The sequence below is a fragment of the Paenibacillus sp. 23TSA30-6 genome, from assembly GCF_014858585.1.
Lineage (GTDB): Bacteria > Bacillota > Bacilli > Paenibacillales > Paenibacillaceae > Paenibacillus.
Genome location: NZ_SLTL01000025.1, coordinates 1 through 91733, shown reverse-complemented (window position 1 = coordinate 91733; position 91733 = coordinate 1). Strand labels below are relative to the sequence as shown.

83 protein-coding genes, 9 tRNA genes, 1 other RNA gene and 2 pseudogenes are annotated in these 91733 nt (G+C 44.6%); 22 read left to right on the top strand and 73 right to left on the bottom strand.

Features of this window, described 5'->3' with window-relative positions; translation table 11 throughout:
• Window positions 1–281: 281 nt before the first annotated feature.
• From E0698_RS20355 to E0698_RS20345, 3 genes are all read left to right on the top strand, one after another.
• On the top strand, window positions 282–764 hold the full coding sequence (locus E0698_RS20355; protein WP_192512734.1) for a DUF2975 domain-containing protein: 483 nt from the start codon (window positions 282–284) through the stop codon (window positions 762–764).
• A gap of 10 nt (window positions 765–774) precedes the next feature.
• Window positions 775–993 (top strand): helix-turn-helix domain-containing protein, encoded by a 219-nt coding sequence (locus E0698_RS20350; protein ID WP_025716897.1) that lies wholly within the window; start codon window positions 775–777, stop codon window positions 991–993.
• A 388-nt stretch (window positions 994–1381) separates the two neighbouring features.
• The gene (locus tag E0698_RS20345) at window positions 1382–1747 is read left to right on the top strand and encodes a cupin domain-containing protein (protein WP_192512738.1); all 366 of its coding nucleotides are present in this window, start codon (window positions 1382–1384) and stop codon (window positions 1745–1747) included.
• 205 nt (window positions 1748–1952) lie between these two features.
• Here E0698_RS20345 and E0698_RS20340 read toward each other — a convergent pair whose 3' ends face one another.
• The 8 genes and pseudogenes from E0698_RS20340 to E0698_RS20305 all read right to left on the bottom strand — a co-directional run bounded on the left by E0698_RS20340 (window position 1953) and on the right by E0698_RS20305 (window position 10914).
• Window positions 1953–5693, bottom strand: a complete 3741-nt coding sequence (locus E0698_RS20340) for an alpha-L-arabinofuranosidase C-terminal domain-containing protein (RefSeq protein ID WP_192512733.1) — start codon at window positions 5691–5693, stop codon at window positions 1953–1955.
• A gap of 175 nt (window positions 5694–5868) precedes the next feature.
• A complete protein-coding gene (locus E0698_RS20335; RefSeq protein ID WP_192512732.1) occupies window positions 5869–6267 on the bottom strand; it encodes a VOC family protein in 399 nt (132 codons plus the stop codon).
• 83 nt (window positions 6268–6350) lie between these two features.
• Window positions 6351–7349 carry an SPFH domain-containing protein gene (locus E0698_RS20330; RefSeq protein ID WP_134911614.1) on the bottom strand — a complete coding sequence of 333 codons (999 nt, stop codon included), beginning with the start codon at window positions 7347–7349 and terminating at the stop codon, window positions 6351–6353.
• Window positions 7350–7368: 19 nt separating this feature from the next.
• The gene (locus E0698_RS20325) at window positions 7369–8157 is read right to left on the bottom strand and encodes a TPM domain-containing protein (RefSeq protein WP_192512731.1); all 789 of its coding nucleotides are present in this window, start codon (window positions 8155–8157) and stop codon (window positions 7369–7371) included.
• Window positions 8157–9188: a TFIIB-type zinc ribbon-containing protein gene (locus tag E0698_RS20320; protein WP_192512730.1), complete on the bottom strand. Its 1032-nt coding sequence runs from the start codon at window positions 9186–9188 to the stop codon at window positions 8157–8159. Before E0698_RS20320 ends, E0698_RS20325 begins: the two co-directional genes overlap by 1 nt.
• A 26-nt stretch (window positions 9189–9214) precedes the next feature.
• Window positions 9215–9871 carry a PspA/IM30 family protein gene (locus E0698_RS20315; RefSeq protein ID WP_192512729.1) on the bottom strand — a complete coding sequence of 219 codons (657 nt, stop codon included), beginning with the start codon at window positions 9869–9871 and terminating at the stop codon, window positions 9215–9217.
• Window positions 9872–10052: 181 nt separating this feature from the next.
• Window positions 10053–10340: pseudogene (locus tag E0698_RS20310) on the bottom strand (aldo/keto reductase); the annotation flags it as partial.
• Window positions 10336–10914: a TetR/AcrR family transcriptional regulator gene (locus E0698_RS20305; RefSeq protein WP_134911618.1), complete on the bottom strand. Its 579-nt coding sequence runs from the start codon at window positions 10912–10914 to the stop codon at window positions 10336–10338. The gene E0698_RS20305 and the pseudogene E0698_RS20310, both read right to left, overlap by 5 nt.
• 231 nt (window positions 10915–11145) lie before the next feature.
• Here E0698_RS20305 and E0698_RS20300 point away from each other — a divergent pair, with 231 nt between their 5' ends.
• Entirely contained in the window at window positions 11146–12372 is a 1227-nt protein-coding gene (locus tag E0698_RS20300; RefSeq protein ID WP_134911619.1) for an MFS transporter, read from the top strand.
• A 90-nt stretch (window positions 12373–12462) separates the two neighbouring features.
• Here the strand turns inward: E0698_RS20300 and E0698_RS20295 are convergent, their stop codons facing one another.
• Both E0698_RS20295 and E0698_RS20290 read right to left on the bottom strand, forming a co-directional pair.
• A complete protein-coding gene (locus E0698_RS20295; protein WP_134911620.1) occupies window positions 12463–12861 on the bottom strand; it encodes a DoxX family protein in 399 nt (132 codons plus the stop codon).
• A gap of 67 nt (window positions 12862–12928) precedes the next feature.
• Window positions 12929–13156 (bottom strand): DUF896 domain-containing protein, encoded by a 228-nt coding sequence (locus E0698_RS20290; RefSeq protein WP_134911621.1) that lies wholly within the window; start codon window positions 13154–13156, stop codon window positions 12929–12931.
• An 86-nt stretch (window positions 13157–13242) separates the two neighbouring features.
• On the opposite strand from E0698_RS20290, the gene E0698_RS20285 reads away from it, so the two are divergent.
• Both E0698_RS20285 and E0698_RS20280 read left to right on the top strand, forming a co-directional pair.
• Window positions 13243–13512, top strand: a complete 270-nt coding sequence (locus tag E0698_RS20285; protein WP_238354080.1) for a hypothetical protein — start codon at window positions 13243–13245, stop codon at window positions 13510–13512.
• A gap of 73 nt (window positions 13513–13585) precedes the next feature.
• Complete coding sequence (locus E0698_RS20280; protein ID WP_192512728.1) at window positions 13586–13981, top strand: VOC family protein; 396 nt, start codon at window positions 13586–13588, stop codon at window positions 13979–13981.
• 342 nt (window positions 13982–14323) lie between these two features.
• Here the strand turns inward: E0698_RS20280 and E0698_RS20275 are convergent, their stop codons facing one another.
• From E0698_RS20275 to E0698_RS20230, 10 genes and pseudogenes are all read right to left on the bottom strand, one after another.
• Window positions 14324–16504 carry a pectate lyase family protein gene (locus E0698_RS20275; protein WP_192512727.1) on the bottom strand — a complete coding sequence of 727 codons (2181 nt, stop codon included), beginning with the start codon at window positions 16502–16504 and terminating at the stop codon, window positions 14324–14326.
• Between the two features lie 800 nt (window positions 16505–17304).
• Window positions 17305–17781: pseudogene (locus E0698_RS20270) on the bottom strand (contractile injection system protein, VgrG/Pvc8 family); the annotation flags it as partial.
• A gap of 87 nt (window positions 17782–17868) precedes the next feature.
• The gene (locus E0698_RS20265; RefSeq protein WP_192512726.1) at window positions 17869–18285 is read right to left on the bottom strand and encodes a PAAR-like protein; all 417 of its coding nucleotides are present in this window, start codon (window positions 18283–18285) and stop codon (window positions 17869–17871) included.
• Window positions 18286–18300: 15 nt separating this feature from the next.
• Window positions 18301–18807 carry a hypothetical protein gene (locus tag E0698_RS20260; RefSeq protein ID WP_192512737.1) on the bottom strand — a complete coding sequence of 169 codons (507 nt, stop codon included), beginning with the start codon at window positions 18805–18807 and terminating at the stop codon, window positions 18301–18303.
• 14 nt (window positions 18808–18821) lie between these two features.
• Window positions 18822–20117 (bottom strand): pentapeptide repeat-containing protein, encoded by a 1296-nt coding sequence (locus tag E0698_RS20255; protein WP_192512725.1) that lies wholly within the window; start codon window positions 20115–20117, stop codon window positions 18822–18824.
• A 76-nt stretch (window positions 20118–20193) separates the two neighbouring features.
• The gene (locus E0698_RS20250; RefSeq protein ID WP_192512724.1) at window positions 20194–21609 is read right to left on the bottom strand and encodes a phage baseplate assembly protein V; all 1416 of its coding nucleotides are present in this window, start codon (window positions 21607–21609) and stop codon (window positions 20194–20196) included.
• Window positions 21606–22280 carry a hypothetical protein gene (locus tag E0698_RS20245; RefSeq protein ID WP_192512723.1) on the bottom strand — a complete coding sequence of 225 codons (675 nt, stop codon included), beginning with the start codon at window positions 22278–22280 and terminating at the stop codon, window positions 21606–21608. The genes E0698_RS20250 and E0698_RS20245 overlap by 4 nt, the downstream gene beginning before the upstream one ends.
• An 806-nt stretch (window positions 22281–23086) precedes the next feature.
• Complete coding sequence (locus E0698_RS20240) at window positions 23087–24508, bottom strand: hypothetical protein (protein WP_192512722.1); 1422 nt, start codon at window positions 24506–24508, stop codon at window positions 23087–23089.
• Window positions 24509–24796: 288 nt separating this feature from the next.
• On the bottom strand, window positions 24797–25423 hold the full coding sequence (locus E0698_RS20235; RefSeq protein WP_192512721.1) for a hypothetical protein: 627 nt from the start codon (window positions 25421–25423) through the stop codon (window positions 24797–24799).
• A gap of 224 nt (window positions 25424–25647) precedes the next feature.
• The gene (locus E0698_RS20230) at window positions 25648–25941 is read right to left on the bottom strand and encodes a hypothetical protein (protein WP_192512720.1); all 294 of its coding nucleotides are present in this window, start codon (window positions 25939–25941) and stop codon (window positions 25648–25650) included.
• A 247-nt stretch (window positions 25942–26188) separates the two neighbouring features.
• Here E0698_RS20230 and E0698_RS20225 point away from each other — a divergent pair, with 247 nt between their 5' ends.
• Window positions 26189–27115, top strand: a complete 927-nt coding sequence (locus E0698_RS20225) for a DNA-methyltransferase (protein WP_202894991.1) — start codon at window positions 26189–26191, stop codon at window positions 27113–27115.
• Between the two features lie 33 nt (window positions 27116–27148).
• Here the strand turns inward: E0698_RS20225 and E0698_RS20220 are convergent, their stop codons facing one another.
• The 9 genes from E0698_RS20220 to E0698_RS20180 all read right to left on the bottom strand — a co-directional run bounded on the left by E0698_RS20220 (window position 27149) and on the right by E0698_RS20180 (window position 37823).
• Window positions 27149–27691, bottom strand: coding sequence for a BglII/BstYI family type II restriction endonuclease (locus tag E0698_RS20220; protein ID WP_192512719.1), 543 nt, complete (start codon window positions 27689–27691; stop codon window positions 27149–27151).
• 20 nt (window positions 27692–27711) lie between these two features.
• Window positions 27712–28575, bottom strand: coding sequence for a protein NO VEIN domain-containing protein (locus E0698_RS20215; protein WP_192512718.1), 864 nt, complete (start codon window positions 28573–28575; stop codon window positions 27712–27714).
• The gene (locus tag E0698_RS20210) at window positions 28572–30353 is read right to left on the bottom strand and encodes an SNF2-related protein (protein WP_192512717.1); all 1782 of its coding nucleotides are present in this window, start codon (window positions 30351–30353) and stop codon (window positions 28572–28574) included. Before E0698_RS20210 ends, E0698_RS20215 begins: the two co-directional genes overlap by 4 nt.
• Entirely contained in the window at window positions 30347–31657 is a 1311-nt protein-coding gene (locus E0698_RS20205; RefSeq protein WP_192512716.1) for a hypothetical protein, read from the bottom strand. The genes E0698_RS20210 and E0698_RS20205 overlap by 7 nt, the downstream gene beginning before the upstream one ends.
• Window positions 31658–31659: 2 nt before the next feature.
• Window positions 31660–32124 (bottom strand): BglII/BstYI family type II restriction endonuclease, encoded by a 465-nt coding sequence (locus tag E0698_RS20200; protein WP_192512715.1) that lies wholly within the window; start codon window positions 32122–32124, stop codon window positions 31660–31662.
• 72 nt (window positions 32125–32196) lie between these two features.
• Window positions 32197–32820 (bottom strand): helix-turn-helix transcriptional regulator, encoded by a 624-nt coding sequence (locus tag E0698_RS20195; RefSeq protein WP_192512714.1) that lies wholly within the window; start codon window positions 32818–32820, stop codon window positions 32197–32199.
• Between the two features lie 66 nt (window positions 32821–32886).
• Entirely contained in the window at window positions 32887–33795 is a 909-nt protein-coding gene (locus E0698_RS20190; protein ID WP_192512713.1) for an ATP-binding protein, read from the bottom strand.
• A 484-nt stretch (window positions 33796–34279) separates the two neighbouring features.
• On the bottom strand, window positions 34280–34834 hold the full coding sequence (locus E0698_RS20185; RefSeq protein ID WP_192512712.1) for a suppressor of fused domain protein: 555 nt from the start codon (window positions 34832–34834) through the stop codon (window positions 34280–34282).
• Between the two features lie 22 nt (window positions 34835–34856).
• Entirely contained in the window at window positions 34857–37823 is a 2967-nt protein-coding gene (locus tag E0698_RS20180; protein ID WP_238354081.1) for a GH-E family nuclease, read from the bottom strand.
• Between the two features lie 310 nt (window positions 37824–38133).
• Here E0698_RS20180 and E0698_RS20175 point away from each other — a divergent pair, with 310 nt between their 5' ends.
• From E0698_RS20175 to E0698_RS20160, 4 genes are all read left to right on the top strand, one after another.
• The gene (locus E0698_RS20175) at window positions 38134–38529 is read left to right on the top strand and encodes a hypothetical protein (RefSeq protein ID WP_192512710.1); all 396 of its coding nucleotides are present in this window, start codon (window positions 38134–38136) and stop codon (window positions 38527–38529) included.
• Complete coding sequence (locus tag E0698_RS20170; RefSeq protein WP_192512709.1) at window positions 38502–39017, top strand: hypothetical protein; 516 nt, start codon at window positions 38502–38504, stop codon at window positions 39015–39017. The genes E0698_RS20175 and E0698_RS20170 overlap by 28 nt, the downstream gene beginning before the upstream one ends.
• Before the next feature lie 85 nt (window positions 39018–39102).
• A complete protein-coding gene (locus E0698_RS20165; RefSeq protein WP_192512708.1) occupies window positions 39103–40143 on the top strand; it encodes a hypothetical protein in 1041 nt (346 codons plus the stop codon).
• Between the two features lie 185 nt (window positions 40144–40328).
• Window positions 40329–41483 carry an IS4 family transposase gene (locus E0698_RS20160; protein ID WP_192512707.1) on the top strand — a complete coding sequence of 385 codons (1155 nt, stop codon included), beginning with the start codon at window positions 40329–40331 and terminating at the stop codon, window positions 41481–41483.
• 176 nt (window positions 41484–41659) lie between these two features.
• Here E0698_RS20160 and E0698_RS20155 read toward each other — a convergent pair whose 3' ends face one another.
• Window positions 41660–42022, bottom strand: coding sequence for a helix-turn-helix domain-containing protein (locus E0698_RS20155; protein ID WP_025675877.1), 363 nt, complete (start codon window positions 42020–42022; stop codon window positions 41660–41662).
• A gap of 535 nt (window positions 42023–42557) precedes the next feature.
• Here E0698_RS20155 and E0698_RS20150 point away from each other — a divergent pair.
• From E0698_RS20150 to E0698_RS20110, 9 genes are all read left to right on the top strand, one after another.
• The gene (locus tag E0698_RS20150; protein WP_192512706.1) at window positions 42558–44180 is read left to right on the top strand and encodes a hypothetical protein; all 1623 of its coding nucleotides are present in this window, start codon (window positions 42558–42560) and stop codon (window positions 44178–44180) included.
• 238 nt (window positions 44181–44418) lie between these two features.
• A complete protein-coding gene (locus E0698_RS20145; protein WP_192512705.1) occupies window positions 44419–44613 on the top strand; it encodes a hypothetical protein in 195 nt (64 codons plus the stop codon).
• Between the two features lie 340 nt (window positions 44614–44953).
• Window positions 44954–45673: a hypothetical protein gene (locus tag E0698_RS20140; protein WP_192512704.1), complete on the top strand. Its 720-nt coding sequence runs from the start codon at window positions 44954–44956 to the stop codon at window positions 45671–45673.
• A 370-nt stretch (window positions 45674–46043) separates the two neighbouring features.
• Window positions 46044–47051 carry a hypothetical protein gene (locus E0698_RS20135; protein WP_192512703.1) on the top strand — a complete coding sequence of 336 codons (1008 nt, stop codon included), beginning with the start codon at window positions 46044–46046 and terminating at the stop codon, window positions 47049–47051.
• A 96-nt stretch (window positions 47052–47147) separates the two neighbouring features.
• Complete coding sequence (locus tag E0698_RS20130) at window positions 47148–47690, top strand: hypothetical protein (protein ID WP_192512702.1); 543 nt, start codon at window positions 47148–47150, stop codon at window positions 47688–47690.
• Between the two features lie 192 nt (window positions 47691–47882).
• Window positions 47883–49568: a DUF927 domain-containing protein gene (locus E0698_RS20125; protein WP_192512701.1), complete on the top strand. Its 1686-nt coding sequence runs from the start codon at window positions 47883–47885 to the stop codon at window positions 49566–49568.
• A gap of 426 nt (window positions 49569–49994) precedes the next feature.
• Window positions 49995–50444 carry a JAB domain-containing protein gene (locus tag E0698_RS20120; RefSeq protein WP_192512700.1) on the top strand — a complete coding sequence of 150 codons (450 nt, stop codon included), beginning with the start codon at window positions 49995–49997 and terminating at the stop codon, window positions 50442–50444.
• Window positions 50445–50544: 100 nt separating this feature from the next.
• A complete protein-coding gene (locus E0698_RS20115; RefSeq protein WP_192512699.1) occupies window positions 50545–50712 on the top strand; it encodes a hypothetical protein in 168 nt (55 codons plus the stop codon).
• Window positions 50713–50924: 212 nt separating this feature from the next.
• Entirely contained in the window at window positions 50925–52484 is a 1560-nt protein-coding gene (locus E0698_RS20110) for a recombinase family protein (RefSeq protein WP_192512698.1), read from the top strand.
• Here the strand turns inward: E0698_RS20110 and ssrA are convergent.
• The 10 genes from ssrA to E0698_RS20060 all read right to left on the bottom strand — a co-directional run bounded on the left by ssrA (window position 52445) and on the right by E0698_RS20060 (window position 64412).
• Window positions 52445–52809, bottom strand: a transfer-messenger RNA (tmRNA) gene (gene ssrA, locus E0698_RS20105). The genes E0698_RS20110 and ssrA overlap by 40 nt on opposite strands.
• A gap of 340 nt (window positions 52810–53149) precedes the next feature.
• Complete coding sequence (smpB, locus tag E0698_RS20100) at window positions 53150–53629, bottom strand: SsrA-binding protein SmpB (protein ID WP_014279183.1); 480 nt, start codon at window positions 53627–53629, stop codon at window positions 53150–53152.
• A gap of 248 nt (window positions 53630–53877) precedes the next feature.
• Window positions 53878–56505: a ribonuclease R gene (gene rnr / locus E0698_RS20095; RefSeq protein ID WP_192512697.1), complete on the bottom strand. Its 2628-nt coding sequence runs from the start codon at window positions 56503–56505 to the stop codon at window positions 53878–53880.
• A gap of 187 nt (window positions 56506–56692) precedes the next feature.
• Complete coding sequence (gene secG / locus E0698_RS20090) at window positions 56693–56926, bottom strand: preprotein translocase subunit SecG (protein WP_013368823.1); 234 nt, start codon at window positions 56924–56926, stop codon at window positions 56693–56695.
• Between the two features lie 337 nt (window positions 56927–57263).
• Complete coding sequence (gene eno, locus E0698_RS20085) at window positions 57264–58550, bottom strand: phosphopyruvate hydratase (RefSeq protein ID WP_134911632.1); 1287 nt, start codon at window positions 58548–58550, stop codon at window positions 57264–57266.
• A gap of 63 nt (window positions 58551–58613) precedes the next feature.
• Window positions 58614–60158 carry a 2,3-bisphosphoglycerate-independent phosphoglycerate mutase gene (gene gpmI, locus E0698_RS20080; protein ID WP_134911633.1) on the bottom strand — a complete coding sequence of 515 codons (1545 nt, stop codon included), beginning with the start codon at window positions 60156–60158 and terminating at the stop codon, window positions 58614–58616.
• 1 nt (window position 60159) lies between these two features.
• Window positions 60160–60912, bottom strand: coding sequence for a triose-phosphate isomerase (tpiA, locus tag E0698_RS20075; RefSeq protein ID WP_044645033.1), 753 nt, complete (start codon window positions 60910–60912; stop codon window positions 60160–60162).
• Window positions 60913–60971: 59 nt separating this feature from the next.
• The gene (locus E0698_RS20070; RefSeq protein ID WP_149095409.1) at window positions 60972–62153 is read right to left on the bottom strand and encodes a phosphoglycerate kinase; all 1182 of its coding nucleotides are present in this window, start codon (window positions 62151–62153) and stop codon (window positions 60972–60974) included.
• 123 nt (window positions 62154–62276) lie between these two features.
• Window positions 62277–63287, bottom strand: coding sequence for a type I glyceraldehyde-3-phosphate dehydrogenase (gene gap / locus E0698_RS20065; protein ID WP_134911636.1), 1011 nt, complete (start codon window positions 63285–63287; stop codon window positions 62277–62279).
• Window positions 63288–63374: 87 nt separating this feature from the next.
• Window positions 63375–64412, bottom strand: coding sequence for a sugar-binding transcriptional regulator (locus tag E0698_RS20060; RefSeq protein ID WP_134911637.1), 1038 nt, complete (start codon window positions 64410–64412; stop codon window positions 63375–63377).
• A 235-nt stretch (window positions 64413–64647) separates the two neighbouring features.
• On the opposite strand from E0698_RS20060, the gene E0698_RS20055 reads away from it, so the two are divergent.
• A tRNA-Arg gene (locus E0698_RS20055) sits at window positions 64648–64722 on the top strand.
• 207 nt (window positions 64723–64929) lie between these two features.
• On the top strand, window positions 64930–65526 hold the full coding sequence (gene clpP / locus E0698_RS20050) for an ATP-dependent Clp endopeptidase proteolytic subunit ClpP (protein WP_025686039.1): 597 nt from the start codon (window positions 64930–64932) through the stop codon (window positions 65524–65526).
• A 131-nt stretch (window positions 65527–65657) separates the two neighbouring features.
• On the opposite strand, the gene E0698_RS20045 is transcribed toward clpP, so the two are convergent.
• From E0698_RS20045 to E0698_RS19885, 33 genes are all read right to left on the bottom strand, one after another.
• A complete protein-coding gene (locus tag E0698_RS20045) occupies window positions 65658–66767 on the bottom strand; it encodes a DUF3298 domain-containing protein (RefSeq protein WP_192512696.1) in 1110 nt (369 codons plus the stop codon).
• 231 nt (window positions 66768–66998) lie between these two features.
• Window positions 66999–67757 (bottom strand): SIMPL domain-containing protein, encoded by a 759-nt coding sequence (locus E0698_RS20040; RefSeq protein WP_149095407.1) that lies wholly within the window; start codon window positions 67755–67757, stop codon window positions 66999–67001.
• Window positions 67758–68028: 271 nt separating this feature from the next.
• Window positions 68029–68298 carry an HPr family phosphocarrier protein gene (locus E0698_RS20035; protein WP_013368811.1) on the bottom strand — a complete coding sequence of 90 codons (270 nt, stop codon included), beginning with the start codon at window positions 68296–68298 and terminating at the stop codon, window positions 68029–68031.
• 135 nt (window positions 68299–68433) lie between these two features.
• A complete protein-coding gene (gene whiA / locus E0698_RS20030; RefSeq protein ID WP_192512695.1) occupies window positions 68434–69378 on the bottom strand; it encodes a DNA-binding protein WhiA in 945 nt (314 codons plus the stop codon).
• A gap of 5 nt (window positions 69379–69383) precedes the next feature.
• Window positions 69384–70370, bottom strand: coding sequence for a gluconeogenesis factor YvcK family protein (locus tag E0698_RS20025; RefSeq protein ID WP_134911640.1), 987 nt, complete (start codon window positions 70368–70370; stop codon window positions 69384–69386).
• Between the two features lie 12 nt (window positions 70371–70382).
• Window positions 70383–71282 (bottom strand): RNase adapter RapZ, encoded by a 900-nt coding sequence (gene rapZ, locus E0698_RS20020; protein ID WP_013308254.1) that lies wholly within the window; start codon window positions 71280–71282, stop codon window positions 70383–70385.
• Window positions 71283–71333: 51 nt separating this feature from the next.
• Window positions 71334–72284 (bottom strand): ROK family glucokinase, encoded by a 951-nt coding sequence (locus E0698_RS20015; RefSeq protein WP_192512694.1) that lies wholly within the window; start codon window positions 72282–72284, stop codon window positions 71334–71336.
• A gap of 289 nt (window positions 72285–72573) precedes the next feature.
• Window positions 72574–73527: a thioredoxin-disulfide reductase gene (gene trxB / locus E0698_RS20010; protein ID WP_192512693.1), complete on the bottom strand. Its 954-nt coding sequence runs from the start codon at window positions 73525–73527 to the stop codon at window positions 72574–72576.
• A gap of 39 nt (window positions 73528–73566) precedes the next feature.
• The gene (locus E0698_RS20005) at window positions 73567–75345 is read right to left on the bottom strand and encodes a tetratricopeptide repeat protein (protein ID WP_192512692.1); all 1779 of its coding nucleotides are present in this window, start codon (window positions 75343–75345) and stop codon (window positions 73567–73569) included.
• Window positions 75346–75576: 231 nt separating this feature from the next.
• A complete protein-coding gene (gene hisJ / locus E0698_RS20000) occupies window positions 75577–76401 on the bottom strand; it encodes a histidinol-phosphatase HisJ (protein WP_192512691.1) in 825 nt (274 codons plus the stop codon).
• 36 nt (window positions 76402–76437) lie between these two features.
• Window positions 76438–77178, bottom strand: a complete 741-nt coding sequence (gene hisIE, locus E0698_RS19995) for a bifunctional phosphoribosyl-AMP cyclohydrolase/phosphoribosyl-ATP diphosphatase HisIE (protein ID WP_149095403.1) — start codon at window positions 77176–77178, stop codon at window positions 76438–76440.
• Window positions 77175–77933 (bottom strand): imidazole glycerol phosphate synthase subunit HisF, encoded by a 759-nt coding sequence (gene hisF / locus E0698_RS19990; protein ID WP_192512690.1) that lies wholly within the window; start codon window positions 77931–77933, stop codon window positions 77175–77177. Before hisF ends, hisIE begins: the two co-directional genes overlap by 4 nt.
• Before the next feature lie 11 nt (window positions 77934–77944).
• A complete protein-coding gene (hisA, locus tag E0698_RS19985; protein WP_044645048.1) occupies window positions 77945–78676 on the bottom strand; it encodes a 1-(5-phosphoribosyl)-5-[(5-phosphoribosylamino)methylideneamino]imidazole-4-carboxamide isomerase in 732 nt (243 codons plus the stop codon).
• A gap of 43 nt (window positions 78677–78719) precedes the next feature.
• Window positions 78720–79349, bottom strand: coding sequence for an imidazole glycerol phosphate synthase subunit HisH (hisH, locus tag E0698_RS19980; protein ID WP_192512689.1), 630 nt, complete (start codon window positions 79347–79349; stop codon window positions 78720–78722).
• A gap of 3 nt (window positions 79350–79352) precedes the next feature.
• On the bottom strand, window positions 79353–79961 hold the full coding sequence (gene hisB, locus E0698_RS19975; protein WP_192512735.1) for an imidazoleglycerol-phosphate dehydratase HisB: 609 nt from the start codon (window positions 79959–79961) through the stop codon (window positions 79353–79355).
• Window positions 79951–81258, bottom strand: a complete 1308-nt coding sequence (hisD, locus tag E0698_RS19970) for a histidinol dehydrogenase (protein WP_192512688.1) — start codon at window positions 81256–81258, stop codon at window positions 79951–79953. Before hisD ends, hisB begins: the two co-directional genes overlap by 11 nt.
• A gap of 59 nt (window positions 81259–81317) precedes the next feature.
• Complete coding sequence (gene hisG, locus E0698_RS19965) at window positions 81318–81962, bottom strand: ATP phosphoribosyltransferase (protein WP_025683469.1); 645 nt, start codon at window positions 81960–81962, stop codon at window positions 81318–81320.
• Window positions 81959–83164, bottom strand: a complete 1206-nt coding sequence (locus E0698_RS19960; RefSeq protein WP_192512687.1) for an ATP phosphoribosyltransferase regulatory subunit — start codon at window positions 83162–83164, stop codon at window positions 81959–81961. Before E0698_RS19960 ends, hisG begins: the two co-directional genes overlap by 4 nt.
• Before the next feature lie 237 nt (window positions 83165–83401).
• The gene (locus E0698_RS19955) at window positions 83402–84544 is read right to left on the bottom strand and encodes an acyltransferase (RefSeq protein WP_192512686.1); all 1143 of its coding nucleotides are present in this window, start codon (window positions 84542–84544) and stop codon (window positions 83402–83404) included.
• 146 nt (window positions 84545–84690) lie between these two features.
• Window positions 84691–85185 carry an acyltransferase gene (locus E0698_RS19950; protein ID WP_192512685.1) on the bottom strand — a complete coding sequence of 165 codons (495 nt, stop codon included), beginning with the start codon at window positions 85183–85185 and terminating at the stop codon, window positions 84691–84693.
• Window positions 85182–85835, bottom strand: a complete 654-nt coding sequence (ppaX, locus tag E0698_RS19945; protein WP_192512684.1) for a pyrophosphatase PpaX — start codon at window positions 85833–85835, stop codon at window positions 85182–85184. Before ppaX ends, E0698_RS19950 begins: the two co-directional genes overlap by 4 nt.
• Complete coding sequence (lgt, locus tag E0698_RS19940; RefSeq protein ID WP_192512683.1) at window positions 85832–86890, bottom strand: prolipoprotein diacylglyceryl transferase; 1059 nt, start codon at window positions 86888–86890, stop codon at window positions 85832–85834. The genes ppaX and lgt overlap by 4 nt, the downstream gene beginning before the upstream one ends.
• Window positions 86891–86933: 43 nt before the next feature.
• Window positions 86934–87872, bottom strand: a complete 939-nt coding sequence (gene hprK, locus E0698_RS19935) for an HPr(Ser) kinase/phosphatase (protein WP_134911655.1) — start codon at window positions 87870–87872, stop codon at window positions 86934–86936.
• Window positions 87873–88205: 333 nt separating this feature from the next.
• Entirely contained in the window at window positions 88206–89330 is a 1125-nt protein-coding gene (locus E0698_RS19930; RefSeq protein ID WP_192512682.1) for an ABC transporter ATP-binding protein, read from the bottom strand.
• Between the two features lie 103 nt (window positions 89331–89433).
• Window positions 89434–90582 carry a helix-turn-helix domain-containing protein gene (locus E0698_RS19925; protein ID WP_192512681.1) on the bottom strand — a complete coding sequence of 383 codons (1149 nt, stop codon included), beginning with the start codon at window positions 90580–90582 and terminating at the stop codon, window positions 89434–89436.
• A gap of 157 nt (window positions 90583–90739) precedes the next feature.
• Window positions 90740–90812: transfer RNA gene (locus E0698_RS19920), tRNA-Lys, on the bottom strand.
• Between the two features lie 7 nt (window positions 90813–90819).
• A tRNA-Tyr gene (locus E0698_RS19915) sits at window positions 90820–90905 on the bottom strand.
• 9 nt (window positions 90906–90914) lie between these two features.
• Window positions 90915–90987 (bottom strand) — tRNA-Phe (locus tag E0698_RS19910).
• 77 nt (window positions 90988–91064) lie between these two features.
• A tRNA-Asp gene (locus E0698_RS19905) sits at window positions 91065–91141 on the bottom strand.
• Between the two features lie 16 nt (window positions 91142–91157).
• Window positions 91158–91233: transfer RNA gene (locus tag E0698_RS19900), tRNA-Thr, on the bottom strand.
• 4 nt (window positions 91234–91237) lie between these two features.
• A tRNA-Val gene (locus E0698_RS19895) sits at window positions 91238–91313 on the bottom strand.
• Between the two features lie 10 nt (window positions 91314–91323).
• A tRNA-Met gene (locus E0698_RS19890) sits at window positions 91324–91400 on the bottom strand.
• 31 nt (window positions 91401–91431) lie between these two features.
• Window positions 91432–91523: transfer RNA gene (locus tag E0698_RS19885), tRNA-Ser, on the bottom strand.
• Between the last annotated feature and the right edge of the window lie 210 nt (window positions 91524–91733).

Genomic DNA, 91733 nt, shown 5'->3' with positions numbered 1-91733 from the left:
GTGTGCAACCCCATCGTACCGAGGCGCTCGTTTTTGTGCAAAGGCCAAATTATTCATTCTACAGGAATTCTAACGGGCAGTTTTGTTGAACAAGTTGTAAATTTAACATTTTAAAGTAAGAGCATTTCTTTGTAATGAGAAATGCTTATTTTTTTTTTACTTAAAATAAAAAGGATATTCAATTAACAATAACAATATAATAAAAAACGATATTAATTTATTGTAAAACAATAAATTATGTGTTAAAGTCGTTTTACAATTAAATTAGCGAGGTGCTCTTAATGAAACGGAGAACAACACTCTTTTTGAAGATGGCTGTTATTCTTATTGGAATCCCAATTCTTGCTTTGTGCATATTTTTAGTGCCTAAGATCGGGAATTTTGCTGGAGAATTGTATCCAGATATCGCTTATATGAAATCTCTCGTTTTAATCGATATGTACGCGGCAGCGATACCTTTTTACTTTGCTCTGTATCAAGCTTTTAAACTTTTAAGCTATATTGATAAGAACAAAGCGTTCTCGGAATTATCCGTAAAGGCTTTAAAGAATATAAAATACTGTGCCATCACAATCAGTACCTTGTACCTGCTAGGTATGCCACTCTACTATCTCATGGCGAGGAGAGTTGACCCTCCAGTTATCACAGTCACCGGATTGGTCATTATTTTCGCTTCTATGGTGATCGCCGTTTTTGCTGCTGTTCTCCAAAGACTTTTACAGGAAGCTATAAATATAAAATCAGAAAATGATTTAACGATCTGAGGTGAATAACATGGCGATTATCATCAATATTGATGTGATGTTAGCAAAACGAAAAATGAGCGTAACGGAGCTTGCGGAGAGGGTTGGAATTACTATGGCGAATCTTTCCATTCTGAAAAATGGGAAAGCAAAAGCGGTTCGTTTTTCAACATTAGAAGCGATATGTAAGAATTTAGATTGTCAGCCAGGTGATATTTTGGAGTACAAAAGCGACGAAGACACTCAATAAAAACAGACAACAAATTTATTGAACTAACGGAGACGTTAGTTCAACATCGAAGGGGCAGCCGCGCGGCTGCCCTTCACTCAGCTAACTGGGAACGTTAGTTCAATGAGGACAGCGGCAGTCTAAGACTTTATTTATCAAGTCTTGGTCCGCCGCTGCTTCTTTTAATGGATCAGTATAGAACTTATTTATCAAAAGCTGACGATTCTTTAACTCAAAACCGCGTAAAATCAACGACTCCAGTCTAATACTTTATTTTCACAGAACATCAACACCCTAACTTTATAATAAAATATTGTCAGGTTACCCATGCCGACTGATGAGTATTATCTTCATAATACTTAAACCTTGTTAATGGTATAATGGAGGTAAAGGAATCGGAGGGATTAGTATCCATTACCAAGCTATTAACCTGAATGATAAATTATCTAAGTTCAACGATCATTGGTCTCCGAAAGTTATTGGCGAAATGAATGACTATCAATTTAAGCTCGTCAAGATTGTTGGGGATTTTGTATGGCACGATCATCAAGATACCGACGAGGTGTTTATCGTGCTCGAAGGGGAGATGTTCATTGATTTCCGCGATGGTCAGGTGAAAATCTCCCAGGGCGAGATGTTTATTGTCCCAAGGGGAGTCGAGCACAAGCCTTTCGCCGAAAAGGAATGCCATATCATGCTGGTGGAGCCTAGAGGTTTAGTTAACACTGGCGGGACTGAGTCCGAATTAACAGCAGCCAATGATATTTGGATATAGCGTCTGTTAGAATAATGAACTCGTTCGATTACATCGTTAAAACTACGGGAGTCTAGGACTTTTTTTGTCCCTAGCTGCCGCTTTCATTCCTATTGGGATTAGCCTGATACCCTACTTCCCTCGAACACTAGTTTCATCCAAAGAAAACCCGCTCAGTGAGCGGGTTTTTCAAATTTTCCACACATGATTACGTGCCTCAGTTTGCCTATGCTTTAAGATCCAGTACCAGTACATTCACCGAATTAGCGGGTAATTGCAGAAGGATCGCGTTATTACTGAGCGAAACCTGCTGCTCGGTAGGCACTACCTTCTCATCATTCTTCTTATTCACGTTAGGAACATGAACTAGCGAAGCATCGCCGGTTAGTGTAATCAGCTTGGCAATGGCCTCGACACTCAAATCTTGAAGGTTCAACTGCATTGCCTTATCCACGTTATCGGCATTCACAAGCTTCACATATACATGCTCCGCATCTTTGGTCACCGAGTTGAACACGTCTCTGTTGTAAGCTTCCAGCTTGTAGTCCAGCACTTTGCTGCTTGTCACTCCGTCGGTGTAAGAGCAGATCAGGCTGTTGCCCGTTTCACCGCCATAATTCACCGTGATGGTGTAATCCGTGTTGTCAGCAAGCTCTTCATAGCTGGCCGCTCTCAGGTTGCCTGCCGCTGTACTGGAAGAGTAGTCACCTAAGGTATAGCCTTCCACCCCTTGCTTGTAAACCTTCACGCCCGTTGCCTTGCCGCCATAGCCAACGGCATATTCGACCACGTCCTTTTTCTCTGCGGAAATATCCGTAAGACCTGCGCCCACATAAAAACCGTCCGTGCCAGAAACACGGGAAGCGACGACCTCCACCTTGTAATTCGTCCATTGGTCGTTCAAAATGTACAGACCGTTCAGACCGCTGGCTTGAGCTTGGAGGACAAGTCCCTTGCCTGCTTCCACAGCACACCCCACGGAACCCGGAATGACCTGCCAAGCCGGATTCCATTTCTGGGTAAAATCCTGTTCCAGCAGCACGCTGCCGTCCGTGTTGGAAGTGACCGTCACATGCTTCACGATCACCTCGGCGTTGCCTGTCGCAATCTCAATTCCACCCTGCGGAATGAGATCTATAGGCTTGCCGTTTTTGTAAGTGGAAAAAGAGGTCGCCAATACTTTATTGCCTAAATATTTGGCATACATTTGCTGTACATAGTAGTTCGGCGTGAACCACACGGTTTCGTCATCGAACCAGATGCAATCCGGCGTCCATCTGTAGGTTCCGTCCGTCAGCACCTTGTTGAACAAGGGCGCATAGGCGGCTAACAGAACGACATCGGCGTTATTTTCAAAGCCCGTCATGACCACTGCCTCTGCTACTGCGCCTGCCAGTGTATTTTTATCCGTAGACGCATACTCACCCACGAACACCTTGGACGTTTCCTTCCAGTTTATGCTGCCGTCTGCATTATACGCTCTATAGTAATAGTTATATCGGTCCGCGTTATTAAGCAGGTACTCGTTGGAACGGTAGTAGTGCTCATCTGCAATGGTGTCCATGTAGTTTTCTTGCTTCTCATACCATGTCACGGTTTCCTCAGTCACTTGGGTGCCGTCTGCAAAAGCGACCTTAGCCGAACCGGTTATATTACCACTCAGGAACTTCCATCCCTGCTGATATGCATCGTCGTCTGCTTGAGCGCCAACCGTGGAGATGATATGCAGCTCGTAGCCTGGATAGTTTTCCTCCATGTACGCATCAATAGACGTTTTGAACACTTCAAAGTTGGCAAAGAATTCTGTACCCCAGTTTTCGTTCCCTACTCCCAAATAATGCAGATCAAACGGCGCTTCGTGGCCCATTTTTTTACGCATGGCAGCCCATTCATTGTTATCAAAATCCACGCTAATCGCAAAGTCGATCAGGTCCGTAAAATTCTTGATATAGTATTCTCTTAATGCGCCACCAGCGGGATGAGCGTAATCCGAACGGGCTTGGCAGAGAACGCCACAGGCCATAACGGGAAGCGGAGCTGCATTCAGGTCTTCGGCCAACTGGAAATACTCCATATAACCAAGGCCCATGGTCATCATATAGCCCCATACATTAAAATTTTCCTTGCGCAGCTCGATATCGCCAATAGATTCCTTCCAGTCGTATACGTTTTCCCAAATAAACGAACCCTCAGAGATACAACCGCCCGGAAAACGCAAGAACTTCGGATGCATATCGACCAGCGCGTTCACCAGATCTTTTCTCAGTCTATAGTTGGGATTCCCTTGGAAGTTGGCATGTGCCGATGGGGATCGGGCTTCCTCCCCTGCACCCCACACATCCTGTGGAAACAAGGAAACCATATCTATCGAAATCTCACCGTCAAACGTCATCACCAGTTGCCCCAGAACCGTAGCTGATCCTGTCAGCACCAGTTTGGAATCTATACCGTACTTTTTCCACGTGTTGCTGCCTTCCACCTGTACGGTTACCGAATCACTAATCCCCTTCTCATTCGCGTCTTGCAGTTGTAGCGTGATCGTGCCTACCGACTCAGCCTTCGCCCAGATGGTGAAATCATACTTGTCACCTGCTTGGATAGACATAGCACAATTCTGGTTAGAATCCGAAAAGCCCTTATTCCGAATAGTCGCACCATCCGCTACCGCCACATAATAAGAGTTCACATCTTTGTCTTTAGCACCTAAAAATTCATTTAATCCGCCGCTATTTTGCGGAGTCATCTTGTCCGTATCACCAGACCAGGAAAATAAAGGATTACGGTTTCGCCCCGTAGAGCAACCGCATTCACCAGAAGCATGGGAATAGGTATCAAACACGAAGGACTCGAAGGAACGATTCTGAACAAGCTCCGCATAAATTCCGCCATCCGCTGCGTTATTGATATCTTCGTAGAACAAGCCGTACATCACTTCGCTGATATCCATGACTTCCCTATTTCCATGAATGGTCAAAGTGTAAGGAGGTAGCTGTTCCGGCAGGACGGATACTTCAAAACTTTTTTCAATACAGCTTGGGCCCTTCGTCAAGAAGGCTGTCACGGTTACCCCCTGTGAGGAGGTAATTGTCTGGACCTGACCGTTGTCAGAGAGTATCTCAGGGTGGCTGGATTTCCAGATCACTTCTACTCTACCGCCCATGAGGACCGTTGGCAGGGACAAGTCCTTGGTTACAATCGTCGTTGGGAAGGACAAATACTTATCGCGAGCGAGCTTCACAACCTCTTCGTCTGTCAACGAATCGCACATGACTTCGATGACTTCATCCGCTGACAAGCCTGCTTTATAAATGCGGAAGTCCGATAGGGAACCGGAAAAATCCACATCCGCCGCATGCTGGGAACGACCAATAAAATTGTTGCTATAGTTGGATGAGTCCGTAAACGTTTCAAACCATTTGCGCAGCTTGGCATAGTTGCCGCTGGAGGTTTGGCTGATGGAGCCGTCCGCTACGACTTCGCCGTTCACATACACAACCGGACCCGCACTGCTTAATGTGCCGCCTTTAGTGCCGATCACGGACATGGCTATGTGCATCCACTCATCCCGGACAAAACCTCTCCCCGGATCTACAGCCAGATCTGCTTCGGCGAAAAGAGTCCCGCGCAGATTCCGTGTCATGAACATATAAGGCCCTGTATGGGCTTTGCCAAAGTCAAAAACACGTTCCCACATATCCGTGAATTTGCCGAAGCTTACCCAAGCAGTCACCGTGACACCCGTGTTATCGCTTACATCTTTAAGCAGATCGGAAGGAAGCTGTATATACGATGTACCATTAGGACCTCCCTCAAGCGTTAAAGCCATTCTGCCGCTGGCATTGGAGATTGTTGGTGCTACTGTGCCAGAAGCAACCCCGTCATTACCTTGCCCTGAGCTATCTTTGCCGACGTTCCCAGCATCATCAAACTTGTACCGCGCAATGATTTGATCTTGGAATTTGGTCATCTTCGTTGCTCCTATACATATATTTTGTTAATGTAATAACTAATTAATTAATATAAATATATACTATATAACTATAGTACCTTATCCTGCCCACATTTTTCAATCCTTTATAGTGACAAAAAAACCGCTCAATGAGCGGTTTTTTAGATGGGCCATCCTTGTTAGGGTAAATTTTTCACTCCATTGATGCACTGGTTTCTTTAATTCCAAAAGCAATCCACCGACCATCTACATCCTCAATAACAAATTCTTTATTGTTATAGTCTGTATTCGACAAAGAGCGTACAATTTTTACCCCGGCTGCCTCAAATTCTTGTTTTAGATGTTCTTGTTGCTTGGTAATAAAGTAGGCATCATACCCATAACCATATAATTCTCTATTGGGAACAACTTTTTGTCCCAAAGATTTAGTCAATATAACTTCCGTATCATCACGATACAAACAAATATGTGGCTCTTCTGCCTCCAAATATGACACAGCTCTAAATCCTAAATATTGGCTGTAAAACTCAGATGTTTTCTCAATATCATTTGTTGGGAATATGCTATGGGACTGCAAGAGTCTTTGATACACGATAAATTCACTCCTTGGGACTATCCACTTATTCAGTATTAAACAAATTTATTTTCAGCTCGTAAATAAACCGACCTCATGGGTTACGCGTTCAATTTTTGTCCACAATTCGGACAGAAGTTAGCTCCTTCGTTTTTCACACCGCAGTTAGGACAGAAATTGGGCTTTTTATGGTCTCCAGAAGGAGAAGGAGCGGCAGATTCAGATTCAGGTTGAGGCTCGGCCGGAGGATTTTGGTTGGGATTCAAATTTTTCATCATTTCATTTGCTATATTCATCCCCATCATCATACTCGCCATATCCGAAGCAGCACCGCCGCCTTTTACGTTGCCAGATGCAATACCGTCCGTCATCGTGACCTGTTGATACTTTTGCAAATTACCGATCATTTCATGAGAAGCCGTCTTCGTAATCATATCCTGAATTTCTTGAGGATAATTGAAGCTCATCACATGAAAGCCTGTAATCGTCATCCCGTTGTCCATCACTTGCATATCCAGATCTTCTTGAATGCCTTTGGAAATATCGGAAGCATTCGCTTGCAGATTAAACATGTCCTTCCCTTCTCTGCTGATCCACTTCATTAACAACTGATCCAGCACAGAAGTAATCCGGATTTTAACATCCTCCACCAGATAACTGTCTTTCATCCCGGCAACCTTATCTATGAGCGTAACATAATCGTCCACCTTAAAATTAAACGTGCCATTCGCACGAATAGGCATACCGCCTGGAAGCTGGGGAGTCGGGATCAAAACCGGATTTTGCGTCCCCCATTTGACGGTAAACTCCTTCGTATTGACGAATAAAACTTCCACCCTCATACCACTGTTAAAGCCGAATTTAAACCCTTTTAACGTGGACAGGAACGGGATAATCTCAGAATCTATATTGTAAGATCCTTCATTCTCGAAAATCCCTTCAATCTTGCCGTTATTAACGAAAATCGCGTCTTGACCGGAGCGGATCATTAACTTGCTTCCTTTTTTAATCTCCCGATTGCTCCATTTCCAAAAAATCATATCATCTCTAAACTCTTCCCACTCTACAACATTCGCAAATTGGTTTCTAAAGAACGACATTCTGTTCCCATCCCCTCAGTTAAAATGAACCTCTGCTGCCGCTATGCGAATGACCGCCACTGGTGGTTCCGCCCCCGCTTGAGCCGCTACTGCTGCTCTTTTCAATCTTCCGTTTCGTTGTTGTTGTGTGGAGGTATTGATCCCGATGAGCCAAAATCCCTGAAGTGCTTGCATCCTCGTAGGTCTGCCGATTTACCGTAACACGGCCGCCGGAATTGGAAACCATCTTGCCCACGATAATCCCCGCCAATACCAGTGAAACCACCAATTGAAACGCAATACTATAAAATATACTGTCCGGGTTCACCCCTGGCCGGATTCCCAAATACCTGTGTGCACTTAAAATATATTTTTGGAATGCAAGCTCATAGTTACCGCTCGTCAGATACGGACTAATCTCGTCACGTATTTTATCCAGTCTGTCGTCATCCAGATACCGCTCCGCTTTGTAAAATCCGGCCAAATAAATCTCTCTATTTCTCATATCCATCGTTAAAATGACCGCATTTCCATGAGACCTGTCATATCCAGGTCCATGATCATCATAAAAGTCCTGCGTCATTTTCATAACATCCATATTGTCGGGGTTACTGGAGGTAAAAATAATAATATCCGTCTCTCTTTCGGCCCCGTATTGATTAGCCATCGTGTTCAGCTCATCATACTCTGTCTGATTAAGCAGACCCGCTTCATCATAAATCAATGACTTCCATTCCGTTGTAGCCGCTTCGCCCTTCACTTCCATGGGAACGGCTAGAAAAGCAGCAAAGAAAACCAAGATTGCCAGGATCGCTCCAACCCTTTTCATTAAAATATCCCCCCCATGATCATCCAAGTGATTAGCTTCAATGAAAGGAAAGAGACACCAAAAATGCCTGCAAACCAGGCAGTCACTTTGACCTTGCTAATCGGAGGCTTGCCGACTACCTTGCCTGTCTGACCGTTCATGGCAAACGTATGCTCCAATCTATTGTAGTCATAGTGTATTACCCATACCGGAAGCAGGACATAATCTGCTTGTTTTAATGTAGTATCAATTTGCTTTTCCGTGTAGTTCACGGCCGTGTATTCTGACACCGCAGACTGAATATAAGCATCAATATATTCCTTCACTTTTTCTTTTACTCGCGGGAAGAGCTCCTCGTCATTATAACTGTATTTCTCCGCAATGTAGCCGGCGAGATACGGGGTTTTAAAGCTTTTTAGCTGTTCGTAAGGAAAAGGCTCCAATTTATCCATCAGCTCGTCATTCATTTTCTCCGCGGCATCAATCGGAACCTTTACATAATTCAGACGGATTTTCCGGTATACATCAAAATGCTGTGTTTCCGTATACTCATAGTCGCCGCTCGTATAGGTTCTTACCTTGGTACCCTGACCATGTACCTCAATTTTATTATGTAGATCATATAACCAGAAGGGCACATACATCCCGGTGATTCCCTTGATTCGATCTGCTGTCATGAATCGATTCGGCGTCAGACGACCATTCTTGCACCATTTTCGGAATGCTTGTATTGCTTCTTCCTTACTGATCGAAAAAGGAATGACCTGCGCCGGAGCCAACTCCCCGGTCAGTCGTTCGCCGAGCACAACCGCTGATCCGCAAAAGCTGCAAACCGTCGCACTTGTCTCTACTTCGGTCATAATAACTGCTCCGCAGCTGGTACAATGGTACTCCTGAGCCTCGTCTTCTAGAAAAACATGATTCGTCAGAGGATCTGGAAAATACTCGATATTGTCCTTTTTTCCGCAACTGTGACAGGATAACATTCCTGTTTCACTGTCAAAGACCATGCCACTGCCGCAGTTTGGGCATTTATATTCGATAACCGGCATCTGCTCACCTCTATCATAAAGAACTGTTATTTCTGATCTTTCAGTTTTTCTTTGATCGCAGCCAATTCATCTTCTGCGTTCGTGCTTTTCTCATATTGTGCGAATAAATCATCCAGATCGTCCTGCGTCCCTGCTCTAAGCTCGGCTATAGCCATTGCTTCATCATATGCCCTGTTAACCTTCTCTTCCATAGCTTCGAATACGGAATCCTGGCCGCCCATGGCGTTCAATGATTGCTGTACTTTGGCAACCGCCATTTTCCCTTTTAGCTTGATGCGCCGTGCTTCCAATTGGTCCATATCGGACACCAGTTTATTCTGCATTTGTTTCATATTTTCGGCGTTTGATGAAGCCAAGTCATAAGCGGTTTCGAATTGTTCCAGTTTCTCCACCTGCGTTGCCTTTCTCTCCAGAAACTTTCGAGCGTTCTCGTCATTGCCAGCTTCCACTGCCTTCATAGCATAATTCTGAAGCTTTTTGATCTCGGCTCTGCATTCATCCAAAGCTCTTTTCGCTCTTCGCTCATCCGCCAACACTGAAGCTGTCTCCGCCTTCACCCTGCCCAGGTCGATGTTCAGGTTCCGCATATAATTATCAATCGTCTTCTCCGGATCCTCCACCTTATCCAATAAGGCGTTAACATTCATTTTCATAATATCCCTAAATCTCGACAGAATCCCCATCATGGTCTCCCTTCGAAAAGATTACATTCCACCATATAATACATCAAATCTAGAAAAAAGGGTTCATTTCCCTGACATTTGAGTGTTTGACCTACAATCCATCTACAATCTAACTCATGAAACATAAAAAGCCCGCTCGCTGAGTGGGCTCATCAAATGGAGAGGAGTCTATCCTTCCGCTTTATAATTCTTCATAGGTTTTGGGGTCCTGCCCCCATATCCGTCCGTCCTCACTGCTGAACGCCGAAATCACATTCATTTCCTCTTCCGACAACTCAAAATCAAAAATCTCCAAATTCTCAGTTTGGTGCTTTAAAGAAGAGGCCTTAGGGATTGGGATCGCGCCCAGTTGGATATGCCAACGTAAAATCGTTTGTGTAATGGTTTTGCTATGGGCGGCAGCAATTTTTCCAATCTCTTCATTCTCCAGCATGCTATGACCACGGCCCAGAGGACTCCGCGATTCAGTCCGAGCGAATTCCTTCGAACGCATTCATGACTAATTGTTGCACATAGGAATCGTCTAATGGATAACCGGTTACCAGCAATCGATAAAAAATCGGTCCGTAAATGAGATCTATACTTAATTCAATATCGAGATTTTTCTTCAATTCCCCGCGCTCCATCCCCCGCTCCAAAAGGAGCCTGGCCTCGAGCCGCCGAGGATGAAAATATCGGGTCCGGTATGCCTCCGATAATCCTGAATCAAGCTGCCCTTCACCTATTAACTCCGTAATGATTTTACCCTCTCGACTTATTAAGAACCGTACTAAATTCGTGGCATGAATGAGAATATCATCTAATACACAACCCGTGTCCGGCACAGGCAATCTCGCTATGGTAGCTGACAGAAAGCCGTCCATCACCACAGCAGCCTTGTTAGGCCACCATTTATAAATGGTCGCTTTGCTAACTTTAGCTCGTTCAGCAATTTTTTCTACCGTTACCGCTCCAAAGCCATGCTCCAATAGTAAATCATATGAAGCGTTAAGGATAGACTTTTGCGTCTCGACATTACGCGGGCGTCCTCTTTTACTCTGCACTGGAATGCCACCTTCCTGATAGGTATAAATAACTATAAAAATAAACTGTACGTTCAGTATATCAAATGACAAGTAAAAATAAAACGAATTTACCTATTTACAAAACCAAACGTTCAGTATATTATTTGATTATCAAATTAATGAACTATACGTTCAGTATTTATTTTCCGGTAGCATTGAATTGAAGAAGTGTTGTTGCACAATCACCAAACAATCATAAGGAGGATTATCATGCAAAGAGAACAACAAGCAATAGGAAGTAACCGTATTTCAAATGGGATGATGTTTCTGTTGGCAGCCGCATGCGGCCTGATCGTTGCCAACCTTTATTATGCTCAAACCCTGGTAGGGCCGATCCATGTTGCTATGGGCCTTTCTTCCACAGCAGCGGGCTTCATTGTCACATTAACTCAAATCGGTTATGTCGTAGGATTGCTGTTTATCGTACCGCTCAGTGACATTATTGAAAATCGACGCCTCATGGTCGTATCGCTAATCATTACAGTCGTTGCATTGCTCGCAGCCGCATTCGCCCCCAATGCGTCGTTGTTCCTGACCGCATCTCTGTTCATTGGAATCGGATCTGTGGTAGCCCAAATTCTAGTGCCGTATGCCACCTATTTAGCGTCTGAAGAGCAGCGAGGCCGGGTTGTTGGGAATGTAATGAGCGGACTGTTGCTAGGAATTATGTTCGCACGACCGGTGGCAAGCTTTATAACCAGCATCTGGGGGTGGCAGGCCGTATTTATTTTGTCAGCAATTGTTGTGACGCTGTTGACGGTTCTGCTCTCGCGTGCTCTTCCTGAACGTAAGCCTGCGCCTACGGTATCTTACGGCAAATTAATTTTCTCTCTAGGCACTCTTTTAAAACAAACGCCCGTATTGCGCCGCCGTGCCCTATATCAAGCCTGTCTATTTGGAGCCTTTAGCCTATTTTGGACTGTTGTTCCTCTACGATTGGCAGATGATTTCGGAATGTCCCAGCAAGGTATTGCATTGTTTGCTTTAGTAGGCGTGGGCGGCGCAGTAGCAGCTCCAATTGCCGGGAGATTGGCTGATAAAGGCTGGAGTAAATTCTTAACCGGGCTTGCCATGATCATTGCCGCCTTGTCTTTTTTGCTAATCTATCTTTTTCAAAACCATTCAACCGTAGCTCTCGTACTACTCTTTGTTTCAGCGATTACACTGGATATGGCCGTATCGGGAAATCTTGTACTTGGGCAGCGTGTGATTTACTCCTTGGGAAGTGAAGCGAGGGGGCGTCTGAACGGACTCTTCATGTCTATTTTTTTCGTAGGCGGTGCCATTGGATCATCATTAGGCGGTTGGTCTTATGCGCAAGGAGGTTGGAATTTCAGTGCTCTCATTGGAGTCGCGCTGCCGTTGCTAGCTTTGCTTTACTTTTTCACTGAGAAAGAAACGAGTGGAGACGTACAAAAGAAACCTTCGGCGGAATAACCATACAACAAAAAATTACCCCTATTCGTCTAAGTAGTTAGAGATACACACGACGAATAGGGGATGTTGTGTTCTAAAGGTTCATAACTTTTATTTAAGTATTGCATCGATGGAATATGAGCCTGCCCCTGTCAATGCGATACCGACTACGACTGCAATCAGAACTAGCGGATATTCATAGCCATTAGCTGTTGCCCAAATTCCGTTTTGGCCATGTACTTTGAAAATCGCCCCGAGCATAGTCACCGTAATGAACAATGCAGCCAATGGAGTGAGTAGTCCCAAAGCAAATAGGACTCCTCCCAGCAATTCCATCAACCCAGCGGACACGGCCATGAATACTCCCGGTTTAATTCCGACCGATTCCATCCAACCGCCAGTACCTTTTGGACCATAGCCGCCAAACCAGCCAAAAAGTTTCTGAGCTCCGTGCCCGACCAACAACAATCCAACCACCAAACGTACCAGTAACAATCCACTTGCCAACATAAAAATCACTCTCCATATCATATTTATTTTAAGATTATTTAATTAAAGATATTAGATAGAACTAAGTTCATTGCTGTACTATTTGAGCCTGTTCTTTTTTTAGTTTTTCAGGAGTAATATCGTCTCCATGCGGATCATAAATAGTAGCATTCAGGAGAATGCTTTTTATAGAACCCCGAAATATTTGAAGGTATTCTTTGCGAAGATCAGTTTGTTCAATTTTTTCAATTTCAGTTAACCCGACTTCTTTTTCTTTTTTTGCAAGCTGATTAATTCTTTTTAAAATTGTAATCATATCTATACCTCCATATTTAAAATTTTTTGATCGGTTATATCTTTAATTTATTTATCTTGATATAAAGATATAATACTTTTCTATCCGTGTCAATACTTATTCAAAAGAAAAGAAGATCAACCCTTGGGTTGCTTCCAGAGATAAAAGAAAAAGCAGCCATCACAGAGGATGCTCTGCGACAACTGCTTTCTGGCTTTCAGGGCCACATCACCAGCCGCAACCTTCCTGAGATCAAGAAGTTCATCGACAGCTATGTAGAAAAGGTGATCGTCTACAAGAAACACGTAGAAGTCATCTTTAAGCTACAAGTAGTCACACTTTTCATCTCACCTAAGTCACGAAAAATTTTCAATTGAATTTTATATATTTAGCGAAATAGGAAAGTATAATAATAGAAAAATGTAGGAAGTCAAAACATAGGAGGAAATCATGGGCCGACTAGTTCATTTCGAAATTCATGTAGATGACATGAAACGTGCCAAGAAGTTTTATGGCGAGGTATTTGGATGGACATTTGAGGATTGGAGTGATTATGCTGGAACGCCTTATTTTGGAGCTGTGACAGGCGATGCAAATGAACCCGGAATCAACGGAGCCTTGATGCAACGTCAAGGTGCTTCCCCCCAACCCGGCCAGGCTATGAATGGTTATGCATGTACTATGGGAGTGGAAGATTACGATTCTACTGAAGCAAAAATTCTTAATCTTGGAGGCAAACTTGCACTGCCAAAGCATGCACTGCCTGGAATGGCATGGCAAGGGTATTACATGGACACAGAAGGGAATATTTTTGGTATTCATCAGCCAGATGAGCATGCAAAATAGAGTTATACAATCGCATAGACAAAAGCACCACCTCACACGGTCGGGCTTTTATATGTTCGTTCAAGATGCGATAGAGCAGCCTGTTAGTAAACAATACAGCTACGGAAAAGGACCTGAGCATTCATCAGACTTAGAGCAAGTCAAGGCACAGAATCCATCATAAACGTGTGCAGATCAATTCACATTCAAACAAAACTAAATAAACCAGTCGCCGGTTCAATTCCGGCAACTGGTCACTTAAACTTGAGTGTGTTTTGATCCCTGTCTCATCAATGGGGGGTAGTCCCGCAGTACAGTTGGCTACCTTTTTTTATCATAACAAGCCAAAACTCATCAGATAATCTATTCCAATTCCATGTAATAAAGATTTGTAGGATTATCTTTTGTAATGGTATGTGCGCCAGGAGCAAGTGATACGCTGACAATACCATCAGTCATTGGATAATCGGTTCCATCAACCTTGATTTTTGTTCCGTCTGCTGAATTAAACACTAATGTTAATGTTGAAGCTTCCGTAATAGTAAACCCAATACTGGTTGAGTTCTCGATTTTTAAGCATTGAGTTAGAGTCACACCATTATACTCCACAGTTCCCTTGTTTGCCGAAAGATTCCCTTTAATATCAAAGAAGTCGTTGTTGGTTCCAGCTATGGTAAAGTTATGAACTTGTTCTCCGGGTGTTGGTACCGGAACAGGAGTCGGTGTTGGTTCTGGGGTTGGTTCTGGTGTCGGCTCCGGTGTTGGTTCCGGCGTTGGCCCTGGTGTTGGTTCCGGCGTTGGTTCCGGCGTTGGCCCTGGTGTTGGTTCCGGCGTTGGCCCCGGTGTTGGTTCCGGTGAGACTGAATTACCCCCTACAGATACAAGTTGAGTTGTGTAGCTTCTTATTTTAGCCATTAGAGCTGAATTGAGTGCATACGACGTGTCATCAACGGAATTATCAAATTTCCATGTAAAGTCTCCGTTATTCAGGCGTCCAGCTTTTGCAGTAACAATTTGTTCAACATCGCTTACGTTATCAATGTCAGCACCATTTACTCCAATATCGACGCTTGTATCAAAGTTGTTATAAGCTGTTCCTCCTTTTAATGCTTTGTATGAGCTTGGTACGATTTCATTTCTCGACGAAGCTAAGTACGCATCAAATGAGTTTTCATTTGCCGGAGCTGTCCCGTTATTGGAGTTTGCATAAATCAGACTGGCAGCATCAACTATACTATTGTTGTAGGCCTTAATCACACCTCCGTTTTCGCCTGAAAATGTACCTTCCCCTAAAACATCCGTACCTTGCAAAGAACTCAACATTGGATATTTAGCATGTCTAAAATAATTAGATTCTACAAAGGCTGAAGCTCCCATTGTAGCACCGACACCATATTTTGAGATTCCATCAAAGAAGTTATTATATACATGAACAGATGCCACTCTTATACGTGGATGACGGGAGTCTGAATGATCAAACCAGTTATGGTGGAGGGTGGCAAAGAATTCTGACGATTCACTTAAGCCGACCAGAGCCGATTTTCCTGAATCCCAGTAGTGATTATAAGAGATTGTAATATACGTCGATCCATTTTTAACGTCTGTGGAACCATCTCCCTTTGCTTGGTCAGCATCTCCTCCTGCAGATCCATAGAATATATCATTATTATGCACCCAAACATTGGCATTTCCTGTATCCATTGAAATACCGTCATCAGGGAACAACATCAGACCCAGGTTTCTCACTTCCACATTTCCGACATATCTAAGAAGCATTCCCCATCCGTAAGCATAAGCATCGTCTCCGATGCCTTCAACCGTCATATTCATTTCCGAATAATTTTTTTTGCCTTTTACTTGAAGATATCCACTGCTATTAAGTTGTCCTCTCATATCATCTTCTGTAACTTTTCCAATAAATCTGATTGCAAGTGGTGCTGTATCATAGCCTTTTTGTCTTAATGCCAAAATCTCGCCTAGACCAACACCTGTTTGAACACGACCTGAGCTATTGATTTTCACATTGAGGGTCACTGTTTGTACAGTCTCGGATGTTACATAAAGAACTTGGGCACCATTCTTAAGTGTTCCGTCTTCATTATAAGCACCCGAGCCTGTGCCATATAGCGATTTTGATGAGAAAGCAAATCCAGATCTATCATATGACGCTACGGATAGCTTATTTGAAACGGCACTTACCGTTGAACCGCCTGGTAGCCTGGCTTCAACTTTCATTACATAATCTCCAACTGCAAGACCTACGGCATCAGCTCTCCAATAGGAAGGGTATTTTCGGATCAATTCGCTATCAATTTGTTGGTAGTAAGAATCTGGCGCATTTACAGGTTTAACATATACATTATACCCCTCCGCATTGCTTTCAGGTGACCATTCTACATACGCAGTTTCATTCCAGCCTCCATCGTCGATGATCGAAAGACTGGCAGCATAAGCTGTAGTATTTTGCAATCCTCCTGTTATTAAAGATATTGCAAGAGAAAACAATAAAACAATACCCATTACATTTGTAATCCTCTTTTTCATTTCCAATCCTCCCAAGTTTGATTTGTTGCATACACCATTGAACCGTTATCAAAAAGTCGTCAAGTTTCTCGATTCACCTCCCCCGTGTAATCATATTAATGGTGCATGGTATGGATTCGATTCATAAGCATGATGCCAGACCTGCCAAAAATGCATTCGTCCATTCTGTACGCGCAACAAAGTAATACAAATCAATGAAACATGTATACAAATTTTATAATGAGAAAAATATCACAATGCATGAGTCAAACTAATGAGACTTACATTCAAACTACAGCGTCTATCAATAATCTTCAAGGGGAGAAATTAGTATTATTAAGACTCTTCCCCATAATTTCGAACTAATTCGTCAATATTCCCTTTCTTTCGACGTTGTAAATTATATCATATGATCCAAAATATTTCCTGGATTATTTTTACTGAAAATTAATTTTATAAATATCCCTATGGACGGAAAACTTGCCACTAACCAGTGCATTTTTCATGGCGATAAAAGGTCAACAGTTCAAGACGTATTCAGAGGAACTAAAGATGGAAGCGATCCGCCTGCACGTTAATATGCCCTCCAAGTCGAGATCACCAAAATAATAAAGTTCATGCTCCGCGCCTTGAACAGGGTACTGTAAACGGAGCATCCCCAGATTTCCTACAATTTTTCGGCCGTAGCCAAAAATCAATGAGGAGAAGGATTGACCGCTAACATCAAGGGATCACTGACAGGCACAACTTTGAGTTGCTCCCAAACTCCTAGACGCTCCAGCAAGGATTGCCCTCCGTTTTCCGTAATCCACTTCTCGTCTCTCCTCATGTTGTAAAACAAAAGTGTCCAGTTTAGCATAGTTCGTGACGGTATCAATGGCATCTCCATACTGGTATTTTCGAACCATCGTTGTGACCAGATCATCATAGGTACGATGAATATCCTGATAGGACCGCTTTTTTAGCTTGATATCCATCTGATACGAATGCGAAGCCGCCTCCAGTTCAAAGGTATATACGCCCCGTATGCAATGCACCGACATACGCGTAACAATCCCATGGAACAATCGTCTTAGCGATTGTCCCTGCTCATCCAATTGGCGGATGACAATCGGTTCCTCCTCCATGTTCTGCCCCATACACGCGGCTCCCTGTTCTTCCGACAGCATGCCGCTCACCATCAAATATGCGTGATCGTTGATGGCTCTTGTCATTTGAAGCTTTTCTATATGTTGAGGCTGAAAAGAACCGTAGAAACGTAGACTTTCATACCCGATTCCGTTTTGCAATACGCTCAAGTCCTTTCAGTTCTCCTTTCCGACAACATAAAATTGCGAGGGAGTATCCGAAATATGGCGTCATGAAACAAGTCAAAGAGCAGGCCATTAATCTAGCTCCTGCCCGTCATTTTCAATTCGGATATGACCACAATACAGACACTGATGGGTGCAGTTCTGTGTCAAGGCGGGCTGCCCCTCGATCTTCACGTCACTTTTCCCGTTCAGCCACGGCATGGTCAGGACAGGAACACACGGGGCTTTCTTCACACCATAGATGTCCACCATGTCACTGGCTTGCACAGCCGGGTTTAATAGACTGGAGCAGTTCCCAAAAGACTGGATGTTCACACCCGGTACATAATCTCCAATGTTCATTTGTGCCTTGTTTTTCACGTAGACCCCATGGCTAAAAGGCCGTTTCAAACGCGTAGGCTGCGTGCCATTACTACAGCTTAAAATCGCTCCTGCCACGACATAGCTCTTTTTCGCACCGGTTCCCGGTTTCACTTGGGCTTCTTCCACCTTGCTCCATCCTCCTTAGTGCTCCATCTCGATTCGTTGTACTCGAATGCCTGTAAAAGATCGACGCAGCAGACTTTCTGCCACCGACAGATGGATATAGATATGGGGTTCGATCAGTCCCGCAATCCGAAAAACAGGCGATGGGATATCCCCCTGTTTGAGCACCAAATGCTTCAACACATCATTGGGATACCACTCCGTTTGTGCGGACACGCAATCCACTATCGGCGGACGAAGCATCCAGTACACGTCCTGTCTAGCTTGCTGAAAATCGGTAAGGATGGCCGCTTCCCATTCCAGTCCTGGCATATATTTCTCCAATAATACTTTCAGACGATCCGACACCAGCGGCATTGGAAATTCCAAAAAATCTGGGTATATCGTTCGTTGATCAGTATGTACATCTAAAAAAAGAGGAGCATCCTGTGGTTCCTTCATCGGGGTATTCGACAGGATGGCCTCCACTTGCAAGGGAGAGAGCGCAGCAGGTTCTACCCGATGTTTTACCCGCTCGTCTACCATCAGTCGGAAATATCTCAATGCAACCACCCCCTTTTCCTAACGCCATCTCTCGCCTGTGAAAATGTAGAAGGCTCTTCCCACGAATGGGATACCTCAGGGGATACACATTCCAATCCAATGGCCTCCCTGCGCTGTTCATCGGTAAAAATGACCCCTTGCACATTTGCACCTGTAAAATCGGCCCGGATCAAACAAGCTCCCTCAAAGGAAGCACCTGACACATCGGCTCCAGCAAAGCAGGCATCCGTTAGATCCGCCCCGTTCAAGAACGCTCTTTGTAGTAACGCCTCTTGAAATACAGCTCCTCGCAGCTGTGCATCTTGAAAATGAGCTCCTTGCAAGCTCGTCCCTGTGAAATCTACCCCAGCAAACCCCAATGGCTCCCAATCTAAAGAAGCATCCAAGCCATATCCGGCGTTGCCCATAACAGCATCCAATATTGCCCCTCTCATGGAACATCCGCTAAAATCGGCTCCATGAAGCAAGCTATAGGTGAAGTCGGTGCCTTGGAGCTGGCTTTCCTGCCAGATCGTTCCGACCAAAACGCAGCCATGCAAGCGACTGTGTTCTATCTCGATCTGACGAAAGGCCGTATACCGAAAATCCAACTGGCTATAATCCCCGTCCGATAGCTGGATGCCCTCCAACGCCTGATAGCTGTAGGCATGCTCTTCTTGTTCCTCCAGCCACGACCGGATTTCGTTCGCCTCCATGACTCTACGATCTTCTTTATACACCGATACAGTGTGGTCCATATATTCCCCCACACGTATCTCGAACGTCTCTTCCCGCTCCAGCTTTTGAAACTCCGGTAAGCACATGGCCTTTTTTATCACCAAACGCATCATATTCACAACGAGCACATGAATATGTACCGCTGCCTCCAGCATGACCTGCTCCCATCCAAGCTCCGGTAGAGAAACCTGCTGCTTCTCTACCTCCCTTCGCAATTTTTGCTGCAAATCGGTCCAATAGGAATATGTCCAATTTGTATCCCATTCAAATCGGATCGGTTCAGGATCAAGTACCCATAAAGCGTTCGCTGCCTCCACAAGATAAACAGGCCTCTCCTCCAACCATGTGGTACGTAGCATGGAGTACGTGATATAACCGATCTTTCCTTTTCTTCCTTCCTGCTGCTCTTGGCGAATCTTCTGACAGTATCCTCGGAACGCTTCGACACACGCTTGAATCCGTGGTTCTTGCGTCGCCTTGAACTTCAGCGCCCAGTCTCTACGGATCAGAAACCACGCCTGTTTCAAGATGGCTTGTTGTTGCTGCGTGTCCAGCTCATCTATGGGCTTCTCCATCTGCTTTCATCCACCACCTAAAACTCTTCATATTTCATATCATCATGTTGCCACCATTCAGCCGCCACACCACAGCCTAATTCGACTTCACTTCACTGCCCTTCATGTCCGCTGAGCCGCTCAATTGAATATGACTACCGTTGCAATCCATACGCAGCTCACTACCTGCGGACAAACTCATCGTTTTCCCTGCCGACAGGCTCAGATTGCCACCCGCCGAGATGCTTACCTGCTTACTGCTCACGATATGAATGCCTTCCTTGTCGTCCAGCTTGATAAAAATAGCGCCGTCCTTGCCCGTCACGACCAGCTCATCCGCCCCCAAACGAATCTCCTTGCCATGAGGCGTTCGCCATATTTTCATTTGCGGATTGGAGAACTTGTTGTGTCCGCTCCCTCTGCCTGCACGTCGGACCGCACTCCCCGCAATCCCATCTTCTTCACGACTGCCCGGAAAATACAGCGATACGGGGTCTCCTTTTTCCGGCATGACGTACCAGCCTGTGTGACCTCCCGCACTATACACCGTCGAATAGTTGAACCAATGCGCCTTATCTACATCCTGCTTCTCATCGCAATCCAGATGGATTCGCACCTGATCCTGACGCACGTCCACAACCACACCGCTTAACGAGGCTCCCGCCAGCTTTTCCTGATAGTAGCTTTTTTGCCGTAAGCCTTTGTACGAGGCAAGCACATATTGATGCCGCAGCAGCCCTTGCCTCATTTCGGTATAGGCCTCCATTACATATAAGCTGTGTCCCTGAAAGGTCATCTGAGCTCCCAAGTCCAGCACCTCGTCCGTTTCTACCTCATAGAAAATAAAGTCATTTTCTGTCACCTTCGCCTGCTCATTTTCCTGAAAATAACGGAAAGGCAGCATCTGCTTGCGCACGGTATAACGAGTATGATCCAGCACCACCTGTGCAGGACTATCCTCAATGCCAAAATAAAATTTTGGACTGTCAAAACGAGCCACAGGCATCAGGCTCGTATGATACCGGGAGGCCATGCGTCTCAAGAACGCCCAGTCCGTCTCCTGATACTGGATGGCCAGCCTTCCGATTTGCTCTCCACCTGTCGCTCCATCAATCACATCCAGCCCTTCGTAGTCCTTGCCAATCTGCTCCAGCATCTGAGGAATGGTCATTTTCGTATATTGAAAAGAACGGGTACGCTGCCGGATATCCATCCGGTAGGTATGGGAAATCGCCTCCACCTCCAGATAGTACACGTCCCGCACGACCTTTATTTCGACCGATAAGGCAATCCCGCTGAACAGCGGCTTACTTTCGCCCGATTCATCCCGCTGGCTCACCTGGATGACGGTGTTCTTTTCCGTCGTTTCCACATAGCTGTCCTGCATATCCTCGGAGATGATTCCTGTAAAATAGAGTCGGGTATGCTCGTTGATTTTTTTCGTGAGGGTAAGCTGCTCCAGATCGACCATGACATATGGATAGATTTGAATTTGATCGTAACCGAGGCTCATAGGAAAGCCACCCCTTTCTCAAATGTGGAATTCGAAGGAAACGGAACAATATGGAGCGATTGCACTGTATTTCCTGCCACAGGCAACCACGCTTCCATGTCCGATTCTATACAGTTAAACGTACCCATCGTCACCTGTCCCTCATGGATAAATAGCAGCATTTCGTTGTACAGATTAACATCCACACCTGCTGCCACAAAACGGATCATCCCAATGGACAGCCCGGAAGGATTCACGATCATTTCCGTACCGATCCAGTTACGAATCGGTTGTACAGACCGCAAAACATCCGCCATTTGTTCTACAAACTCGGGAAGCTCGTCCACCTCCAAAGCCGACTCTGTCGGATTAAAGGTGATGTTCACCGCGCCGTCCAAAGAGGTATAAATGATCTGCGGACGATGTTCCAAAGGATATTTAAATCGGGCTTGCTCCAGTGGCATCAGGCTAAAAAATTTGGGGATGCTAACCGCCATTTGTCCATCCAAAATCGTTTTCCATTCCAACGGGATCAGCTCATCACCCATCCGCAGCACCCTATTTTGTTCAGCAGCGGAGTTGTCCTGATCGGGTACATCAGCTTGAGATCGATTCGTATTTACGTTATTAGATGCTACATCATGATTAAGCTTATTTTTGAGACTTAGGATATGCTCGTCCATATCGTTCATAGAGGTAGTCCCTTCTTCTTGAAAAGATGAGAGTTTACTTCAAAACACAAAAGTAAGAGGGGATATTTAACAATAGCCCATCTTATGTATGTATCGGCCAGAATAGAGATTATGTTTACAGAAAGAACCATCACATGCGTTATTTTCAATGTATATTTCTGAAATTAATATGGAAAAGAGGATGAATAGGAACGGACTAACGATCAAACTAAATCCGTCTTAGCCAAGAAAGACATCATCATGTAGAGCACACACCAGATGCTCCTTTTCTTTATAAGGGCAAATAATCACCCCCTTTGAACCTAAAAAAACGACGGTGCCGACGAAAGCGTCATTCTACGCCAACGTCGGTACCGTCGCTATTTTTCTATAGAAATGGAGCAAATTCCATGTCAACCTGCTTGCCAAGCATTCTTTCTACCTGCTCTATTCCCCTTCAAATTTAACTTATGCAAATGAAAAATCAATACCATTCAGTTGTATGCAGTACATAAAATTTATAAGCCGAGCTTGTAGACATAATGTCTACAAGTCCAAGTACAATTTGACCCTTAAAAATTTCATGTCTACATTTGGTCTACAATCTAACTCTATAAAAAGCAAAAACCCGCTCAGTGAGCGGGTTTTTTAGATGGAGGCGAACCATGGCACGGCAAATCCACAATTCGGCGGACTATGATGGTTAGGTTGTTTGGGGAGGTGGCCTAGACGAGACCCACAAGCCTACTTCTTTCATTAACCACTAAAATTTGAAGGCCAATTCATAACATTTCTGTTTAAAGTCAGAAAAACTATAATAAACTTTCTTATAGACCCTCGATCGATAACAGTTTCGCTTTTAAGATATCAAACATTTCCGTTAATAATGGGAACAAAATCTCAATATTCTTGCTCGCATTAATCATGTTATTAGCATGACTCCATTCACCATCCACATGATGAATATAATTCTCTTTTACAATATGGTGAAAATTATCCTGTCGAAGCTGGTGTAAATCTTTGTATTCTTCTGTTTCATATATAACTAATGCATGAGATAACAATTCAGGATTGTTACCAGACTGATCAGAGTAGTGCCGTATAAATTGCTCAAAGGTGCTTATTTCACCTAAACCAGTATGCTGATGTAAAAGAACTGCCACTTTATCATATACAGAATAAATACGAGTTATGGCAGCCTCGATAAAATACGTATAGTCCATATTTTTAAAACATACCGTTACTTCATGTAAATCTTGGTCTGTCTCTTTCGCTCTCCCCATTAAATTGTACGCAAAACGCAGGGAATTTGTAGCCTCCTGTAATCTAAAAATAGGATCAGTATGTCGGAGAATATACTTCGATTTATCATCGAGTTGTCTAAGATATGGTGCAGCGATCGGCCCTAACCCAGTGATATCAAGGATCAGACTGGAAAGAGATTGAAAAGAATTTTCTAACCGAGTGTATAACTCACCTGTCAATTCTTTAGGAATAAGCTCTTCAATTTTCGCACTATTTAAAGGAATACTCCATCTAAACCGGGCCAAATCAATTGATTGAACGCGAACAAAACATTCCTTTTGGAAACGCTCTACAAAGAAATGAATAACCTCATATAATGCTTTTACGTTAATGAAACATGATTCTGCTAATTGTTGCAGATCATCATCCTTTTCAAATTTTACATGGACAGAAAGTTCGTGATCATTGCCTAAACGCAGAGCTTCAATCGCAAATAAATGATTGTTCTCCACTAAATTCTTAAGTAATCCAAACACTTTACTGTTTACAAATACCTCATCCTTCTTTAAGGCTCTATATATTTGGCTGTATTTCCAAGAGCCTTTGTTAAAGTCATATCCGTAAATCAATCCGGATAATCGAAGAGTCCTTTCCCATACACCTATTATGTGATGTGATGCATTAGAAAGAAAATATCGTGAACTAAAAAAATTGCTATCATTCTTTTGAGTTAATCGTTCTTCATATAAGTAAATTTCACATGTAGCTAAGTAAGTATAACGATGGGTATCCTCAAGAAGGGAGAAAAGAAATCCATGATAAGAATGTTGGAATGTGGCTCTTTCCATTGCTTCAGTTGTATAAAATGTATTCTCTTGTTCTAAAAACTCATCCCTTGCTTCTATGTAAATTGAAGCTGATTTGTCGAATAGTGGATTGATCCATTCATTTTGATTCATTACGTCTATACATCGCTGCTTAAGTTGTTTACGTTTATTACTCATTTTAACCTCCCCCATAACTTGGCCTACTGGTTCAATCAGCATTTTGTCCAATATACCGCAAAAAATAGAAAAAACGTCAGGTCAAGTTTTTAATATAACATTTTGACCTGATGTTTTTCTCATTGTCACTAAACAATGTCGAACCCCTATACTTCATTAATAATTGTGGTTTTGTGTGGACAAGGGTTCATAAAACTGAACCGTGGCACGGCAAATCCACAATTCGGCGGAGTGTGATGTTGAGGTTATTTGGAATAGCTGCTTAAAAATTCTCCTCTAGCAAGTGGGCTAATACCATAAATATCCAAACTCTTTCATAAATCTCCATAAATCTGAGGGATATAAAATCATTATGCCGTAATTCTTATACATCCAATCTTGAGTATTACGATATTTGTCATAAGTTAATATCGCATTACATTCTAATTCCAAACAATCCAAAAAGATTCTACGATCTTTTTCAGATAGATTACTCAGGATTGTTTTATCATTCGCAGCTTGTAAGGCCGCCTCTTTACCTTTTCCTGACCATGGAGGCTTCTCATATTGTGCTAAAAAGCCATCAAAATAATCCGCCCATTCTAAAAACCAACTAAGCATCAAACTATCGTTCTTAGCTTCTACTTCTCTGTGTACAGATCTCGATACCGCAAATTCAATATTTGTTCTATCGATACCTCTAAATAATTCACGTAAGCAAACAACCTCGCTATGGAGTCGTTGTGATTTTAAAACCCGTTTTCCCGATCTACTTGAAAATATTTCATCTGATAAATTACCGACATCATATATATAATCCCCAAAGTTATAAGTAATCTGAATAATATTAGTATCAAGCAATATTCTTTTAGGGAACTTATCCCACCTATCACTGAATTCTTGCCCATTAATTCTACTTATTAGATCTTCCTTCATAGGGCTTACCCCCTTAACATTACAATGAGCTAACTAATGAACTGTTGAAGGGACATAGATAAAGTTTAATTTTTACGAACGAGGCGTTCTGCTCAGTCTATTTGAAATAGTTGCTGAGGTCAAGATAAATCTTAGGTCACTGTATTATTTATAGTGCGAAATTTCTTGCGCCCCTAGATAGGAAAGTAGCTTTTAAACAGTCCACCAAAAAAGGGAATTACCTATTAATATAAAATAATATAATAATTCACATTATTGACTAAAAAATATTCCATATTCAATTCCCAAGGTCTACTCTTTTCTGAAGCCTTGAGTATTCCTTTCTTTCTTAATTCTGTTGCCTGCCATCTGTAATCGTATTGCCACATAAAGAACAAATCTCCAGATACTCTAAGCTGATCCCCGTAATTCCACCATATAAATTTACTAATATCCAAAACAGAAGCCTTTCTATTTTTACTCTTAAGGCCTTCAATAATTAATCTGCCTAAATCTTGTTTCGTTAAACATATTTTCATCCCCTCAATAAAATGCTAAATAGAAATTGTGTTTTTTCTGCAATTCAATAAAATCTCACTCTATCTTCAAGATTAATCTTCACAATTTTAGATAGATCTTTTATAAAATATGTAGTACAATAACCATTATAATCAGAAATGGTTCTTTGAGTTCCTTTTATATACATTTATTTGCCTAGAATTCTGTGGTATATTATTTTATTACACTAGTATAAATATCACAATAGCATTCAACCGGAGGTGTAACATGTCTGTGAAAATGAATCCTTTCATTATAAGAGAGACTTTTGATAATACTTATCCTCAAAAATTTTCCGAACAAAACCGCGTTACCTTATACCAGGGTGATTGCTTACAGTTTTTAGAATCCATGCCTGATGAAAGTATTCAGTTGATTGTAACCTCTCCACCATATAATGTAGGAAAAGCGTATGAAAGTATTCAACCTTTTGGAGAGTATTTGCAATGGCAAGATAGTGTTATTGACTTGTGTATTAGGAAACTTAAACCGTCTGGCAGTATATGTTGGCAAGTTGGTAATTACGTGGAGAAAAAAAATAAGAATGAAATTTACCCTCTAGACATTTATTTGTACCACTCTTTCAAATCAAGAGGTATGCAATTAAGAAACCGAATTATATGGCACTTTGGACATGGCCTTCATGCTTCTAGTAGATTCTCAGGGCGATACGAAACCATTATGTGGTTTACAAAAACAGATGACTATATTTTTAATCTAGACCCTGTTAGAGTCCCACAGAAATATCCGGGTAAGAAGGCTTATAAGGGAGAAAAACAAGGAAATTATTCCAGTAACCCCTTAGGAAAAAACCCCTCTGACGTCTGGGAAATTCCTAATGTAAATAGTAACCACATTGAAAAAACTGAACATCCATGTCAATTTCCAATTGCTCTTGTGAATCGGCTTGTTCAATCAATGAGTAATGAAAATGATCTTGTGTTTGATCCTTTTATGGGTGTTGCTAGTACTCAAGCATCAGCGTTACTAAACAATCGCCGTACTGCTGGCTGTGAGACAAACTTAAAATATTATAATATTGCTGTCGATAGAGTCTCTTCAGCTGCAGCCGGTTTACTTAAAATCAGGGAAGATAAACCTGTTTATACTCCACCTGCTGGTACTTCATTAACTACTAATCCTTTTACTAAATAAATTCTCCGGCTATTGCTCGTGCAGTAGCCGATTTTAATCTTCCAGATCAATTCCTATTATCCAAAGAGGAACAGGCGGATCATTTCTTTGAAGACTTTTCAAAGAAGCAATTACTGATTCAAAGGAAGCAGGTCCAGTATAAAACTGTTTTTGAAGATTTTTCACCGGGACTATCTCAACTCCTACATCTATTGGATTTTCTCTGTTTTTAAATAAATAGAGGAACTTGTTGAAATCATGATGAACAAAAGAGTACTTTCCAAATTGGACTTCAATACCAACTAAACCCTTTGTAAAATCAACCTCAATTCCATAACGATGTTCCTTTGTAAACCTTATTTTTCTTTTTTTCCAATCCTTAGTTTTAAAAGAAGCTGATAAGGGTTTATTAAAATCCTTACCAGAAAAAACCAAAGCCTCTGATTTTGTTTTTTCTCGACTAGTTTTACTTGGCATTGGGATATTCGTGTTCTGAAGCACCCATAAAATTTCCTCAAATAGTTCTGGGTATGCTGCTTTTAATATTGTTTTTCCTCTCATGTGTTCATACTCATCAGCAATTATAATTTTAGGCATTATTTCCTCCTGTTATCCCTTTAAAATATGTCAGTACTTTTATATTGTTTTAAATGCTCTCGACTAAAAATAATCTCTACAGATTCCCATACCCCATTCCCCTGATTAATTGGAATATGCGTACTCATTTCTTTCTGAGTAAGAATAAACAGCTCTCGTTTAGGATAAAATGTCCAAATATGAAAAATATAATTTCTTTCTGATGTTTTTGCCACATTCCATTCTAATTTAGTAATTGTAATAGATATATTTTCTGTTTTAGAAGTAGTTGCCTTAACTTCGATTTTTAGCTTTTCACTATTTTCCTCATCAATTTGCGATAACAAGTCATATCCACTAAAATTCGATTCAATTGCCTGCCAAATGGGATCCACTCCTATTCTGAGTTTTTCATACTGCCTAGAAAGCGTTTCTCCTTTTCTTCCAACTTCCAACCTCACATCTTCAAATAATCCTCTTGAAATAATGGCTAGTTTGTCCCACCACTCAATTACTTTCTGTTCATATCCTTCTAACAAGTACGCTTCTTTAAAGCATTGGAGCACCTCTTCAGAAAAATATTTAACCGCTTCCGAACGACCATAACCAATAAGTGGAGCCCAAGAAGGTTTGGTAACTTCAATTATATCGGCTATTTGAATTCTTAATTTTTCATAAGGATGCATTGCATTTAATATTAAATCTCCTTTTGCTGTTACTTTCAAAAGATTATTTTCTTTGAGAATAACCCATTTGCACTCAAGAGTAGTGTTTAAAACAGCTCTTGAATCCGCGACAACATATTTTGTGAATATACCAGGAAAATCAGCTCCATTAAGTTCATTTTCTTTTACTAATTCTAGAAAAGATTGTGAAGAATAAAGAATCCCAACTGAAAAGCTCATTTACTTTCTACCTCTTTCCCTTGTAAATGGTTAAGCAAGTCATCAATATCCTGCTCGTTAAGACCATCTTCACCATACTCTTCATCTGAATACTCAACTTCGATTTTCAATGAAGGATCATTTAAGACTTCAGCCATTAAATTTATTTTCTGATTTAATCTTCTGTCCACAGATTCATCAATGGTATCTGCACATGTTACAATCTCAATTTCCGCTTCCTTTTTAGATCCATATCTATGAATTCTATCCATTGATTGCAAAAATTGCGCTGCATTATAATTTCTGTCCAAATAAATAGCATGATTACATGCCTCATGAAGACTTATTCCTTCACTTGCTGCAGCAGGATTTGCCACAAGAATTCGAGCATTTGGATCTTTGTGAAATTGGTTAATTTTATATTCTCTTGTATCAGAATCTTCTTCTTCTCCTGAGTCCACTCCACCATGTATAAAATCTGCACCTAAATCACTCAATCTTAATGCTATAAGCTCAACATTTTCAACAAAACTTGACCATATTAACACTTTATTATTCTCGCTGGCTAGTTTTCTTGCTCTTTCACAAACATATCTTACCTTAGGACTGTCTCCTTCTGAAAGAACATCTCTTAATATCTCATGATAACTAAAGCTAGTTTTGGCTAACAATGCAGGATTGGATGTTAATTGAATAAGTCTTAACACGCTTCTTCCTATTGCACGCAACGCAATACGATCGCGAGCTTTTAAAAGGGTTTCGGCTTCTCGAGCTGTTTCTGATCTTAAAAGTTCATATAACCTTCTTTGTCGTGAAGTCATTGGAATTTGTACTATTGATATTTTCTTTTTTGGTAAATTTAATTGCTCCTTCGTTGTTCGTACATAAATAGGTTGTATTAAATCAACAACATTTTTCTCCTGCACATTTATTTCAGGGTACAAAAAGTTAAATTGAGGGATAAGATCATCAATAGTATTGGGCATAGGGGTACCTGATAAAATCAACTTATTCTCAGGTAGATGAGATAGATTAAGAATGGAGCTCCCTATCTTACCCTTGTTACCTCTTTTCATTCGATGACTTTCATCTACAAACATAAAAAACTCATTTTTGCTTAAATATTTTCCGATCAAATCCAAAACCCCGGGTAGTTGTTGATAAGTTATCATCATAACTTCTGGTTCTTTTTTTAATAACTCTTTAATATGCTGATAACCACCACGGAGACGAAAAATTTTTGGTGGATTGTCAACGCAAAGAGCCAACTGCTGTTCCCAAGCAGCAAAAGCATTTTTCGGCGCTACTATGAATAGTTTCGATTTACTATTTTTCTTGAAGAAGTAGTAGGCAAGTGCTTCAGTGGTTTTCCCCGCCCCAGGAACTGAAAAACTTGCAGCTGACGAGAACTTACATAACTTTGTAAGATTTTCGATTTGATGCTCAGTTAATGGACGAGAAAAGCCCTCGGATTCAAGTGTAGAAATAATACTATCCTTATCTATTGGGAGCATACTGCTTCCCGCAGAGTAGGCATTCTGCTTTCCTAAGGACTTTTTCAGTATGTTTTGGGCTTGTTCGTCTATGTTTAATTTAACTTTATATTTACTGAATATAAATCTCAGATTATCTTTCAACGACAAAAATTCCCACCATGGAATTACAATAGAGTTTGACGTGACTTCTATTTCTTTTGACGTTTCTTGACATATTCTCCTTATTTCTATCCAGGCAAAGGAAACATCATCAACTGATAATTCTACCTGTTGACATTCTTCTTTGTATTTTATACTTAACACAGCTGTTCAACCTTCCCCCTCAGTTGCTGAATCAAACGACTGACCGATTCTAATTGTTCTGTTATACCTTCTAGTTCTGTCTCTTCATCAAAATGATTAAGTGCATCTAACAAAAAAGACTGGGCTTTTCCGATTTGTTTTATTACAAATTTAGCACTCTTATCATCATTTTCAAGAATACGCCGTTTTTCGATTACATCTTTTACAGTATCGACAATGTCTTCTCTGTTCTGCTGATCATTCACAGCCATCGCCAGTTTCTTCAAAATTTTCTTTTCATCAGACTCATCAGCAATGCTCTCAAAAAGATTTAACTGTTCATCATATTGTTCATCAATCTCATAGTTATCTAACGGGAGCTCTTTTATTAATGCCTCTTCTATATAGTCAAAATATTTATTCAGATCATTAATGACTGAATATAATCTCCCCAACCCTAATTCATCAGCATTTTCATCTAGCATGAAATAGGTCACATTTTTAAATATATCTTTTTCTGAAATGTCACTTTGTTTGTTTTCTTCATTAAATTTTCTGATTTGTTTAAATCCAAACTGCTTCTTCTCTACTTCATCATATCGTTTGTCCATATTTCGGCTTTCTAGATATTCGTCCGCGTAACCTAACATATCGAGCAATTCTCTAACTTCAGACTCCTTCTTATCGTATAAGCTTGCTAGTTCTTTATCTGTATAGCTATAATCACGTTGTCTCTTCCGAAACATACAAGCTTGGGAAATCCAACTGTAGTCTGCCTTTATGTCCTGTTTAATTTGTAGATTGGCTTCCAGCTCATCTTTGTCTATTTCTTCACAAGGAGGCAACAGTAGCACATCTATACTTTTGAAGCGTACATATTTCTCAGGATTTGAGTAGTATAATTCTCTCAATGCACAAAGACGTCTATTTCCGTTGATTACAAAACCATCGTCATCAATGATAATTGGCTCTTCTTGCTTAGCCGTTTTAAAATATTCAATTAAATCAATAGACTTGTCTTTTAACAATGATTTCAAGATATCGTGCTGAATGCGGTGCTTCTCATCTGACTCTAAATCTATTTCAAAGAAGTTCTTGGGATTCTCCCTATGACCAGCTAAAAACTCTTCTTGAGCTGCCTGAGTTCTTCCATTAGCTAATCTATATTTTGGCATTTCAATTGAAACTTCATAAACATTGAATAAGTTAACATCATTTCTAAACTTTAATGGTCTACGATATTTAAAGTTAGCCTCATGAAATCCTTTTAGAATTTCTTTTCTTTTTGGATATGGATATCCTAAAATCATTGTTGTTGTACTCATTCCTACTCCTCCTCTTCAATCCCAATAACGGCTATTGGTATAGTTATAATGTGTTTGAAGACCTTCAATTCCTCAGTCATTCTTTCAAATTGGGCTATATTTGACCCCAGCTTTTTAGCGGCTTGTTTTTTTGGCAAAATGTAAATGGCACATTCTGCCGTATTCTTTTGATGAAGAACTTCCAATTTCAATAAATCTGCGTAAAACCTAGCCATGTTCCCTAATTGTAGGCATAATCCAACTTTGTTATTCATGGAAGTTATGGTTATATTCAAGTCTCTTTCTACTTTGACTTGATCTGACCATCCCAACTGAATTAAAGCATCTAAAATGTTCTCCCGAAGATCCGTAGCTGTATTACCTCGAAACTTAAAATTAATACTAGAAAGTCTTTCAACCAAAGGGTCTAATACCTCCTTCGCGATTGCTTGCGAACCGAAATTGTGAGAATAGATTGTTAATTTCATAAATACATTCACCACTCCTTCTGAATTGTGTTCACCAAAAATATATGAAGAGTTGTTTTTTTATTAGCTCTCCTAAGGAGAGCTAATAATTACCGGAAGAATATATTCATAATACTTTCCCGACTCATCATAAGAACTATTACGAAATACCAGTCCATAATCATATAATTTTTTCAGCCTATTGCTTGCGCTATTTATCGCTATACCTTTTAGTCCCGAAATTTCTCTTGCAGTAACAACTCTATTGCTTTTAATAATATCAAAAGCCTCTTCTAGAACTGTCTCTACATCACCTAAAATTTCCAACCCCTTTATTTGGTTATAAACTAACAATGGCAATTTTATTTTTTCTTTTGCCTGCAAAGATAACTTTTTTTCTTTCAGTAATTGCGCAGCCTCTATATTATCATAAACATAGTCATAGATATTAGACAAATAGATTACAGAATTTGTTCTATTATTCCGAAGATGAAGCATAATTTCTAGAACAACTTCATCCACAACAGAAATATCACATATTTCAATTCCTTTGAAGTTTAAATTAATATAACAAAAATCCTTTGAATTAGAAATTTCGGCAATAATCCGTTCCTTTATTTTTTTTCCATCTGGCCGATATGAGAGTACACCACCACTCGACAATTTTAATTCCTTGGAAATATCTAAAATCACAATATCTAGTGTGTCAATTTGCATAACACATTCCTTCCTCTTATCTCTTCACAAAATAATAATGAAGACTGTAAGCATATCATATTTCTCTTATAAAGAATTGTCAAGTTTTTTACGGAGAATAATTGCAACTTGTGTACCAGCTGTTTCTAGTGTCCCTTCAAAATCAATTATTTGATCTTTGATTTCAACTAAACCCTTATTTGAACGAACAATAAGAGAACCCATGTTGTTAGCAATGATGTCTTGTATGGATTGCAGTCCAAATCCTCCTCCTTCTACTTTTCTGCCACTCTGACCGCTCAATGCTTCTTTGATATAAGAACAATCATCCTTATAAATTTCACCATATTTATTGGTAAGATGCTTTCGTATGCCAATTCCAAAATCAGCTATTACTATATATATCTCAAGTGCATTTTTCACTTCATATTTTTGCATCATAATAAAGCATTCGCCCATTTTATTAGAATTCCTGCTATGCTCAAGAGCGTTAGCTGAAATTTCCATAAATGCAGAAATTGCCTGACTACGTAACATTCTGTACTTTTCTTCAGGAAGCCATACTTCGAGTGAACTACGGATTTTTTCAACAACAAAACGCTTCTCTTCAAGAGTTGTAATCCTCTCAAGATCGTTGCAAAATTCTTTAAATAATTCATGTCCTGCTTCATCCCAGAGAATAGTATCTAATTCAATATCAGCATCGAATAAGTCTGTTTTAAAAAAACCTACCTTCTCCAAGTAAATTAAAGTTTTAGATCTAATATTAATAAACTTTATCTCTCTTCCAGTTATCTCATAAATTCTACGGTTAATTGTTAATAACATAATTACTCCGTATGGATTTAAATCATTAAGGTTTGAGAAATCCAATACTCCAATTTGATTGTATTCAAGGCACTCGACCACTGACAAAATATTTTCAGTAGCAAGCCAATCATTTACAGATTTAATATCTATATAGACTTTATAAATAAACTCGTCTTTACTCTCCAAATAATCTCCTCCAAATAAGTGAGCTTCCTTATTCGTAAGTCTATTGTATCAGTTCCTCGTCATTTAACAATTGCTTTTATACGAGGTAGGGACGTATATGGTTACCTTGAGAGTATGACTAACTTATTCTATGATTCAAATCTGTTTATTTACCCAATCAAACTACCGTTATTTGATAGTTAGCCTTCATCACTGTTCCGACATCGCAGCTTGTTCAATTCGGTATAGGAAGATGAGGATTTTTATAGTATTTTCCATATTTAGTATTAAACACATCTGGATTTACTATTTTCATATATCCCTTTAAGATACTACCGAAACCGTACTGCTCCCACAACTGCTAATTGCCCAAGCACTTTACTTTGAAATTTATCAATTAGTTCTTCAGAAATATGTTCATTCAAGACAAAATTATTAAAAATTCGACTGTCCATACTGATCTCCCTTAAGGGCTTTTAAATATTCCTTAATTAAGCCGCCTAAACTAGGCTCTTACAAGATTAGCCCTGCTAACACTGTATATATCATAGTCCTTGTTATGCCAAAAATCTTTGATCCCTATTCTTTTCATTAGATCAAATTCCTCTTTGTACAAAGGATACATCCCAACTAACTGTATTGTCTTATCGGGCAGTTCAATCACCGATTCTTCTTTTTCTAATATTGCAGAGGCAAAAACAAAATAACCTGTCATATCAGACTCTTGTGATATAGGTTCATCTAAAGTAAACAAATCTGCATAAGAGAATGTCTTTACTCCCCTAAATTCAGCAGCAAAATAAGCAGCAGCCAGCCCCCAACTTTCATCTTGCGTTTCTAGACTTATGATTAGTTCTGGCTTCGCGTTCTTCCAGCCTATAAATTCACCATCAGATAAACCATACGTCACCGCTGTTAGCATACCTTCTTCAGGCAAATCATAGTAAAAAAACACATGTATTGGCGTACTTCCATCTGAAGGCTCTACTTTTCTTATAACGTCTTCCTGACCAAATATTCCCTCAAGCTTATTCATATAAAGTTCCGCATTCGTTTTCAATTACTTCCGTCCCCCCAGGATCTTAAGGTCCTTTATATTCATCCGAATGATCTTCGTCCTTATGACTCCTATTAGAACTTGGATTTTCTGGACGATAATGATCTGGATTATTATGCTCATCTAAGAATTGTTTTCTTGAAATACCACGTTCTTGAGCACTTTGCTTATGCTTTCTAAACTCATAGCCAGGTTTGTGCCCCATATCCCATGGCTCTTTAGGATCAAGTGTATCACCTGTGAGTGGATCCTTTACTTTACCATCAACATCTTTTGCATTTTCCCAGGTTTCTTCCTTAACTCCCTTTCGGAACTTAGAAGGACGACTATAAGTATCTTTGGGTTCACGCGGACGTTTAGGCTTCGTAGCAGGAGGAGAAGCTTTAACCGCCTCATTGCTCGGTTTCTTCGGTGTTGGAGGTCCCTCAGTCTTACCGGACTTTGTACCAGCCGGTTTAGGCGGCGGTGCTGAGCCTTGCTTATTTTTCTCCTTAATCATTTTCCAGAGTTCAGCAGAATCTCCTCCTGCATTCGACGCCCCGTGGTAGGACATCACACCTCCATGATATATCATACCAGCAGATGCAACGTTCACCAACACACCAGCCGGAGATAATACGACCGATCCATCAAGGAGAAAACCACCAACCTCTCCCCCCGTACCAATCATCATCTCTCCAACTCCAGCTACAGTGCTGAACACATCTCCTATCACTTCACCTGTTTTACCTGCAATCGGATGTTTTGGGTTGTAGTCAATTTGGTGTTTACCATGTGATACACTTCTTAAACCAGCTTGGTATGCTCCTTGAGTAGCATCCCATGCCATTTCACTGCTAATCCGGGCTCCTTCTAACTGTAGTTGTGCGTTCAGTAATTCAGCCTCACCTTGCTTCTCTAATGCTTGTTCCCACCATGACTGAGATTCCTCTTCTTGCTTTGGCTTTGCTTGTTGAGCCATATAGCTGTCATAATTTGCTCTCCAGCGTTGTCTAAGATCTACCGGAATCTGCTGATACGCATGAACCATGGCATTAGACTCTTTCAGCAGGCTTTGAACCAGCTCTAATGGGCCACCGGAATGTGCTATATGACGTGCGCTCGTATATACTTTGCCTAAAATCCACTTGCTATAATAGGCTTGTTTCGCTTGCTCATGCTCATACTGACTAATCAATCCTTGAAGTGCCAAACCTGCCAAATGTTTTAACGGATGTACGCCTGCTTCTTTAGACGCTCCCAAGGTAGGCGTTCCTTTGCTCCGAACAGGGATTGCTGCGGTTGCTTGCAAAACCGTTGCCGCCACTTTACCTGCTATTCCACCCGATGTATTCAACATCACACTGGCCACATTTCCGACTGCTGGAATGGAGCCTAATAGCTTGGATACTGTACCCAGCAAAGCGTTGGCCTGTTGAAGCGCCGCTGGACTTGTAACCTTTGCCGTAGGAGTAGAAGTTGCACTGCTGGAAGAAGCGTTGGCTGCTGCAGATTGCGCTGCCTCATATGCTTTAATGTTCATTAATGGAGGCTCAGGTACAGGAGGGAGGTCAGCTACGAAAACTGGAGCTTTTACCGTACCATCCTGATAAATCACTGGGGCTTTTGTGTCCGTCTCACCATCTAGCACCATACTGCTGGCTCCGCCTTTTAAGTATAGTGCGGTTCCAGCTTCAAGTGTTAGTTCCTGACCTGCATCCAGCTTCACATGATTGCCCTGAATCTGTACATTCCCCGGACTGTTGACGGTGATGCCCGTATCCTCATGTAGTGTAATCGAAAACCCATCGGAAGTGGACAGGATCAGCTCTTGCTCAGACATTTCTATGCCGCTACCTTGTACGTGTTTCCATGCCTTCATATCTGGCTGTCCATTGGCGTGGCGATGCTGTCGCAAGGAATCGGTCACATAGGCTTCCTGTTCACAGTGTGTAGGTAAATACAGCTCCACTTGTTCCCCAACTTCAGGCATGTCGTACCAGCCGCTATGTTCTTCCGCAACATAACGGGTAGCTACGGGAAACCAACAGGCTTTAGCTGGGTCTTGCTTCGGATCAATTTCCAGTTGAAGTTGTACGAAATCCTGTTGTACCTTCAACACCGTTCCCGTGAGTGAAATCCCGATAGCTTGATCATTTTCATACCGAGCATAGTGAATATCCTGTTCGGTTTGGAGATCATAACGAGTTTGGAGTAAACCGTCCTTTAACTCTGTAACTGCCCTCACAACGACCATCTCTTTGCCTTGTCCGATGGGTAACGTAATCAAATCACCCAGCGCATAGTATTGCAGATTTTCAATCGTGTAGGTGACATAAGCGCCATCACGTTCCCCTGGTTTTCCTGTATCTAACTCATGAAACGTTTTTCGTACCCTATAAAATACATCTCGTTCCACCTTATACTGTTTGCCTTCTGGCATTCCAAAGAAAACCTTAGGTGATGCAGCCGTAATCTCCGGCACAAGTACCGAACCAAAGCGAGAGACAAGGCGCTTTAAAAAGGCCCAGTCGGTTTCTTCATATTGTAAAACAAAAGTACCTAACTCAGCATAGTTGGTTACCGTATCAATCGCATCTCCATACATGTACTTCCGAATCATTGTAGTGACCAGATCATCATAGGTACGATGTATGTCCTGATAGGAGCGTCTTTTCGTCTTGATATCCATTTGGTAGGAATGCGAGGCCGCCTCCAGTTCAAAGGTATATACTCCCCTTATGCAGTGCACAGACATACGTGTAACCAGCCCGTGAAACAATCTTCTGATCGTCTGTCCTTGCTCATCTAACTGACGTATGACAATCGGTTCCTGCTCCATGTCCTGTCCAATACACGCCGCTCCCTGTTCTTCCGATAGCATGCCGCTCACATATAGATATGCATGATCGTTAACGGCCCTGGTAATTTGCAATTGTTCCATATGCTGAGGTTGAAAAGGACCGTATAAGCGTAGACTTTCATACCCTATTCCGTTTTGCAGTACGTCCAAATACTTCATATCTCCTTTCCAGCGGCACAAGGCACGTTCGCCCTCTACCTTGTGTATAGCTACCACACCATTCAGATCCTGAGTTTAAGAGGTTATTTTTAACAGCAAACCATTCTTATGTATGTATCGGATAGAATAAAGATTTTGTTTACAGAAAGCCCCATCCATTCTGTTATTTTGAATTAACATAGCTAACGAGTGAATATATGAAGTACCCAAAAACCGTCTTGCCCCTAAAAGAAAATAGATATTATTACTTTGAAAGGCTCCTGTTATGGGTGAAGCCTTATTTTCTTTAGGAGGTTACGTTGTGCGCATCATTCAGACCCAGCAAGATATCGACTCACTGCAATACTCTCCGATTCCCCCCTCTTTTTTAAAACACATCCAAAAATACTTCACTCAGCTTCGCAATTCATTCCATGACAAAGATGATCCATATTTTTCCCTCCGGCCTTCCGGCCCCATCTTCATCCTGGAGGCAGGGGATAACCTACACGATCTTAGCCTCGTAGGTTTTAGACGAGAAGACGACGGACTTTTCGGTAGTTACCCTGAATACGTCGAGTTGTATGACCTCGGCAACATCCAAATTTACAAAATTGCTGTCATGAACACCAATGACTACATCATCACTTTGTTTACACAAGTCGGAATTCACCCGAAGGAGGCCGAACAATGGCTGAAAGAACTAGCAGAAGTTTAAAGGCAAATGAGGACAACGTACTGAACAAGCTAAAAGAGGTCATTGAATACAACGGGGACGTTGTAAATAATCCAGAATCGTACGGAAACACTTGGATCATGGCATTAGCGGTTAGGCCGTTCGCCCATAATCAAAAACAGTTCCTACCCGCCTGTTTAGAAGAGCATGAAGTGCTCCAGCCCGAACAGGCCTTTTTTGTGCGTGTGATCGTCAGAACAACCGATCAGAGTGGAACAAACAGATACGTGGATGGTACGAACTTGTTTGTGACGATAGACCAGGATACTGGAATTGTAGGTATTGTAAAAGAGGATGAAGTATTGTCAGACAGCCCTGTATTTCATGGCGGTGAAATTGCAGATGCCTTACGTTGGGTGAATGAGTTAGCCAATCCTTATTACATCGCGCTAGAGGACCCGTTCCTTACACCGGAGCAGCGCATTCTGTTCATGCAGAGTGCAAAAGAAGATAATCCCTTCTCCTTGTAAATAATCTTACCAACCAAAAAACGACAGTACGGGCATGTGAATGTCCATACTGTCGCTATTTTCATGTAGAAATGGAGCGAAAACCATGCCAACGTTAACCTTCACGGAAAAAGAAAAACGCGCTCTTGCAACTCTCATCCAAGAGCAGATGAATACACATCTCACACGCTTCCCCTACGCCAGATATCCCGTGTACCCTTTGGAAGAATGGAAGCGTCTTTTGTGTGATCCAGCTAATGTGACACCGACCATGTTAAAGCAAATACTTGGTTGGACATTCGGAGGCTGGCAACGGAAAGACCTGCCCTCTGCACAAAGTAGTGTGGTTAGAAGCATCATCAAGCTGTGGCCGGAGTTCACAGAAAAGGTGCCCCCAGAATCCGCTGGCATCCTTCAATTTTGGGAAGAGCGGCTGACAGACTGGACGAATGGATTTCAGGCTGTTTCCTTCCTTTTGCACCTCATGCGTCCTGACGAATACGAAATCACGGACTCCCATCGCCTTCAAGCCATGTACGAATTGCTTCAAACGATCAATCACCAGGAAAACGACTGTAGTTTGTCACGTTCGTTACTTGACCTTGAAAACTATTCGAGCTTCTTCCGCGCCATTTTACCCAAGCTTTCCTTTGGTGATCACAACCGCATACAACTCGACCGTTTTCTAAAAGCCTACGGAAACCGTCATGCTTACAAAAATGTCGACAACAGCTACACCACCAGTGAGCCTCACATCTGGAAATTCTCGTGGAGTGACGTCAAAACAGAACACTATGACCTGGAGAAAATCACTTTGCGCTCCAATACAGACGTCCTGTTTGCTTGTCTGCTCTCCTTACTGGATAAACAGCCTGATGTGGGGCAAAAACTTACCATTGGACAGGTCGTTGAGCTGCTCCCTTTGGGTACTGGAGGCATTTGTAATCCCGCCAGCTTTAAATACGCGCTCATTTCTTTGTTTGGTAAGCAAAAAGGGAGGGATTACTTCGCTACAGGAGATTCCTCTCTCCAGCAGGCTTTTACAGACCAAGCCAACCAATCAACCCGTGATATGAAGTTCTACGATCATTTTCTGGAAACAAAAATTACTGTTAATAAGAAATATATTAAGGAGCATGATCTTTGATCTAATTATCGTAAAATTACATTGAAAACTACATTATTTCATTAGCGTTGCATAAAAATTATCGATCAACAAATCTATAAATTGTGCTATAAATGTTAAAAACTTGTTGTCCACTCCATAAAAAAATCTCCATAATTAGGGGAGCAGATAATCCTGTCCAAATCCCTAACTATAGGAGATCACACATGGACAAGGATACACTTTTTTCGTCATTTGGTAAATGGGTAGCACCCTTAAATCGCAAATTAATTTCGGATTGGACACTCGAATTTGGTGATGATCGATATGTGAAGAAGCTTCATACCTTAGCCTATCTTCTCATTTTCATCGACGCTCAGCTTCAGCAACATCGGGGTTTACGAGATATTGTGGCCGATATTCAGCATCATGAAGGGTTCCACAGCGAACTTGGAATGGACTCCATCAGCACCTCTCAGCTTTCCCGGAAAAATAACAAGGTATCGCCAGAACTTCTTCAGCAGTTGTTTTGTGACCTGGTCGGTCAGATTTCGAAGCAGAGTCAGCCCGATTGTTCTCGGATCGGAAACGTAAAACTGCTCGATTCAACAACGGTGAGCCTTTGTTTGAGTAAATACAAGTGGGCTGAGTACCGAAAAACCAAAGCCGGGATCAAGCTTCATTTACGTGTTGCCTTTTGCGATCCAGACACCGTCTATCCGGAGAAAGCCGTCCTGACCTCAGCCAAACCGGCCGACCGTACGGAAATGGATTCGCTCATTGATGAAACGCACGTAACCTACCTGTTCGATCGTGGATATTTAGATTACGCGAAGTTCAATCCGTACAGCCTGGACCGCATTTTCTTTGTCACCAGGCTCAAGGATAACGCCATCATCGAATCCCTGGAAGAGTTTAACGTGCCGGAACATTCGCTCATGACAAGAGACCCTATGGTGAAGCTCGGTCAAGGCAAGAAGCAGACGAACATGGTGTTTCGGCTCATTGAAACTACGGATTTAAAGGGAAAGGCTATCCGCATTTTAACGAATCGCTTTGATCTGACAGCCGAAGAAATAGGTGACTTGTATCGCAACCGCTGGAAAATAGAAACGTTTTTCCGATGGATCAAGCAGCACTTGAAGTTGACCCGGTTTTATGGCGAACAAGAACATGCCGTCTGGAATCAAATTTGGATCTGTTTGATCGCTTATGCGCTGTTGCTGTTGACCAAACTGGAGCTATCCACCTCAAAGTCATTACGGGAAGTCGGACGATTACTCAAAGTCATGAGGTTTCGATATTGGAGTGAGTTTAGAGAAGTCGTCCACCGAAAACTGTTACGAAGCTCCAAAGGGCGCCAAAAAGTCTCCAAGAGCTAAAAAGCAACACTGATCTTTGATTTACAGTAAATACCAAATGGACTGGATTACTTGCTCTCAAGCACCTGTTACTTTTTTTCGTTGAGAGCATCGAAGTAAATGTAATAATTTTATAAATCGTGGATTATTAGAAAATTAATAATTAATTATGTTACGTTTATGCAACGCTATTGACATTATTTATTCTTTTCCTTATCAAATGTGTGAAGCATGTCGCGCACAACTCTTTGAATCATTGCAACCTCCTCAAAACTTCTTTCCATGAGTAAAGAACGGTGCATTTCTATAACATGATGCTTCTCTGTATTTCCTTCAATTCCATCTAACGAGCCGAACCTAAAAATTTCGACAGGTTCAACTTCAAGTGCAGAAGTAATTTTATCAATTGATTTCAGCGATATGTTTCGCTCTCCTCGTTCAATGCCGCCAATATAGGAGTCCTGTAATTCGGACAGTTCTGCAAGCTTTGCTTGAGAAAGTCCTCGCTGCTTGCGTAAATTCCTGATCCTTGCTCCGACCAATTTTAACAAATCAGACATCCTATGCACCCCTTATAAAGTAAGGGTAGTTAAAATGAATAAGGTTAAGTAATACTACTAAACTATAAAAATATCTTGTTTAAGGTATTATAAGTACTTTATAATGGATTTATCTTACTTATAGTACTTGAGTAGTAGGCCAAATTGTATGTCATCAGTATCCTGCATAGGTGGAATGTCGCCAAAATCGTCTTCTATTTCATACTGAAAGGGTTGAATTAAATGTTAATGAAGTGGGCTATTGGGGGAGCAGTCCTTGGACTGATTGGATCTATTTCTACGGATACGAGCATCATTTCAGGCATCGTATTCGGTGCAATACTTGGTGTAGTCATTAGAAAATGGATTTTTAGGAATATGTGGATGTAGCACTGGTAGGTTTCTTTAAAAGATAGGAAACAAGGCCAGCTTTGGGCCGGCCTTTTGCACAAAACAACGAATAAATAAACTGGACTAATTCATAATAATACAAATCTCATAACTTATATTTATTTTCATTAGCTACGTTAAATCAATGTAGAAAGGTGTACCTCAAATGCTAACCAAGGCCGAACAAACTCCATCCACACCCAAAAATTTTAATTTTGAATGGAACGGAGGTTTCAGTTATCTTACGTACTTAAAAAAGAGAACAACCGCTACATTCGAGGGCGAAAAGCTGTTGCTCACTAGACAAAACTTCATCTTAGGCGCTTTTCCCTTACAACCATCGACTCAGGAAATTCCGCTCACCAACATCAACTCCATAGCTGTGGGCTCCAAGATCAATTGGTTTGACATGGTATTTGCTATTTTGTTTGTATTCGTAACTCTGATCACCATGAACTTTTTGCCTTTACTCCTGACTGCTCTTTTTCTGTGGCGCACCTTTAACACCAACATTCAAATCCGCCAGCTCTCAGGAAACAACCTGAACATCCTAACTGGTTCTAAAGGTGATGCAAACTCATTCATTCAAGTTCTAGCCGATACGATCAATCAAGTAAAGCATTCCGACAACACAGAAACGGGACAAAATTCCATCGTTCCCCAAGTCCTAAGCAACAAGCCTAAAAAGATATTTGGCATAGTAAGTGCGGGGATTGTGGCGATTCTCATTTTACTGCTCGTCATTGCATCACGCGGAGGCTTTGATAATCCATATGTCACCTGGGTTAAAGATGCTACGGTTCCAGGCGGCACCCATTATACGATGGACGAAGCCCTGAGCAATGACAGGTATTTTAGCAATGTCGTCTGGAAACAGGTCAACAAGGACGGCAACGAAGAAGATGTAGACAAATACGTTATGTACCAAGCCACCTACACCGATCAAGGTGTGAGCATCAACATCCAAACCGTATTTCAAGTGTTTTCCAAAAACCAATTCACTCCCGTTGCTTATGCCATTGATGGAGATGGGCAGGAACTGTCGGACTGGACTTACTTTTTAGTAGAGGTTACTTCCAAACTGGATGGAAGTCCCCCATCCTCGGATAAAGGGGCTTGGCAAGAAAGCGCCTCTACTTCTTCCACATCAACGTCCCCTCAGTCAGAACCCCCGACTCAAACCAATGTCGAAGCCAAATCATCTGAACAGGAACCCGCTCCTCCTGTGCAGGTAGCTACAACACCTGTGAAGGAAGCACAGACTCCAGCGCCAGCATCCGATGCCGTCCCAACGGTAAGCTTAAAAGACTTCAACCACTGGACTCCTCCTGCTGCTGATCTCACCTATCCTGTTCATTTAGATGGGGATAACATGGACATTGTGCTGGGTTTGGATCATCCCAATGGCGTGAAAGCACAAGTTGTCGATCATGCTTTGGGGCAGGGCTGGAACATATCCTTGCCTTCCATAGAAGGCAGTAGTCCCTTTGATGAATTTGGGGACCTGTTGCCTGATTACTCGCTTGCTGTTAAAGAACATGATTTTACTCAAGATGGAACGCCTGAAATTGTTTTGGTTGCGAGTGATGGACAAGCCGACATGTACGTGTGGATACTCACCTATAATTTCATGGCTTCGGAGCAGGGAACTAACCCTTTAGAACTGCTGTGGAGTGGCATGGGACAATCGGATATTTTAATGTCTGGCAACCAGTTCCTACTTCCATACGGTTCGCAGGGACTGTACGAGGAATACAAGTATACTAATGGTGTATTTGTGAAGGCGTAATAATATCCTTTATGTCGAAGCTAATTATTTTGAAAGGATTTAACTATGAAACATCTTGGAAAAGATTTCAGTGTTCTCATTTTACTCATACTTGGGCTATCATTGCTCACAAGTTGCAACAACAATGCTTCAAACACAACAGATAAAAATCAAGAACTTGTTGTAATAAACGTGGAACGTACAGGCGGTCTTAAATGGAATTGGTAAGGTTACGGTCTATATTGATGATGAGCAAGTGATGAAGGTGAAAAATAATCAAACCAATTCGGCTGAGCTCTATCTTTCGCCAGGCGTACACACCATTCAGACCAAAGGACAAGGCGACAAAAGTAGCCTCGTGAACTTTGAGGTTGTTGCTGGAGAAGATAATACCTTTACCTACCACACGGAAATCAGCAACATTTATGGAGTAAGTCTAGAAAGAACACAATGAATGTATGCTATATTTCCCTCGGAGACTGTCGCGCTCTTGAATATATGTATGAGTTGAGACTTCATCCGTCCACTGTGTTCTATTAATCAAATACGAAGAGCAATCGGTAATTTCCGAAGGCTCTTCTTTTTTTCATTTCATGGTCCTGATCAAAAAAAATCCATACTTCCACGACACAAAATTGTAAATAAATGTATATTATAATCTTGTATGACGCTGAGACGCTCAGCGTGCGGCACGTAGGATCATAGAAAGACATAATACTATATTTCAGAGTAAAATTAGTTTATTCTAATATCTTAGTAGTTAGACAAGATAAAAACAGTAAAGGGGTACTATCATGAAGCTCTATACAAGCAAAGATTTGGCTAATAAATACTATGTAACTGAAAAAACAGTAATAAATTACATCAAACAAATTTGTGAAAATTTAAATCTGAATATAAGGGACTTTCAGAGAGTAAATGAGAAGAAAATTAAGGAGTATGTATTAACTGAAGAGCAAGAAGCCCTATTTGGAGCCATAATAAAAAACATAGATAATGATCCATATGTTACAAAAAAAAGATCTTACAGTAATAGTAACGAATCTGATATTAAGTCACATAGAGACGATCTAATTAGAGAAATTGATACTTTTACTATCTCTTCACTAAAAGAGAAAATCCAGAACACAGAAGAATACAAATTAGCATTAGAATTCAAAGATGTTCATGACCAATTCGATCAACTACGAGACTGCATCCTCTTTTTACTTGAACAAATGCCTTCAAAAGATAGACTGGATATTGAAAAACAAATTTTATCAGCTACAAAAAACGTGGCACACAATCTTATCGTAAGATTCACTGATAAACTTAAAAATGAAGCCATAGAAGAACTCGAAGAAGTTTATGAAGATGGAACCTATTCAATACCTGATGATAACGAAGTAGCTCTGAAAGTAGTGGAATTACTTGGAAAAAAACTAACCTCAAAAAAATCAGATATACAATTTAATTATGGAGGACTTAACTTAGTTGAACAGGCAATCGCGAAAATGTTAGATGAATCCGTTTAATCTTAATAGAAGTATCACTTCTCTCACAAAAAGGATGTGTCATCACATCCTTTTTGTGTTGGTAATTAATATATTTTAAGGTATGTAGCTCCTCCCTTTTTATAGCGCATATCCTCATATAAAAATAATATTTTTATTCCTACTCATGGTTAGTTATCTGTCCTCATATTAACTCAGAAAATTTTCATTTTATTTCTTTCCGTGATGATTAATTGCAGAAAACTTAAAGTGTAATTAGCTCTTTTGAAAACTTAATAGCGCCGAAAAAGAAACGCTTTTGCCGAGTAAATTTCGGGCAGTCGAAGCCAGTAATGACCGACACACAGATTAGTTTACATCCACACTGTTTTCCACATTGGAGGCTGAAACCATGACAACAAATTCTCTAGCAATTCAGTTTTTGAAAAACAATGATCTCTGGCCAGTATTCGTAAACTCTAGTTTTGGACAAGACCAATCTTGGTCTTTACATGAGCTGCAAGCAGCAAGAGTACAATCTAACTTCAGAATGTACAAGTCACTGGCCTCTGAGTACGACCACTTTATTCAAGGCGAGTATCTGGACAGTATCCTATTAGTAATTAACGGAATGGATCATCAAGCTTTCCCTTCCGTTGAGGACCCCCTATTGATTGCAGAGGCCCGTAATCGACTTGAAACACTGCTCTTCGGAAATCACCTTATTACCGCTGACTGTGAATCAGGCCTGAATCTTCTTTGGTGCCCCCCAATACCCATTAATTTGATGGAACTAGAAGGTAAACAAAAAGAAGAAATCAAGCAAAACATTGTCCACTTCTTTGATAAAGAGCTCGGTCTTATGGTTAGCGAAGTACACTTCTCTAGCATTACGGATGGTACAGAGTGGGAGGAATTCTTCTATGAGCGTTATTTCTTACCCAAAAAGTTTATGGAGATTACGGGGTTAACACATCCAGTGCCTTCGGTTCCAGAAGTGGAGAAAACGATCTTGGACTACATTCTGGAGGGGAAAATGGAGTGGCTTAAGTCTCAAGTTAGGAAACAGTTAGAGCAACCACTTGAATTTGATGTCGAGTTGTCTGAACCATTTACTCCATCTGATTCCACGGCATTGTTTATGCCATTCGCCCGTGCTGAATTGGCTATTCCTTCGGACACGACAGCAACAGCAATTATAAATTTGGTCAACCAGAAGTTTGAGGTACTGGAATGCTCGGAACAGGATGGCTGCCTAACCTTGCTCTGCATGTCTCCTGAAGGGCCTTATGCAGAAACCATAGCCCATATTATTATCAATATTCGTGAACTGCTCTGCCCGCCTTTCATGCACTTTTTTAACAATCATGATTTGGAGTTGCGAAGCCTTTCCTTCATCCTGACCGAGACAGAGCGTTAATCAAGGAACGAACACAGCACCTATCTTTTAATGGATGGAAAGAACCCCTAAAGGTTCTTTCCTACCCACCTATCATAAATAAGGGAGTCGATACCAATGAGTTTTATGATCAATCGTGAGGGGAAAAAGGCAGAACTTCAGGTTGTTCCTGATGGTGAGTATACTGCAGAAATCACAGATGTTGAAGCTGATTCTTCTAACGACAAAGCCTGTTACGTATCGTTTACGCTGTTGACAGGTGAAGTTATTCGAAACCGCTATGTATCTAATCCTAAAAAGCGCGATCCCCTCGACATTTTGATTAATGTAACGCTAGGGCGCAGATCAATCAATGTAGACCTTGAAGAGATTATTGGAAAATTCGTTAAGATCACAGTTGCCAATGAGCAAATTTATACGAATGTCAAAAAGGTCAACAAATTAAATCAACAGGATATCGAGGAACTCGAACGTCATCTGAAAGATGAAGACACGGATGAGATCGAAGAAAGCGATGAACTGGATGATGATGAAGTGCTGGATATTGAAGAGTTGGATCTGGAATCTTGGGATGATGCAGATGAAGATACTGAATCTGACACTGATGAACCACACAAAATCTGGATGCAACCTGAGTCTAGACGCAAACGACGTATCTAATAACAGGCAGACCCAATGCTTTCTTACACAGGTACTTTCCCGTCCTCATAACGGGAAAATACCGCCATTTACTAAGAAATTTAATAGCAACAACCTTGCCATAGCAAGGGAATTCGAGCAAATTTCCCGTTTTCACGTTCATTTTTCATGAATGTACAAAAAGATAAGTAGCGAGCGAAAGGAGCAAGTAGAATGACAGATACAAATCAGGATTACTCGCTAGAGGAAGATAATATCTTCTACCCTGAAATTATGCTGAAAGATGGATTCATCTGGGAAGATCGCGGTGAAAAGAAGGGCTTGTCTAAAGTGGGCAAAGCCATTCAGATCCGTACAGTGCATGAAAACATAGATACAGGAGAAGTATCCTTTACAGTAACTTTTGAATATAATGGTCGGCTGAAAGAAACAACGATCAGCCGTGCTGATTTTCAAAGAAATAAAATCATTGAACTCGCAAAGCTTGGGGCAGATGTATATGAATATAATGCTACTCAGGTCATCAAACATTTAATAAATGAAGAAATCAATGCGCCTCAAAACAAGGTTCATCAAAAGTTAGGCTGGGATACGTACGGTGACCAACTGATCTTTAAGCATTACAAAACCATTGGGATAAACTCCACATACAACGGTCCGCTAGCCATTCAACCAAAGGGTAGCTATAAGAAGTGGAGACTGGCTGTAGAAAAATGGGTGATGGGGAACCGCAATCTCGAATTAGCAATTCTGATTGGCCTTTCCTCAGCAGTGGTTGGGCTAATCAGTTCCGCAACCAAGATTGACAGCCTCATTTTTCATATCTATGGCCTCAGCACTCAGGGTAAAACAACAGCAACCTCACTGGCCATCTCTACATTCGGCTATCCTGAAACGAACCAGAACGGACTCATGCAAACCTGGATGTCCACTCAAAATGCCATCATTGGCAATTTGGTGGGGAACTTCGGCCTGATTTTTGGTCTTGATGAAATTTCCATGTCGGATATTCAGGACTTCTCCACGATCGCTTACTACCTTGCTGGGGGAAAGGAAAAAGGACGCCTCGATAAAGAATCACGTCTAAAAGAGGCTGGGGCTTGGAGTACAACTATTGTATCCAATGGAGAGCGGGCACTCACCTCAAAAGCGAATCATAATATAGGAATTGTCATGCGGATTTTAGAGCTTGGTCATATCAAATGGACACATGATGCAAAGAGCGCCGATCAGATTAAACACGTCATCCAGCAGAATTATGGACATGCAGGACCAAAGTTCGCAAAGGTTCTATTGGCTAAAGGTAGAGCTCAGGTGGTTCAGATGTGGCAGGAATGCACTCAACGCATTATAGATGCCATGCCTGAGCAGAGCCATTTTTCCCAACGCATCGCTAAAAAGCTAGCTATTTTGATGCTCACGGGAGAAATCGCAAAGGAGGCCCTTCAGCTTGATTTCGATCTGAAGGGTATTCAAAACCTACTCATAGAAAATGAAAAGGCTGTAAAAGATGATCGTGATCTCGGAGCAAAGGCGCTCGAATACTTCTACGAACAATTTGCTATGAACCGTTCTAACTTCAGTGACCTAAAGCGCATTAGAAGCAAAGGAAGTCATATGGATGTAGCTGTACTGGAGAACCGTAAAGTATTCGGTGGATTATATAAAAAGTCAGGTGAAAAATTCGTCTATATTCTTCCAACGGTGTTTCATCAGTGGATGAAGGATGGCGGCTTCGATGAACCCAAGGTGGTATTAAAGGATTGGAAAACCAGAGGTTTGCTAGACACCGAAGGAGACCGATACACACGTAAACGAAAAATTCACGATGAATCAACAACGGTACCCGTATATTGTATTCGACTCAATCCAGATGAAGCAGATGTAAACGATGCATGATGCAAAACAGGGTGTAAACGAATTCCCACGGGAAAACGGGATTTTTTCCTATGTTCCTTAATGGCTCATGGTTTTTTCTATCCTTGTCTACGGGGATCTTGGCGTGATTTTCACGCGAGATTTCCTAAAAAACAAACAAATTAACATAAAAACTCTTGTTTTAGGGGCATAGAGGCGTCTTTGTCGTCGTTTCATTCATTTAATATAACCATGATATAGTAATTAACTACATTTTATCATGGAGGTTTCATTGATGCCTGGTAGCTACAACATGCCCACAGACGCTTCACAAGTAAGCTTCCTTCCAACGCTTAGTAGGAACAGCCCTTGTGTAAAACCGAATCAACCCTTTTTTCAAACAGACATTATATCTTTGTAGTCCTGACCACAAGACTACATCACAGCCTGTTTGAAGGAGGAACATTAATGAAACAAGCCGCTAAACGTGTACAAGTTCTGCACTTGCACACCATTCGAGAGAAATCTTTGCTTTTTGCAGATCGGGTGGTTCACAGGCCCGAGGATACCGTTTACCTTTTCCGGGAGTTCATCGGAGACTGTGACCGGGAGGCCTTTTGTGTCCTAACCCTGAACACCAAGAACCAGCCCATGGCCTTACAGTTGGTTTCACTGGGTACACTCAGTTCATCCTTGTTACACCCCAGAGAAACGTTTAAATTGGCGGTGCTGTCCAATGCTGCCTCCATCATCGCTTGTCACAATCACCCTTCTGGCAAGCCAGATCCCAGCCCAGAAGATTTGGACATGACCAAGCGACTTCAACAAAGCGGTGCTATTTTAGGCATCGAGCTGCTGGATCACATCATCCTGGGCGACGACTCTTTTGTCAGCCTCAAGCAAAGGGGGCTCATGTAATGAATCAAGCCATACTTACATTGATCGTCGCTGCTGCTCAGTTGGCATTCGAGATCATTGCCCAATCTAAAAAAAGATAAGCAAAGGGGTTTTTGTTCTCATGCCAAGACATTATTTAACTCGTATTTCCAGACACAAGCTAAAGCAGTTCTGTACAGATCCCGACGCTTCATCCTGGATGTCTGCCGATCAGGTACGGGAAACGACAACTTCATACTACCAACCCGCTGTTGAAATGCTAGATATCATTTTAAAGCGAAAACGATAAGCTCACTGGTTTACATTCCTGGTAAGACCTGAGTGTTGGACATTTTCAAAGCACGAATACATTCACACACTTTAATCATTTAACGCTTTTATGTATCGAACTTATCCGTAGCCTCTCCTTTTACAGAGGGGCTACTCTTTCCCTCAGATTCACTATCTTTTATAAATTCATCGCCATCATCATTCGCCTACATCGAAAGGGGTAATCATACTATGACCATTCAACGCGCCGTAGCTTACGCTCGCTTTTCCAGTGATAATCAACGGGATGAATCCATCGACGCTCAGGTTCGAGCCATTGAAGCCTACTGCAAACAAAAAGGCTTTGAACTCGTTAAAATCTATATCGACCGCGCCAAAAGTGCTACCTCCGACAAACGACCACAGTTTCAGCAGATGATTGTCGATAGTGAAAAAGGATTATTTGATGTACTGATCGTTCATAAACTGGATCGGTTCAGCCGTGACAAGTACGACAGTGCTAAATACAAACGCAAATTGAAATTGAACGGTATCAAACTGTACAGCGTCACCGAAAACCTAGATGGCTCCCCCGAAAGTGTTATTCTGGAATCTTTGCTGGAAGGTATGGCTGAATACTATTCCAAAAACTTGGCCCGTGAGGTCATGAAGGGGATGAAAGAAACAGCATACCAATGTAAACATACAGGCGGCTTACCTCCCATTGGCTATGCTGTAAATCCTGTAACAAAAAAGTACATCATTAATGAAGAGGAACGCGGTATCGTTGAAACTGTTTTTTCGATGTTCCTCGCTGGTCACGGGTACAATCAGATCATTAGGGAACTGACGGAGCAAGGCTACACATCACGTTATGGGAAACCGATCAGCAAGGGAACCTTAGGTACCATTCTTCGCAATGAAAAGTACACAGGCACCTACATTTTCAACCTCACTGACAGCAAGGATGCGGCTGGTAAGCGTAATGGTAATCGACATAAAAATAGTGAAGATGTAATTCGTGTCGAAGGTGGTATGCCACAACTTGTAACCAAGGAAGATTTTCAGAAGGCACAGGATAAGATGAATCAAAACAAGCGCCAGCCTGGCGCTTACAAGGCAAAAGAAATGTACCTGCTTAGTGGACTCATTGTTTGCGGGGAATGTTTAAAAAACGTAGGTATTCAGTATGCCATGATGGGCAATACCAAGTACAGCGGCAGAAGCAAGCTGAAATATGTTACTTACCGTTGCGGCAACCGTGACCGAACAAAGGCATGTAAAAATCCTGAGCTGCGCCGGGAGTACATTGAAGCCTATGTGCTGGCCCAGCTTCAGGAGAAGATTTTTAATGATGAAGCGATCCCTGTCCTGGCCAAACAGCTTAATGAGTACCAGAAGTCCAAGCAAACGAGCGTCAAAGCCGATCAACAACGCCTGATCAAGAGTCTGGAAGGTGTAGAGCGCCAGATTGATAACATTGTAAATGCAGTGGCTGGCGGTCTTAACAACCCTGCCATTCTTGAAAAGTTGTCCTCATTGGAACAGCAAAAAATTGAGCTAGAAACGAAACTTCTTGAGGCTCAGCAAGTAAAAGAAAAAGCAGCCATCACAGAGGATGCTCTGCGACAACTGCTTTCTGGCTTTCAGGACCACATCACCAGCCGGAACCTTCCTGAGATCAAGAAGTTCATCGGCAGCTATGTAGAAAAGGTGATCGTCTACAAAGAACATGTAGAAGTCATCTTTAAGCTACAAGTTGTGGATTTGATCGATGGAGGCGAGGGGAGTCGAACCCCTGTCCGAAGATAACGACACATAAGCTTCTACGGGTGTAGTGACAGTTTTGATGTCACCCTAGGAACTCCCTGTCACCGGATTCCCTTCGGGTCAGCCTGATTGTCTTCTTCAGCTCACCGCAGGCGGAGATGAGACAGCGTATTCCACTATTTGTTAGCCCCTATCCCAGTCACATGGACGATGCTGGGTAGAAGCACGCACACAGTTTCTTAGGCTGCGAAAGCGTAGTTGTTTTGTTGTTTGCCGTTTAATAGGCTTTAGCGTTGATGAAGCGGACGCGTCCCCACTACCCGCTACCCATGCTCGAACTATCCCCGTCGAATCCATAAACGCCCCCTTATTATAAAAGGGCTCCACGGATAAATCCGGAAATACCGGAGCATAAGCATGCATGATACTATATCGGAAGCTGAATCCTGAGACTCAACAGTCGAACAAACTCAGAAGTACAAAAACATGAAAACTTACTACTTCATTAGTATACCATATTACACTTCATAACGAAACGGAATGAAGCCATTTAAGCTCTATAAAATAGCACCATTACAGGAACAAGTAGCTTATTTACGTAATTTGTACCATGCCTAATAATTCAAGTAACAACGAAGCAGTTCCTAAAAAACTAGCTCCAGCCTAATCACACGCTGGCTTCACTTCGTCTGCCGACTTAAGCTACGTTATCTCGCAATTTTCTGTTTCTCGCGCAGAGCGCGTTGGATATCACGCTGTGCATCACGTTTGGCCGCAGCATCTCGTTTATCGTACTGCTTTTTACCTCTACCCAGTCCAAGCAACAGCTTGGCATAGCCATTGCGAACATAAATCTTTAACGGCACAATCGTGTAGCCTTCCTGTTTGGATAGACCAATAAGCTTGCGAATCTGCTCTTTGTGCAGCAGCAGCTTACGAGTACGCGTCGGATCGGTCGGATTGTTACGATTGCCTTGTTCAAAAGGACTAATATGCATGTTGTGGATGTGAATTTCAGCATTACGAATGGTAGCAAACGCGTCACTGATATTAGAGCGACCATTACGCAAAGACTTAATTTCCGTTCCCGTTAACACCATGCCCGCCTCGTAGGTATCCTCGATAAAATAGTCATGGGAAGCTTTTTTGTTCTGGGCGAGCACTTTCCCGTCTGCCTTCTTACCCATGAATACCACTCCTTGTTCCTAATGTAATCTATTCCGTGAAAAGAAAGCTCCAGCCCGTTCACTACATAATTGCAAATGAGCGGCTTAGAACTATATTGTAACAAAATCCAGACGGTAAAAGCAAGAAAGGTCAAGTCTTTAAAACGAAGCGGCCTCCGTCCAAAACATCAGACAGAAACCGCCGTAATCTAAGCCAAAGATCAGCTTATACACTGATTCCAAAGATTCATCAAGCAAGCTACCGCCACTTACTTCTTCTTTTTCCGTACAAACCCAGCGGTGCTATTACCGCCACCACCACTGCCTTTGCTCTTCCGTTTACGACGTACAGCACCGTCCCCGCTTGGGCTGGCATCACTGCCTGGTGTAGCTGCTCCGCCGATAAAAATACCACTGGCTGACGTCTTCTTCTTACGTTTACCCGCACTTGATGCTGGCGAGTTGTAACCGCCCTTGCCGCTGCCAAAACCGAAACCGCTGGCTGAGCCCGCTCCTGCTCCGTTTCCGCCGCTACGGCCCGTACGACCTGCGGTACTAATACCCCCGCTGCCTACGCCTGAACCAGCCTCTTTAGGCTTCCCGGCAGCATCACGACCGCCTTTACGCTCTCTGCCAGCCTTATCCTTGCCGCCCTTACGGTCGCGCCCCTCATGGGGCTTTCCTTTACCTCGGCCCTCACCGCCACGCGTAAAGCCAGCGCCCGGCTTTGAACCACCCGTGCGCTCACGGCGTTGCTGCTGCTTCATATCGACGAGTTCAAAATCAATCGTGTAATCTTCCATATTCACGCGCGCGACGCGAACCTTAACCTCATCTCCGATGCGAAACACCTTGGAGGTACGTTCACCGATCAACGCCATATGCTGCTCGTCAAAATGATAATAGTCGTCCGTAAGCGCACTCAGACGCGTCAGGCCTTCCACCGTATTGTCCAGCTCAATGAACATACCAAAGCTGGTTACGCTGCTGATAATCCCCTCGAATTCTTCGCCGACCTTGTCCAGCATGTATTCAGCCTTTTTCATTTGCTCCGTATCACGCTCTGCATCCACAGCCACACGTTCCCGCTCGGAAGATTGCTGCGCAATATCTGGCATCCGTGCAGTCAAATACTCCTGGCGCTCGGCCGTTAAAGCCCCGCCATTCTCCAATACCTCACGAATGACACGATGAATCACCAAGTCAGGATAACGACGAATCGGCGATGTAAAATGAGAATAATACTCCGCAGCCAGTCCAAAATGTCCTGTCGACTCCGCATCGTACTTTGCCTGCTTCATCGAACGTAGCATCATGGTGCTAAGCACCGTCTGCTCCTTCGTGCCCTGGATATCTTCCAGCAACGTTTGCAGCGCACGCGGGTGAATAGAATTCCCCCGACCTTTGATCTGGTGTCCAAAATTGGCGGCAAAAGCCATAAAGTTTTGTAGCTTTTCCGGGTCCGGGTCCTCATGAATCCGATACAGGAACGGCACCTTGAGCCAGTGAAAATGCTCGGCTACCGTCTCATTGGCTGCCAGCATGAATTCCTCGATAATCTGCTCGGCAATGGTACGCTCTCTTTTAACGATATCCACGGCCTTGCCTTCATCGTTCACAATCACTTTTGCTTCATCAAAATCAAAATCAACCGCGCCCCGGCGCATCCGGTTAGCTCGCAGCTTCAACGCCAGTTCCTTCATCGTGCGGAAGTCTTCCACCAGATCCTTGTACCGTTCCATCAGTTCAGCATCTTCCTCTTCGAGGATTTTGCGAACGTTGGTGTACGTCATTCGTTCCTTCGTTTTAATGACACTGGTGAAAACATCATGCTTTACGACCTTCATATGCTCATTGAATTCCATCTCACAGGACAAAGTCAGCCGATCCACCTGCGGATTCAAGGAACAAATGCCGTTCGAAAGCCGATGCGGAAGCATAGGGATAACACGGTCGACCAAATACACGCTACAACCGCGGTTATATGCCTCCTGATCCAGCTTGGAGTTCTCACGCACATAATACCCTACGTCGGCAATATGAACGCCCAGACGGTAGTTACCGTTTGGCAGACGCTCTACATTAACCGCATCATCCAGATCCTTGGCATCCTCGCCATCAATCGTAACAATCGTTTTATCGCGCAGATCGCGCCGCCCCTGACGTACAATTTCCTCTTCGGTAATCGCATCGGGAGCCTTCTCTGCTTCCTCTGTCACCTCATCGGGAAAAGCTTCCGGTAGCTGATGCTTGCGAATGACCGACAAAATATCGACGCCCGGATCATCCTTGTGACCCAGCACCTCCAACACTTCGCCTTCCGCCGCAGCTCGTCCTTCTGGATAGCTCACAATACGCACAACAACCTTTTGACCGTTTACGGCTCCGTTGGAGCTGGCTTTTGGAATAAAAATATCCCTGTTAATCCGCTTATCATCCGGCAAAACAAAACCGTATGCTTCGTGGCTCTGGAACACGCCTACCACCTGAAGCACTGCGCGCTTCACGATCCGCACGACTTCGCCTTCCAATCGGCCACCCGAAGGTCCCTTCGACGTCACTCTTACCAGTACTGTGTCTCCATTCATTGCACTCTTTAAGTCATTAGCATGAATGTACACATCCGGGTGCTCCCGGTCTTCCGGGATCAGAAAAGCAAATCCCTTAGCATGAGCCTGCAAACGCCCGCGCTGCAAATCCATTCGTTCCGGCACACCATAGCGGTTCGTGCGGGTCAGCACAATTTTCCCATCTTCTTCTAGCGCGTTTAAAAGCTTAAGGAATTCGCGAAAATCCGCCGCGTCGTTAATTTCAAAATGCTGCTCAAGCTCCTGGTAAGTCATAGGTTTGTATGCGGTCTCGCGCATAAAATCAAGTAATTGTTGCTCTGTTATCATAATATCGTCCACCTCGGGTGACCTTTAATTTTCAGTAATAATCCGCATGTTCCTTGTTCCTGATACAAGGCTCTTCATATACTCATACCCTAGTATACACGAATTTAATCGAAGGCATCCCTGCCTATCTAAAATCCAAAAAAGCCCCCGTTTCCCGTGAAACGAAGGCTTAAGGTTATTATTTAGCTTATTTTGCAAAAAATGCAACTAAAACGGAAACGATCATAAAGCACGCACCCAAAACAGCAGTCACGCGCTGCAAAATCAAATCCATACCGCGAGCTTTTGTCTTGCCGAACAGATGCTCAGCACCGCCAGAGATGGCACCGGACAAACCTGCACTTTTCCCCTTTTGCAGTAAAACAACCGCAATAACAGCAATCGAGAATACAACGAGCAGCACTTTCAAAAAGATTTCCATGAAAAATCCCACCTCCTGAGCTAATACATCTGTTTTGCAAAACAACACAGCCTTTTTTATGAAAACATGATCATATCATGTTATGAATAGCCGGAAATTAACGCAAAACACTATTTTCATTCTACCACAGCTTCCAGTAGATAACAACCAGCTCTACCGAGCCACTTCATTAAGCCTTGCAAAAGAGTATAACCGACATCACATAAGAAAAAACAAAAAAACAGACCTGCTCACGTTAGCGAACAGGTCTGTTTTGTAATTACGTAAATGGCTTTGAGCGCTCAGACTCCGTGTTCTTGAATCACAGCTGCCTGGCACCGTCAGCATCATTGCGCAATTATTTTTTCAGGTTGTAGAAAGATTTCAGGCCGTGGTATTGAGCCAGTTCACCCAGTTGATCCTCAATGCGGAGCAATTGGTTGTACTTCGCGATACGGTCAGTACGGGAAGGCGCACCTGTTTTAATTTGGCCTGCATTTGTTGCAACAGCGATATCAGCAATTGTGCTGTCTTCGGATTCACCGGAACGGTGAGAGATTACAGCTGTGTATCCTGCACGTTTAGCCAACTCGATAGCATCAAATGTTTCAGTCAGCGTACCGATTTGGTTTACTTTGATCAGGATGGAGTTACCGATGTTTTCTTCGATACCTTTACCCAGACGCTCTGTGTTAGTTACGAACAGGTCGTCACCAACCAATTGGATTTTGTTGCCCAATTTTTCAGTGAGCAATTTCCAACCTTCCCAGTCATCTTCGGAGCAACCATCTTCGATGGTGATGATTGGGTATTTGTCAACCCAAGAAGCAAGCAGGTCAACGAACTCAGCAGAAGTGAAGGATTTGCCTTCGCCTTCCAGTGTGTATTTTCCATCTTTGTAGAACTCAGTGGAAGCAACGTCCATACCGAGGAATACGTCAACGCCTGGTTTGTAACCGGCTTTTTCAATCGCTTCGATAATAGTGGACAAAGCTTCTTCATTGGATTTGAAGTTAGGAGCAAAACCGCCTTCATCACCAACAGCTGTGTTCAAACCTTTGGAATTCAGTACGGATTTCAGGTTGTGGAAGATTTCCGCGCCAACACGCAGAGCTTCTTTGAAAGTAGGCGCGCCTACAGGCAGAACCATGAATTCTTGAACGTCAACGTTGTTGTCGGCATGAGCGCCACCGTTAACGATGTTCATCATTGGTACTGGCAATTGTTTAGCGTTGAATCCACCCAGGTAAGTGTACAGTGGCAGACCCAGAGCTTCAGCAGCAGCGCGAGCTACAGCCATGGATACAGCCAGAATTGCGTTTGCACCCAATTTACCTTTGTTATGTGTACCATCAAGTTTGATCATCAATGTGTCGATTTCCACTTGGTTTACAGCATCCAAGCCGATCACTTCAGGAGCAATGATTTCGTTCACGTTTTTAACAGCTTGCAGAACGCCTTTACCCAGGTAGCGGGATTTGTCGTTATCGCGAAGCTCTACAGCTTCGTGAGCGCCTGTAGAGGCACCGGAAGGAACGATAGCACTACCGATAGCACCGGATTCCAGATATACTTCAACTTCAACAGTAGGGTTACCACGGGAGTCGAGGACTTCGCGAGCGTACACATCAGAAATAATAGTCATTTGTACTTAATCTCCTTTGTCGATCATGATTTATTGGTCAAGCCTATACTTATTAAATCAAGCTTACTTGCGGGATGCAATCATAGATTTTCCTGTCATTTCCGCAGGCTGCGGAAGCTGCATCAAATCCAGAAGCGTTGGAGCTACGTCAGCCAGTATTCCATGCTCACGCAAAACGATATTTTCGTCAGTCAAAATGAACGGAACCGGATTGGTCGTATGAGCTGTGAACGGACGTCCCTGCTCGTCAATTTCCATATCCGCGTTACCATGGTCGGCAATGATGATAACAACGCCGCCTTTGGCTTTAACCGCATCTACAACACGTCCAACACATTCATCCGTCGTCTCTACCGCCTTGATCGTTGGCTCCAGCATGCCGGAGTGTCCAACCATATCCGGATTGGCAAAGTTCAGGATAATCGCATCATGCTTGTCGGCTTCGATCTCCTTAACAGCAGCATCCGCAACCTCGTACGCGCTCATTTCAGGCTGCAAGTCATATGTAGCCACTTTAGGCGAGTTAATCAAAATACGAGTTTCGCCAGGCAGTTCTACATCACGACCGCCACTGAAAAAGAAGGTAACGTGCGGATATTTTTCGGTCTCGGCAATACGCAATTGCTTTTTATTGTTTTGCACCAATACTTCACCAAATGTGTTATCCAGGTTTTTCGGTTCGTAGGCTACAAAGCCTTCAACCGTTTCACTGAACAATGTCAGGCAAACAAAGTGCAAATCTTTTGGCAATTTCGGTCCACGATCAAAGCCACGGAAATCCTTATTCGTAAATACCTGAGACAATTGAATCGCACGGTCAGGACGGAAATTCAGGAAGATTACTGAGTCATTGCTTTCGACCAGCCCTACAGGGCTTCCGTCAGCCTTCACAATAACCGTCGGCTCCACAAATTCGTCGAACACCGATTTTTCATACGATTCTTTCAACGCTTCCATTGGATCTGTATATTGAGGACCTTCGCCGTACACGATTGCACGGTAAGATTTCTCTACACGCTCCCAACGTTTGTCGCGGTCCATGGCATAATAGCGTCCTTGTACAGTCGCGATTTTACCAATACCCACTTCCTGAATTTTGGCGATCAGCTGCTGCATGAAGTCCACGCCGCTGTCAGACATAACATCGCGTCCATCCATAAATGCATGAATGTATACTTCTGTTAAACCTTCTTTTTTCGCCAAATCCAGCATAGCAAACAGATGGCTAATATGGCTATGCACGCCACCATCGGACAAAAGTCCGTACAGATGAAGCTTCGTGTTGTTCTTCTTGGCATGCTGTACTGCTTTAAGCAAAGTTTCATTCTGGAAGAACTCGCCTTCGCGAATGGACTTCGAAATGCGGGTCAAACTCTGATATACAATCCGGCCAGCGCCGATGTTCAGGTGACCTACTTCGGAGTTACCCATTTGCCCTTCCGGCAGACCCACCGCTTCACCAGACGCTGTAAGCGTTGAATGAGGGTATTGTCTTAAGTATTGGTCGTAGTTCGGCTTGTTCGCCTGTGCAACCGCATTGCCTTCCACAGTTTCGCGCAGTCCGAATCCATCCATAATAATTAAGGCTACCGGTTTTGGTACTGTCATCTTACTTCGCCCCCTCAACAAGCGCGATGTAAGACGCTGGTTGAAGACTAGCGCCACCTACAAGTGCGCCGTCGATGTCGCTTTGGCCCAGATATTCAGCCACATTTTCAGGTTTCACGCTGCCACCATACTGAATCCGTACAGCATTGGCTGTATTTTCATCGTACAGTTCTTTCAACAAACTACGGATATAGGAAATGACTTCATTCGCATCCTGCGAAGTGGAGGATTTACCTGTTCCGATGGCCCAAATTGGCTCATAAGCAACAACCACTTGTGCAGCCTGATCTTTAGCCAAACCAGCAAAAGCTGCTACAGTTTGCACTTTTACAACCTCTTTGGTTTGACCCGCTTCACGGTCTTCCAGCTTTTCGCCTACACATACGATTGGAGTCAAGCCGTGGCGGAATGCCGCATGAACCTTTTTGTTCACCGTTTCGTCTGTTTCGTTAAAATATTCACGACGCTCGGAGTGTCCGATCACAACGTAGTCTACGCCCAGATCTTTCAGCATCCCGCCGCTGATTTCACCTGTAAATGCGCCGTCTTCTGCAAAGTGCAGGTTTTGTGCGCCGATTTTGATAGATGTACCTTTTACTGCTTCAACCAGAGCAGGAAGATTCGTAAATGGTGCGCAAATCACGCTTTCCACCCCTGCAACCTCTGCTTTGCCTTTGATCTCTTCGATGAAAGTTTTAGCTTCTGGTACGGTTTTAAACATCTTCCAGTTACCCGCGATAATCGGTGTTCTCAATGGTTTCAACTCCTAACTATTAGGTGCCCTAAAGCATTTATTATACGCAGTACGTTTGATTACTTATCGTTGAGTGCAACAACACCCGGAAGTGCTTTGCCTTCCATAAATTCAAGGGATGCGCCGCCGCCAGTAGAGATATGATCCATTTTGTCAGCCAGATGGAACTTCTCAGCCGCTGCCGCAGAATCACCGCCACCAATGATGGTGTATGCTTCTGTTGTTGCGCAAGCTTCCGCTACTTCACGCGTACCGCCAGCGAAAGGCTCCATTTCAAATACACCCATTGGTCCATTCCAAACAACCAATTTGGAGTTTTTGATAACATCTGCATAGATTTTACGTGTTTTCGGTCCGATATCCACGCCTTCCCAATCTGCAGGAATACCGTCGATGTCCACAATGTTCGTGTTCGCTGTAGCGCTGAAATCGTCAGAAATAACGATATCTACCGGAAGGTAGAAGTTTTTGCCGAGTTTCTTCGCTTTTTCGATAAATCCAAGAGCTACGTCCAGTTTAGATTCATCCAGTAGGGATTGACCCACTTCATGACCTTGAGCTTTAAAAAATGTATAAGCCAAACCGCCGCCAATGATTACGTTATCTGCAATGTTCAGCAGGTTGTCAATCACGTCGATTTTGTCTTTTACTTTGGAACCGCCGATAATGGCTGTAAAAGGACGATCTGGGTTTGAAAGAGCTTTACCGATTACAGATAATTCTTTCTCCATCAGCAAGCCGGAAACAGCCGGAAGAAGATGCGCGATACCTTCTGTGGAAGCATGAGCACGGTGCGCTGCACCAAATGCGTCATTCACGAAAATGTCAGCCAGCTCAGCAAATTGCTTCGCCAATTCAGGATCATTTTTCTCTTCTCCTGGATAGAAACGTACATTTTCAAGCAACAGCACGTCGCCGTTTTGCAGTTCAGCCACTTTCGCTTTAACAGCCTCACCAACTGCTTCGTCCACTTTAACAACAGGCTTTTTGAGCAGTTCAGACAAACGCACGCCAGCAGGAGTCAGACGCATGGATTCAACAACCTGACCTTTTGGACGTCCAAAGTGACTCGCCAAAATAACTTTTGCACCTTTTTCAATCAGGTAGTTAATCGTTGGCAAGGTTTCACGAATACGCTTGTCATCCGTAATTTTACCGTCCTCAACCGGAACGTTAAAATCTACACGAACAAACACCCGTTTTCCATTCAGTTCTATATCACGTACGCTCTTTTTGTTCATCTCCATATTCCTCCGCACCCTTTTAATTTTACGAAACAGGAATTTAAGGCACATTTTGATATATAAAGAGCGGAAACAATAACTGCTGTTTCCGCTCTATGATGTTGCGCGATAAGACTGTTCTTACTTAGCCAATTTAGCGAAGTATTCCAACGTACGGATCAATTGTGCTGTGTAGGACATTTCGTTGTCGTACCAAGCTACAGTTTTCACCAGTTGTTTGTCGCCAACAGTCAGGACTTTAGTTTGAGTTGCGTCAAACAAAGAACCGAAAGTGATACCTTTGATGTCGGAAGAAACGATTTGATCTTCAGTGTAGCCGTAAGTTTCAGCATCGGAAGCTTCTTTCATCGCAGCGTTGATTTCTTCAACAGTTACGTTTTTCTCCAGAACAGTTACCAGTTCAGTCAGGGAACCAGTTGCTACTGGTACACGTTGAGCCGCGCCATCCAGTTTACCCTTCAGTTCAGGAATTACCAGACCGATGGCTTTAGCAGCACCAGTTGTGTTAGGAATGATGTTTTCAGCTGCTGCGCGAGCACGACGGAAGTCACCTTTAGCATGTGGAGCATCCAAAGTGTTTTGGTCGCCAGTGTAAGCATGAATTGTAGTCATCAGGCCTTCAACGATACCAAATTTGTCTTGCAGTGTTTTAGCCATAGGAGCCAGGCAGTTCGTTGTGCAAGAAGCACCGGAGATTACAGTTTCAGTACCGTCCAGAATTTCATGGTTTACGTTGTAAACGACAGTTTTCATGTCGCCAGTAGCTGGAGCGGAGATAACAACTTTTTTAGCGCCGCCTTTCAAATGTTTCTCAGCAGCTTCTTTAGTTGTGAAGAAACCTGTGCATTCCAGAACGATATCTACGCCCAGGTCTCCCCAAGGCAGTTCTTCAGGGTTGCGGTTAGCCAAAACTTTAACTTCTTTACCGTTAACTTTGAAGAAGCCATCGTGTACTTCTACTTCTCCTTGGAAAGTACCTTGTGTTGTATCATATTTCAACAGATGTGCCAGCATTTTGGAATCTGTCAAGTCATTAATTGCTACTACTTCAATACCTTCCACGTTTTGAATCCGGCGGAAAGCAAGGCGTCCAATACGTCCGAAACCGTTAATACCAACTTTAACTGTCATGAGTGAGTTCCTCCCAAAGTTCGTTTAGTTTATATATTCAAGACAGACCCGAAAGCCCGTCAAGACAACACAATTAATAAATCCGTATTAACCATTCAAATAATGGCTTACAATTTCAGCAGCAGCGCCTTCGTCGGTGACAAGAATATCTTCCTGCCCGAAACGCAGCACTGCATGAATAGCGGCCGCCTTGCTCTTACCTCCAGCTACGCCTAGAACCGTCTCGGTACGCCTGATATCCTCCAAACGGAGTCCAAGCGTCAGCATTTTGTGAACAACGACGCCGTCTTCGTTAAAATAATAGCCAAACGATTCGGCAACCGCGCCCTCACTGCTGATCTGGGCAAAGGTTTCGGGGTCAAGCTTGCGTCTGCGTGCCATCGCTATAGCGTTGCCTATCCCGTGAATGATGATCCGACTCTCTCGAATCAGGCTCAAAATATCCTGAATATTCGTATCTTCAAGCAGGGAGTTGTAAGCATGATTGCTGAGCAAATCCGGTACATGGAGCAGACGGTATTGTGAGCCGACCTTACGAGCCATTGTGGAAGCAATTGTGTTCGCCTGCATTTCCATGCTTTCTCCCAAACCCCCACGTGCCGGTACGAACCATCCGCCCTTAAGTGGGCCATTAGCAGGTAGTGTCAGTTGGTCCGCCACGTCGGCAATCGTCGTGCCACCTGTTACGGCGACCACATCCTCGTCGTCCATAACGCCCAGCAGCGCTTTTGCCCCAGCACGGCCCAGCTCCTGCTTCGTTAAAGGAGAAGCATCCGAATCCCCTGGAACGACAACCACCTTCCTCAAACCATAGGCTTGGCGAATCTGATCCTCCAATTGGGACAGGCCGAACAAGTTGTTCGCAATCGGCTCCAGCTGTTCCAGCAGATCCAGTCCTGCTTTGCTCACCTTCATGCCCACACTCTCAATCTCAATCAGCCCTTGGGCTTTAAGAAGATCGGTTTCGGCGCGCAACACGCGCTCGGTCATGTTTAGTGAAGCCGCCAGCGTTCTGCGTCCAATAACATCGGACAGCATAATCTGATGCAGGATTGTGTACCTTTTTTTCAAAACATCCATGAGGTCGGGCAGAAGCTGCTTCTGTATTTCTAATATCTTTCGCATGCTTTCCACTCCCGCACACTTCTAAGTTCTGTCTCTAATGCTATATCACTAACTGGTCTTAAAACGTCCCGGGTTAACTTTTTAAGTCCCACGTATATCTTAACCAATATTTGCTCTACATGCAAGTCTATCTGAACCTATATTTCTCAACTTTTTATGTGAATATGCGCACGTAATAAAAGCTTGCAATTCAATGCCGTATATCATATAATCATCTTTGTTTCCAATTAGCTGTGCGCCCGTGGTCCAACGGATATGACGTAGGCCTCCGGAGCCTGAGATCGAGGTTCGATTCCTCGCGGGCGCGCCATTTTTATGAATGTTTAAAGCTTCTATATACTATTTTAACCAACTAGAGCGCAGAGGGCTCTTTTTTTTGACCATTAGTTTGACTTTCTTTGACTTTTTGTTTGAAATTGTTTATCATGTGGTTAATACGGTAACAGTTTATAAATAGGGACGTGTAATCGGCATGTCCACCAAATCCATTAACGATATTAAAGGGAGGTTTTTTGACGTGAGCTATGTTCCTATGGTAGTAGAACAAAGTAACCGCGGCGAACGCGCCTATGACATTTATTCCAGACTGTTGAAGGATCGCATTATTTTGTTGGGCTCGGACGTCAATGACGTTGTAGCCAACTCTATTATTGCGCAAATGCTGTTTTTGGCTGCCGAAGATCCTGAAAAAGACATTCACTTGTATGTTAACAGCCCTGGCGGTTCGATCACAGCCGGTATGGCCATTTTCGATACGATGCAATATATTAAACCTGACGTATCTACGATTTGTGTAGGTATGGCGGCTTCCATGGGTGCGTTCTTGCTGAACGCAGGTGCCAAGGGCAAACGTTTTGCTTTGCCAAACAGCGAGATTATGATTCACCAACCGCTGGGTGGCGCGCAAGGTCAAGCAACGGATATTGAAATCCGCGCCCGCCGCATTCTGAAAATGCGCGACAAATTGAACCGCATTCTCGCAGATCGCACAGGCCAACCACTGGAGCGCATTGAAAAAGACACCGACCGTGACTATTTCATGTCCGCAGATGATGCCAAGGAATACGGTATTATTGATAAAGTGCTAACTAGCTCCTCTCCAGAAGGTGTATAAGAGAACGAATTATTGTCTCTGAATAGCTGGTAAACCAAAAAAGCTGCCTACCGGATAATTGTTTCCGGTAGGCAGCTTTTTTTGGGTTTACTGTTCTTTTGGGTATAAATAATCCAAATGATTCATCTGTACTACTCATTCTGTCCAGCAAAAGGCTTGCTGCCTTGAGGCAACAATTGACCAAACGAATAAGTGAACTCAGGAATACCATACGCATAAGGCCCATACTCATACAAGTCAAACACAATCGTCACACCGCTATTCGTTACATAAAAATTTGGATTAGCCGCAATATCCTTGAAGCCACCAAAGCCGCCTTCATTCACCATTGGACCATTAATTTTTTTCTTCAGGTCGCTATTAAGAAACTGTTTGTAATTAGGATTGGCCTTCAGCACGTCAGACAATTGCAGCAATTTCCCATCAGCGAGTGAGAACGTATATCCTTTACGGGCCGTCATACCATGAGCACCAGCCGTATCGGAGTAATCCTCCATAATGATGCTCAAAATCCCTTGTTGGTTATGGGCAATAGCAAAATCATTACTGAAAGTATACGGTCTTTCTACTGTAGGTTCACCCTCTGCTACTTGCTTTTTGCCTGCTGCCAGTACTCCCTCCGCTTGCTTTTTGAGCATACTATTAATGGCCTGCTGAGCTTCAGGGTTTAGCTGGCCACCGCTGATTTGCGGGTACTTAACCTTGTAGGAAACCTTTGCATCACTCGAAGCCGGAAGAGATTGGGACGTAATCGTGATCGGATTTAGCTTGCTTTTACTCAATGTTACTGTTTTCTGAGCTGCATTCCACTGAGCATCGATACCCAGATAGTCTTTCAGCAGACTCATAGGAATGTACAGCTTCCCGGCGATCTGTTTGGCGATCATACTACGCGTGCTGATTCCGTTAACATTGACATAGGTATACGAGGAAGAGGACATGACGAAAAGCTTGTTGTACCCACTACCTACGGTATAAGTCGCTGTTTTGGCATCATAACTCACCGGAATCCCCAGGCTGTCCCGCAATGCTGCTACGGGAATCAATGTGCTTCCGTTCACCTGAATCCCTTTGGTGGCCAACGCTTTACCATTCCATTGGATAGAAACACCTGGTTGCTGTGCTGTAGTCTGTTGTTTGGATGAAGCTGCCTCGATATAGGAAACGGGAACAACTGCGACTCCTACTAAAATTCCCGCTGCCAGCAGTGCGGAGCCCCATTTTTTTGTATGCTTGTTCATATGTAGTATTCCTCCTGTTGTAGATGTGTACTGTGTATTGATTACTTTACTTATTATATCTATACCCCAATGTTCGTTGTTTACAATCTGTACACTCTCCGATTTCAATCTGTACATCTAGGGGGCCCAGCTATTACAGACTCATTACAAAATAGTTTCGACATATAAAAAAGCCAGCAAGTCATCCTGCAAATAAAGCAGGACGCTCGTGGCTTCGTTATAATCTGTACGTTAGTTCAATTCGTATTGTGCCGATACTTGGACCTTCACAGTCACTTGACCGGATTGTATTTCTGTTCCGCCGCTTGTATCCAAGAGCGCTTTACTCATAGCAGCCTCACGTTGTGTGAAGATTTGGGCATCTCCCCCATCTACCGTTACGTTCAGGAGAGTTCCAAGCCCTCGTTTGGTTGCCTTCGCTACAGCATTCGCTTTGGATTGAGCATTTCCCAACGCCTTTGCAATAGCTTCTTCTTCATAAGCTGAAGAGTTCTCTACTGAAAAACGCACGTTATCCACGTTGTTCGCTCCGGACTGTGTGGCCCCATCCAGCAATTGACCGATTTTATCCAAATCACGGTATTTAACGGAAAGTGTATGGTTGGCAATATAGCCTTTAAGCTTCTGTCCAGCTTTTTCGTCGTAGGTATAGTTAGGCTGCACGTAGAACTGGCTCGTCTGAATATCGTCCGCACTGATGCTCCACTTTTCTTTCAGCAGTTGTGTGACCTTACTTATTTTAGCGGCGTTGGCTTTTTGGGCAGCGGCTGCTGTATTTCCTTCAGATTGTACGCCGATGGATAGATAGGCAATATCGGGTTTAACCAATACTTCCCCGCTGCCACTCACATTAATTACACTGCTTACCGTCGTAGATGCTGACGCGGCATAGGCGCGATCTGCTCCTGTCCATAATCCTCCCGCTACTACTCCTGCCAATAATGCTCCTGCCAGAACTGCTGTATTTGCAGCTTTTGTCCAATGTTTCATCATATTCGCCCTCTTTTCTTGATGATGTGTGTACCTTCCAGACGGAAACAAAGGGAAAAGGTTGCAGTTAGGCACCATATTTCCGAACAGAGTACCACCACAGGATGTAAATTACTTGTAGCTTGGGCCAAACACAGCGGCGGTATTCAAAGAGACCCCCATTGGAGCAGCTCAGCGGGGGATTGACCACTCTGTTTTTCCGGATACAAAAAAAGCCCCCAAAGGGGCTTTTCACTAAGAGCATTTACCATATCACAAAGCAGATGTTTGTTTATTGATTTTCCAGCTCTACCTTACTAACCAGACTTACTAAAGCGTTTACAGCCTGCTCGGCGTCCGCACCTTCAGCACTAATGTTAATTTCAGTACCTGTACTGATGGCAAGGCTCATAATACCCATAATACTCTTGGCATTAACCTTTTTGTCTTCTTTTTCCACAAAAATCTCAGATGAATATTTATTCGCTTCCTGTACGAACAACGCAGCAGGTCTGGCGTGCAGTCCTGTTTTCAAGCGTACGACTACCGGATGTTTTGACATGTCAGCTTACCCCCTCATCAAATAAATCTGGACACTACTTACTCCATTTTATTTATCACATTATAACATTAACCCGGGACAGACACTAGAAAAAAAACTAAAAAAACCGGGGCAGAAGCCCCACAGACACTCCTTTTATGGAATCAGGCCATTTTCTCCCCTGATTTTGTCAGCCATCTCGTCAATTTTGCGAAGACGATGATTTACACCCGATTTACTCACGACCCCTTTGAGCATTTCCCCGACTTCTTTCAAATTCAAATCAGGATGAGCGAGACGTATTTCCGCCACCTCCCGCAGCTTATCTGGCAGCGTATCCAGCCCGACTTCCCTCCCCAGCAACTTGATATTCTCAATTTGCCGGACAGCAGCTCCAATCGTCTTGTTCAGATTAGCCGTTTCGCAATTAACAATCCGGTTCACGGAATTTCGCATATCGCGCATGATGCGGACATCCTCGAATTTGAACAAAGCCTGATGCGCGCCAATGATGCTGAGTAGCTCAATGATCTTTTCGCCTTCCTTGATGTAGAGAATAAAGCCTTTTTTTCGCTCAATGCAGCGGGCATTCAGATGAAACTCATTCGCCAGATCGACCAGCGCCTGGCAATGCTCCTCATACATCGAGGAAATCTCCAGATGGTAAGACGATCCCTCCGGATTGTTCACAGAGCCACCTGCCATAAAAGCGCCACGCAAATAAGCCCGCTTACAACAGTTTTTCCGAATGATATCCCGATTAATCCCGTCCGTGAACACGAACCCTTCTGATACGATGTAAAGATCCTTCAACAGCTCTTGTACACCGCTTGGAATGCGGACAATGTACACGTTATTTTTTTTCAGGCGCATTTTTTTCCGTACAAGCAGCTCAATATGAACTTGAAAATGCTTTTTGATCAAGGAGTAAATCCGCCTTGCAATCGCGGCATTTTCTGTGGACACGTCCAATATCACCCTTTTGTTGGACAGTTGTACGGACCCGAGCATACGTATGAGCGCAGATAGTTCCGCTTTTTCACAGCAGGGCTGGCTTTCAATCATCGTAAGCTCTTTTTTTGTTTGTGCCGCAAAGGACAAGGGACTCACCTCCTTCTTAATATCCAGTTTTGTACCAATTGGTAAATGTGCTGGCTCAGTTTGTCGGCATCATGCCGTAAATAGGTGCGGAACAGAACAAGCGTATCTGCCACCACTTTATACCCCCGCTCAGTCAGCTCTCCCATGTCTACTTGAACTGGCTTGGCACCCTGCTCGGCATACATTTCTTGTACCTGAGGCGGAATTTCTCCATTATTGACGATCACATAATCAAACAGATGATGCCCTACATGCTCATAAATAGCCTGCAGGTGGTCCCCCACTGTATATCCATCCGTTTCGCCCGGCTGAGTCATAACGTTGCAGACGAATATCTTGATAGCGTCTGATTTCACCACAGCCTCTGCAAGCTTCGGTACGAGCAGATTCGGCAAAATGCTGGTGTACAGACTGCCAGGACCGATCAGGATCGCATCGGCCTCATTAATAGCCTCTACAGCCTCAGGCAACGGCTCCACGTGAGTCGGTTCAAGAAAAACACGTTTGATTCTGCCGCCCGCTTCCGGGATTTTGGATTCACCGGTAACCACCGTGCCATCCTCCATTTCGGCACTCAGCACAACGCCTTCTTCAGCCGCCGGCAGCACACGCCCCCGTACAGCAAATACACGGCTAAGCTCACGCACCGCCGTCACAAAATCTCCTGATATATCGGTCATCGCCGCCAAAATCAGGTTGCCCAGACTATGGCCTGCCAATCCTGATCCTGCGCCGAAACGGTATTTCAGCATATCGGACATCACCGGCTCTACATCAGCCAGTGCAGTCAGCACATTACGAATATCCCCCGGAGGGGGCATTTGTAGCTCACTGCGCAATATCCCGGAGCTTCCACCATCGTCAGCGACTGTAACAATAGCCGTAATATCCAGCGGCTTTTGTTTCAACCCCCGCAGCATGACGGACAAGCCGGTTCCGCCGCCCATAACAACAATACGAGGGCGCTCCCGTTGTGATCCGGTCTCTTTCATGTTTTCACCTCTTTAATGCCGGTCGCGATCAGCATCCCGATGTGAAACAGAAACCGATTCTGTTTCACTGGCACCCAGCATTTTTCCTAAATATTCAGATATCGCGACAGAACGATGCTTACCGCCGGTACAGCCGATACCGATAATGACCTGGCTCTTGCCTTCCTTGCGGTATTGCGGAATCAAAAAATGTAACATATCCAACAGTTTGGTCAGAAATGCCTGAGTCTCAGGCCATTTCATAACATAATCATACACATCGCTGTCCTGTCCGGTGTGTGGCCGCAATTGGTCCACATAGTGAGGATTGGGCAGGAAACGCACGTCGAATATAAGATCGGCATCAATGGGAATACCATATTTGAAGCCGAACGAGGTAATATTTACGGAAAGCATGCTGCTCTCCAAATGAGAAAATCGGGAAATAATCCGCGCCTTTAAGGTTGCAGGCTTCATCACACTTGTATCAATGACTTGTGTTGCCGAGCTTTTCAGCTCTTCCAGCATTTTGCGCTCCAGTCGTATTCCGTCCAAAGGCATACCATCCGGAGCAAGCGGGTGGCGACGACGGCTTTCCTTGTATCGTTGTACGAGAACACCGTCATTGGCATTCAGGAACAAAATTTCACAATGAATCGTAAAATGATCCTTAATATAGTTCAATGATTCCGACAAAGCCGTAAAAAATTCTCGCCCACGCAAGTCAATTACCAGCGCCACTTTGCCTATCTTACCGTTGGACTGCTCAATTAATTCAGCAAACTTGGGAATCAGCACAGGCGGTAAATTATCAACGCAGAAGAAGCCCAAATCTTCCAGGCTTTGCACTGCAATGGTCTTCCCTGCGCCTGACATTCCCGTAATAATAATGAGTGTTGCCCACGGCGCAGCGTTTTTTAAGTTGTCTGTCATATGGACTTCCCTCTCCTTTTGCTTCTTCGCTCTATGTCAGTAACCTATGGATCAGGAGCGCAGCAGCAAACCGGCTGCTCCTACGATACCTGCGTCATTGCCAAGCGATGCCGGAACAATAGATACCCCTTGCTGGAGCGGCTCAGGTGCCAGTTTGGCAAATACCAGACGCATCTCTTCGAACAAGAAATCACCCGCTTTGGAAACACCCCCGCCTACAATAAACAGCTCCGGGTTTAACACGGTGGCAACCGCTGCCATAGATTTTCCCAAATAAAAGGCAGCCCGCTTCACAATACGCAGCGCGACCTCATCCCCGGCCTTGGCCGCATCAAATACTTCCTTGGCGGCGATTTGAGCTTCCAGCGCCAGAGAAGTCCGATCTCCACGTTCCACAGCGTCATTTGCCATACGGATAATGCCCGTTGCAGAAGATACGGTTTCCAGACAACCCATTTTGCCGCATCCGCACTGAATGGCCTCCAGATCCGGTACGACGCTCATATGGCCAATTTCTCCAGCCATACCTGAGAAACCTTGATATATTTTACCATTAATAATAATACCACCGCCTACACCCGTACCCAGGGTATAACATACGCAGTTTTCTATGCCTTTGCCCGCCCCGGCCCAAGCCTCGCCAAGTGCAGCGACGTTAGCATCATTGTCTATTCTTACAGGCTTGCCAATCCGTTCCTCCAACAGCGCACGGATCGGTACGTCACGAAAGCCAATATTGGGAGCGAGGACTATAATACCTTCGCGAACATTCGTAAAACCAGCAACTCCCGCTCCGACACCCTTCAGTTGATCCCATTCATAGGGAGATTGCTCAACAATGTGCCGCACATATTTTTCGATATTGCTGATCACAACGTCTACGCCCTTAGCTGTTTCCGTTGGTCCTTCATATGTGTGCAAAAGCTGTCCGTCTCCATTACAAATGCCCACCTTGATTGCTGTACCGCCCAAATCGACACCCACATAGATACTTTCAGACATGTTCCAAGCCACCTTTATGTTTACTTAAAAACTGTGTATGAAATATATGATTAAAATCTTGACTTCATAATAATTACCTACGTTCCAACTATAATTGAAGCCCCGGTTACGGTCAAGGACACTTCCCTGTTGGAAAGCGCAGAATTAGCGGAACTTCAGGTCTCATCATCCATAAAAAGGAGAAAGCCTGTGCAGATGCAGCAGGCTTTCTCTTCCTGAATCCAAGGCACGTCTTAACAGGGCCTATCAATCGCCCTCACCTTAGCCATATTGTATCCTGTAGCTTTCTTTATTGATCCAATGTTTCGCTCCAGTCATGAACAGCGCTACCTTCGAGATATTTCTCGCAGTCCATAGCCGCCATACAGCCCGTTCCTGCAGCCGTAATGGCTTGACGGTAACGGTTATCCTGCACATCCCCGCAGGCAAATACCCCGGGAATGTTCGTTTCTGTCGTTCCTGGCTTCACTTGAATATAACCATGATCGTCTGTACTGATTTGACCGTTCAGGAAGCCCGTATTAGGCGTATGTCCGATGGCCACGAACACACCATCTGCCTCCAGCAGCTCATCCTGATTCGTCTCATTATTGTGTACCTTCAAGCCCTTTAATCCCGTCTCTCCCGTTACGACCTCCACAGGAGTCCGGTTTAACGCCCAATGTACTTTTTCATTTTCCCGTGCGCGATCCTGCATAATTTTAGACGCCCGCAGCTCATCGCGACGGTGAACCAAGGTTACGCTGGAAGCAAACCGGGTCAGGAAGCTCGCTTCCTCCATGGCTGAATCGCCGCCACCCACTACAATGATTTTCTTCCCACGGAAAAAGAAGCCGTCGCAGGTCGCGCAAGTGCTGACTCCGCGTCCCACATTGTCCTGCTCACCCGGAATACCAAGATATCTGGCGGACGCTCCTGTAGCAATAATCACCGACTCCGCCTCAATGATGCCTTTTCCCTCTACCTTCACTTTAAAAGGGCGCTTGCTGAAATCCACTTCCTCTACCCAGCCAGAAGTAAATTCAGCGCCAAAGCGTTCGGCCTGCTTGCGCATGTTATCCATCAACTCAGGTCCGAGGATACCTTGCTCAAAACCCGGGAAATTTTCAATTTCGGTCGTTGTGGTAAGCTGCCCGCCGGGCTGCATTCCCTCAATGATCAGTGGATTCATGTTCGCGCGCGCCAAATAAATAGCGGCTGTGTAGCCTGCAGGACCTGTACCAATAATTATGGATTTATACATACGTTTGTTGCCTCCTTCAAGTGGTGTTTGGAGCAGGTCTCAGACCCGCTTTTTAAACGTGGAGAGCGGCTGTTTCATCTTCTGCTTGATACCGCACACGCTGTCAATCTGGCGTGCATAGCGACTTACGGTCGATACGGAAATACCATAACGGTCAGCTACTTCCTGATAGGTCACCGAATGATGATGCATTTTGGCTGTCAAGTATTCCAGCGCCGCTGCCCATCCCTCAGTATGCTGAACAATTGGGACTTCCGGGGCAAGCCGATCCAGATATTCCAGCCAAAGTGACCTCAAATCGCGCTGCATGACCGGATCAGACTTGCTCATAACGGCAAGTACCTTATCCAGCACTGCCTGCCATTCCGGATGGACAGTTGAATGGGCAGACACCTCATCTTCGGATACGTGGTGAACCTTCTCTGACTCTGGTCGCAAAAGTCGTTCCGTTTCCTGATTTGTCTCTTGTATGTCCTTAACTGACGGCTCCGTCAGCTCTTGCAGCACCTGCAAGGCGCGCCGTTTCAACTCGCCTTCCTGATCCGGGTCTTCTACGAAGGACTCCAATGCCTGTCGCACCTCATCGTCACCGATCAGGCTTAGCGCCTGAATGACTTGAAGCTGGGTCGCTCGATCGCCGTGGCGCAACGCCCAGAAGAAGGAAGACCGGATTAGTGGATCTCGCTTCATACTGTCAGGCACCTGGTCAGCTCCGAACTTCTCCCACATGCGGAATTGCTCCTCAAAGGGGAGATGGTAATGGTAGCTGAGTACTTGCAGCGGTGTACCCTCCTGCTGGAGCTCCTCCAGCCGGGACAGGAAAAACCGTGGAACTTCCGAGGAAGCATCCTGCTTTTGCAAATGACCCCACAACCGCCGGGCTTCCGCATATCTTCCCGTATTGCTGGCAGCCACCGCCGTATAATGGTACAGGGAGGCGTCATCATTATTCTCTCCGTCACCTTGAAGCAACCTGCGAAAATGTCTGTAGGCCTCCTCATGACGTCCAAGAATCCCCATCGTAGTAGCCAGCTTGAATACCTGCTCCTCCTGAAATGGTATGGTGACCGTCAGCGTTTGAATCAGACGATCCAATTCCGGGCCGCCGCCCTCATGCTGATAAAAGATCGCCAGGTTGCACAGCGCATGCAAATTACCTGGTTCATCCTCCAGGATCCGAAGAATGGTTGTCTTCGCATTTTGAAACAGTCCCATGTAGTAATACGCCAGCGCCAGATTGTTCCGCGCAGCGAACATGTCCGGCTGTTCCTCTGAAATTTGCTTAAGTAATTGGGCCGCCTGAGCAAACTTCCCTTCCTCCAGCAGGACACGGGCCTGATCATGCTCGACCACTCCCTGCCGGGCCTTAATGCGGTTCAGCTTGGTTGGACGGTCCAGCTCATAATAGAGCAGCTCCATCATTTCCTCGGCTTCATCGAGAAACTGTCCTTCTTCGTCCTCCTCCAAATACGTGACCAAGGCTTTCTCCGCTTCTTCAAACTGCTCCATATTGGCGTAATTATTCGCCATGTAGAAGTAACACTCTGTCATCGACGGGTCTACGTCGCTCAGAACAGAGGACAGGATCTCATTCGAACCTGCATAATCCCCCATCTCTGATAATATACCCGCCATATTGCAATGATTCACCGGATTATCCGGTTCATATTCAACGGCTTTGCGAAAATATTTCAATGCCTTGTCATAATGATTGCGATCAAGCGAGCGCACAGCTTTCTCAAAAAAGAAAGATGCGTCGAAACGCAAAACAATAATCTTAGGGCTAGGTCCCGAAGCTCGCAGATGTTTCCCTTTCATAAATAACAAAGGCACCTCCTTTAACTGTAACTGGCATGTTCATACCCTTCAGTATACCACAACTTTAAAACGACTTGACAGTAGGGTATACCTCATTCCAAAAAACGGAACCCTGTCCTGACCCATCTGCTGGAAAATGAGTGGATAAGCCAAATAGCCGCACGCGCCTTCATGTGTAAAAAGGCAACGTTCGGCTGATTATCGGGCTATATATTAGGCAGAACATAGACCTCAAAACGTCAACAGTACGGACGAGCGCTCACGCTGCCGGAATACGGCAAGCTCACGGTATCCGACCTCATGCAGAAGCGCGCGCGCCTTCTCCAAATGCTCGGACAGCTTCGCCGGATCATGGGCATCCGAGCCTACGGTCAGCGGGATGCCTAGCGCCAACGCCTCCTCCAGCATGCGGCGGCTCGGGAACATCTCTGCACAGGGCTTGGATAACCCCGATGCATTCAGTTCCATCGCCCGCCCGCTGCGGGCAACGGCCGAGAGTGTAGAGCGCTCCAGCTCACGCAGCTCCTCCGCTTCCTCCGGCTTCGGATAGTGGCCGAAACGCTTAATGACATCCAGATGGCCCATGATGTCATACAACCCGGTAGCTACCGCTTTGGAAACCGCATCGTAATAAGTCCGGTACACCTCCAGCACATTTTTGCCTTCCCAATGGTGTACCTGACGGAAATCCGTTACATCCCACTCCCCGAGAAAATGTACGGAGCCAATCACATAATCCCACGGATATGCAGTGATGATGTCTTCGATTTCCTGTTCCCAGCCCTCGACGTAGTCGCCTTCCAAGCCGACACGAATGTCAATCTGTCCCTTATAGCGTTCCTTTAATTCCAGACATTCTTCCACATATCGGGGCAGCTCTTCCATAGGCATCGCCATCTCCGGGTAATAGTCGGCCGGGTTAACATGCAATAGCGGCATGTGATCGGACAAGCCGAGCTGATCCAGCCCCAGCCGAATACCCTGCTGCACATACTCTTCCAGATTTCCTATCGCATGTCCGCAGCGGGCATGATGCGTATGATAGTCAATTTTCATGCGGCTCTCCCCTCTTTCAGCGCTACATCACCCATTTTAATCACGACGGGGACGCTCATGACGGCGGTTCAGCTCAGCCAGCACATCATCCAGCGGTAGTTTGCGCTCCTGTAACAGTACCAGCAAGTGATAAATCAGATCGCTGACCTCCAGACGAAGCTCCTCATTATCCTTATTCTTGGCGGCAATGATCGTCTCGGATGCTTCTTCGCCAACCTTTTTCAGAATCTTATCCACGCCTTTGTCAAAAAGGTAGGTCGTATAGGCCCCTTCAGGACGTGTCACTTCCCGCTCCTTAATGATTGCTTCCAGTTGGGCAAGCACCTCAAAGCGGTCTGTTGCAGCATGAGTCGTACCCGGTTGAGTCGCCACCGACACTTGGCCCCCGGCATTTTCCGAAGCAGGAGCTACAGCCGTTCCTGGCGCGGAAATATCACGGAAAAAGCAGCTCGTTGCTCCGGTATGGCAGGCAGGACCATTCGGAATGACACGGATGAGCAGAGCGTCACCGTCACAATCCAACTGGATAGAGGTGATTTTTTGCGTATTCCCCGAGGTTGCCCCCTTGTGCCACAGCTCCTGTCTGGAACGGGACCAAAACCACGTCTCTCCCGATTCCAGAGAAAGCTTCAGCGATTCTCGATTCATATAGGCCAGCGTCAATACTTGAAGCGTGGCATCATCCTGCACAATCGCTGAGACAAGTCCCGCTTCATTCCAGCGAATATTATCCAATACCTGTTCCAGAGATAGCTGCTGGTTCAATTCGTTGCTCATCGTATCTCCACTCCTCTGCGCTTCAAATCCCGTTTCAGCTCGGGAATTCCTATTTCTTTATAGTGAAAAATGGTTGCCGCTAAGCCAGCATCCGCTTTACCCGCCGTAAACACGTCATAAAAATGCTCCTGCTTCCCCGCTCCACCGGAAGCAATGACCGGAATACCCACGGTATCCGACACCGCAGAGGTCAGCGGCAGATCAAAACCATCCTTGGTTCCGTCCGCATTCATGCTGGTCAACAGAATTTCGCCTGCCCCCAGCCGTTCAGCCTCCTTGGCCCATGCCAAGGCACGGATACCGGATGGCGTACGGCCTCCGTGCGTATATACTTCCCACTCGTCCCACGCCTCATTGTACTTGGCATCAATCGCAACCACGATGCATTGTGAGCCAAAGCTGCGCGCACCCTCCGCAATCAGCTGAGGGTTACGAACGGCCGCCGTATTAATGCCGATTTTATCCGCTCCTGCACGCAGGATGCGCTTCATATCATCGACATGGGATATCCCGCCACCCACGGTGAAGGGAATGGCAATTTCCCCCGCTGTCTGACGAACCACCTCTTCCATGGTGGCGCGACCTTCAACCGAAGCAGAAATATCCAGAAATACGATTTCGTCCGCACCTTCCCGGTCATAAAGCGCCGCCAGCTCTACCGGATCGCCTGCATCGCGTAAATTCACAAAATTGACGCCCTTAACTACCCTGCCATCCTTTACGTCCAGGCAGGGAATAATACGTTTAGCCAGCATGCCTACTCCCCCTATGCCTTTGCTACAGCTTGTACGGCGACCTGTAAATCAATGCTGCCTGTATACAATGCCTTACCCACAATAGCGCCGCCTACACCTTTTTGCGCATAGGCACTTAACGTAATCAGATCGTCCATCTTGCTGACACCACCGGAAGCAATTACGGTTCGTCCACTGCTTTTCGCAAGTGCCACGATAGCCTCTACATTCGGACCCTGCATCATTCCATCGCGGGAAATGTCCGTGAAAATGAACGTTTCCGCGCCCTTGGAGGCCAGCTCAGCCGCGAGTTCATCCGCCCGCACCTCCGAGGTTTCGAGCCACCCTCGTGTCGCTACATAGCCATTTCGCGCATCCAGACCGATCGCGATCCGGTCACCATAGGTACCCAACACCGCTTCCGTAAAAGCACGGTCCTCAATCGCCGCCGTGCCCAAAATCACCCTGCTCACGCCCAGTGACAACAGCCGTTCCACATGCTCGCGCGTACGCAAGCCGCCACCTACCTGTACAGGTACCTGCACCGCAGACGCGATGCGTCCGATCAGCTCATCATTCACAGGTTGACCCGCTTTCGCACCGTCCAGATCGACAAGATGAATGTAGGAGCCGCCCAAGCGTTCCCATTCGCGGGCCACCTCTACCGGATTTTCGTTGTATATCGTCTCCTGGTTATAATCACCCTGCACCAGCCGTACACATTTGCCATCGCGAATATCAATCGCCGGATATATCGTGAACAAAGTATGACCCCCTTGTGAGCTATTCAAAAAAACCTATGTGTAATTACGCTCGTTTTTCCGCCTCCGCCAATTCCAAAAACTGACGAAGCAGCCGCATTCCCATTTCCCCACTCTTCTCTGGATGGAACTGCATACCGTATACATGGCCTCTGCCCACGATAGCTGTTACCGGCCCGCCGTAATCGGTCACCGCCAACAAATCGCTTTCTACCTCCGGCTTGGCATGATAAGAATGCACAAAATACACATGCCCTTCCTCCAAGCCTTGCACCAACGGATGTTCCGGCTGCGTCATGCGCAGACGATTCCAGCCCATATGAGGCACTTTCACACCCAGATCAGGAGCAAAGCGCACGACCTCTCCCGGCAAAATATTCAGCCCCTCATGGCTGCCATATTCCTCGCCACGAGTGAACAACAGCTGCATCCCCAGGCAAACGCCGAGCAACGGCTGTTCAGCACTCGCGACCTCCTGAATGACCCGATCCAAGCCGCTGGAACGCAAATGCTCCATAGCGTCTCCGAACGCCCCTACACCCGGCAAAATCACACCGCTGGCGGAACGAATCACTTTCGCATCTCCTGTCACTACAGCCTCATAGCCAAGACGCTCAACCGCCTTGCTCACACTATGCAGATTGCCTCTGCCGTAATCCACAATAACAATGGACATGGACTACAGCACTCCCTTCGTCGAAGGCACTCCCGTCACCCGCGGGTCAATGGATGTCGCTTCATCCAGTGCACGTCCCAGTGCCTTGAACACCGCCTCGATCATATGGTGGGTATTTTGCCCGTAGTGAACAATGACGTGCAGCGTCATACGAGCCTCCAGCGCGAATTTCCACAGAAATTCATGCACCAGCTCCGTCGAAAAGCTCCCTACCTGCTGTGACGGATACTCCGCACGATACTCAAAATGCGGTCGGTTACTAAGATCAATGACGACCTGCGCGAGCGCCTCATCCATCGGTACAAAGACGCTGGCATAGCGCTTGATTCCTTTTTTATCACCTAACGATTCCAGTAAGGTTTGCCCCAGACAGATACCAATGTCCTCCACGGTATGGTGATCGTCGATGTCAACATCCCCTCTGGCCTGTACGTTCAGGTCAAACTGTCCGTGCTTGGTGAACAAATCCAGCATATGATTCAGAAAAGGGACATCTGTCTCGATTTCGGTTTGCCCTGTGCCGTCTACCACAAAAGATAGCTGAATATCCGTTTCATTCGTCTTCCGGCTGACGCTGCCTGTACGTCCTGCACCGTTATTTTCATTCCCCATCGCCATCCACCGCCTTCTTCTCATTGTCCAATCGAACCTGTATCGCCCTTGCGTGGCCTTCCAGCCCTTCATGCCGGGCAAGCTGCATAATCGTCTCTCCATTGCGTAACAGCGCTTCCTTGCTGTAATAGATCATACTCGACTTCTTGATAAAATCATCAATATCGACCGGAGAAGAGAACCGCGCAGTTCCATTGGTCGGAATAATGTGGTTAGGCCCGGCAAAATAATCGCCTACCGGCTCCGAGCTGTACGCTCCCAGGAAAATCGCTCCCGCATTTTCAATCTGACCCACATGCTCCATCGGATTCTCTGTCATGATTTCCAAATGCTCCGGGGCAAGTTTGTTCACAATCTGGATCCCCTCATGCAAAGTGTCCACGACAATAATCGCTCCATAGGCATCAACCGATGCAGCAGCAATATCTCTGCGCGGCAGCTCTGCTAATTGGCGCTGCACCTCGGCTGAAACTTCTTCTGCCAAGCGTTGCGAGGGCGTAACCAGAATGGCCGAGGCCATTTCGTCATGTTCTGCCTGCGAGAGCAGGTCAGCCGCTACATAAGAGGCGTTCGCCGTATCGTCAGCCAGCACGACAATTTCACTTGGTCCTGCAATACTGTCGATATCCACCGCACCGTACACCTCACGCTTCGCCAGCGCTACATAAATGTTGCCGGGACCGCAAATTTTATCGACCGGTTCAATACTATCTGTCCCGTAAGCGAGAGACGCAATCGCCTGTGCTCCGCCAACCCGGTACATTTCTGTCACACCCGCCTCTGCCGCAGCTACCAGTGTATATGGATCAATTCCCGCCTTGCCGCCTGTTGCCGGGGGTGTCACCATGACAATCTCCGGTACACCAGCCACCTGAGCCGGAATCACATTCATCAGCACCGAGGACGGATAAGCTGCTTTACCGCCCGGAACATACACGCCTACCCGCTTCAACGGTCGGATAATCTGACCCAGCAAGCTGCCATCCGGTTGTAAATCCATCCACGAATTACGTTTTTGCTTCGTATGAAAAGCACGGATATTGTCCGCCGCCTCCCGAATCGCCTGCAAAAAAGAAGGCTCCACCTTGTCATATGCCGCCTTCAATTCTTCCTCCGTCACACGGAGCTGCTCCGCCGTCAGCGATACACCATCGAACGATTCCGTATACCGCAGGACAGACGCATCTCCCTCCTGCCGTACCGAACGGATAATCGCATGAACGGCTTCATTTTGCTCAGGTGTACCGTAATCTACCTCCCGCTGGAGATTGAAATCACGGGCTGATACGATCTTCATTTGTCCCTTCCCCCTTACTTGCAGCTTGCAGATTGTTCTCCTACCCATTGGCCTTTACCTTAGTCCCTGGGTGCCACCGTAGTCGGAATTACCTGATGCAGTCGGTCACACAACGCCTGAATCGGACCATTTTTCATCCGGTAGCTGACCCGATTGGCAATCAGCCGACTCGTAATATCCAAAATACTGATCTGCTCGACCAATCCGTTCTCTCTCAAGGTCTGCCCTGTTTCCACCATATCGACAATCCGGTCTGCCAATCCGATTAGCGGTGCCAGCTCGATAGAACCATTCAGCTTGATAACCTCCACCTGCTGGCCTTGCTCCCGAAAATACTGGGAAGCCACATTCGGATACTTCGTAGCCACCCGCTGACGAATACCCGGCTGCCAATCCGGCAAAGCAATGACTGACATTCGGCAACGGGCAATCCCCAGATCAAGCAGCTCATACACATCCTTGTTCTCTTCCAGCAAAACATCCTTGCCTACAATGCCGATATCCGCAGCTCCGTACTCCACATACGTGGGAACGTCGACCGGCTTCGCCATAATAAACTCCATTCCCAGTTCAGGCAGCGGAATAACCAGCCTGCGTGTATCATCTACATCTACTGGAATAGGAACCCCCGCTCGACGGAAAAGCTCAGAAGCCTGCTTATAAATCCGTCCCTTCGGCATGGCTACCTTCAGCGTCTCCGTCATGGTAATTCCCTCCCTTGTACCGGTTGTCTTTCTTCGACTGTATAGCTGTAAACCTTTGCATACAAGTCCTGTTGCTCGCGGCGGCGATCCTCAGGCCCACCAGTCAGCCCTGTCACCACAGTCCGTCCTGCTCCACGAAGCTGTGCCGCGGCGGATAACGCCTCTCTGCGTCCCTGCGCATCATAACGAATAAGCACCGGGCGCTTCGCCTCGATCTGAATACCGTCTACGCCATCGACAATCCGGTTCGTCTTCAATGCGAATCCCGTGGCAGGAACGGAACGACCAAACTGCTGTAGCAGATTGTCATAGCGCCCTCCATTACATACGGGGAATCCGATTTCTGCCGCATACCCCTCAAAAGTCATTCCTGTATAATATGAAAAGTCTCCGATCATAGTAAGGTCAATTAGTACATGCTCAGACACGCCGTAACTCTCCAGCACTTCCCATACCTCGCACAGATGCGCAATGGATTGGATCGTCTGCTGCTCGACGCTAAGACGGGTAGCCTGTTCGCAAATTTCTTTCCCACCGCGAAGCCGAAGAATAGCCTCCAGCTTATCCCGATGTTTGGTAGCCAACCCCAAGGCTTCAATTGCTGTCCGGTAGCCCACCACATCACGGTTCAATAACAGCTCCTTTAGCGCTTGCTGTTCAGCCTGACGACCCGGAATGATTTCCTCGAACAGACCGTTCAGGAATCCGACATGCCCCATGGCAATTTTAAAAGAGGAAACTCCTGCCGCCTGTAACGATGCAATCGCCAGTGCCACGACCTCCGCGTCAGCCTCGGGCGAGTCATCGCCCACCAGCTCCACACCCGTCTGGAAGAATTCCGCTTCTCTTCCCGCCTCTTCCTCAATCGCCCGAAATACATTTGCGTGATAGGAGAGCCTAAGCGGTACTTCCTCTTCCTTCAAGAGCGACGATACCACACGCGCAATCGGCGCAGTCATATCAGATCGCAGCACCAGCGTGGTTCCGCGGTTATTGAGCAGCTTGAACAACTTCCGATCCGAAGTAGAACTAGCCACACCCACCGTATCGTAGTATTCCATCGTAGGCGTCATAATCTGACGGTAGCCCCAACGCTCCATGCATTCGAGTACATTCAATTCAATCGCCCGCAGCTTCGACACCGCACGCGGAAGGTAATCCCGAACCCCTACAGGGATTTCAAATCCTTTTGGCTTGGTCATCTCTATCACCTCATGATTTCGCAATATCTTTATCATGGTAAAGTGCTAATAAACTAAAGTATATTCGATATATTATCATGTCCTGCCTGTGAACGTCAACCGAACGGGGCAGCCCATTTTTAGAGCCGTATTGCGAAACGGTCCCCCTCTATTTATTTTATCCATTGCATAATTCATGAATCCTAAAAAAAGACTGTCAGCCTTTCAGCCAACAGTCATATCAACATATTCAACCACTCACCTGTTCACCTTTCCCCGGGACGGAAACTTTGGAACTGTGCCCAGGCCGACCCAGGAATAAGGTACATAACGGAAACACAGCGTCACAATCAGCCATGAGCCAAACAGCGCTAACAGCCAACCTCCGGCAACAGAAAAGATATACTCTACCGGTGTTCCATGCAAATTCAGCTTACGATACACGCGCAAGAGCGCCGGATGGAGTAAATAAATACCGAAGGAACAGGCACCCAGCCAACTAATCCAAGTTCGCAACGCATAGTTAGCGTGACGGTATAAGAAAGCCGAGAACTGAAACAGCACCAGCGCAGATACAAGAGCATGTGCATTACGTAACAACTCATAGATCAACGAATCTGCATAGATCGCTTCCCGATACGCTACAAACCATATCTGCACATAGACTATGCCCAGCAACAGCCAAGCCGCCCACAAACCATACCAGCTGATCAACTGTCCGCGACCGATTGACGTACCTGATGACGGAAGAAGCCACTTTTTAAACCCCTCATATCCAATCGCTACCGCTGCACCCAAGGCAAAATAACTGATATACGTAATCGCAAGACTTCCTCTTTCCTCTTGCCAAACGTATTTGTTCAGCAGTACAAACCCCCATTGAATGACTAACCCTACTGTCAAAATGACTAAGGCTGCTCTCCGTGGACTCGATATCCAATGGCGTAAACGCTGCACTCCCCACAGCAACAGCGGAAAGACCAAATAAAATTGGATTATGATGATGACATAATACAAATGCGTGTACGCCTTTCCCGTTAACAGCACAAGCGGAAGATCACTGAGCGGCATCAGCCCACGTGTCACCAAGGTCAAATAGTACATAAGAGAAAACAAAACGTAGGGTAACACAATAAACATCAGTCTTTTTCGAAAAAAAACAAGCATATTCTTACCACGAAGCGGCCTATCGACATAATTGTAAAATAAAACAAACCCGCTCACAAAAATAAATACTGGCACCGCAAAGCTACTAAACACATTTAAAAATAAAAAGGGATAAAACAATAGAGAATGACGCGCATCAATCAAAGCCATTGAAGTCGCATGAATGGTAACAACGGCTGCAATTAACATTCCCCGGTAAATATCAAGCTCTGGTATACGTTCTTTTTTGGCCAAATCAACACGCTCCCATATCGCCTTGCAAATATGTCTATTATCAAGTTTTAAACATAACTAACATGCATTACCCCATTTATTATACAGAAAAACAGCGCAAGAAAGACCCCTTAATACATAAGGGGCCTTTCTTGTTGTGCTATTTACTACTCATCCACACCAGTGCGTTTTAAATCACGCAACGGATTGCCACCTACAAATGCTCCTGCAGGCACGTCTTTATGCACGACCGCTCCGGCGGCTACTATAGCTCCATCACCTATAGTAACACCGGGCAGAATGGTCGTATTGGCGCCGATTAACACATTATTCCCGATCATCACTTTACCAATACGATACTCCCGTATAAGGTATTCATGAGCCAGAATGGTCGTGTTATATCCAATCACCGAATTGTCCCCTACGGTAATATGCTCCGGGAAAAAAACATCTACCATCACCATCAGGCCGAAGGCCGCATGCTGCCCTACCTTCATCCCAAGCACTCTGCGGTAAATGACATTCTTCCAGGATAGCACGGGACAATACCGGGCGATCTGTATAAAAACAAAGTTTTTAATCCCTTTCCAGCGGCTTACCGTCCGGTAAATCTGCCACAGCGCATTGGGACCTTCCACGGGATAGCGGTTAACCTTCCTCACGATACATCGACACCTTGAAGCACCAGCTTCAGTAAATCCCGCATATCATGCAAAATGTAATCCGGTCCATAGCCCCGTAGAGTTTCCTCACCCTTGAGCGACCAGGCTACACCCGCCGATTTCACACCTGCGGCTTGAGCCGATAGAATATCAAAGGAACTGTCTCCAACCATCAACGTATGCTCCGCTTTGGCGTTCAAGCCAGCCAGCGCCTTAAGCACAGGTTCTGCGTGCGGCTTCGGGTGCTCTACGTCGTCTACAGTCACGATATAATCCATAGAGGAGGTCATATCGAACAGATCAAGCACACGAATCGTAGAAGGACGTATTTTAGTCGTCACAACCCCCAGCTTGATTCCCCGCGCACGCAACTCCTGAATAACCTCGATGACATACGGAAATGGCTTCACCATTTGATCGTGATGGAGCAAGTTATAAGCACGATAGCCTTTAACCAGCTCAGACACATCCTTTAATCCCGAGAAGGTACGGAGCTGGTCATCCAGGGTTCCGCCCATATGAGGGATAATATGCTCCCGTGTCAGCGGGTCAGCGTCCGGGTGATTCAAAATGTGCAGAAATGAGTTGATAATCAACTCATTCGTATCCATAATCGTACCGTCCAAGTCGAATAAAACCGTATTTATCATAGATGCTCCTTCTTGTCCTCGTCCATGTCTTCCTTGTGTAGCTTATCCGGCGCAGCCGTTGTCGGAGGAATCGTATCTTGACCCGGGCGGGAAGCCTGTTCCGGCGTGACGTCAGGTACCTGATCGACTCCTACCTTGCTGGAGACAATCGGATCGCTATATTTCGGAACAGATGCACCCTTACGACGACGAACCACGATGAAAATCACAGCAGCTACAACAATAAAAATAGGGAGCAGTTGCGAGATCCGTACATTACCGTAACTCGGGTCCAGATGCCCTGGTTCAAACCCCAGCCATACCATAGGAGACCACAAAGCATTCACAAAGGAAGCCAGCCAGTCTGGTCCCTGAAAAGCCAAACTGTCCGTCCGTACACGTTCGATGAAAAAACGGCCAATCGAGTACCAAATGAAGTAAAACGCAAACATTTCGCCTGCACGTACAAATTTCATACGTCGAATGACGAGCAGCAGAATCACACCTACAATACTCCAGAGGGATTCATACAGGAATGTAGGATGGTGAAACACCCCGTTAACATTCATCTGATTTACAATGAAATCCGGCAGATGCAGTTGATTCCGCAAAAACGCTTCTTCCGTCGGTCCACCATAGGCTTCCTGATTGACAAAGTTACCCCAGCGCCCAATCGCTTGACCGATCAGCAGACCCGGCGCACAAATATCGGCAATCCGCCAGAAATTATAACCCTTATAGCGGAAATAGATGACTGCGCATATAATCGCGCCGATCAATGCGCCGTATATCGCAATACCGCCATTCCAGATTTTGATAACATCCCATAGATTATCTCGATAATCTTCCCATTTGAAGGCTACATAATAAATACGCGCTCCAATAATAGCCGAGGGAACACCCAACAGCAGCATATCCATAAAAAATTCCTGCGGAATGCCAAATCTTTTACCTTCACGAATGGCGAGATATAAACCCACAAGCGCCGCCAGCCCCAAAATAAGCCCGTACCAATGGACCTTAATTGCCCCGATTGAAAAAGCAATCGGATTCAGCAGTAATGTTGCCGTTGACATATGTTTCTCTCACTCCTTGTTCTTCCTTGCAAACGACTCAACCTTAATCCATATCTTCCATATCTTCAGAAATTGTAGCAGTCAGCTTGTTCGTAAATTGCAGAGCTGCATTCACGCCCATTTGCTTCAAACGATAGTTCATTGCCGCCACCTCAATAATAACGGCCAAATTTCGGCCTGGACGAACTGGAATTGTAACGAGCGGAACATCCGTGTCAATAATACGTGTCGTTTCTTCATCCAAACCAAGACGGTCATACTGCTTATCCTGCTGCCATGCCTCCAGACGGACAACCAGCGTAATCCGCTTGTTGTTACGAACTGCACCTGCACCAAACAGCGTCATCACATTAATGATGCCCACGCCGCGAATTTCCAGCAAGTGACGAATCAGTTCAGGTGCCGTACCATGCAACTGAAAATCGGACGTTTGCCGAATTTCCACTGCATCATCTGCTACCAGACGATGACCGCGTTTAACCAGCTCCAGTGCTGTTTCACTTTTACCAATGCCGCTACTGCCCGTAATGAGCATACCTACACCGTACACATCACACAATACACCATGGATGGTGGCCGTAGGAGCCAGCTTTCTTTCAAGAAAACCCGTAATGCGACTTGATAAAATCGTCGTGGCCATATTAGTTCGCAATACAGGGACATCCCGCTCAGCGCTTGCCTCCACTAGTTCTGCGGGTACTTCCAGACCGCGTGTGATGATGATACACGGAGTCAGCTCCGTACATAGACGCTGCATCCGATCCTTTCTTTCCTCAGGAGGAAGCATACCGAGAAAAGCCAGCTCAGACCTTCCCAAAAGCTGCACCCGCTCCTGTGTGTGGTATTCAAAATACCCGGCCATCTCCAGCCCTGGACGATTCAAATCATCCACCGTGATCAGCCTGCGCAGACCTTTCTCACCGGAAATAACCTCCATTTGAAATTGCTGTACAAGCTCAGATACCTTTACCTTTTTAGCCATCGTATTCTCCCCTTCATCCTGCACGACCGGATTCTATACGTGATCTTATTTATGTAGCGTCACCCTATCAACCAACAGCCCATCGCCAGCCCATCCTGTGCCAGCTCAAGCCTCACCTTTTCAACATGATTTCGGGTTACCTGTGCTCATGCAGTTGGACTTGTCCAATGTTCGCCTTCAACAATCCATACCTGAGCCTAGACCCATACCAATGTACCCATCGTATCGGAATTTTCCAATGAATGCAATGCCGAAGCTGGAAGCTGTATGGATATACAAAAAGAGCCGCCTTCCCCCGGCCGGGAAACTGCGGCTCTCTTTCATCGGTTGATCTTATTCGCCAACCAGAATGCTCAATTCTGATTCCTTATCAAAAAAATGAACCTTGTTCATATCGACAGCCAACTTCGCTTTGACACCATCACGAGTATTGGAACGTCCGTCTACACGGGCAATAATCGTATCATTTCCCGCACCACTCAGGTACAACAGCATTTCATGACCGAGATTTTCGGTAACATCCACAGTGGACATAAAGATCGTATTCGGAGAAGCCTCCAAAAATACAGGTTCTTCATGAATATCCTCAGGACGGATACCCAGGATAACTTCTTTGCCGACATAACCCTTGGCTTTCAAAATCTGTCCCTTACCCTCAGGCACGAACAGATCCAGACCTGGTGCAGTGAAATGCATTGCGCCGTCCTTCTCAGCCAGCTTGCCTGTGATGAAGTTCATCGTAGGAGAGCCAATAAAACCAGCTACGAACAGATTTACTGGACGGTTGTACAGCTCATCCGGGGATGCGGCTTGTTGAATAATGCCATCCTTCATAACAACAATCCGGTCACCCATCGTCATGGCTTCAATCTGGTCATGTGTTACATAGATACAAGTGGTTTCAAGGCGTTTAACCAGTTTAGTGATTTCAGCACGCATTTGACCACGAAGTTTAGCATCCAAGTTGGAGAGCGGCTCATCCATCAGGAAGACTTGAGGATCGCGGACGATCGCACGGCCCAGAGCGACACGTTGGCGTTGACCACCGGACAGCGCCTTAGGTTTACGTTCCAGCAAGTGCTCGATATCGAGGATTTTGGCAGCTTCGCGTACTTTTTTGTCGATTTCTTCTTTCTTCACTTTGCGCAGTTTCAGACCGAACGCCATGTTCTGGTACACGCTCATGTGCGGATACAGGGCGTAGGATTGGAATACCATCGCGATATCGCGGTCTTTTGGAGCCACGTCATTCACAACGCGATCACCAATGTACAATTTACCATCTGAAATTTCCTCCAGACCAGCAATCATACGAAGTGTAGTAGACTTCCCACAACCGGAGGGACCAACCAATACGAGGAATTCTTTATCTCGAATGTCCAAATTGACATCAACAACCGTAGCTTTATCTGCACCCGGGTATTTTTTGAAAATATGCTCTAAGCGTACACCAGCCATAGCTTTTGCCTCCCCAAGATCAAGTTTTGAAATCGAATACATTTCTTACTTGTATCTTACCCTAGTACCCACTGCGTGGCTATTCGCAAACTGCACAAAAATGCTATTTCCTTTTTGTCACTTTGTACAATAGTAGAAAAAGCTTGACCAAAACCGCATCATTAAACGTCCGCACATCCAGTCCCGTCTCCTGTTTAATCTTGTCCAAACGATAAATTAACGTATTCCGGTGTACATAAAGGCGCTTAGCCGTCTCACTCACATTACAATCCAGTTGAAAAAAGATATCCAATGTAGCCATCGTCTCAGCGTCCTCCAATATGACAGACGACCGCATAACCTGTTCCAAAAATTGCACGCGTTGCTCCTTCGGAATACAGTTTAATAACCTCTCCAAATGCAACTCCCATGAAAAGTGGATATGCTCTGTTACATGAAAAATTTTGCCAAGATGGATCGTCTCCCATAACAAATTCAGCTCTTTGGGAAGACTTTGCAATAGTATAGACGGCTTGGATACCGCCAAATGAAATACACCCACCCACTCATTTGCGATAAGCTCGTATAAACCCAGGCTGAAAGCTGTTAGAACCTCCTCCAGCGATTCCGTAAAATCCGCATCCCTGGTTTCGACATCCTTATCCCGGTCGTCGTCTGTTCCCAACAATAGTTCCTTTTTAGCCATAATCAGCCAAGACTGTTCATCCAGTGGAGTAAGCAGCACATTCCCGCCAAAATAACTGGCTAACAATCGATGTAGCTGCGTGTAGGCAATAGCACCTCCCTGTGTCCCTTCACCAGTCAGTACAATGGGAACCATACACGCCGACAGCGAATCCCGAAGCCCCAACTCATCAGGAACCTCTTCTTCATTCTGTAGGTTGCCAGCCTGCTGTATGAGCCACTGTCCAAAACGCCTCATTTGTTCTTCCTCAGCATATACCGGATTATCGGGCCGTTGCGTCCCCGTCCCATCCTGCCAGAATTGCTCCATGTTCCAGAGTAGCGCCTCAATCAGCTTCCGTTCACGATCCGTCAAATGCTTTGCCTCTACCGCAAAGGCAGCCAATTCTCCTGCTACCGCACGGAACGGAAAATATATTTTGCTATCACGTACAAATGACTTATCCGGTACAGCTGATTCTGCTGGCTGACCTTCTGCAATCATTTCCGGACACCAAGGCAGTATAGTAAAAGGTGCTTGAATAATATTCTGAAGCTGTTGCTGTATCCATTCCGTATCCAAAGCCACGCGATCACCACTTCACTTTTTTTAGAATAAGCGAACATAATGAACCTATTATAACCTGTCGATACCTTAAAATAAAAAAGCTAGTAAGAAACATAACCTAAATCCATGCAAAAATGCATACAAAAAAAGTCATCAACTATAAGTTGATGACTTTCGATGAGCCATGAAGGACTCGAACCTTCGACACCCTGATTAAAAGTCAGGTGCTCTACCAACTGAGCTAATGGCTCATAAAACTGGTGGAGGATGATGGATTCGAACCACCGAACCCGTAAGGGAGCAGATTTACAGTCTGATGCGTTTGGCCACTTCGCTAATCCTCCATATAAAGGTGGCTCGGGACGGAATCGAACCGCCGACACGAGGATTTTCAGTCCTCTGCTCTACCGACTGAGCTACCGAGCCATATCCATTAACAAAAAAATAAAGTGCGGAGGGATACCCCTTCCCACTTTAGTACGCAAAACTATCATATTGAAAAATGGCGGAACTGACGGGATTCGAACCCGCGATCTCCTGCGTGACAGGCAGGCATGTTAGGCCTCTACACCACAGTTCCCTGAATTTTTCAAAAATGGTGCCGGCGAGAGGACTTGAACCCCCAACCTACTGATTACAAGTCAGTTGCTCTACCAGTTGAGCTACACCGGCACAATGGTGGAGGCTGAGGGGATCGAACCCCCGACCCTCTGCTTGTAAGGCAGATGCTCTCCCAGCTGAGCTAAGCCTCCTGGGTATGTATGGTAGCGGCGGAGGGGATCGAACCCCCGACCTCACGGGTATGAACCGTACGCTCTAGCCAGCTGAGCTACACCGCCATAACATAATATTTCGCCAGCTTGTCCTAAATGGCGGAGAGAGAGGGATTCGAACCCTCGCACCACTTTCGCAGTCTAACCCCTTAGCAGAGGGTCCCCTTATAGCCACTTGGGTATCTCTCCATATAAATGGACTCACTTAGCAAAAATTCCGCGCGTTATTCTATATATCACCATAGTGAATTAGAATATCAAGCGTAATTTCAAGGTGTTACACCCTGAAAACTGGATCCGAAACTCCATTGCATTTTATTCTTTAGGATAAGCCCTCGACCGATTAGTATTGGTCAGCTCCATGCATTACTGCACTTCCACCCCCAACCTATCTACCTC

Coding starts and splice junctions, on each gene's coding strand:
- E0698_RS20165 (WP_192512708.1), top strand. CDS start 39,103: ATGCCAACGTTAACCTTCACGGAAAAAGAAAAACGCGCTCTTGCAACT.
- E0698_RS20115 (WP_192512699.1), top strand. CDS start 50,545: ATGCCAAGACATTATTTAACTCGTATTTCCAGACACAAGCTAAAGCAG.
- E0698_RS20315 (WP_192512729.1), bottom strand. CDS start 9,871: ATGGGGATTCTGTCGAGATTTAGGGATATTATGAAAATGAATGTTAAC.
- E0698_RS20140 (WP_192512704.1), top strand. CDS start 44,954: ATGAAGCTCTATACAAGCAAAGATTTGGCTAATAAATACTATGTAACT.
- E0698_RS20330 (WP_134911614.1), bottom strand. CDS start 7,349: ATGTCGTTCTTTAGAAACCAATTTGCGAATGTTGTAGAGTGGGAAGAG.
- smpB (WP_014279183.1), bottom strand. CDS start 53,629: ATGGGTAAGAAGGCAGACGGGAAAGTGCTCGCCCAGAACAAAAAAGCT.
- E0698_RS20170 (WP_192512709.1), top strand. CDS start 38,502: ATGGCTGAAAGAACTAGCAGAAGTTTAAAGGCAAATGAGGACAACGTA.
- E0698_RS20220 (WP_192512719.1), bottom strand. CDS start 27,691: ATGCCTAAAATTATAATTGCTGATGAGTATGAACACATGAGAGGAAAA.
- E0698_RS20040 (WP_149095407.1), bottom strand. CDS start 67,757: ATGAAACATTGGACAAAAGCTGCAAATACAGCAGTTCTGGCAGGAGCA.
- E0698_RS20200 (WP_192512715.1), bottom strand. CDS start 32,124: ATGAAATTAACAATCTATTCTCACAATTTCGGTTCGCAAGCAATCGCG.
- E0698_RS20110 (WP_192512698.1), top strand. CDS start 50,925: ATGACCATTCAACGCGCCGTAGCTTACGCTCGCTTTTCCAGTGATAAT.
- hisB (WP_192512735.1), bottom strand. CDS start 79,961: ATGGGGAATGAAAATAACGGTGCAGGACGTACAGGCAGCGTCAGCCGG.
- E0698_RS20035 (WP_013368811.1), bottom strand. CDS start 68,298: ATGTCAAAACATCCGGTAGTCGTACGCTTGAAAACAGGACTGCACGCC.
- hisG (WP_025683469.1), bottom strand. CDS start 81,962: ATGACGGAGACGCTGAAGGTAGCCATGCCGAAGGGACGGATTTATAAG.
- E0698_RS20355 (WP_192512734.1), top strand. CDS start 282: ATGAAACGGAGAACAACACTCTTTTTGAAGATGGCTGTTATTCTTATT.
- E0698_RS20295 (WP_134911620.1), bottom strand. CDS start 12,861: ATGTTGGCAAGTGGATTGTTACTGGTACGTTTGGTGGTTGGATTGTTG.
- hisIE (WP_149095403.1), bottom strand. CDS start 77,178: ATGAGCAACGAATTGAACCAGCAGCTATCTCTGGAACAGGTATTGGAT.
- E0698_RS20320 (WP_192512730.1), bottom strand. CDS start 9,188: ATGCCGGTTATCGAATATAAATGCCCAAACTGCGGCAGTGGCATGGTC.
- E0698_RS20235 (WP_192512721.1), bottom strand. CDS start 25,423: ATGAAGGAAGATCTAATAAGTAGAATTAATGGGCAAGAATTCAGTGAT.
- E0698_RS20325 (WP_192512731.1), bottom strand. CDS start 8,157: ATGAAAAGGGTTGGAGCGATCCTGGCAATCTTGGTTTTCTTTGCTGCT.
- E0698_RS20260 (WP_192512737.1), bottom strand. CDS start 18,807: ATGGTAGACGAGCGGGTAAAACATCGGGTAGAACCTGCTGCGCTCTCT.
- gpmI (WP_134911633.1), bottom strand. CDS start 60,158: ATGACAGTACCAAAACCGGTAGCCTTAATTATTATGGATGGATTCGGA.
- E0698_RS20060 (WP_134911637.1), bottom strand. CDS start 64,412: ATGCGAAAGATATTAGAAATACAGAAGCAGCTTCTGCCCGACCTCATG.
- E0698_RS20005 (WP_192512692.1), bottom strand. CDS start 75,345: ATGAAAGGGAAACATCTGCGAGCTTCGGGACCTAGCCCTAAGATTATT.
- E0698_RS20195 (WP_192512714.1), bottom strand. CDS start 32,820: ATGCAAATTGACACACTAGATATTGTGATTTTAGATATTTCCAAGGAA.
- hisF (WP_192512690.1), bottom strand. CDS start 77,933: ATGCTGGCTAAACGTATTATTCCCTGCCTGGACGTAAAGGATGGCAGG.
- E0698_RS20145 (WP_192512705.1), top strand. CDS start 44,419: ATGAAGGTGAAAAATAATCAAACCAATTCGGCTGAGCTCTATCTTTCG.
- E0698_RS20215 (WP_192512718.1), bottom strand. CDS start 28,575: ATGAGCTTTTCAGTTGGGATTCTTTATTCTTCACAATCTTTTCTAGAA.
- eno (WP_134911632.1), bottom strand. CDS start 58,550: ATGACTATTATTTCTGATGTGTACGCTCGCGAAGTCCTCGACTCCCGT.
- E0698_RS20290 (WP_134911621.1), bottom strand. CDS start 13,156: ATGATTACAATTTTAAAAAGAATTAATCAGCTTGCAAAAAAAGAAAAA.
- ppaX (WP_192512684.1), bottom strand. CDS start 85,835: ATGATAAATACGGTTTTATTCGACTTGGACGGTACGATTATGGATACG.
- E0698_RS20205 (WP_192512716.1), bottom strand. CDS start 31,657: ATGAGTACAACAACAATGATTTTAGGATATCCATATCCAAAAAGAAAA.
- rnr (WP_192512697.1), bottom strand. CDS start 56,505: ATGATAACAGAGCAACAATTACTTGATTTTATGCGCGAGACCGCATAC.
- E0698_RS20275 (WP_192512727.1), bottom strand. CDS start 16,504: ATGAAAAAGAGGATTACAAATGTAATGGGTATTGTTTTATTGTTTTCT.
- E0698_RS20120 (WP_192512700.1), top strand. CDS start 49,995: ATGAAACAAGCCGCTAAACGTGTACAAGTTCTGCACTTGCACACCATT.
- lgt (WP_192512683.1), bottom strand. CDS start 86,890: ATGTCAACGGCAACATTACTGCTGAATCCGATTGCTTTTTCAATCGGG.
- E0698_RS20225 (WP_202894991.1), top strand. CDS start 26,189: ATGTCTGTGAAAATGAATCCTTTCATTATAAGAGAGACTTTTGATAAT.
- E0698_RS20245 (WP_192512723.1), bottom strand. CDS start 22,280: ATGAACGATATGGACGAGCATATCCTAAGTCTCAAAAATAAGCTTAAT.
- E0698_RS20015 (WP_192512694.1), bottom strand. CDS start 72,284: ATGTCTGAAAGTATCTATGTGGGTGTCGATTTGGGCGGTACAGCAATC.
- E0698_RS20130 (WP_192512702.1), top strand. CDS start 47,148: ATGAGTTTTATGATCAATCGTGAGGGGAAAAAGGCAGAACTTCAGGTT.
- E0698_RS20250 (WP_192512724.1), bottom strand. CDS start 21,609: ATGAGCCTCGGTTACGATCAAATTCAAATCTATCCATATGTCATGGTC.
- E0698_RS20300 (WP_134911619.1), top strand. CDS start 11,146: ATGCAAAGAGAACAACAAGCAATAGGAAGTAACCGTATTTCAAATGGG.
- rapZ (WP_013308254.1), bottom strand. CDS start 71,282: ATGACAGACAACTTAAAAAACGCTGCGCCGTGGGCAACACTCATTATT.
- E0698_RS20340 (WP_192512733.1), bottom strand. CDS start 5,693: ATGACCAAATTCCAAGATCAAATCATTGCGCGGTACAAGTTTGATGAT.
- E0698_RS20255 (WP_192512725.1), bottom strand. CDS start 20,117: ATGGAGAAGCCCATAGATGAGCTGGACACGCAGCAACAACAAGCCATC.
- E0698_RS20230 (WP_192512720.1), bottom strand. CDS start 25,941: ATGAAAATATGTTTAACGAAACAAGATTTAGGCAGATTAATTATTGAA.
- E0698_RS20155 (WP_025675877.1), bottom strand. CDS start 42,022: ATGTCTGATTTGTTAAAATTGGTCGGAGCAAGGATCAGGAATTTACGC.
- E0698_RS19930 (WP_192512682.1), bottom strand. CDS start 89,330: ATGGCTGGTGTACGCTTAGAGCATATTTTCAAAAAATACCCGGGTGCA.
- hisH (WP_192512689.1), bottom strand. CDS start 79,349: ATGTCCATTGTTATTGTGGATTACGGCAGAGGCAATCTGCATAGTGTG.
- trxB (WP_192512693.1), bottom strand. CDS start 73,527: ATGTATAAATCCATAATTATTGGTACAGGTCCTGCAGGCTACACAGCC.
- E0698_RS20135 (WP_192512703.1), top strand. CDS start 46,044: ATGACAACAAATTCTCTAGCAATTCAGTTTTTGAAAAACAATGATCTC.
- secG (WP_013368823.1), bottom strand. CDS start 56,926: ATGGAAATCTTTTTGAAAGTGCTGCTCGTTGTATTCTCGATTGCTGTT.
- E0698_RS20350 (WP_025716897.1), top strand. CDS start 775: ATGGCGATTATCATCAATATTGATGTGATGTTAGCAAAACGAAAAATG.
- E0698_RS20070 (WP_149095409.1), bottom strand. CDS start 62,153: ATGAACAAAAAGAGCGTACGTGATATAGAACTGAATGGAAAACGGGTG.
- E0698_RS20125 (WP_192512701.1), top strand. CDS start 47,883: ATGACAGATACAAATCAGGATTACTCGCTAGAGGAAGATAATATCTTC.
- hisD (WP_192512688.1), bottom strand. CDS start 81,258: ATGAAGATCGTATCAGCCCGTGATTTCAATCTCCAGCGGGAGGTAGAT.
- E0698_RS20280 (WP_192512728.1), top strand. CDS start 13,586: ATGGGCCGACTAGTTCATTTCGAAATTCATGTAGATGACATGAAACGT.
- E0698_RS20160 (WP_192512707.1), top strand. CDS start 40,329: ATGGACAAGGATACACTTTTTTCGTCATTTGGTAAATGGGTAGCACCC.
- gap (WP_134911636.1), bottom strand. CDS start 63,287: ATGACAGTTAAAGTTGGTATTAACGGTTTCGGACGTATTGGACGCCTT.
- E0698_RS20045 (WP_192512696.1), bottom strand. CDS start 66,767: ATGAACAAGCATACAAAAAAATGGGGCTCCGCACTGCTGGCAGCGGGA.
- hisJ (WP_192512691.1), bottom strand. CDS start 76,401: ATGAAAATTGACTATCATACGCATCATGCCCGCTGCGGACATGCGATA.
- E0698_RS19960 (WP_192512687.1), bottom strand. CDS start 83,164: ATGACCAAGCCAAAAGGATTTGAAATCCCTGTAGGGGTTCGGGATTAC.
- E0698_RS20150 (WP_192512706.1), top strand. CDS start 42,558: ATGCTAACCAAGGCCGAACAAACTCCATCCACACCCAAAAATTTTAAT.
- E0698_RS20240 (WP_192512722.1), bottom strand. CDS start 24,508: ATGAGTAATAAACGTAAACAACTTAAGCAGCGATGTATAGACGTAATG.
- E0698_RS20025 (WP_134911640.1), bottom strand. CDS start 70,370: ATGAAAGAGACCGGATCACAACGGGAGCGCCCTCGTATTGTTGTTATG.
- hprK (WP_134911655.1), bottom strand. CDS start 87,872: ATGGCTAAAAAGGTAAAGGTATCTGAGCTTGTACAGCAATTTCAAATG.